Genomic DNA, 112787 nt, shown 5'->3' on the forward strand with positions numbered 1-112787 from the left:
GCGGGATGGATCCGCGCGATACGATTGCCACGGCGACGCCGAGCAGTCGATCAGCGTGATGTCCTGAATTGACGTTTATGCGTCATTTCAGACATGAATTACTTGATGCAAGATCTCTCCATCGAAGCGCGGCCTTCAGCCGCTCGGTTCAAAGGAGAGACCCATGCAACTCGAAAACAACACGATCTTTATCACTGGCGGCACATCCGGCATCGGCCGCGCATTGGCGGAATCCTTCCATCGCCTTGGCAACAAGGTCATCATCGCCGGCCGCCGCAAGGCGTTGCTCGATGAGGTGACCGCCGCCAATCCGGGCATGGAAGGCATCGAGCTCGACATTGCCGATCCGGCCGATATCGATCGCGTCGCTACTCTACTGATCCGCGACTACCCGACGCTCAATGTCCTGGTCAACAATGCGGGCATCATGCCTTTTGATGATGCTGGCGCAAAGATCGATGACGCTCAGTCACGTCGGATTATCGACACGAACCTGCTTGGTCCGATCCGCCTGACTTCGGCTCTTATCGACCATCTCAAGGCTCAGTCGAAGGCCACGATCATCCATAACACGTCGGTTCTGGCCTATCTGCCGCTCGCTTCCACCGCAGTCTATTCCGCCACAAAGGCAGCGTTGCATTCTTATGCGCTATCGCAACGCTTCCAGCTGCGCGGCACCAATGTCAGCGTCCAGGAAATCGCGCCGCCGTGGGTCGATACCGACCTCGTCAAGAAGAGCGGCGATCCTCGCGCCATGCCGCTCGACATTTTCATCGAGAAGACCATGAAGGGCCTCGGCACGGAATCCGAAGAAATCTATGTCGAGGAAATCAGGGCCATCCGCGACAATCCGGGCAGCGGAGAGCACGTGCTTTTCAACGCCTTCAACGAATCTCTCGCCGCCAACCCGATCCCCGTCTGACAGGACAGGCCGACACCCGGTTGCCGAACGGGCAGCCGGGTGTCGGCTGGAGGTTATCATGCTGCAGAAACATGATCTCAAATCCGCCACTCCCGTAAACGGCGAGCATCTGGGGCAGCCCAATCCATCCATGCTGCCGGCATGGTTCCTGGCACTCGGCACTTTCGCGATCGGTACCGAAGGTTTTATGATCGCCCCATTGTTGCCGACCATCGCTTCCGATCTGGGCATGAGCCTTTCCGCGACGGCGATGCTTGTCGTCGTCTTCACTCTCGTGCTGGCGCTCAGCTCTCCTATCGGAACGGTCATCGCGGGCGGGCTGCGCCGGCGAGACACATTGCTGCTCGCCATGACGATATTCAAAGTCGGCAATCTGATTGCGGCCTTCGCGCCCGGGTTCGGCACGCTGATGTTTGCCCGTATCCTGATGGCTGTCGCCGCCGGTCTTTATGCGCCGAACGCAAACGCGCTTGCCGGCATGATCGTACCGGCAGAAAAGCGTGGGATGGCACTTGCCATCGTCAGTGGTGGCATGACCATTGCGATTGCACTTGGCCTACCGCTCGGTTCGATCACCGGTCATGCATTCGGCTGGCGCTCGACATTTCTCATGGTCGCCGCCATGGGGGCTATCGCGATCATCGGCATCCTGGCAGGCGTCGGGCGCAACGCGGGTGCTCATTTGGCCATTGCGAGCATTGCTGAGCGTGTCAGCGTCATCCGCCAGGCGCCCGTTCTGAAACTCCTCTCCGTAACGCTGTTCTGGTCGATCGGCGCCTATACAGCCTATCCCTATATCGCGCCCTATCTCTTCCAGACGCTGGGATTCGCCGACAAGGGCGTCGCCGCCACAGTCACGCTCTGGGGCATATTCGCGGCACTCGGCGTGTTCACCGGCGGCGCGTTGAACGACCGGCTCGGATCGCTCAAGGTCGCGGGCTTCTCACTTGTCGCACTCGCCCTGTCATTCACAGCTTTGGCTATAGCCACGGCACTGCCGGGCATGGCTGCCGTTTCTGTGGCACTTCTCGCCGTCGCCGGATGGGGCTTCAGTGTCTGGTCCTTTTTCCCCGCTCAGATGGCCCGTCTGATCGTTGCGGGTGGTCAGAGCCATGCTTCTATCGCACTCTCCCTCAACACGTCGACAATTATCTCGGCTTTTCCATCGGTAGCGCGATCGGCGCGGGCATTATCGCAGTGGGCGATGTTTGGATGATCGGGGCAGCGGCTGCAGTGATGGAACTGGTAGCCTTGGCTCTTGACAAGATCTGGAAGCGAAACGGAAGCTGATCCGCCGCCAGCGCCCCGTGCGAAAATCCAGCTCTTGAACGGAATCGAACCGTCGGCCCCTTACACCTCTTTCCCTCGAAAAACCGAAGGTTTACAGACCGCAAGTCATTGTGGGGATTGGGAGACGGAGACTGCCGACCGTTGATAGAGCATTTTTTCCCTTGAAAAGGCTCAACTTGTTATGACAGGCTCGGCCATGGCATGGGGGAGCAGTAAGCAATCCCGCTCGTCTCATCAAGCGATGACCGAACAGCTTGCTCTGTCTAGCGCAGTCGCTTTGATCTGCACGCCGTTGTTCATCAACTTGGCAGGATCGATTGCCTGCTTCACTGTCGACAGCAAATGCAAGTGCACGGGGGACGTCAACTTCTCGAATTCTGGCTGTTTGAGTCTTCCGATCCCGTGCTCTGCGCTGATGCTGCCGTCGTAGCGCGTGACCGCGGCGTCGATGACGTGCTTCGCCCTGAGCAAATAGGCTCGCCTGTGTTCGACCTCCATCTCCTTTGGCGCGTGAATATTGAAGTGAACGTTTCCGTCCCCGACGTGGCCATAGGCAATGCAAAAAGCATCGGGTAGCTCTGCTAGAACCGCGTGCTCCACGTCGCTGACGAAGCTCGGAAGTCTTGAAATCGGAACGGAAACGTCCGTTCGTAGATGCAGCCCGCGCTTTGCCTGCCCCTCCACCATCCCCTCGCGAAACAGCCATAGGGTTCTAGCCTGACTATCTGAGGAGGCGACAACACCGTCAACAAGATGCGATTGCTCAAAACAAAGCTCGAGGAACCGCTGCATCAGGTTTGAAATGTCCACGAGACCGGCACCGGAGATTTCCATCAAAACATATGCGGGATGATCACCGGCCATAGGGAGCTCAAGGTGGGGCAGCGCCTCCTTCGCCAGTCCAAAGGCCTCGGGAGGCATGAACTCGAACGCGGATAGCAGATCGCAGCACTGCGTTCTCGCAAACCGGTACAGAGCAACCGCCTGCTCCAGAGACTCCACCGCCAGGAGTGCCGTGCTCTTCTGCGTGGGAAGCGGCGCGAGCTTCAGGGAGACGGCGGTGACGATTCCGAGCGTGCCCTCCGCTCCAATGAACAAGTGTTTGAGATCGATCCCTCGATTGTCCTTCCGCAAGGGCGATAGCTGGCTCCAAACCTCTCCATCTGGCAAGACGACTTCGAGACCCAGGACAAGCTCACGCGTCATGCCGTAGCGCAACACGTTGATGCCACCGGCGTTCGAGCTGACGTTTCCTCCGATCTGGCAGCTTCCTTGAGCACCCAGAGTGAGCGGAAAGAACATTCCCTCGGCGGCTACGGCGTCTTTGACTACGGACAGAATGCAGCCCGCTTCCACGACTGCCGAAAAATTTTCGGCATCTATCGTGCGTATCCTGTTCATCCGCCCCAAGCTGACAACGACTTGTCCCTCCGACTCCGGGGTCGCTCCGAGGACAAGTCCGGTGTTTCCTCCCTGAGGAACGATATTCAGGCCAAGACGGCCGCATAGCCTGACAACCTTGACCACGTCATCTGTAGTTCGAGGACGTATGACGGCCAGAGCGATGCCTTCAACATCCCCGTGCCAGTCGCGACAAAATGGGCGCATCTCTTCCGCATCGGTTGTCACGAGGTCCGCACCGAGTTCGCGCACCAGTTCGGCGGCTACGTCGCTCAACATCTCATCGATCATCGGACGTCCGTTCATAGAAGTTGGCTATAGCTGCGCTATCCGACATGCCGTTCCCCTTATCGACGAACGCGACGTAACGATCCACGGCCGCGTCTACGAGAGGCAAATCCAGATCGAGTCCGGAATGAAACTGCCGCAGCGATTTGAGATCCTTCGCGAGCTGGCGTGCATAAGCTTTTGGTGGCTCGAAGTCCCGCCGGGACATCTGGCTATAGATCCGCTGGAGAATGACCGAGTCAGCCATGCCTCCCCGCAATGCATCCGGTACGGCATTGGCATCGATGCCCGCGGCCTTCGCAAGCGCAAGTATCTCCGCCATCAACACGTAGTTCACGCCAACGATCGCCTGGTTGATGTTCTTCGTCGCCTGTCCTGCCCCGAGGGGTCCCATGTGCGTGACGTTGGCTCCGAGCGTCTCCAGAACCGGCCTGACCCGCTCGAAGTCGGAATCATTTCCACCAGCCATGATCGTCAGTTCGCCTTTCTCCGCTGGGCCTGGACCGCCTGAGATCGGCGCATCGACCCAGCTCATTCCCGCTTCGGCTTCTAGCCTCTGCGCCAGGTCGCGCGTTCTTTCGGGAGAGATGGTCGAGCAATCGATCAGTATGTCCGCGCCCGATCTGGATCTCCCTATCCCGTTCTCGCCAAAGCAGCACTCCTCCACCGCATCTCCGTCAAGGACGCAGAAGAGGAGGATCTCGGCAGCGGCGCGCACCTCTGCAGGTCCCTCGCACCAGGTAGCTCCCGCCGAAGTTACCGCTTCGGCGCGCTCCGGCTCGAGGTTCCAAACGGCGACTTCATATTCTTTGTCGAGCAGGCGCTTGACCATCGGCACGCCCATTATCCCGAGGCCGACGAAGCCCAGGCGTGGCTTATCCTTCGACATCTCACTTCCCTTCGAAACGATAGATCCGGCGCGCGTTCTCACGAAACATCGCTGCGCGTTCCTGTTCGTTGAACCCGCTCGTGATCACGTCAAAGCCATCGAAGATGGTTTCGAAAGAACCGACCAGGCTGTCGACGGGGAAGTTCGAGGCGAACATGACGCGCCCCGCTCCGAAGATCTCTATTGCGTCCAGGACAATCGCGCGATTGTCTTCCACGCTCCATGGACGGCCAGCGATCCCGATGCCCGATATCTTCAGGTTGACGTTCGGCGCGCCCGCCAATGTCGAAAGCGCCTCGCGCCAGCCCGACAAGCCGTCGGACGATCGGTCAGCGGGAAGGCCAGTATGATTGAGGACGATGACAGTGTCGCCGAAGTCCTCGGCAAGACGTCGCGCCTCCTTCAGATGCCACCACGGTGTCTGAAGATCGAAAGACAGGCCGTTCGCGCTCAAGAGGCCGAAGCCGCGACGCCATTCGGGGTCACCCATCGATCCCCGTGCACCATCGTCGACCGATTGGGGATCTTTGGCAGCCTTCGGCTTATGCCGAATCCCGCGTACGATGGGATTGCGTCCATGAGAGGCGAGTACCTCCTCGACATCCCCTCGGTCCAGCCAGGCCTGGGCCACCATGACGGAAGGCAGCCCCTCCCGCTGCTGCAGATCAGCCACCCACCGTGTTTCCCCGAGCGGATCTTCAGGGTCCCATTCCGTCTCGATGAAGACCGACCCGATAATCTCGAACCTTCCCGCATCGCGGCGGTAGTCTGCCGGGAGGTAGTTCCTTTTCAGGCTGCTGTAGTCACCATACCGGAACGGAATGGGCGGCTCGTCACGAAGCCACGGCAGGTAGTTTTGTCCGAGGTCCCAGAAGTGCTGATGCGCGTCTATGATCTGCATTGCTGAAGCCTTACTTGCCGACACCGAAGCTGATGCCGTTGACGATGAAACGCTGAAGGAGGACGAACATGGCGATCAGCGGCAGCGTCGATATGACCGCCGCAGTCATCAGCATTGCCCAGTCGGTTCCTTCATAGGTCGAGAAGATCGCAAGTCCTAGCTGGAGCGTGCGCGAGCCCTCGCTCGACGATGTCACGAGCGGCCAGGTGTAGTCGGACCAGGCGAACTGGAACGAGAACATGCCAAGCGTCGTCAAGGCGGGAATGGACATCGGAAGAGCTACTCTCCAGTAGATTCCGAACTCCGTGCATCCGTCGATCCGGGCCGCCTCTTCAAGCTCTTTCGGAAGGCTCAGGAAAAACTGGCGAAGGAAGAAAATCGAATAGCCAGAGACGATTCCCGGAAGGATCAGCCCCGCGTAAGTGTCCAGCCAGCCCGTGCCTCCTGCACCGAAGATGTCGTTTCCGCCCGCCAGCGGAACCGACTTCACCATGATGTAGAGCGGGACGAGCATGACCTCGTGCGGGATCATGACAGTCGCGAGAATGAGGTAGAAGATCGCGTTGCGTCCCGGGAAATGGTATCGGGCAAGCACGAAAGCGGCCATCGACGACAGCAGCAACTGCAGGAAGGTGCGGACCGTCGCGTAGACGAGCGTGTTCCATGTCTGCAGCCCGATGTTCATCCGGCCATCCGTCCAAATGTCGACGAAGTGGTTCCAGAGAAGAGGGAACTCGACGAGTTTCGGCGGGTACGTGAAGATCTGCGAGTTTGTCTTGAGGGCGAGAGACACCATCCAGAACAGCGGAAACAACATGACCGCTGCGACGATCGTGGCGGGTATGTAGAAGGTAAGCAGGTTCCGCGTCAGTCGCCTGCGGGAGACTTGCGCCGCGTCGTTGCGGACTTCCGGAAGAGGTTCGGACATCAGAAGCGTCATGGCCTCAGGCCTCCATCAATCGAACAGTTTTTTGCGGGAGAACAGGCGCAGGTTGATGAACGACGCCAGCACGAGCAGGAGGAACATCACCATCGCCATGGCGGACGCATAGCCGAATTCAAGGTTTTGAAAGGCGGTCCTGTAGATGTAGTGCACGATTGTCACGGTTGAGTTGTTAGGGCCGCCGTTGGTCATGACAATCACTTGGGCGAACACCTGGAACGACGCGATCAGCGAGGTAATCACCACGTAGACGGTAGCGGGCGTCAGAAGCGGCAAGGTAATGGCGAAGAATTGTCTGACGCGCCCTGCTCCGTCGAGCGCTGCCGCCTCGTGCAGTTCACGAGGAATGGCCTGCAGCGCGGCGAGGAAAATGACCATGTTGAAGCCCAGCCCCTTCCACACGCTCATCAAGATGATGGCGGGCATAGCCGTGTAGGAGTTGTTGAGCCAGTCGACGGGCCGGATACCGAACTGCCCGAGAACATAGTTGAAGAAGCCGCTCGAGGCATCATAGAAGAGTATCCAGACAAGTGCGGCCGCAATGAGCGGGGCTACCACCGGGATGTAGAAGATCGTGCGGTAGATTCCCGCCCCCGGCAGCTTCGTGTTGATCAACATCGCCAGCATCAGGGACGCGATGATGCCGCTCGGCACGCTCCAGACCGTATAATAGAGCGTGTTTCCCAGGGCCCTCCAGAAGAGGCCATCGTAGAGGAGGTCCTCGTAATTGAGGAAGCCGATCCATTCCGCGGGCTTCAGGACATCGTAGGTCGTGAAGCTGAGGTAGAAGACGATAAAGATCGGCAGGACCACCCAGACGAGCAGCCAGAGGAGCGGCAGCCCGAGGAAGATGGACCCTAAGAGGAACTGTTGCTGCTTGATCGTCACGAGATGACCTCGACTTTCCGCTTCAACGGAGGCAGCCACCCTGGCTGGTGAAGTTGCCGACGCCGTAGAGGCTGGCGTCGGCGTTCAGCTTTAGCGACGCAAGCCGCGGTTTGCCTGCCGTGCGGCACCGTCGAGCGCCGATTTCGGATCGTCGCCGGAGATGATCGCTTCTACAGCGGGAATGATCGACTGGAAGACTGTCGACCACTTCTCGTGCTTGGGGAAAATCCGCGAGTTGTTCAGCTCCATCTGCGCGGTCTTTAGCGCCGGGACCTTTTCGAAGGCCGCTTTGGCTGCCGGCTCGTCGACCACGCCCGGCGTGACGCCGGTCTTGAGACCCTCTACCCGGAACTGCTGGGCTTCGGGAGAAGCCATGAACTTCACAAACTCGGCTGCCTGTTCAGGATGCTTGCTCTGCGCGTAGACAACGTAGCCGCCGACGGAGCCGAAGTTCAGCGCCGCGTCCCCCGCCTTGACCACGGGCATGGAACCCACGGTAACAGGCTGGGCTCCGTTTGTGGACCGCGCCGCCCAGAACACCCATGGCCCGTCGAAGACCATGCCGATACGGCCGGTCAGGACACCCTGGCGCACGACGTCGGGATTGCTGTTCAGCGTGTTGTTCTTGTTAGATGCGAGCTTCGCGATGATGGCTCCGGCCTTCACGCCTGCCTCGCTGTTGAACGCGACTTCCTTGCCGTCTTTGCTGAAGACTTCGCCGCCATTGGCGTAGAGGGCGTTGATGAAGAAATACGCGAGTGCATCGGCACTGGCGAGGCCAAAGCCATACCGGCTGACTTGTCCGCCGGATGCTTTTCCGAGCTTTTCGGCATGCTCCACAAGTTCATCGAACGTCTTCGCCGGTGCCGCTATTCCGGCCTCCTTCATCGCCTGCTCGTTGTAGACGATGAAGCGGGGATCGAAAGCATAGGGTAGCCCGTAGATGCCCTGGTTCCATTGCACGTAATCGAATGCGCCTGGATACAGCTCCTTAGTCATCCCCTCTGCGCCGAACTTCTTCAGGTCTACAAGCGCGCCGCTTGCGGCGAACTGTGAGAGAAATCCGCTCCAGATCGGGCTGACGTCGGGAGCGGTTTTAGACGCAAGCGCGGTGGTGATGGCCTCGAAGTTGGTACCGAAGCTCGTCTTGACGCGGTTTACCTTGATGTTCGGATGGCTCTTGTGGAAGGCATCGATCATCTTGATCGTAGCAGCTTCCTCCTGTGCGCTGTGCGCTTCCCAGAATTGAAGGGTCACCGGTTCCTGGGCGAAGGCGGGGGCGGCGCTGAAGGCGCTTAGCGACGCCAAGGCTAATGCTATTCTAGCAGACATGCGTTCTCCTCCAGGTTTTTATGGAAGCCCCTTTGGGCGAAGGCCCACGTCGATCCTCCTCAACGCGAGCCGTTTTAGATCTCAGCCAAGTTCGGCATAGTAGCGGTCGATGGCGTCGGTATCGACCGTATCGTCGTGCGCCATGCCGAGCTTGTCATAGCGGCGGCGGCGCGCCCGCATGTCGGCGAGCAGAACCTCTTTCGCATGGAGCGCAACCTCTTTTGCGACTTCGATCGGCACAACGACGAGACCGTCGTCGTCACATCCGACAATGTCTCCCGGCCTAACCTGCGCGCCCCCGATGCCGATAGTGGTCTGCATCTCGACCGACTCGATGCGTCCCGGGATGATCGTGCGGCCGCGGCTTTTGCAGCAGACGGGCGTCTTTTGCAGAGTGACCTCTCCTGTGTCGCGGCATTGACCGTTAGTGATAATTCCAACGCCACCACGCTCAAGCACGCTGAGGGTGTTTTCGGAGCCCCAGAAGCCGACGTTGTCTGCGCTGCCGACGTCTGTCACGACCACATGGCCGGGCTGCAGCTTTTCTTGGAAGCCCCTCGTCGCGTTGCCCATCTTGTCGAACCAGAGCCCATGGGCGTTGACGACGTCCTCGGTGCTTTCTAGCTTCCACATCGGCTTGTTTGATGGGACGCATCGCATCGTGAATGCGACACCCCAGAATTTCATGCCGAGCCACAGCGGCCTGATCTCCTGCGACACGTTTCCGATGTTGAAGTACCCGATCCCGTCCATGCCGTCGCAAACGTCCGCTACGCGAAGCGGCTCGAAGAACTTGCGAATGTGAAATGGGTCGACGTCTATCGTCTTGGCTGCAGCGTCCACGTCTAATCCTCCTTGTACGTAAACATCGACAGGCGGATCATGCACGTCCGCTAGCTGACGGCCGTCATCTTGTATGCAAGATTTCGCCATGTCAACTACCTTGCTATCGCTTTCTGTCGTTTCGGGACCTGCGTCGACAGCAGTGGACAGAGGATGATTAAGAAGTTGCATTCAATTTTTCTGCTGGCTCGCATCAACAGCCGAACCCGAATGCCCCGGCACGAATTTCAAACCGTTCAGGAAATGCTCGCGGGTGAGAACGGCAAGCGCCGCTCCGTCGCGCCTTGCAAGAGCGGATAGCATCTTGGAATGTTCGTACACCGCGGCGAGCCAGCGCGCCGGATCAAGATTGGCGATGGCGCGGGCGCGCTCAACCCTCGGAACAAGCGCCTCCCATGCCCCAAGCAGAACACCGTTCGCTGCGATTTCCACGATACGGCGGTGGATCCGGTGATTGAGATCAAGATAGGCCGCGCGCTCGCGCCGCTCGTAACAGCCGAGCATTTCGCTATGTATTGTGGCTATTTCCGCGATTTCCGCTTCTGTGATCCGCCGGCATGCGATTTCGCCGGCCAAGGCTTCAAGAGCGGCGACCACGACGTAGAGCTCTCCTACATCGGACGCGCGCAGTTCAGAAACCACGACGCTGCGATTTGGGAGAAGCTCGACCATTCCTTCTGCAGCCAAGGTCCTGAAGGCCTCGCGCACTGGGGTCCTTGAGACGCCGAGCTGGCTGCAGATTTGCACCTCCCGCAGACGGGTGCCCGGTGCCAGTTCGCCAGAGACGATCATCTCCCTCAGCTTTTGAGCGGCCTCAGCATGAAGCTTGCCCTTACGCCCGCGCCCGCCGCCGTCTTCTACCAGCAATACATCTTCACGATCGATCATGAGCAAGTTGTATGCAGAAGCGCGATCCGATGCAACTTCATAAGATTTCGCACGCTTGGGCTTGACCACATCTAATCTTGCATACAAGATTATGCGTCTAGGAGCCGGCGTCGAGCGCTGGCGGGAGGATCTGTCATGGACCATCAACGGGTTCCGAACGCGGAAAACGACGCTGCGCCTGCTTCCGGCGCAGCGTTCGAAAGGCATCCCCAGCCACTGCAGCACCTAAGAGTTCTCGATCTAAGCCAGGTGATGGCAGGACCCTTCTGCTGCATGCTGCTTGGCGACATGGGCGCTGATGTCATCAAGGTCGAACCGCCGGTCTCGGGAGATCAGACACGCAAGGCCATGGGCTTTCGTATGAAGGGCACGGACAGCCCCGGGTTTCTCGCTCTCAACAGGAACAAGCGGTCGATCTGCCTGAACCTGAAGACCGAAGCGGGTCGCGAGGTATTCTACGAGCTCGTGAAGACCGCGGATATTGTCGTTGAGAACGGACGTCCTGGCGTTGCGAAGAAGTTGAACGTCGACTATGAGACGCTGTCGCGGATAAATCCCCGCCTCATCTACGCCAGCATTTCCGGGTTCGGTCAGACGGGCCCTTGGTCGCAGCGCCCGGGCTTCGACCTTATCGCCCAGGCGATGTCCGGCGTCATGAGTGCGATGGGGATCCCAGGGCAAGAACCAGTCAAATCGGGCGTGCCCGTCGGCGATCTCGGTGCTGGACTGTTTGCGCTATACGGCATCCTCAGCGCGGTCATAGGCCGAGAAAAATCCGGGGTTGGCCAATATATCGACGCTTCGCTGTTCGAAGCGGCGCTGGGTCTTTCGATTTGGGAAACAACCGAGCTTTGGGCAACTGGCCGATCCCCGCAGCCGCTGGGAACCGCGAACAGGATGAGCGCGCCCTACCAAGCGTTCGAGGCCTCCGATGGACGCTTCGTCGTCGGTGCCGCCAACCAGAAGCTTTGGCAGGCCTTCTGCTCTGCGATTGGACGGCTCGACCTTCTCGAGGATCCGCGGTTCCTCGACAATAAGAGCCGTCTGCAAAACCGCGCAGCGCTAGTTGGCGAGCTGCACCCGACGTTCCTCGAGAAGGGAGCGGAAGACTGGGTGAAGTCTTTCCTCGAGGCTGGGGTCCCTGCAGGGCCGATCAATGACTACGCACAGGTGGTCGAGAGCGAGCACACGGTTGCCAGGGAGATGGTCCTGGAGCTGGAGCATCCGGTGGAAGGTGCGATTAAAACCCTCGGCTTCCCCGTGAAGATGTCCGGGACACCGCAGTCCGTCAGGCGGCATCCGCCGCTTCTGGCGGAACATACGGATGAGATCCTCGGCGAACTCGGTCTCTCTTCGCGGAATGCTGATCTTCAGCGCATGGGAGCCTTCTCCTGATGCGCAAACCTGAAGACGGGCAGGTCACCTTAAGCCTTGAAGGCAAGGTAGCGAATATCTTGTTCGAGCGGCCGCAGGCGCGAAACGCGATGTCGCCGCCGATGTATGACGATCTTCTTGAGCACTGCCAGTCGCTCAAGGCGGAAGATGGAATACGGGTAGCCGTGCTCCGGGGCGCGGGCGGCCGCTCTTTCGTCGCAGGTTCCGACATCGCCCAGTTCACACACTTCTCGACATCGGAAGGCGGCGTTGATTACGAAAACAAGATGGCGGCTTACCTCGAGGCGCTAAGCTCTCTGCCTTTTCCTACGGTAGCGGTCATAGAGGGATTTGCCGTAGGCGGAGGACTGAATATCGCCGCATGCTGCGACATCCGCATAGCCACAAGAGGTTCGAGGCTAGGCGCGCCCATTGGTCGTACGATTGGGAACTGCCTGTCGTTTAACAACTATATGCGCTTGGTTGCTGGATTCGGTGAAGGCAGGGCAAGACGGATGATGCTGCTCGGAGAACTGCTAGACGCGGAGGAAGCCGCTGCCGCAGGCTTTCTTGGCAAGGTTTGCGATGAAGCAGAGTTGGATGAAGCCATCCAAGACCTCTGCAGCCGCATCCTGAAGAATGCCCCTCTTTCGCTACGCGCGAGCAAGGTCGCCATCAACGAGGTCATCTCAGGCGGAGGTGGGGACTTCGAGTCGATGATACGGCTCTGTTACGGCAGCGACGACTTCAAGGAAGGCGTGAATGCCTTCCTTGCAAAGCGACATCCTGTTTGGCTAGGTCATTGACTTGCCGTTTTTGAACATCGTGGGGAGCGAGTGATGGCAAGCGTTAGTGTTCGCAATATCGAGAAAGCCTATGGTGCCTACAAGGTATTCGACAAGGTGTCGGTGGATATAGACGACGGGCAGTTCGTCGTCCTGGTGGGACCCTCCGGATGCGGAAAGTCGACGCTGCTCCGGATGATCGCCGGACTTGAGGAAGTATCGGCGGGCGACATCGTCATCGGCGAAAAGGTCATCAACGACCTCCATCCAAAAGACCGCGATATCGCGATGGTCTTCCAAAACTACGCGCTTTATCCGCACATGAACGTCAGGGAGAACATGGGCTTCTCCTTGAAGCTGAGCGGAGTGGATCACGCCGAACGGAAACGCAGGATCGACCACGCTGCGTCAATTCTCAACCTAGCTCATCTTCTGGAACGCTACCCGCGTGAGCTCTCCGGAGGTCAGCGCCAGCGCGTGGCTATGGGGCGGGCTATCGTCCGAGATCCCAGCGTCTTCCTGTTCGATGAGCCGCTCTCCAACCTGGACGCCAAGCTGCGAGTGCAGATGCGGGCCGAGATCAAGGCCCTGCACCATAGGCTCAAGACCACTACGGTCTACGTCACTCACGATCAGGTCGAAGCCATGACCATGGCTGACAAGATCGTGGTGATGAACAACGGAACCGTGGAGCAAGTCGGCAAGCCGCTCGACCTCTATGACCGTCCAGCGAACTTGTTCGTCGCAGGCTTCATCGGTTCGCCTTCCATGAATTTCCTCAAAGGCACGCTTCGCCCCGGTGGAAAGGACATGTTCCTCACCGTGGAGGGTATCGAGCTCCCCCTTCCCGAAGGTCAGTCGACGTCTGTCGATCGCCCTGCGATCTACGGAATTCGTCCAGAACACCTTTCGGTTGACGATGAGGGCGTCCCGCTAGTCGCCGAGGTCGTCGAGCCAACGGGATCGGAAGTCCAGATCCTCGGGCGGGTCGGCCAGCAACCCTTCACGGGCGTCTTCCGTGAGCGCCTTCTGCCCGAACCCGGGATGAAGGTCGGCTTCCGCCCGATGCCGCAAAGCATTCACCTGTTCGACGGCGAGAACGGTCAAAGACTCAACTGAGATTCCACGGAACAGCGAACCAGGAGGCAGAAATGCTCTTTGTAGTCAGCGGGCGAGATAGACCCAGCAATATGGAGGCACGCCTCAAGTTCCGCCCGGGTCATCGAGCCCACTACGAGGCGCTCGGCGAGGACCTCATACTTTCCGGTCCGTACCTCGACGTAGAAGGCAACCCGATCGGAAGCATGATCATCATGCGCGCCGCCTCACAGGCCGACGCTGAGGCGTTCGCCCAGCGAGATCCCTATGTGGTCGAACAAGTGTTCGAGTTTCTTACCGTCTGGCGGTGGGACTGGTTCATGAACAGACCGGAGCACCTCGTCTCTTAGGAGGATCTTTAGATTCCGGATCGGCTTTTTGTTTAGTAGTGTCCTTCCATGTCTAGTAGGCGAAGATAGCGGTATATCGCACCAGCACGCGAAGGAGCGGATCCGCATGAAGACCTTGAAGGATCCGAAAGTCAGAGCCTCGAGTCGGTTTTGGTGCTGCTGGGTAATCCTTTGTCTCTGAGTCCATCAGAGCTGTTCGCGGCCCTGCTGAACACCATTCAGTTCCTGCCGAAGAAGCATTGTGGGATTCAGCCCTGGATCCGGCCAGGAACCCGTGCGTGGAGCTAAAGGGCTTCATAGGCTGGGTTCTATAGCGCGGCGATTAGGATGAGACGCGGGCGACAATCTGGATGAGATTCTTAGGTCGCGGTCGGGGTCAGATTATCATGCTGATTGTCGCTGACAAGTTCTTCGTCATTTTCTGATTGCCGCTCCGCGACAGACAGCGTTGAGGTCCTGATTGTCGCAAACGAAGCGGGTCGGCCTCGCTGGCGCTTTTCCTCAAGTGCTGCTCTGCGGCGATAGCTTTCGACATTCATCTCGAAGATCGTGGCATGGTGCACGAGCCGGTCGACTGCGGCGAGTGTCATGGCAGGATCGGGAAAGACCCTGTTCCACTCTCCGAACGGCTGATTGGCGGTGATCAGGATCGACCTGTGCTCGTATCGGGCCGAGATCAGTTCGAAGAGCACACTTGTTTCCGCCTGGTCCTTGGTGACGTAGGCGAGGTCATCGAGGATGAGCAGGTCGTATTTGTTGAGTTTGTCGATGGCTGATTCAAGCTGGAGTTCTCGACGGGCAACCTGAAGCTTCTGCACAAGATCGGTGGTTCGGGTGAACAGGACCCGCCATCCGTTCTCAATCAGCGCGAGACCGATGGCAGCAGCAAGATGGCTCTTTCCTCCGCCGGGCGGACCGAACATGAGGATGTTCGCTCCCTTGGCGAGCCAACTGTCGCCGGCGGTAATTGCCATGACCTGGGCCTTCGAGATCATAGGTACAGCGTCAAAGGCGAAGCTGTCCAAGGTCTTTCCAGGCGGCAGGTGCGCTTCGGCGAGATGCCGTTCAATCCTGCGATTTGCACGTTCTGCCAGCTCGTGCTCGGCAATAGCCGACAGGAATCGAGCTGCTGGCCATCCTTCCCGGTCCGCCTGCTCGGCAAATTGCGGCCAAAGCGTTTTAATTGTCGGCAACCGAAGTTCGTTGAGCATGATACCGAGCCGTGCTTCATCGATGGCGTGTGCGTTCTTCATGCGGCTTCTCCCGTCCCGATCAGGGCCTCATAACCGTTAAGCGATGCGAGTTGCACATGAACGGTCGGCAGCTTGGCCGGGTCCGGACCGAAGAGCGCTCGCATGGCAGCCAGGTTGGGTAACTCACCAGCATCGAGTGTCCTGGCCAATTCTTCGGCAAGTTCGCGTTCGCAGCCGCGGTCATGCGCCAGTGCCAGAAGCTCAACGGTGATCTTGCAAGCCTGCTTATCGGGAAGATGTTCGGTCAGGGCCTCGAAGGCCTTGCGATATTCTTCTCGCGGGAAGAGCTTGTCGCGATAAACGAGGCCACGGAGTGCCATCGGCTTTTTACGCAGGGAATGGATGACGTGGTGGTAGTTGACGACCTGGTCGTGTCGCCCGTCAGCGTGGCCACGTCCCCGGCGCAACGTCATCAGATGCGTGCCGCCAACGAAGACATCCAGCCGATCGTCGAACAGGCGAACTCGTAACCTGTGGCCGATCAGGCGGGACGGCACGGTGTAGAAGACCTTGCGCAGGGTGAAGCCGCCCGTCCGGGACACAGTGACAACAATCTCCTCGAAGTCCGTGGTCCGGCGCTCAGGCAGCGACTGCAGATGGGACCGCTCTGCATCGATACGCCTGCCATGGGCAGCGTTGCGACGGCTGACGATCTCGTCGACAAAAGCGCGGTAAGAACCGAGATCGTCGAATTCCTTGGTGCCCCGCATCAGCAGGGCATCGTGAACAGCGTTTTTGAGATGACCATGCGAGCTTTCGATCGAGCCGTTCTCATGCGCGACACCTTTGTTGTTGCGCGTCGGGGTCATCCGATAATGGGAGCAAAGCTGATCGTAACGGTGTGTGAGATCGACCCTGGCGTCGGCATCGAGGTTGCGGAATGCCGCCGACAGGCTGTCGCTGCGATGATAAAGCGGCGTACCACCCACGGACCACAGGGCATTTTGAAGTCCTTCGGCCAGCGCGACGAAGCTTTCCCCGCCGAGAATGACATGGGCGTGTTCGAAGCCCGACCAGACGAGCCGAAAGTGATAGAACAGATGATCAAGCGGCTGGCCGGCGATCGTTACACCAAGGCCGCTGGCGTCGGTAAAATCCGAAAGGCCCAGTCGGCCTGGCTCGTGCGTCTGGCGGAAGATGACCTCCTGCGCTTCGCCATTGACAGCACGCCACGACCGGATGCGTCGTTCAAGCGTACGGCGGATACCTTCAGATAGTTCTGGATGTCGGCGCAGCATCTCGTTGTAGACGGCGACGGCACGGATGCCAGGGGCGGCCTTCAGCAGCGGGACGACTTCAGTCTCGAAAATCGGCTCGAGGGGATCAGGGCGGCGACGTCCACGCGGCGCTTTGCTCTGAGATGGTAGGTGTACCTTCTTGTCGAGGCGGTATGCCGTGGCTCGGCTGATCGACGCTTTTGCCGCGGCGATCTCTACGGAATGCGTTTGTCGGTACTTCATAAAGAGTCTCATCTGATGATCGGTTAAATGGCGACCCGGCACAAACTGGTTCTCCAATCCAGAAAACCGCAAATGTACCGGACCGACCGCGATCTTGAGACGCCGAAAATCTGCGCCACGCCGGGGTATGACTACGATCGGGCTACGCCCTCACTTCGTCACACCCCGGCGCAAGTCTCATCCTGATTGACGCTGAATCTCACCTTGATTGCCGCTATGCAGGGTTCATTAGAAGGATCTCGGCACTCTGTTCCGTGACCGCCTCCGCGTAACGCGCGTTCACGCTTGCCGAACTTCCGCGCCGTTGCAGGAGGTATAACGTCCGGGTGACGTCAGGGTTGATGATGCGGCGTGCCACAAGGATTCCAGCTTTCACTTCGCGTGTCACGGTCCCGTATGGCAAAACGGCGCAAGCGACTCCGTCGGCGATCATCCCTTTGATCGCGTCCGTTGACTCGATCTAATAGGCAATGTTCAGAGGCAAGTGATATAGGTTCATGGCCTCCTTCAGCAGATTAATTATTTGCCCTTTATCGCTCGGTATCACAAAGGTGGCTTGCGCCAGATCAACCATATCGATTGGTGCGTCCGTTCCGAATGGCGACTTGGGGCTGGCGATAAAGAAGATCGACTCCTTCAAGAGAGGACGACTCTGAAGAGCCTTATGATCCGGAACATTGTACGCGAGCGCAATGTCGAGTTCCCGGCTTGCGACGCGCTCTCCAAGCAAGTGGCTCATATCTTCTACAAGATGCACCGATACAGTAGGGAACAACCGGCCGAACTGCTGCGCCAGAGCGCCAGCCAACACGGAAGACAGGCTTGAGGTCAAGCCGATCGAGAGGTGCTCTTTCTCGTTGGGCGCGAAAGAGCGCAAAGTCTTCTTTACACCCGCAACATCTTCCAGAAGCCTTCTCGCCTCACCGAGGAAGTAAGCTCCCGCAGGAGTGACCACAACGCCGCGCCGGCCCCGCTCCAAGAGCTGAACGCCGAGTTCTTCCTCTAGCGAACTGATTTGCGCACCAAGCGCTGGCTGCACAATGTTCAGTGCAGCGGCGGCTTTAGTGATACTCCCGAGCTCACAGATGCAAACAAATGACTCAAGCTGGCGGATGCGCACAGAGGCTCAGCTCCCTTGATCGAATGTGGGACCCGCATCAGTAACACAAAAGCGTTAGCTCAGTCAGTGACGGCATCTGAGACGCCTACCCCGCAAGCCCGGCTCTTGTGAGGTGATAATCCCAAACAAGAAGATGGCATCCGCTAATCATATGCGAAAATAAACAAAATCATAGGGGTTTTGCATATGATTGACGACATGCGCTGATGGAAGCCTGATGCTTGACCGCGTAACTTTTTTCCTTCACAAACGAGGCAACAAAAAGTTACGTGGAGATTCGGCATGGCTGCGGTGATCTATCAGGAAGCTCGCGACTGCGATCGCCGACTCTCACAGTATTTCAATTCCAATCGCTCGCAATGGGTCGATATCGTCAAGGCGATGGTTGCCGCGCGAGGCTCTTGCACTGCGCACAATCCCAAATCTTCTGCCGGCTTCTTCGCCTGGGACGCCGGGATCACGCGCATGCGCCAGATGTTCTGCCGGGAAGGCTGGAATGCCCTGGATGAAAGTGGCGTCGAACTCATCGTAAATCATGATTTCCGCCGCAAGGTGACGGTCATGAACGCCGACAAAGGAGTGTGCGATCCCCTGCGCTCTCCCCGCAATCGGACCGAAAAGGGCCCGATGGCGGAAAAAATTTCCGACCTGAACAACCAGCTTGATCTCTTCCGTCGAGACAATCCGCGAGAAGTCAGGCACGACATCTATGATCTCTGGCAGCTGTGTGTTTTCGACAATGGGAAAGACGTCCGGGCAGAGCTTTCTCGCCCTATTGAATTTCGGGGCGGTTTCTATATCGGCTATAGCGAGCGCATATGGATCATTCGCCCGGGCGAATGGGAACGGATTGCTGTCGAGATGCCGGCAGAGGACGACGGACAAGATTTCGACATCACCGTGCGCAGGAAGTAAGCAGTCATGCTCACACCTGGTCGCCTCAGCCTCGCTCGGAAACGGAGGGGGCTGACGAAGAAGGGATTCGCAGAGCTCTTGGGCGTAACTCCGCACACGGTGTTGCGCTACGAGAGCGGCGAGATAGCGCCTTCCCCCGAGACTCTGGAGCGGATCGCTAAAATTCTGAACTTTCCTCCTCCCTTTTTCTGCGCGCCTGATGTTGATGAAATCGTAAGTGATGCGGCGAGCTTCCGCAGCCTCACGTCAATGACTGCCAAGGATCGTGACGCGGCGCTGGCGGCCGGCACTCTGGCCTACCTCTTCTCCGATTGGGTGGATGAGAACTTCAGCATGCCAGAGGTATCGCTGATCGACTTGAAGGGTGAAAGTCCGGAAGTTGCCGCTCGCTCTCTCCGACAGGAATGGGGCCTCGGCGAGCAACCGATCAAGAACATGGTCCATTTGCTCGAAGCCAAGGGTGTGCGGGTCTTTTCGCTCGTCGAGAACACACGAACCGTCGACGCATTTTCAGTGTGGAGAGGCACCCGGCCCTTCGTTTTTCTTAGTACGGTAAAGACGGCCGAACATGGGCGCTTTGATGCCGCCCATGAATTGGGCCATTTGGTTTTGCACCGGCATGGAGGCCCGAGCGGCAGACGAGCCGAGGAGGAGGCAAATCGGTTTGCTTCCTCCTTCTTGATGCCGTCCGCGGACGTCATAGCGCGGCTGCCACGCATTCACACATTGAATCAAATCGTCGAAGCTAAAAAGCGATGGGCAGTGTCGGTCATGGCGATGATTTATCGCCTTCATACATTGGAGATCATATCCGACTGGCAGTACCGCATGTTCTGCATCCAAGCTTCAGACCATGGATACCGGACATCGGAACCATTCGGGGTTCAACGGGAACAATCGGTCGTATGGCAAAAGGTGCTGACCGCCCTTTGGAACGAACGGATAACGAAAACGGAAATTGCTGAGCGGCTGTCAGTACCGGCGGCCGAAATAGAGAACTTGCTTTTTGGGTTAGCGGGGGCCATTTCCATGACCGCCGAGAGGAACAAGCCTCCCGAACTGCGCCTCGTGTCTCGTTCGACTTGAGCATCTACGGATACCTTGCGTCCAACGAAAGTGGCTTCAACGAGGGCACTACCGAACTAACTGGTGTCGAGCGTAAATCCTCTGACCTCGCCCGCAGCGATCATGCCTCTTATTTCATCAGCATCATATTGCGGCACTCGCTTCCCCCTCTTTAATCTTACGCTGTCGCTTCCACAGGATCATCGACTTCTGTCCGAAGTCGCTGATGTGCTGCCGCTTGCGCCTCTGTAAAAAAGCTCTTCCCGGAAATGCCGGCGCGATCGAAGAATGCCTGGTTTCTCTCCCTCGCGTCATTCAGGAGAGTGTCCCATGCGATCAACTCTATCGACCCCTTGAACCCGGAACGTGGCTGATAAAAACGACCACGACCATCCGCCGTGCGATCCCGGGAGTAGGTCCAATCGTCCATTTTTCCGACGATGTCCGCGACGATGAAGCAGTAGAAGACCGTGTCGTCCTTGAGCTTTATAGGACGGCCCCTAACGTCCAGCTTGCCCCCCTCCAGCAACCTTCGAACGTAGCGCTCGACCTGATGCTGTGGGTTTTCATCGTCAGCGTAGCCGGTACGACCTGGACGTTTGAACTCGACCAACAGAACACGGGACGGATCATCGGTTTGGCGAAGTCCATGCACATGGTCGAAGATCAGCACATCGGGACGTTCATCACTCTCGACAGCGCTCGAGAGGTTCTGGAATTCTTCATCGGAACTAAAATATTGGGCAAAGGTCAGCCGCTCATCGATGATCCAGAGGTCGTGAGATGCGGCAGGAACGACCTTTCGTGTTCCATCGCCCAACGTATTGACACGCAATGGGCAGATGAACGAATGCAGGACGACCTTCGGGCGGACGATGTATTCCGCAAGGCTTTTTTGCTCAGTCTCCTCGATAGCCTTGCTGGCAGCCTCGATTGCGCTAGCGAAGGTGTGCACATCGACGGAGGGTTCTTTCAGTCGCTCGAGCACCGTGCGAATTTTCTCAGCTTGCCTCTGGTCTCGCCGGTAGCGTTCACGGGAAAGGTGGCCGAAGATGGCGTCGTCGTTCAACTCACCGGAGGGGATCTTCTTCTGCAGTTCGTCAACGTCTCCGAAAGCCACCGACGGGTATGACTCCGCGATTGCCTTAACCCGCGTACGCTGATCGAGACGAAGAGCGGTCAGGGGCTCCGCAAGAAAGGCCTCAATATGGGGCGTGCAGACTTCGTTGACGATTCGGTCCAGGATAGCGTCCTCGAAGACGAACTTTGTGCGCTCCTGATTCACGTTTCGGTCTAGGAAGTCGCCTGTGAGGACAGCGTGGAACACTCTGTCCTCATTCGGGCCGAAGTATTTCAGGCCGAGCTTAGCGTCGATCTTGTGTGAATGCACGGTTCGGTCGTGTGCGATAAAATGAACGAAATGCGAACCTTGCAGATCGGCGCTGGCGACCTTGTCACATTCCATGAGCGTTAGCGTCAGCGGTCCGTAGTCGGCGGTCGGAATATCCTTCACCGTCGTCCTGCGATGGATGATTGAGTTGATTTCCTCTGGGTAATGCCGTGTCTCGTCGCCACAATGAACCGTTATTCTCGGTGACCGAGACCCGATGAACGTCGGCAGAAAATGCGAGGTGAAATGCTGAAATATGAAGGCTGCCCGCCCAGGAAATTTGGCACGATAACCGTTGTCACGCAGACCATCGAATTCCACCGTCATGCCTGTACCCGCGTTCCGATCCGCGACGCCTCCTTCCTCGTAATCCTCAATCTGGTCGGTCAACGACAGGACAAAACGGAAGCGCCGGCGCTTGAGGGTATCATCTTCGGTGAAGAGACTGGACACCGTGGTTCTTTCAAAGCAATCAAGCCACAGAAGTCGACCTACGCCTTTCCCACCACGAGCAATCTTATTGTCGGTGTCGGTGGTCGTGAATGCCTCGTAGTTCTTTCGGTCCAGGCCTGTTCCATTGTCCTCAACGACAATCTTAACGTGGGCCTGCTTGCGTGCAGTAACAATGTTTACGATCACCCGGCCGCTGTTGGCAACGTCGTCTCGAAAACGGTCCTGCGTGCTGTGAATTGAGTTGCTGATGGCTTCAAACAGCGGCTGCATAGCATCTGCGGTATTCGCAGGCTTCGGTAGTCGCTCGATTCTTTTGACAAGATTGCTTTGAAGCGAAGCCATCTTTTCCCCCCAGGTAGCGATACAGCTTATGCGTCTATTTGGTGATTGGGCAACGCCGTCGACTCGTCACTAACAGTATTCTTCTCATGGACTAACGATTGATGCATTGCTCCGGTAGGTTTTGCAGTCATGGTTTAGTCGGGGGCCAGTCGCATGATATCGATATTGGGACCGGAGTTAGTTCATCACCGATCAGCACGCGGTGTCGGAGCTGCATCTGGTTTCGAACATCCTATATCACCCCCCACGCCCGAAACCTCCCCCTCCCCGTCATCTCGCGCAGGCCCAGCTCCAACACAATCCGCCGCGCCCCTTGCGGCGTCACGTCAAGCGTCTTTGCCACCATCCCGGCCGACACCAATGGCTTCGCCATCACCAGCTCGACCAACTCCGGCAGTTTTGAAGACGTTCGTCTTCCCGCCAATTTGCGTTCCATCATCTGCCGAGCAAGCGCCAGCCGGTCATGCTCTTTTAGTCCGATCTCGGCTGTTGCGATCAATCCCTGCGCGATCGCCAGCAGCCGGGTTTCGCGGTTGCGATGACGGCGGCGATCGACGGGAATGGTTTTCAGGCCGAGGTTGATGGCGGCGAGGTGGCCACCTGATGTGACACCACCCTGGCGCAGGAGGGAGGCCGCCAAGAGCCGGCCCATCCAGCCGGCGTGCTGCAGCACACCGATCTCGTTCCAGGCATCCAGCGCAACGATTACCTGCAGCACCGCCGGAAACTCTTGCACCCCGCGCAGCACCACCCGCCATTCCTCCAGCCGTTCATCCTCGTCCCAGTCGAGATCGTAGACGAGAGGGTCGCGTTCCCGGCCGGCGCCCGAGCTTGGAGCGCTTTTGGCGGGACCTGGCTTCCTGGCCTGTTCGATCGTCGCCTCCGAACGCGCCAGCAGGGCATCGATGGCAGCGAGCTCGGCATCCAGGACGTCCTCGCCAGCCTCACCGTCCACGTCACTAACCTCCGCCCCCTCCCCTCCCCCATCAGCCACTTCACGCGCGGTGGGCTGGTCGGCCACGCCAGCGCCCCCATCTCCCAAAGATGCTGCAGGCCACGCCTGCCGCAGGCCGCGCAGGCCCTCTTCAGACAGAGCCCAGGCGGGTGGATGGTCGGCGATGCGCCGGCGGGTTCGTAAAACGTCGCGGGCGATGGTGAGTTCGTGGGTTGGGGTGCGGATGTCTCGGAGAGCGTCGTGGAGGACGAGGTCTTCGAGGTGGACGAGTTCGCCGTCGATCCAGAGGGATGCGCAGGCGTCGGTGAAATGTAGCCGTTCGATCCAGCCCTGCCCGACGGGGGAGCGGGCGGTGCGCTCGTCGAGACGTGCGAGAGCGCTGCTGGCGTCGGCGACGGGTTTTAGCAGTAACTGGAGCAAATCCGGTGGCAGCAGGGATTCCTGTTTCTTGTAAATCATGATTCACTTCCTTGATGACGAAGCGCCGCCTGCCCATGGCCGAGCATGCTGACACGCTGTCGCTGAAGGCGCTGCGAGAGCTCTTGACCGGTCTGGTGGAGCGGGCTGGTCGGGCAGACGCCCGGATTGAGAAGCTCGAGGCGGAAAACCAGAGGCTTCGTGAGGAAAACGAGCAGCTCAGGCTCGAAAACACCCGGCTGAAGGTCGACAACCAGCTTCTGCGCGATGAGATTGCGCGGCTGAAAAACCTGCCGCCCCGCCCGCCCTTCAGGCCTTCGTGCATGGAACGGGCAACGAGTGACAAACCGGGGGCGTGTCGCAAAGTTTTTCGTTAACGCTGACTTGAGATTTCGGTGATGAAAAGGCGCTCCGATTTGTTGGAGTGCGGATTTATGATTCTCAATGCCATTGTCGAAAAGCTGAAGCGCCGGTCGAAGGACGATTTCAAAGGACGGCAATTCGAGGCATGGCTGATTATTCAGGCGGTGTCGTGGTATTTGCGTTACCCGTTGAGCTATCGCGATCTGGAAGAAATGTTCAAAGAGCGCGGTTTCGACGTGGATCATAGCAGCATCAACCGGTGGGTTCTGGCCTATGCGCCGATGATCGAAAAGCGGCTGAGACGCTTTCGAAAGCCGCATTGTGGTTCAATCCGGATCGACGAAACCTACATCAAAATCCGGGGCCAGTGGCGTTATCTTTATCGCGCCATCGACAAACACGGCAATCCGGTGGACTTCCTGCTGACCGCAAGGCGTGATCGGGATGCCGCCAAACGCTTCTTCCGCAAGATGTTGAAGGACGAACCGTTGCTCTCACCCGGCAAGATCGGCACCGATGGCGCTGGAACCTTTCCGCCTGCAATCAAGAACGGTGTGGAGGAAAGGCTTCTCCCGCCGGACCCGGTCCATTACGTCACCAAGCATTTGCAGCAAGGCATTGAAAGCGATCACTTCCGGGTGAAGAAGAACATGCCCAAGGTGGGCGGCTTCCGAACGTTCAACACCGCGAGGCGAACGATCGCCGGGTTCGAAGCCATGCTGTGGCTGCGGAAGGGCTTCGGCTTTTCCGGCGGCTGGTCTGTCAACGACCAGAATGATCTCATCGCATGCCTCTTCGGACTTCAAAAAGTTAACAAAGCATGAAAATGCAGCCCGTTACGGCATGACTGCGCCCGCCGAAAAACTTTGCGACACGCCCGTCAAAATAGCTTCCGTACGCTGTCGCCACTCTGAGAAGGTCGAAACGCTTTCCGAGCAGAAGACTCGCAGCTTATGCCCTTTGGAAGGCACTTGGCCGTCAAGCTGGCGCTTCCTCCTTTTCACCTGACACGAATGCCTGAGATCAGTAACCGCTGTCCCGATGCCAAATCGTCACCGCCGCTGAGATCTGTGGTCGCCTTTTAGTGGACGAGCAACGGGAGTTTCTCCATGGAGAGTACAGTGGAGGTTCTCACGACCAGGAGGTTTGGCGGTGAGGTTCATCGGCATTGGCCACTTGGCGGACCAAGCCAAGGCTATGACCGGTACGTCGCACGATTTCCTTTATCGCGGCACCGTCCTTTTAACACACGATGAGCACATGGTCTTCTATTCTGGCGGCCTACCTTGATTCCTCACTTCTCCTACCACTACTAGAGGCGATTTAGGTCACACCTTTGCGAAGCAAATCGCACAGTATATTTCAATCACAAGTTGCGTACGCGGCCTCGTGCGGTTACGAATGGAGAAAGACGTGCGGGGCCAGAAGGAATTGATGCTTCCCGTCTCAAAGATTGGCTGTTCCGGAACGCGTCGGCGCCGATCCGCTTGGGCCCACTTCAGCCTCAACAACGCAGCGATAGCCTAAGCGCGTACGCTGCTCGCGCTTGAGGAGCTGAAGCGGAAGGGAGTATGTATCCGACCTTTCGCTGCTGATCGTTGTGGTCCCCACGGCACGATGGATCGATGCAGCAGCCATAGACAGCCCCGAGTACCTGCATGGGGCGACGCGGCAACGGTAGCGGTGAAGTACTCGTACGTCTCCATCTGGCTCCCTCCTCATCGACCCGGATAACGGAGTGGAGACCTCACAGCTATCGCGCTACGGCTGCGGACGACTCCAAGGTCAGACCCCCACTACACCATCGAACTTTGTGGCACAGGGACATAAGCGTTTAGCCCTACTTTCCGAAGCTATCTTACGTTACGGAACCGACGTTAGCGCCTCCTCTGACGACGGCCGACGTGCCTTTCCCAGCTGTGGGCATGGCGCGAGTCGGCGATGATAATTTTGTCATTTCATGGCCTCAAGGCGGCCACCTGGCAGTTCGTTAAAATTAAGGGGAGACTGACAAGCGATTGACGAAGCTATAGCCGCCCTGGATATTCTCGATGAGCACCTGGACCGCGCGCTTTTCGAGATTGTCGGTGACATTGCCATCTAGGTAGATGCATCCGCCATGGACTGAAACTGAAACCCGCTCCTTGTCAATGCCCAGGTCTGCGTTGAGACGGGCTCTGATGGCACGCTCCATCGCCTCTTCCCCGGAGGCGATTGCATCTGATCGTATATCGACGATTGACCGAAGAAGATCGACTCGGCTAACGAGTCCGACCAGCCGGTCATCTTCCACCACCGGTACGCGCTTGATCTTGTACCGGAATAGCAACTCGGCCACCGTTGCGACCGACGCATCGCTGGTCACAGTAACGACCTGCGTGGACATGAGATCGCCCACCCGCCAGCTGTGACCCTTGATATACGTTTCGAGGTCACGCAGGGGCGTGTCGCGCACCGGGTTCTCACGCTTGGCACCTGCGCCGAATTCCACACGCCGCAACAAGTCGCCTTCGGTAATTATGCCGGTGACGACGTCGTTTTCATCCACCACCGGAATGCCGCTGATACCCTCGTTCACCATCAGCTCGATCGCCGTACGAACGCTGTTGGTCGAGTGGATGGTCCTGACCTTTCTGGTCATGATGTCTTTCGCAAACACGTTTTCGTCTCCTATTCACTGATGAGCGGAAACGGACCGCTCCGACCATACCCAGTCCTTGATCTCGGGAAGATCGTCGAAATGCTTACGAATGTAGATCTCGTGTTCGCGAAGCAGGCCGGTACAATGCGCGGCGAGATCGGCGTTCTTCTCCATCATGGCCGGCACGTAACGCATTACGTCGAGGCAGAGATGCAGCCGGCTGATCTTGTTGAGAACCACCATGTCGAAGGGTGTCGTTGTCGTGCCCTCTTCAAGATAGCCGCGCACATGAAACCGGTCATGCGCCTGGCGCCCGTGAAGAAGATCGTGGATGACACCTGGATAGCCGTGGAAGGCGAAGATCACGGGCGCAGTCGTGGTGAAGATCTCGGTGAACTCCGTATCACTCATCCCGTGTGGATGACGATCAGCCGGGCACACCCGCATGAGATCGACGACGTTGACGACACGCACCTTTAGATCGGGAGCAAGCTCGCGCAGGATCCAGGCAGCGGCTATCGTTTCCTGTGTCGGAATGTCGCCCGCACAGGCGAGAACCACGTCAGGCTCTTCCGGCTGATTGCTATACATGTCCCACACGCCCGCGCCCTTGGCGCAATGTGCTTTAGCCTCTTCCATCGTCAACCACTGCAACTGAGGCTGTTTGTCGATAACAACGAGGTTGAGATAATTGTAGCTGCGGAAGCAATGGTCAGCGACCGACAGAAGGCAGTTGGCATCCGGTGGCAGGTAGACGCGGGCAACAGCCGGCTTGCGGTGGATGACAGTGTCGATGAAACCCGGACCCTGGTGGCTGAAGCCGTTGTGGTCGTTTCGCCAGCACGTCGAGGTCAGCAAGTAGTTCAGTGACGGGATGTCGGCTCTCCAGGGCACGTGCTTAGCGTGCTCCATCCATTTGCCATGTTGCATCGACATCGAGTCCACAACCATGGCAAACGCCTCATAGGTGGCAAACAGGCCGTGCCGACCGGTCAGCGTGTAGCCTTCCAGCCACCCGTGGCAGCAATGCTCGCTGAGCACCTCCATGATGCGGCCTTCCGGCGAGATATGATCGTCGCCAGGCAGGATTTCACTGACCAGGCAGCGATCAGAGACCTCAAAGACAGCGCCGAGGCGGTTTGAGTTTGTTTCGTCGGGGCAGAACAGGCGGAAGTTGTCGGGATTGCTTTTGTAGATATCGCGAAGGTATTCCCCTAGACGAGATGTCGAACCGGCACGCAGTTTGGCTCTTTCGTCGAACTTCACCGCATAATCCTCGAAATCCGGCAGTTTCAATGGGATGGAGAGTTTACCGCCATTGGCGTGGGGATTTGCTCCCATGCGCCGTTCACCTGCCGGAGCGAGTTCGGCATACTCAGGCCGAAATGCGCCATTCTCGTCGAACAGCTCTTCTGGCTTGTAGCTGCGCATCCAGTCTTCGAGAATGCGCAGATGGTCGGGTTTGGTCAGCACTTCCGAAACCGGCACCTGGTGCGCCCGGAAAGTGCCCTCGATCGGCAGGCCGTCGACGATCTTCGGGCCTGTCCACCCCTTTGGTGTGCGCATCACGATCATCGGCCAGCGTGGTCGTCCGCGAATCTCTCCTGAGCGCGCCGATAACTGGATCTGGCGGATCCTGAGGACAGCCTCTTCCAAGGTTTTCGAGAATATCTGATGCACGATCTCCGGCACATCGCCTTCGACGAAATGCGGCTCATACCCTTGCCCCTCGAAGAATTTGGCGAGATCCTCGTCGCTGTGGCGGGCCAGCACCGTGGGACCGGCGATTTTATAGCCATTCAAATGCAGGATCGGCAGCACGGCCCCATCCCGGGTTGGATTGATGAAGTCGATGCTTTTCCAGCTGCCGGCGAGGGGACCGGTCTCGGCCTCTCCGTCGCCGACGACTGCAGTAACAAGCAAACCCGGGTTGTCCATGACGGCGCCGAAGGCGTGGACGAGCACATAGCCCAGTTCGCCGCCTTCATGGATAGATCCGGGCGTCGGTACGCTGACGTGGCTTGGAACGCCGCCTGGCGTCGAAAACTGCCGGAAGAGACGAAGGAGACCGGCTTCGTCCTGGGTCACCTCCGGATAAAGCTCTGAATAGCTGCCTTCGAGATAGACGTTGGCAACAAGCGCCGGCCCACCATGTCCGGGACCGGCCATGTAGATCGCGTTCAGGTCGTATTTCTTGATCAGCCGGTTCATATGCGCGTAGATTAGGTTCAAGCCGGGGGATGTACCCCAGTGCCCGAGCAGGCGTGGCTTGATATGATCGACGGTCAGCTTCTCGCGCAGCAGAGGATTGGCCAACAAATAGATCTGCGCCACATTCAGATAATTCGCTGCTCGCCACCAACCGTCAATCTTGTGGAGTTCATTGGCGCTGAGCTCTGGAGCCGCGTTGCTTCGGGTTTCAGTCATAGTCGGTCCTTACAATATCATTGAATTTGGAACGGGCTATCTAATAGGAATGCTTCTGAGACGTCGGATCCGATAGTCTTCTCGTTGCAGGCCGGCATGGCAACGAAATCAGACTCGTTCCTCCATTCTTGTATCAGAAGCCGAACGACGTCCTGGCTCGTCGACATCAACGATTGCGCGATTGAATCAATCGCAAAGCCGACATCGCCGCCGAAGGCAATCTCTCCCGTATTCCAAACGCGAGCGGCAGAAAGGCGTAAGGCATCACGCATATCCGCCGTCACTGTTTCTGCGATAATGTGCTCGAGATGAAGCGGTGCCGGAGGCGGGTCTATCGTCATAGCCGTTCCAATCCTTCTTGAGGCGCTGAGGGTGCTGCCAGACGGCAAACGCTGAGCGAAATAGCGTGGCGCACATGAGCATCCACACTGATCTTGGCGACGTCGCGGGCCATGGTGTCAGACGCACTCATGCTCATCCCCATTTGAAACGCGCCTTGATCTGATCAGGCGGCTTTGCCTGTCATGTCGAGCACGACGCGGCCTTCAACACGGCCAGCTTTCAACTCCCCAAAAACCCGGTTGATGTCCTCGAGCGGCGCCGAGGTGACATGCGCCTTGACTTTGCCTTCGGCAAAGAAGGCGATTGCCTCATCCAGATCCCGGCGTGTGCCGACGATGGAGCCCCGCACGGTAATGCGCTTCAAGACGACATCGAAGATAGGCGTCGGGAACTCACCAGGTGGCAGTCCAACGAGGGCAACGGTGCCTTTTCGTCGAACTAGCTGAAGCGCCTGCGAGAATGCTGGCGGTGATACGGCGGTGACCAGAACGCCGTGTGCGCCGCCATTTGTCGCCTGAAGCGCGTCAGTAACCGCATCGGGACTCCGCGCATCGAGAGCCAGATCGGCACCGGTTTGCCTGGCCAGAGCAAGCTTTTCAGGTGCGACATCCAATGCAAGCACCTTCAATCCCATTGCCTTGGCGTACTGGATGGCAACCTGGCCCAAGCCACCGATGCCCGAGATCGCCACCCACTGGCCGGGTCGGACTTCGGTTTCCTTGAGCCCCTTGTAGGTCGTCACGCCCGCGCACAGTATGGGCGCCACGGCTGTGAAATCGACATTGCCGGGCAGTCTTGCGGCGAATGCAGCGTTGGCGATCGCATATTCCGCGAAACCTCCATCACAGCTGTAACCCGTGTTGTGCTGATGTTCGCAAAGCGTTTCCCAACCCGTCTCGCAGTGTTCGCATCGCATGCATGCGTCGTGCAGCCATGCGATGCCGACCGCATCGCCGATCGTAAAGTCCGTCACGCCCGGGCCGATGGCCGCCACGGTACCGGCAACCTCGTGGCCGGGAATGAAGGGCGGGGATGGTTTGACCGGCCAGTCGCCGGAGGCGGCGTGCAGATCGGTATGGCACACGCCACAGGCCATCACTTTGACCAGCAGTTCCCCAGGTCCGGGCACGGGTACCCGAACGCTTTCAATCGTCAGCGGCGCACCGAATTCATGAACGACCGCAGCCCTCATGTGTTCTTGCATGGCTAGGTTTTCTCCTGTTGCGGATTGAATGGTATGCCTTTCAATTAAAGCGGCTCGGATTACGTCTCACGGTCATCGTGGCCCAACCTTTGCCTATCGCAGGAAGCTTCGGAAGCGGCGCAGGGCAAGGACGAAAAGCGCCGCGCTAATCAGCACCAGCGCCAGCAACTGCGGCCAGACAACGTCGAAGCCCGCTCCGCGAAACAGAATGGACTGAGCCAGGATCACGAAGTGAGTGTTAGGCGCCGCCAGCATGATATCCTGGATGATCAGCGGCATGCTTTCGCGCGGCGTGACGCCGCCCGACAGGACCTGAAGTGGAAGCAGGACCAGCATCAGCAGCAGGCCGAACTGCGGCATGGAACCGGCGACCGTCGCCAGGAAGATCCCCATGCATGTGGTGGCGATGAGTTGCAGCGCCGCGCCTGCGAGAAAAAGACCGACAGAACCCTGGATCGGCACCTGGAGAACGCCCTGCACCACGAACACGATCGACACGGCCGAAGCGACAAGGACGACGAGCCCCATCGACCAGATCTTGCTCAGCATGATCTCCGTCGGCGTCACCGGCATCACAAGCAGGTGCTCGATCGTACCATGTTCGCGTTCGCGTATCAGGGCCGCACCGGTCAGCACGATCGAGAGCATGGTGATCGACGAGATCACATTGGTGATGGCGCCGAACCAGCCCTTGTTGAGCTCCTGGTTGAAGCGGGAACGCAGAGTGAGATCGACGGGAACGTCGCTTCCTCCCCTGTAGCGGTTGAGATATTCGCTGACTTCGCTGGAGATGATGGACTGGATATAGCCGCCGCCGCTGAATGCCTGCGACATGCGTGTAGCATCGACATTGAGCTGGATCGTGGGCGCTCTGCCGGCGAGCAGATCGCGCTGGAAATTAGGCGGGATGTCGAGGGCGAAGGTATCGATGCCCGCATCCATGCGGCTGTCCATGTCGTGCTGCGATATGATCTTCGGGATGGAAAAATACGGCGGGTAGAAGGCGGTCAGGATGCGGGACGAGACGGGTGACTGGTCCTCATCGACGATGGCGATGGCAGCCTTGTTGAGCGTCTCGGGCATGGAGGTCGATGCCGTATAGACTGACAGGGTGAAGGCATAAAGGATCAGGACGACGAGCATCGGGTCTCGGGCGAGACCGCGGAGCTCCTTGACGCCGAGTTGGGCGATATTGGCCAAGCGCATGGATCACCCCGCCTGTTTCTTGAGGAGCGCCGCGCCACTGGCAAGAAGAACCGGGACAGCGATCAGCAGCGGAATGAAAGACGCCGCAAGATCCTTGAACTCCAGCGCCTTGGAGAACGTGCCCCGCGCGATCGTCACGAAATAGGTCGTCGGATAGATCTGGCCGATATAGGCGCCTGCTCCCTGAAGGGACGACACCGGATCGATCATGCCGGAATATTGGACGGCCGGAATGAGCGTGATCAGCGCGGTTGCGAAAATCGCGGCGATCTGGCTGCTCATGAAGGTGGAGATCAGCAGTCCGAGCCCGGTCGCCGCCGTGACGTACAGAAGAGCCGCACCCGTCAGCGTCAGGAAGCTGCCGGTCAGCGGTACATCGAAGATGAAGACTGCGAATGCCGTCAACATGAAGAAGTTGAGCATGGCGAGCGCGATATAAGGCAACTGCTTGCCGAGCAGGAACTCGATGCGGGTGACGGGCGTCACGTAGAAGTTGATGATCGACCCCAGTTCCTTTTCGCGCACCACGCTCAAAACCGCGAGCATGGCCGGGATCATCATCAAAAGCAGCGGAATGACGGCCGGCACCATGGCTTTGAGGCTCTCGACACTCGGATTGTAGCGGTAGCGAAGGGCGATCTGGAAGTTGCCGGTCGTTGCCGCGTCTCCGTAGAGTTCACGCGCCTTCTGGGTCAGCCATGTCTGATGCATGCCCTGCACATAGCCCCGCACCGTTTCGGCTCGTGAAGGCATCGCGCCGTCGATCCAGGCGCCGATCTCGACCTTGCTGCCGCGCGCGACATCGCGCCCGAAGCCTGGCGGTATCTCCAAGGCGAGGCTGAGTTCGCCGTTGCGCATGCGCCGGTCGAGGTCATTGTAGTCGATGATCGGCGCCTTCTCCGTGAAATAGCGCGATCCGGCGATCTGAAGCGTGTAGTCGCGGCTGATCGTCGTGTCGTCCCGGTCGAGAACGGCAAACGCCAGGTTTTCGACATCCATGTTGATGCCAAATCCGACGACGAACATGAGGATGACACTGCCAAGGATGGCGAGCGTCCCGCGGATCGGATCGCGGCGCAGTTCCAGCGCCTCACGCCGGGTATAGGCAAACATGCGGCGCAGGTTGAAGGTGGAGTTGGCGGATGAAGCCGCTTGGGGGGCGATGACTTCATCCGCCTCTTCACGCTGCGCGATTGGGGCGGGCGCAGCTGAAGCCTCACCGATGGCCTCTTCCAGGTAGGAAATGAAGGCCTCTTCCAATGTCCCGGCGGACCGCTTTTCGACAATGGCGCGCGGCGTATCGCTGACGAGAACCTTGCCGGCATGCATGAGCGAGATACGGTCGCAAAGCTCGGCTTCGTTCATGAAATGGGTCGAAACGAAGATGGTGACGCCGTCCTTGCGCGACAGGTCGGAGAGGATCTGCCAGAACCCGTCCCGCGCCACCGGATCGACCCCCGATGTCGGTTCGTCGAGGATCAGGATGTCGGGGGCGTGGATCATCGCCACGGCAAGGGACAGTCTCTGCCGGATTCCGAGTGGCAGCGCATCGGGCAGGGCATCCATGATCTCGTTGAGATCGAAGCGTTCGGCCATCTCGGCGATGCGCGCCGGGATTTCGTCGGGTGGCAGGTTGAACAGCCGCGCATGCAGATCGAGGTTCTGGCGAACCGTGAGTTCGCTGTAGAGCGAAAAGGCCTGGCTCATATAGCCGACCTTGCGCCTCACCTCGATATCATTGGGGTCGACCTCGTGGCCGAACAGCTTCGCGGTGCCTTCGCTTGCCGGCAGAAGGCCGGTCAGCATCTTCATCGTGGTGGTCTTGCCGCAGCCATTGGAGCCGAGGAACCCGAAGATTTCACCGCGCGGGATCTGGAAGCTGACATTGTCGACCGCGGTAAAATCCCCAAAACGCATGGTCAGGTGTTCGGCTTCGATGGCGAAGTCGGCCTGGTTCTCCTCGGATCGGGGCGGTATGACGACCTCGTGGTGGCCGCGACGTCGCTCTTCCGGAAGGAGCGCGACGAAAGCGGCATCGAGGTTGGCGGCACCCGTTCGCGCGAGCAACTCGTCGGGCGTGCCGGTCGCAAGGATCTTGCCGTCATCCATGGCCACCAGCCAGTCGAAGCGCTGTGCCTCCTCCATATAGGCGGTCGCAACGATCACGCTCATCGACGGGCGGTCGCGGCGGATATCGTCGATCAGCTCCCAGAACTGCCGGCGCGACAGCGGATCCACGCCGGTGGTGGGTTCGTCGAGAATCAGAAGATCGGGGTCATGGATCAGCGCGCAGCAGAGCCCGACCTTCTGTTTCATGCCGCCGGAGAGTTTGCCGGCCGGTCTGTCAGGGAAGGGCGCCAGCCCGGTGCGCTCGAGCAGGTCGCCGATGCGCTGCTCGCGCTCGCGCTTGTCCTGCCCGAACAGCCGCGCGAAGAATTCGATATTCTCGAAGACGGAAAGCGTCGGGTAGAGGTTCTTGCCGAGACCCTGCGGCATGTAGGCGATCTGTGGGCAGGTCCGGTCACGATGCTTCTTGCTGGCGATGTCGCCGCCCAGAACCTCGACATGGCCGTCCTGGATCTTGTGAGCGCCGGCGATCAGGCTGAGCAGACTGGATTTTCCGACACCGTCGGGACCGATCAATCCGACCATGATCCCGGCAGGAATGTCGAGACTGACGGCGTCGAGCGCCCGCGTCTTGCCATAGGACAGACTGACAGCCTTGACCGTCACAACAGGGGGAGAGAGCGTCTTTGCATCGTGCTCTCCTGGCGAAAGGCTGCTCATTTGACCAGAGCCTCGGTGAGGTGAGCGGGCCATTCGGCATCCTGTGCGATGCGGACATAGGCCATGCCAGGAAGCCCTGTCTTGACATACTGGATATGCTCGCGCAGCAGGTCGGGGGATATCTTGGCCCTGATGCGGAACATCAGCTTCTGGCGCTCCTCCTCGGTCTCGACCGTCTTCGGCGTGAACTGTGCGACGTCCGCCACGAAGCTTGCCGTAGCGGGGATGACGTACTGGGGAGCGGCGTCGAGAACCAGACGAACTTCGGATCCGATCTGAATGCGGCCCGCCTGCTCGGTCGGCAGGAAGAAGGTCATGTAAACGTCGCTCAGATCGACGATGTTGAGGACGCGGCCTCCTGACGACAGCACTTCACCGGGCTGCGCGACGCGATATTGCACACGGCCTTCTCGCGGCGACCTCAGCGTGCTGTCGTTGATATCCGCGACGATGCTTTCAATCGCTGCCTGGGCCGCCACGACGGAGGCCTCCGCATCGATGATCTGGGCCTTGGCCGCGCCGATGGCAGCCTCTGAGGCGGACAGCGACGCCTTTGCCGCCGCAACGGCTGCGCGTGCTCTTTGCGCTGCCGCGCGGTCGTCATCAAGCGTCTGCTGCGAGGTCGTATTGGTTCTGATCAACTGTTCGGTGCGGGCGAGTTTCCGCTCTGCGGCGTCCTGTTCAGCTTCGCGCTGGCCGATCACCGCAGCGGCAGCTTCCCGCTCCGCCTCGCGCTGGGACAGAAGGCTTTTTGCGGTATCGACGCTGATCACCGCGCGCTGCAGCGAGGCCTCGGCCTGCTTTTTCTGCGCCTCGAGCTGCTGGGTATCCATGACGGCGAGCACCTGGCCTGCGCTGACGAACGCGCCTTCGTCGACCAGAATCTCCTTGATGCGTCCGGGGGTCTTCGTGGAAATGTCGATTTCGGTCGCCTCGATGCGGCCGTTTCCGCCGGCGATCCCGGCCGGCAGCCCCCCTCCATCATAAATGCGCAAGGCGTAATAGGCGGCGGCAATGACAGCAATGACAACGATCGCGACGATCCAGTTTTTCAGCGATTTCACGAGCGAGCCTCCCCTTGCGCGATGGTTGCAGAAACAGGCTGCCGGGGGCCGCGGAAAAGGTTCGATGTCATCGTGCAAGTTGTCGGTGTCATGAGGGGGAGCCTGCCTTGGTCGCGGAGACCCGATATCGGGCATGCGCGAGACGTCGCCGCTGCCCTGCCGGATTGAAATTGGAGGAACGATCTGACGCGATCATCGAGATATTTCTGAAGCCTGACAAAGATGACGTGGCGTTGCCATCCGCCTGCTTTGCGTGTCTGCAAGGCGGTTCGCCCTGGGGGCGTTGGCTCGATACTTGAAGGAAGTCCCGCTCCTGGCGGTTCTTTAGGCGTGTTCTTCATTGGCAACCTTAATATTTGTGTGAAGAACTGCTGCTAGCCCCAGTATCGTCACCGCATGTCTGGAAATCTGAAGCATATCATCAGCCGATGACCAGCATGTCAATGATCCCGACCGAATTTGTCGTCAGTTGATGATCGTTGCAGGGATGCGACCTTCGCGTTGGGGACATAGCCGGAAGGGCGCGATGCCGGGAGCGGGCACTGTCGCCCGCCGTCGGCATCGGGCACGCCATCAGCCGACGAAAGCGGAGATGATTAGAGCGTTGACGCGGCAGAACCGTCGATCATGCAGGCGGCAAGCAAGCCGATGGTGTTGCCTGCGACGCCCAGGCACGCTCATGCCAACAATGTCCTGATTCAGGATGACACAATCACGAGAAAGAAGAATGCCCGGGGGCAACCATCGGTGATCAATGTCTTGATATTCGCCTTTTGATTCCAGCGAAAAACAGCGAAGTAGGAAAATTGCGCAATCTAAGATCGAAGAAGACGTCTCATTCAAGAACCACTTAGGCGGGGACGACCACGAGATTGCACAGTAGCCAGCTGATGACAGACTCCGGCTTGGCATACGTTCGCAGCACTAGCGTGTTCAGAATCACGATCTTGCACTACGCTTCCGGACGCGTGGACAGAGCGGAACAGTAGTCCACTTCCATCGTTCGGAGATGGCAGTCATCAGTCGTTGACCGGGGGCTGTTATGCCGATAACCCTTTTACCGTCAATCTGGAGAGATGTATGCCCAAGCGACTGATCCGTCCCGCCGCGGACGATACCACCCGGGAGCGCATCCTGAAAGCCGCGATTTTGCGCTTCTCCACCCACTCCTACGAGGAAACCGGGCTGCGAGACATTGCCGCCGATGTCGGCGTCGACATGGCCTATGTTCATCGCTCCTTCGGATCAAAGGAGAAGTTGTTCCGGGAAGCCGTCAAGACCATGATACGTCCAGAGGTCTGGCTCGTCGGTGAGGCAAGTGAGCTGCATATGACGCTGGCGGAAGACGTGCTTGCCGAAAAAGGCGCCAACGAAATCCGGCCTTTTGACATCCTTGCTCGATCTTTTTCCAGCCCCGAGGCTTCACGTGTTTTTCGCGAGCTTATCGACGACGGGTTCGTCACACCTTTCGCTTCCAAATGCCCGGTCGTGTCAGAGCAGCGCGCGGCAATGGTCGCCGCGTTCCTGGCCGGGGTTAGCATCCTTCGTCACGTTATCGGCACTCCGGCCCTCCAGAAGAGCGGAAATGATCGTGAACTGACGGCTCTGGTCTCTCAGGTCGTCGAGTTCATCATGAACGAAGACAAGGAATGCCAGACCATGACGACTACCATGCCAATTAGTCCGGAGCCGCAATGAATCATTTGAACGTGCCGCAAATCGAGGCAGCCAAATTCCTTTACGGCACTCTCGACATAGAAGCCTACCACGCCAATGATCGAAGGCGCGAGGCGCTGAGCGCGGCTAACCGACACAAGTCGCTCTGTCACTGCCAAAGCGCCCGGCGCCTACGTGTTCCACAAGTGAGAGGGCGATGGCTGACAGCTCGCTGACAAATTATACCTTCACCGACTTGCGGGTTGGCGATACCGCAAACCTCACACGGGTCGCAGGTCGCAACGACATCGATCTGTTGGCGGCGATGGCCGGCGGCAACATGCCGGCTCCTGGCGATGCGGCACCGGAGGCAATGACCGTCTTCGACGATATCGTTGCCAACGGGCTTTGGACAGGAGCGCTGGTCTCGCGCGTGATCGGCACAAGGCTTCCGGGGCCAGGGACGATCTATCTGGGACAGGATTTCCGCTTTGTGAAGCCGGTCGCCGCCGGCGACACGATCACGGCAACCGTGCGGGTTGTGCAGAAAAACCCGGATAATCGCACCGTTGCACTGGAGACGATCTGCTCCAATCAAAAAGCCGAATATGTCCTGACCGGCACGGCCATGGTGATCGCGCCCGACAAATCAATCGAATGGACCGAAGCGCCGCCCTCCGTCGCATTGCCGGATACGAAACGTGCAAGCCGCTATGAAGCCTTTGTCGCGGAAGCCCGTAGCCTCCCACCGGTTCGGGCCGCCATCGTTCACCCGTGCTCCGCCGGAGCCATCCTGGCTGCGGTCGAGGTGCGCCAACAGGGCCTGTTCGAGCCGCTGCTGGTCGGGCCGGAAGCGAAGATTCGCGCCGCCGCCGGCGCCGCGGGGATCGATCTCGGCGATATGGCGATCGAGGACGTTCCCCATAGTCATGCGGCAGCCGCGCGCGCCGTGGAACTCGCGGTCGGCGGTGCGGTATCGGTTCTGGTCAAGGGCAGCCTGCATACCGACGAGCTTCTCGGCGCCGTCGTTGCCACCGGGTCTGGTCTCAAGACGGAACGGCGCATCAGCCACGTCTTCGCGCTTGACGTCCCGGCCTACGACAAGCCGCTGATCGTCACCGATGCCGCAATCAACATCCAACCGACACTCGACCAGAAGCGCGACATCTGCCAGAACGCCATCGACGTTCTTCGCGCGCTAGGCGTCGACGAACCGCGCGTGGCGGTGCTCGCGGCGGTCGAAACCGTCAATGCGAAGATGCCGTCCACGCTCGACGCTGCCGCGCTGACAGTCATGGCGGCGCGTGGCCAGATCACAGGCGGGCGTGTGGATGGCCCGCTTGCCTTCGACAATGCCATCAACCTCGATGCGGCGAAGACGAAGGGCATCGTCTCTCCCGTCGCGGGTGAGGCCGACATCCTGCTCGTGCCGGATCTCGAGGCCGGCAACATGCTCGCCAAGCAACTGATCTATTTCGCGGGGGCGACCGCGGCCGGCATCGTGCTCGGCGCCCGTGTGCCGATCGTGCTGACCAGCCGCTCCGATCCGCTTTCGGCGCGCATCGCCTCGGCAACGTTCGCAAGACTGCTCGTCGCCCGCAACCAGGTGCCCGGTACGGGAGCCACGATATGAGCGAGCAATTGCTTGTCACCTTCAATGCCGGCTCCTCCACGGTCAAGATTGGCCTGTTCGCCCTTGCGGACGGCAGCCTTACGCGCATCGGCAAGGGAATGATCGATTTCCGCAAGGCGCCACTGCGCTTCGAGCTTTCCGAAGGGCCGGATCGCTTCGATATCGAACTGGAAGCCAAAGCCGGAGACGAGCTGGACGAGGTTTTGAGCGAAGCCTTCGCCCGGCTCTCATGGCATTACGATTTGTCCGGCATCGTCGCGATCGGTCACCGCGTGGTGCACGGCGGCGACCTGTTCGACGGGCCAGTGCTGATCGACGATCAGGCGATGGCGCAGATGGAAGCGCTCATACCGCTCGCGCCGCTCCATCAGCCGCAGGCGCTGCGCCTTGTCCGGGCGATCACGCGCCTTCGGCCGGAAATCAGGCAGACCGCCTCCTTCGACACGGCTTTCCATCGCACGCATGCTGAAGTCGTACGCCGCTTCGCCCTGCCGAGGCAGCTCTACGAAGAGGGTATCAAACGCTACGGCTTCCACGGCCTTTCTTATCGATCGATTGCCAACCAGCTTCTCAAGAACTGGCCAGAGCACGCGCCGGGCAAGGTCGTTGTCGCCCATCTCGGCTCCGGCGCCAGCCTTTGCGCGATGCACAACTGCGTCAGCCGCGACACCAGCATGGGCTTTTCGACGCTGGACGGCGTGCCGATGGCGACGCGCTGCGGGGCGCTCGATGCCGGCGTGGTCATGCACCTGGCAAAGACCGGTCGCGATCTCGGCGAAATCGAGGATCTCCTTTATCACCGCTCCGGTCTCTTGGGCGTGTCGGGCATCAGCGCCGACAGCCGCGTGCTTCTGGACAGCGACGAGGGCCAGGCGAAGGAAGCAATCGAGCTGTTCACGTTCAGGATCGCCGGCGAGATCGCCCGGCTTGCCTCGACGCTCGGCGGTCTCGACACCCTCGTATTCACGGCCGGTATCGGCGAACACCAGCCGGCGATCCGGCAGGACATCTGCACGCGGCTGATGTGGCTCGGCATCGACCTCGACCCTGAAGCAAACGCCGGGAACCGCCCGGTCATTAGCAGTCCTGCCAGTCGTCTCACCGTCCTTGTGATCCCAACCGATGAGGAGCAGGTGATCGCCACTGAGGCCTTGAGAATTTCGGGAGGCTGAGCGATGGCTGCGCTCGTCGATCTGTTCGGGAAACGTGGCCTCGTCGTCGGCATCGCCAACGATTCCTCCATCGCGGCCGGCTGTGCAGCCGCGTTCAGGGGCCGGCGCCGATCTGGCGGTCACCTATCTCAACGACAAGGCTGCGACGTTCGCATTGCAGGCCAGCTCGAGGCGGTGTTCGACACCATAGCGAATGAATGGGGCGGTCTCGATTTTCTGCTTCATTCGATCGCCTTCGCGCCGCGAGAGGACTTGCAGACGAGCATCGTCAACTGCTCGGCCGAAGGCTTTGCGCAGGTCATGGATATATCGTGCCATTCCTTCATCCGGATGGCGCGGCTCGCCGCCCCGCTGATGAAGGAAGGCGGATCCCTGATAACCGTCAGCTTTTTCGGAGCTGAGCGCGTCGTCGACAACTACAATCTGATGGGACCGGTGAAGGCCGCGCTGGAAGCAAGCGTACGCTACCTGGCCGCGGATCTCGCAGCGCAGGACATCCGCGCCCATGCCCTGTCTACCGGGCCGATCGCCACCAGGGCAGCCTCGGGTATCGAGCGTTTCGACGAGCTCATCGACACGGTGCGCGAGCGCACGCCATCGCGGCGCCTTGTGAGTATCGCAGAGGTCGGGCGTATCGCCGCATTCCTGGCGAGCGAGGCGGCAACGCCTCTGTCGGGGTCGGTGGTCTACGCCGATAACGGTTTTCACATCACGGCCTAGCCGGAAGGCTGGCTGCCGGCAAACTACATCGACGTCGCCGCTTGCGCGGCGGCAGGACGAACTCTGTCGTACCGAGAGGCGCGATGGTTCCAGCGCCTCTTCAAAACAAGAAATTGGTTCAGTCAATGCGTGAATTCAGTCTTCGCCTTACGCTTCTGCTTCTCACGAGCCTGCTTGCAGCCTGTGCCGGTCGCCCCGCCCCGGAACTGCTTGCCCAAACCGCCGAGACCCTTCCGGGAGCGAAGCTCACGACGGTCTATGTGGCGACCACGCGAAAGCGCGACGAGAACGGTGTCTATACGTCCGGGCGGTCCCGCGAGGTCAGCTACATCCGCTACGGGATATCCATCCCGCCGGGGCACAAGGCCGGCAATGTGGAATGGCCGAAATCGAAGCCGAATCCGAAGACGGATTTCGTCACGGTCGAGCAGCGGGTTCTCGACGCGGCGACATTCGAGGCGGAGGTAACGCGCAAGCGTAACGGCAAACCGCCGAGCGTCGGCGTGTTCGTGCACGGCTACAACACGAATTTCACCGAGGCCGTCTATCGCATAGCCCAGATGACGGCGGACGCCGGTGTCGATGCCGCTCCAATCCTGTTTGCCTGGCCGTCCGAAGGCGCTCTGAGCGGCTACGTCGCCGACAAGGACGCGGTGACGTTCTCGCGCGACCAGTTGGCGGATCTGCTCGGCACGCTCGCACGCAAGGAGACGCAAGGCCCCATCACGCTCGTCGGCCACAGCATGGGTGGATGGCTGACGACGGAAGCCGTGCGCCAGCTGCGGCTTACCGGCAAGGACGCGGCGATCCGTCGACTGCAGGTGGTGCTGGCGGCGCCCGATATCGATGTCGATGTGTTCGAGGCACAGCTTGCGACGATTGGGCCGCTGAACCCGCCGATGACAATCCTTGTTTCCCAGGATGACAGGGCGCTCAAGGTCTCGGAATTCCTGTCCACTGAACGTCAGCGCCTGGGCAGGATTGACGTGACGGATCCGAAAGTCGAAGAGGCGACGCGCAAGGCGAATGTGCAGGTGATCGACATCTCGGATATCGAGGCCTCAGACAGCTTCCGACACAATCGTTTCGTCGGTCTCGCCGCCTACTATCCGAAGCTCTCGGGCCGGGATGGAAGCCGCAACCCCCAGAATCTCAGGCAAGCCGGAGCCTTTGTCTTCAATTCGGCCGGTGCGGTCCTTTCCAGCCCGTTTGTCCTTGCCGGCAAGATCGTCGGTGGAAACTGACCCGACGCGGCGCAGCTTTCTTCATGTTTTTTAGAGGAGAATACTTATGTTGACCATTTATACCGCAAGCCTCGACGCCACCGACCTGCAATTGCTGCGGTCACGATGGCGATGGCTGCTGGGCGCAGGCATCGTGCTGGCGCTGATCGCGCTTGTCGCCCTCTCCAACCTCTTGCTGGCCACGATCGTTTCCGTCCTCTTTGTCGGTGCGACGATGCTGTTGGCGGGTGCGGCGCATATCGTCTTTGCGTTTCAGATGAAGCGTTGGAGCCAGACTTTCGGTTTGCTCCTGGTTGGCGGGCTTTATGTGCTGGCCGGTCTGGTGACATTCTGGAACCCGGTCCTGGCATCCACTTTCCTCACACTACTGATGGCTCTCAGCATGCTCGTGGCAGGCATTATGAGGACTGCCGCCGGTCTGGCGATCCGCCCTGTTTCAGGTTGGCCGTGGCTCGCGGCCGCTGGCGTCGTCACGGTGCTCGTTGCCCTGATCGTCCTTGCGGGCTGGCTGGTCAACAGTCTGTGGATCATCGGCGCGCTGCTGGCGATCGACCTCATGTTGACCGGCTGCGCGCTCAGCGCATTGGCGCTTGCCTTGCGGCGATCGCCAGCATCGAGCGCAATCGCTGATAAAAGATCCGGAGCGTAAAACCCGATGAGACAAACAAAGCCGTTCACTGTGGAGGTGCGAAGGAAGCGTCGCGCTAAAAAAACTGACGCAGGCTCTATCTGGTGCGCACCGGAGACGACAGCCGAAGCCAGCCGGGGCAAGGGGGAGCAAGAGGGAAAGCAAGAGGGGACGCTAGAAGAGCCAGAACCTGAAGGCGACAGCGGAGAACGCCTTCAGCGACCGTGTCGGGAGTAGCATGCGCGCGGCAGCCAGGCCTGCGGACGACAATCTTTGTAGCGCGCCACGCAAGCAGGTTTTCGTCACCCTGCTGATCATCAGTTGTTGACTCGCGGGGGGCGATCGTTAGTTTAGGGCCATTGCTGGTCGGCAAGGGGATGGAATGAATACGCCAAAAGATATCGTCGTCTATATCGATACAGCGGATGCTTCCATCTGTCGGGTTTATATCGACTATGCTGTAGATCTTGCGCGCTCATGGGACGCGCATTTGATTGTTGCTTTCGTGCCAGAAGATTTGATCGCCAATCCCTCTCATGGCTTTGCTCGAGGGGCGGCGATCGGAAGCATGATAGCGTCCTACGAAACACGCAAGCATGAGGCCGAAGAGCGGCTGCGTGCACTCCTGGCGGAGATTGCGGCCGCAACCGGCGTCCAGTGCGAACTCAGGATATGTTCAGGCGAAACGGGCGAGGCGCTGATGCTGCATGCCCGTCATGCATCGCTTGCCATTGTTGGGACAGGGCGTGAACCCGCTCGCGCGGAGACGGCTCTCACGGTTTCGGAAGATATCATCTTCGCGTCCGGGCGGCCGTCGATCCTTTTACCCCCTTCATGGCCGGAAGGCGGCGCGCCCGAAACGATCGTGATCGGCTGGAATGCCAGCCGGGAAGCGGCCCGCGCCGTCGCCGATTCCATGCCTTTCCTCGCGGCCGCTCGCGCCGTGCACGTTGTCGTTGTTCCAGAGCCCAAGGTTGCGCGGTTGCTGGGAGAAGACCCCGGCAGCGATATCTCTCTCCATCTTGCGCGCCACGGCATCAAGGTGACGCTCGACCGCCTGGAAGGCGGCAACGCCGGCGAGCTTATTCTGGCCCACGCAGAAGACCTCGGCGCTGAGATGGTGGTGATGGGCGCCTACGGGCAGCCCCGTATCACTGAGTTCGTCTTCGGCAGTGCAACCCGGACGCTCCTGGCAAACCCGGAGGTTCCGATCTTTCTGTCACGATAAGTGCCGTCGCTCCGGGGGTTGGGTAAGCACGCCTGAGCGAAGGGCAACATTCACAAAAGAGACTATAACAGAGGAGTAGCAAATAATGTCCGATCTCGTTGTTGTCGGTTTTGACACGGTTGATGAAGCCGACAAGGTGCTTCTCAAACTCGTTGCGCTGAAGAAGGAATATCTGGTCGATCTGGAAGACGCGGTGGTCGTTGTTCGTGACGGCGAAGGGAAGGTCCATCTCAAGCAGAGCCTCAACCTGACCGCCCTTGGCGCTACGTCGGGCCTTCTGTCGGGTACGCTTTGGGGCGGCCTGGTGGGTCTGCTGTTCCTCAATCCTCTGGCGGGCATCGCCATCGGTGGCCTGACCGGGGCCGGTGTCGGCGCCTTGTCCGGGTCACTTGCGGACTACGGTATCGATGATGCGTTCATCAAGTCACTGGGTGAGACCATTCCAAACAATTCCTCAGCGCTGTTCGTTCTTGTGCGAAAGGTTCAGCCTGAGAAGGTCCTGGCCGAGTTTGAAGGTCTGCGAGGCCGGGTTCTCAAGACATCCCTTTCGCCAGAACAAGAAGAGAAGCTGAAGATCGCGCTGTCGGAAAGCCTGCCCGCTTCGGGGCATGCCTGAAGCAGTAAAACCTTGAACCGAACAGGGAAAGGGCATGCACGATTTTTCGTGCTCTATTTTTCCTGGTGGCCCGATCCCGCGTGCTCCGTCCTGACCAACACCTGCGGCCGCCGAGTGCAGGGCGTGCCGCCGGCTGCTCGTCGGCTTCCTCTGTCTGGGCGGTCGGTTTGGAACAACGATCTTTGCCATCCTGATGAGCAGCATTTGGCACCCTGACTCTGTCGTTTTGTCCATTCATGTAAGACGGAGGGCGAGGCGATATGCCTAACATCCGCCCACCGTGCAAGGAGAGACGGTTCTGGGGGCGCTTCTTGGTCGGCCCGACACTCATCGCGTGAAAGCGGTCGTCCCGTCAGTGGCTGACCGCTCCACGTTCTGTCGTAGTTCCATAAATCGCATTATGTGATGTTATAACGTCCATAGTGTTGACAGTGGAGCTGCCGAAATATTCTCATCAAACGGCGTGACCCGATCGTGATCATGGAGAACGAGCCCACGCAGGAAACGATCTCCTGTCGCAGCTTTGAGCTGGCGCAAACCCTTGATGTCCGACGGACGGACTGTTGCCGACGCCTTCACCTCGATCCCAACAATCCGACCGCGACGGTCCTCGATCACGAGATCCACTTCATCCTGGTCCTTCGTGCGATAGTGAGAGAACGATAGCCGGAGATCGGTCCAGGCTGCGATCTTTAGGATTTCGGATACGACGAAGCTTTCGAGCAAGGGTCCGAAGCGCCCCCGGTCTCGCCGTAGCCTCTCCTCATCATCGCCGCGCACGGCAGCAAGCAGGCCACTGTCGACGAAGTGCATCTTCGGGGTTTTAATCAGACGGCTGAGGCTATTGGTCGACCAAGGCGAGACCAATTTCAGAAGATAGAGGCGCTCAAGGATGCCGACGTATTTTTGAGCTGTGACGCTGGAGATCGCCAGCGCCGATCCGAAACTGGAATTGTTCGTAAGTTGACCCGCGTGTTCGGCCAATACGCTCAGCAACCTCGGAAGCCGATCGAGTTGGTCGATATTTGCGATATCACGAACGTCACGATCCAGAATCACGGAGATATAGTCGTCGAGCCACGCTTGTCTTCGACTGGCACTCTTTCTTCGCAAGACTTCGGGATATCCCCCTTTGAGGACAATCTCGATAAGGTCTCCCGCATTGACGGGCGACCCTGCTGATGTAAACGGTTCGTCCGAAAACACCCGATGCAGGAACTCGCCCGGCGCGCGGATGATTTCGGCTTGAGCCAATGGAAATAGCGAGATTACGGCCATACGACCTGCCAGGGAATCTGCTATGGCGGGAACCGTCGCAAGATTTGCAGAACCAGTAATCAAGAACCGACCCGGTCTGGTGTCGATGTCGACGCTTTCTTTGAGCGCGAGCATAAGCTCTGGGGCTCTCTGGATCTCGTCTATAACTGCCCCATCCAGCCCTCGGATAAATCCGACGGGATCATTGCGGGCTGCCGCCAAGGTACCGATATCATCGAGGGTGAAATATGGCCGGTTGTCGGCGACGAACTGCCGTGCAAGGGTTGTCTTGCCTGCCTGTCGTGGGCCGGAAATGAGAACAACACGGGTATCTTCCAGCGCCTCCCGGATTTTCGGGGCGACTTTCCGATCATAGTAATGTAGCGACGAATCTTCAGCCTTCATTCGACTGTTTTTAAACCAAATTACGGCCAATTCAAAGTCGTAAGTCGACGATTTTAAATCATCGCTGCATTGGCGATGCCGTCGGGCCGATCAACGCTTCCGGCTCAATCCCGGCACCACGAATTCTTTCACGGCGACCCGCCTGCGGTTAATTCTCGTCCATCTAAAGGTGGTCTGGTCGTGCGTTCATGACTTGCTCCGCCCGGCATCAATTGTCGCCTCAGCGGGTAACCTTACCTGCTTACCAACATTCAGGCATGTCCTTGCTTAGCATCTCTGGATTGTAGAGTTTTCACCCGATGGGGCTCCTCAGCGGCAAGGGGGAACGAATGCTGGCACAGATGCGCACTCAATACGTGGTCGTGGATCCGCTGTCGTCCCTCGCCGGAAACATAGCCGCCGTGGAAGAGCGGCTGCTCGAAATGGGAATGCACCGCGAAGCGTTTACTGTGACTACCGGTGAGGACGGAAGGACCCGCCTGAAATTCTGGGAGCCTGACCGTGTGGAGGCCCTGAGGATACTCGCCAGGCTGGACGGCCAAGTTTGAGCTTAACACGCGGTTTACATGCTTCGGGTACGGTCCAAGGCCATGAACCCTTACCTCATCATTCTGCGCAGCACTCTCGCCCGGCTACCGGAAAACACGCCAACAGCCCGCCTTGAGGTATACGCCAAGGCGCGGGAGGGCGTGACCAAAAGCGTGGATCGATTGGATCCAAGGCCGTCAGAGGCGGCACTGCGCAGGATGATGGAAAAGCTTGAAGCGGCCATTGCTGAGGTGGAAGCCGAACAGGGCATTCTCTGAGCCCGCCTTAAACTCTTCCGATTGTCCCCTCCAGCGGCGCTACGGTAGACCCCGCGATAACCTGCGAAACCACCACGGGACCTACAAACCGTTCTATGTCGCCGTCGCCGGCATCACGAAGTAGCTCCAGGCTATAACCATCGGCGAGCGCAGCGGCTCGCACGGCATTGGCCATCGGGTGCGCGTCTTCCAGCCTGACATTGCGATGCTCGGCAAGCCAGTCTTCGAGCCAGTCATCTACGGTCCGCATGGGGATTACCTCATGATTGAGCGGAGGTCATGCTTCATGCGGATATAATTACATGGACGCATTTCAGGTTCCACTTTCCTGATGCGATGCCCGCTGAGCCGCGTGCAGTCAGGCCAAGGCCGCCTGCGCCCTGCTCGGGGTTGCGCGACGACAGGCTCTCGGAGCATGGCGCAGACGTCAAAACCAAGAACACCGGCGACTCGATAACCGGCATGATGCGCTCCATGACGCAGGAGGAGATGCTGGAACTCTGCTGGATCGACAAATAGGGTCGCATCATCTCCAGGCACAGCCCCGAACAACGCGCAGAATTAGGATGACTGGTCCTGCCAACGGGTTTGTCCATGAGAGCTTCCGGCGCCGATAACCCACCCATCACGCCGATGAATCGGAGCGCCTCGACCGATTCAAAAGTCTCATTGGACTTGAGGCAGCGGTTTGGCGATGCTGCCGGCATGGCTCTCTACCCGTACCGTCTCTATTGTCGCAAGATCGACCGTACCCAAAACCTGTCGCGCTACTATATGCTCGCCATCGAACCGACCCTTTTCGGTGAAATCGCCGTCGTGCGGCAATGGGGACGGATCGGCAAGCGCGGCGGTGAGAAAAGCGACGTTTTCGCGACCGAGCGGGACGCCGCGATCCATTTTCTGATGCTGGTACGCAAGAAGCGGAAAAGGGGCTATCTGCCGGTCATCACCGGTAGATTTGCTGGCGATACGCGGGCTCACCGAGGCAACGGCGAGGATCCGATTGCCGCTTAAGATCAGTTTTGAGCCTGGAGTTGAGGCTCAATTGTTCTTTTCCGCGGACTGGCCTCCACCGGCCTTCATCCGCTCTCGGATCGTGATCTCGACGACTTGCCTCTCTTCGTCCTGCTCCACGGCAGATGCGCACAGCAGTTGTTCGAAACGGGCCTTGGAGAGAGCAGGGGCAAAGACGCGCATACTGAGATTCGCATTGAATTCATTAGAAGGTGATCAGATCGGCCGGTTGCGGCAACCTCGGCGGATCGATTTCCCCAACATTTCGAGCGGCCTGAAAGGCTGGGCGGAAAGGCGGGTCGACTGATGCCCTTACCTTTCGTGAGGTCGCCTTGTTCCATGCCCCCTGCTCTGGCCGTTCCGGACATGTGCTTCGCGCCCGCTGTTTGAGGTCATCGCGGATCGGCGTCGTCATGGATTCAAGCCAACGGCGACGCGCTCCAAATCCGCTCCGACTGAACAATCTCCGGCAAGTCTACACCTGGCCCGTCCGCCGGAGCGGATGGCATGCCGGTGAGGGCCAGCTCACTCGCTTCCAACAATGCCATGTAGGAAGAGCGCAATTCGTCGTCGCATGCGTCGGCGCTGAAACGAAGGGCCGAGGACGCGACATATTCCCTGTTCATTTCGAATGAGATCCAGCGCCGTTGCAACCTCTCCGCCGCCTCGCCGGTCGTGTTTGATCGGGCAAAGATGTCAACGACGAGATCGTCGGGAGCGGTCAGCATCCTGATGAAGAATTCCGGAAACAGTCTTGGATATCGGGCCGGGTGCAGGATTACCCCAAGTCTCTTGCAGCGGCGAAGATAAGCATCATTGCTGCTCGTGTTTGGGATTTCCAGCACGTTGGAAGGAATGGCTCCGCCGTTATCGCGCGCGATGGTTCTTGTCATGCTGTGACCGCTCGGTCGAACGGCTTCCTCCGAACGGGTATCTGTTTCCGCGAGAAGTTTTCGCATTCTTTCGCTGTATGGGGTGAGGACGTTTCGGACATTCGCCTTCGGCCACGGCGATTTGCTGAGCCACAGGATCGTGTTGACGGCGTCCTTGGCGCGGATCTTGCGCTTGTTCACCCATTCGATCGGGCTCGGCAGCTTGGCGGTATTGTGCCAATAGAATTCCTGACAAAGATGGTACCCCAGGTCTTCGCAGAGACGAAGGACGACTTTGTAGATGTGGAGGCTGCGCGACGGGGTGCCGCGTTGACAGGCCCCGCCGAGATCGATGACGAAGCTACCGTCCGTTGCGAGCTTTGGCATGATCTTTTCTGCGAAGCCGGCGAGCCAGTCGACATAGCCGGACTGGTCCTCATTGCCATAGGCCTTCGGTCGCAGCAGCGGAAATGGCGGCGAGGTCATGACCAGGTTGACGCTTTCGTCGTCAAGCCGATCGATGAGTTCGAGCGAATTGCCGCACCAGGCTTGTCCATAGGCGGTCGAGGAGAGTGGTCGAGGAGATTTCATCAGGTGAATTCCAGGTGATTGGCGCGGCTTCCGTTCGCGGACCAATGGCCGCGTCGAAAGATACGTGCTGATGGGAAGGATTGGGGTCTCGCGTAGCGTTCCCGTGTTCTGGGGTGGAGAGGGTTTCGGGCGTCCTCCCCCAGGATCAGTCAGATCGTTCAAGCGTCAGACGACCTAGTGCCGGGTTGCCGACTTGCGGCCGAATTCAGCGTTTTCCTCGTCATGCTGCAGCTTTACGGCATGCGAGACGACGGCCTCGGCGGCCTTACGGATCTCGTCACGATACTGCCGTGGCATGCCGGCGGGAAACTGTCCGAACATGACGATCACATAAGAGATCGCCATGCAGCCGGTCGATGAGGACAAAGCCTGGGCCAAGTTCCAGACATGCAGATTTTGCGGCAGGCGGACCAAAAGCGTCCGCGGCTGGCCCTCTACGTCTGCCTCTTGTCGCAGGCTGATGCCTGTAGGAGCAAGTTGCAGGTACCAACCCGCAGTGAGGCCATCGCCACATTCGGCCTCGTCAATGCTGCGCATCTGGTCAACCAGTGCTTCGCAGCATGCGTGGAACAGAGCTTCTTCAGCCGCGATCTTGTTCATGTCCATAAGTGGGTCCTTTCAGAAAGATAGACGGCCGGGTGGCCGGTGGAGTTGGGGTCTGCGAGGGCTGTCTTGATTGACCATTCGCTTCCAGTTCTCATTCGCGCTGAATCTCTGGCGCAATTTCCCTCTGGATCAACGCGGTCACCACTGCGCGAATGGTGGTTCCGCGCCGGGCAACGTGTATTTTGAGAGCCGTCAGTGTCCCTGAAGTCAGGTCGACCGTCAGCCGATCGCCATGACTTCGCCGATCCCGCCGAGGTCGTCGTGCGTTGAGCTTGTCCTGTTTGCTCAGGAGGATATGGAGCTCTGCCCGGCAGGATATTCGCCGATGAGCGCCGATACTGTCGACAATCGGCGTCCCGACTGCCACCTCGTACAAGAGGAAATCGACATCATTCATTGCTGCCGATGAAATGAGACTGGCGCGTCACACCAATGACGTCAACGCCGCCCATGCAGGTTTTATGAAGGTTATTTTGGGGCCGTGTGCGACCGATGGATGTGTCTGTCTTGTCGAAGGGTAACAGCCACTTTCGCGAAGTTCCCAGAAAACAGGCGTCCTGACTCTTGTGCGGAAGCTATCGGCCGCTCGTTACCAATGACCCATACTGCTATTTCAGGGCCCTGAATTCCGGTAATCTTCCTTATCGGAACCCAGAATTTGCGGCTGGCCTATGCCGAAATTCCGCCGGCATAAGGCACGTTTACAAGGGCCCTCGTCTGTGGCGGCGTGGTCGTGTCCCGGCGAGTGGTGTAGCTGGGTGATAGCGGAGCCGCTCGCGAGCGCGCCCTCGAATGTGCTGTAGGGAGCGGGCGGCGTTGCGGTGGTCACCAGTGTTTTCCGGTAGGGTCGGGTTGTTCAAGCTCAACCTGATGGAAAGATCACCGATGACCGACAACATGATGAACCTGCGCTCACTCGTTGAGAAGAGCGCCGACGCCGATTTGTTACGCGAGATGATCGGCTTTGCTGCCGAGAAGCTGATGGCGCTGGAGGTCGGCACGAAGACCGGCGCGGGCTATGGCGAGAAGAATGGCTTCCGACTGGCCCAGCGTAACGGCTATCGCGATCGAGACTGGGAGACACGGGCGTGCACCGTCGAGCTGCGCATTCCCAAGCTTCGTACCGGCAGCTACTTCCCGAGTTTCCTGGAGCCGCGTCGCATGGCCGAGAAGGCTCTGACGGCGGTGATCCAGGAGGCCTATATCCAGGGCGTCTCGACCCGCTCAGTCGATGATCTGGTCAAGGCCATGGGCATGTCTGGCATCTCCAAGAGCCAGGTATCCCGGCTGTGCGAAGAGATCGACGACAAGGTGAAGGCCTTTCTCGACCGGCCCATTGAAGGTGAATGGCCCTATCTCTGGATCGACGCGACCTACCTCAAGGTCCGTCGCGGCGGCCGCATCGTCTCTGTTGCCGTCATCATTGCGGTGGGCGTCAACACCGACGGCCGACGTGAAGTTCTTGGGATGGAGATCGGCACGTCCGAGGCTGAGGCGATCTGGACGGAATTCCTGCGCAAGCTGACCAGGCGGGGCCTGCGCGGGGTCAAGCTCGTCGTCTCCGATGCGCATGAGGGGATCAAGGCAGCCGTATCGAAGGCGCTTTCCGCCACCTGGCAGCGCTGCAGGGTCCACTTCATGCGCAATGCTTTGGCCCATGCCGGAAAGAGCGGACGGCGTGTCGTGTCCGCCTTCATTGCCACGGCGTTTGCCCAGGACACGCCAGAAGCGGCAAGCGCTCAATGGCGCAACGTCGCCGACCAGATCAGGCCGAAAGTGCCGAAGCTTGCAACCCTCATGGACAGCGCCGAGCAGGACGTGCTCGCCTACATGACCTTTCCCAAGCAGCATTGGGCAAAGCTTCATTCGACAAACCCGATCGAGCGTCTCAATGGCGAGATCAAGCGACGCACCGAGGTCGTCGGCATCTTTCCAAACGACGATGCCATCGTCAGGCTCGTCGGCGCACTGCTGCTCGAGCAAAACGACGAGTGGGCTGTTCAGCGATCCCGCTACATGACACTTGAGACCATAGCAGCAATGAGCGATGATCCGCTCATCAGCCTGCCAGCCGCAAGCTGATTAATTCCCGGCTCTGTCCGGAAGGCACGGCGATCGCCGAAGCTACACCACTCCATGGGACAAGATCGGCGGCGTTCACAGGATCAGCTTCGATTACGACATGGAAACTTCCTGCCTAGAGCCGCGGCCCAGCGTTTAAAGCCTATTGACGACGGAGAGCGAGCGTTAAGACAGAAGCGAAAGCCGCCACGGAAGGAAATGACGCCTGGGCATGGCAATGACCAGACATCCCGTGCCTCGCGTTTCGACAGCGCGGACAATTTTTCGAAATAGTGCGTTTTCCCTATTGTCCGCCTCTTCGATACGCGCCACCATTCTTCTTGTCAGCACGACGAAAGAAGCGCCGACACGGTTATCGGTCCCTTGATGGGTTAGGACAAGCGCACTCCCCGGAGTGGCAACCTCTTTGTAACCGTTCCCCATGAGGGATTGTGTTGCGGTCTCCACGGGGGCCGTTAACAAAAATTGGGGCCGTCTCTCCGGAGAGGCTCTCACGCCCCGCAAGGGCATCATATCCCGCCAATTCGGTGGTTTTCCTCCTTTCAAGGAGGGTGCTCTGTACCGGCGGCGAAGAAGTACGTCGGCCTTCCGTCGGAAAGGTGTTCTGCGAGCCGGAATGCACATTCAAGGATCGCCTTGTAATCCGTAAATGGAGCTTATCAATGTCACGCGTCAACGTGTCTCCGATCCAATATGAGTGGCCTACCCGCTTCACCAAAACGATGCGCAAGCGGGTGCTCTCAGAGGCGAATGCCGCTGCATGTTTTTGGCTTCGCGGCTTATCGCTGGAAATCATCAGAACGCCTCTGCCGCATCAGCATTATGCGCTTGAGGTCGATACCAAACGGCAGGTGGCTCGCCACCATCGCCGTATCGCGATAGTGAATTGCCAGTTTAACCGGTACTGGGAGGACGAGGTGATCCGGCTGGATTTGAGACCCGAAGATTTCGGAATGCCGCTTTCCGAATCTCTGCTGGGCGGATCGATCTACGATTTTGCAAGGCCGGGGTTTGAGCATATCCCGGCTAGCGGATTCAGGGCCATGGTCGATGCCGGCTTCGACAACGAGTCAATCGCCAACTGGCGACGAAACCTGATCAATGTCTACCCTCGCCTCGTTCTCGCGCATACCGCCCTCAGACGCGGCAAGACAAAACCGCCGGTCGCTGACGCATTCGAGATACCCCAATTGCCGGTTGGTGCAGCCGTCGTGAATATTTGAAGGCTCATCAGGCATGAAGATCTTCCGTGGCCAATAGCCATCACCTCCGATGACTTCGACCAGTTCAAGACGAATACACTGCCTGCATGGACCCTCAACCCGCCAGATGAGGACGTGAACTGATAAAGCGCCAGCCATTTTAGTCTGCCGATAATTGTGGCTTACCGTTCGACGCTATCCGTTGGTACGGCAATAGAAGGGGCATTTCTGCCCCTCCCTCTGCAATGGTCGTATGGTCGATCGCGTGTTACTCAACCGTCTCAGGCGTCTCAGACTTTTCAGCTTTCTCCTGAGTCTTAAGCACTTGATAGTCGCCGGGCCCGATGATCAGATCAGCGCCGGTGTTCTCATCCATGCTCAGTTCACTAAAAAACCGGTGTTCCAGCTCTGGCACATCGTGACCCATGTTGTACCTTGAGAGACCAGTTAGTCTGCCGGAACCCAGTTTCTTCGCCGGCCGAGGAGGCGGCGGTGTTGTGAAACCGGCAGTCAACGCCTTTTCGTAGTCGAACTCGACGTTCTCGAGCGCCGCATGAATGGCCAGACCAACAGCCTTGGCCATTACCGGCGGAAAGGCATTACCGATCTGGGACTTGATCTGCTTTTTCTTGCCCTGGAACCGCCAGCCGTCGGGGAAGCCCTGAATACGAGCGCCCATTCCAAGGGTGAGCCTGAACTGACCTTTGTGATCCGGACCCGGAGCCGCTGCACTCAGTTCGGTGCTGTCTATGCCGAGCAAAGCCCAGGTTTCCTTCGTGTGGCCGCATGCAAAACTGAACTTATCGCTTTTACGGGAGCCGCCAACGATCGTCGGGCAGCGCCCGTTCGCGATCTTTGTCCACTCGTCAAAGCCTTTCCATCCATTGGAAGATACCAGATCCCCAATCGCGCTGGAAAGAGAGCTACCCCACTGCGGGAAAGCCGGTGGCACCTTGAAGCGGGACATTGCATCCGGATCCCGGAAGCCGACGAATGCGACACGCGGCCGGCCTTGGGCAAGGCCATAGTCGGAGCCGAGGATGGGGAAGAGTTTGCACTGATACCCGATTGCTTCGAAAGCGGCGGAGAGTTCAGAGCGATATGCCAGGTATGGCGCATCGCCAAATCCCTTGACGTTCTCGAAGAAGAAGGCTCGCGGCTGGATTTCGTCAACGATCTCAACGGCCCGACGGAACAGATCTCGATCATCCTCTTCGCCCTTACGGACCCCGGCCGTGGAAAACGGCTGGCATGGGACGCCTCCGGCAACGAGATCGACCCGACCGCGATAGTGACGGAAATCGACCCGAGTGACGTCCTCGGTGAAAACGCGTTCAACCGCGCCATGAAAATGCTGTCTCAAGGTTTCGGCAGCATCCGCCTCCCGCTCGAAGATCGCATGTGCCCGGAAACCGGCGTCATGAAGGCCCAGCGCCTGACCGCCGGCACCAGCGCAGATTTCGACTGAACGCAGCAGCCGTTCTGGTGCAACGAGCTTGCGGGTGTTCGCCTTTGCCTCGGCCGGCAGAATCCGCTTCACGCGCTTGGCCGTCGGCATGGCAAGTGCCTGGTTGATGGAGATGCCAACGATTTGGCCGACTGCATCGATCAGCCGGTGATCGATATTGAGGTCGTCTGTTTCGCAATAACCGCCGTTCTCTTCGTCTGGGATGTAGAAATCGCCGGACGCCATCGTTTCCAGGGCAAGCAGCATCCCGGAAATTTTGCCATATTCCTCGTCGCTGCTATAAACCATGTGCAGCTCTCGCCAATCGACAGGCATATCCTGTGCATCAAAGAATGCGCGGAAACGTGCCACGAGATCGCCAGCAATTGGACGCAGGATATTCCAGCGAGCCTGATGATCATCTTCGGAAAGATCGCCTGCCTGGGCCAAATCTCCAAGCTTGAGGACAAACGCCGCAGCATCCTTCTCGAAAGATTTAGTGGCAGCGCGCGTTTCCTTACGGCTTTCGATAACAGCGAAATTAGGGTTCACACGTAGAAAAGCCTGAAGTGGCGTTTCCGCGGCCAGTTTCCGCTGCAGGCGAACGCGACGAACGGCGGCCGCGTCCATGACGATATTGGCGCGCATCCGTTTGATGACGTCGTTACGAAGACCCGCATCATCGACGATCGCTTTCAGGACTGAAAAACCACTGCCCTGCTCTGTCAGGAGCTCACGTTCTTCCGCGGTGATGGAGGAGAGCCGCTGGAAAGTCTTGAATTCATCGCGTGGAAGCATGCCTTCGTTGTTGACGAAACTGCGCAGCGTGGCCTGTGATCTCTTGACATCTTCAACGCCTTCTTTGCCGTAGACCCGCAGCTCATCCTTTGCTCCGGCCAGCAAATCCGCGATTGCAAGCAGTTTGAAGGTGATGGCGCTACGCGCCTTGCGGATTTTGCGTGCGATTGAGTTCAACCGCTGAGCTTTCAGTCTCGCCAATTCTGTCGCGATTTCTTCGGCAGTTTTTTCGACCGGTGGCTCATCGATTGGCGGTTCGTTGGAAGACATGCCCATACCCTTTTGTGAATGCAATGGGGCATGCCTACCGGTCCAAATCTGATCGAGAGACTAATCGATATGCTTAAAAAATCCTTCTGGTTACCTAGATCTTAGCAGCAACTACAAGATGTCGCGCGCGAAAATTTACCATGGTTACAGTTGATTAGCGCTCGGTCAAATTCACCCTCACGTCCCCTGCGCGAAAATTCAATTCAAGATCGTGTCCCAGGAGGTGGTGTAGCAGGGTAGCGGCGGTCACCAGTGTTTTTCCGGTAGGGTCGGGTTGTTGAAGACCAACCTGATGGAAAGATCACCGATGACCGACGACATGATGAACCTGCGCTCACTCGTTGAGAAGAGTGCCGACGCCGATTTGCTGCGCGAGATGATCGGCTTTGCTGCCGAGAAGCTGATGGCGCTGGAGGTCGGCACGAAGACCGGCGCGGGCTACGGCGAGAAGAATGAGTTCCGACTTGCCCAACGTAACGGCTATCGCGACCGGGATTGGGAGACACGTGCTGGCACCGTCGAGCTGCGCATTCCGAAGCTTCGCACAGGCAGCTATTTCCCGAGTTTCCTTGAGCCGCGCCGGATGGCTGAGAAGGCTCTGACGGCGGTGATCCAGGAAGCCTATATCCAGGGCGTTTCGACTCGCTCCGTCGACGACCTGGTCAAGGCCATGGGCATGTCTGGCATCTCCAAGAGCCAGGTATCCCGGCTGTGCGAAGAGATCGACGACAAGGTGAAGGCCTTTCTCGACCGGCCCATTGAAGGTGAATGGCCCTATCTCTGGATCGACGCGACCTACCTCAAGGTCCGTCGCGGCGGCCGCATCGTCTCTGTTGCCGTCATCATTGCGGTGGGCGTCAACACCGACGGCCGACGTGAAGTTCTTGGGATGGAGATCGGCACGTCCGAGGCTGAGGCGATCTGGACGGAATTCCTGCGCAAGCTGACCAGGCGGGGCCTGCGCGGGGTCAAGCTCGTCGTCTCCGATGCGCATGAGGGGATCAAGGCAGCCGTATCGAAGGCGCTTTCCGCCACCTGGCAGCGCTGCAGGGTCCACTTCATGCGCAATGCTTTGGCCCATGCCGGAAAGAGCGGACGGCGTGTCGTGTCCGCCTTCATTGCCACGGCGTTTGCCCAGGACACGCCAGAAGCGGCAAGCGCTCAATGGCGCAACGTCGCCGACCAGATCAGGCCGAAAGTGCCGAAGCTTGCAACCCTCATGGACAGCGCCGAGCAGGACGTGCTCGCCTACATGACCTTTCCCAAGCAGCATTGGGCAAAGCTTCATTCGACAAACCCGATCGAGCGTCTCAATGGCGAGATCAAGCGGCGCACCGAGGTCGTCGGCATCTTCCCCAACGATGGCGCCATCGTCCGCCTCGTCGGCGCACTGCTGCTTGAACAGAACGACGAATGGGCCGTCCAGCGGTCCCGATACATGACCCTTGAGACCATCGCCACAATGAGCGATGATCCGCTCATCAGCCTGCCAGCGGCAAGCTGACACGTTCCCGGCTCTGTCCGGAAGGCACGGCGAGCGCCGAAGCTACACCACGCTGCGGGACACGATCAAATTCAACGCGACCTGCTGATGGGTTAGGAAGGCTGCTCCGCCTGCTGCTCAGGGGCTTTCACGATATCGTCGCCCGATGGTGAGACACCGGGATCACCTGTCTCGAGTGCGATTCGTCCATCGATATCTCCGGCGAGATCCTCATCATCCTCTTCGCCGCCGCTATGCAGCTCGTCATCGACATAAAGTGGAAGCGCGCAATATTTCGCCGTGTCGATGATGGCGCTCGCAGCGGTGCTGTTGTCGCGGATGTGGTCAATCAACTCGTCCGCGTCCATGGCAATGAGCTCTTCGAGGGAATCGAGCTGGTTGACATAGGCGCTGTCATAATCGTCGTAGATCCGCGCTCCGTAGGTGGTATACATAACACTTCCGTCCTCGCTGAGCGTCTGAAAGCGTGTCCGAGCGATGTAGGTTGCGCTGCTGCTCATGGGCGTCCTTATCTTAATTGGTCGTGAGGCTCGGCGATGTCAGGATCGTTATCGGGCAGTTGAATTCGGAACTCGCAAACGAATGCCCGGTAGCCATTTGTAAGCACGAGCCAGTTGTGAAAATTCTTGTGGTCTTACCCTGCGCCGTTCAGACGGTAGGAAGCGGTGACGATCCGGGTGGTCGTGGAGATAAGGTCGTGATGGAGCACATCGACCGTCTCAACGGTTAGGCCCGGATCGTGCAGCTCGCTGTCATCAAGGTGGTTTTGGATCATGGGACAGGTCTCCAATCGTCGATACAAGAATGGTGCGGCGCGGTTCTCATGCCTGTCAACGCCCCATACTCCCGATCAGGAAGAAATCTGCCGCACGGGCGTCCACTGATGTTTGTAGAGCTCGTTTGACAGGATCCTGCCACCCATTTCTTCCTGCCGGACATGGATTGAAGCTGCGTCCCTTGCCGCCGGTCCTCTTCGGTTTCACACTATCTGTTGGATTGACGACGCACTGCCTTGAGGTCTTGAACTCCGGTTTATGGTTCGTGGGCTCGGAGGGTTTTCGTTTGAGTTAGATTCCGGCTTCAGACTCGGAGTCTGCTGGATCGTCGCAGGAAGGGTCGGATCGGGGGGCGGGGCAGGAGCCTCCATTATGTAAGATGGTTTTCGGGTAAAACACGGAAATATCTACCAGATCGCGGATGTTGGTCCTGCCAATGATGCGGTCGAACACTGTTTCCATCACCTGCACCAGCTCATCTCCTGCGAATGCTGGCACGATGAAACTGTCGTGGATGGGTAGCGTTGTGATCCCGCGCTGCAGCACCATCGCATCCAGGACATCGCGACACATTTCGGCGTCCAGCCACTGCAGCTTGATGCCAATGTCCGAATGAAACAGCCGTACAAGACCCGGATGGGTGGATTTGATTGCCTCGATCATCTCGCGAGCCTCAATGAAACTGCCGCTGCGGACATGCTCGGCCACCGCGCCGACCGCATTCGATGCAGAATTGGCATTGAGCATGATGTTAAAGGCGCGCTTGCAGGCTTTTCGCTGATCGCCGAACCCCGGGATGGCGTAAGCGTCATAACCATCCCAGTCGAGATCGATCCGGCCGAGCAGCGTATAGAGGATCCGAGGATGGAGACTACGGTAATCGTGCTCCACAACGACCTCGCCATTAATGCGGTATTTCTGCCGGTCTTCCTTGGTCATGCTTTGCCAGCAGGCGCCGTAAAAGCGCCCGCCCATGGACCAGTCACCGCTGAAGACCCGATAGAGAGACATGTCGGCGAGATCGACACTGTGTCTGGCGAAATGACAGATCGTACCATCGCGCGTCTGGCCACCATGAAACTGGATATCGGTTTCCGCGATATGACGGTTGATCCTGCTGACGAATGCCCGCATGCGAGCCACGTTCCTGGTCTCCCTAAATGGCTCGAGTACGCGAGTTTTGCGGTCGCGAAGCCGGATAAGCTGGCCGGCCGGCTTTGTAATCCGGGGAAGGTCGTGACCAAGAAGCAGTCCAGCCTTCGGTCGAAAACGCGACTGGATACCGGTCGCAACCTTTGTCTGTGGCTTGCGATCATGTTCAGTGAAGAAGCCTGCGGCAGCCAGGCGATCGATCGCGCCCACCACTGGAGCATAGCCATAAGCCTCACCGTGGTAAAAATCTTGTCCGGCATAGCGCGACCGATCACGCGAGTAGCTGATCCACTGATCGCCTCGCCGCATGCGCACATGGTGGAGCATCCCCGCGACAATGGCCGCTATCGCCCCCCTCTGGCGCCGTGATGAACACGCCGGGAGCGGCAGAACCTGGCTGATTTCGTCATAGTCAGCGCCGGCGAAAAACGGCAGCGATCGATCGCGCGGTGAGGCGTTGTGTTTGCTCATGAAGATATCCTGCTGGTTTGAGAAGTGCCGAGCGCTGATTGAGCGCGGGCGCATCCAAGCCTGTCGTCATCGATCGTCAGGGGCAAGCGCCGGGAACGCACCGGCGACGAAAATAAAATTGCGGGGCGCGCGTTGACGTCGGCTGATCAACGCGAGAGCCTTTGGTCATCGCTGCAGCACAGAGCAGCTTCTCAACATGAGGTCCAACATGTCGTCCAACGAAACAACGGTTCACACTGTCGAGCGCGACAACAATCGTCCGCTCCGGTTCACGGGTCAGCGCATCGGATATGCCTACAGCACATCGGATCGCGGCAGAGAAAACTTTTCCGGGCAGACCGGGATGAGCCAGGTATTGAAGCTCTTCGTCAGTAAACGCGGCGAGTACATTGCGTGCTGCACCTGGATCACGCAATGGCAGGGCCATCGTGACAGCCACGATGCGATTGTTACCCGCGACCGTGAAGAAGTGTTCGAGTTTTTTGGCTTCGGTTGGCTGGCAATGGAACTCTATGCCGGTACTGGCTGGGACATTGCCGAGGACCTCGACAAGGCCGCTTGAGGCCTGAAGTGCCTGTCAAAACAGCACCAGCACAGTAACATCAGCGTAGCGAGTACTATGAGTAATCAGTCATCCAGCCTCTCCGCCCAGCCGGTTGCCACCAGCAACCTCGTCGCCTTCCCCAACCCATCTGCCTCCGTTCCCCTGAGCAATATGGCTCCGGCAGCCGCGGAGAAAATCATCCGCGAGGCGCTTGCAACGGCGTTTCTGAGCCATCCGGGCACGATCAAGGAGATCCGGCTGCTCGATCATGTCGAACTGCGTCTCGCCAGGGTCGACAAGGGCGTGGATATCGAGATCAACGATACAAGCATGATCGAGCAGATCTGGCAGAAGAAATACACGTCACTGGCATGGGCGATCCGTGGCCTGGCTGCCAAACTCGTCGAATCCGAACTCGGTCTGGTGCTGCCGAACGTTCCTCGTCGGCAAAATTCGCGCTCGAAGGGTAAAGCCGCCTCAGAGCTCAGACCTGTCACGGGGGATGACGGTGTTCATGCAGGGGTCTGGAAAAAGCGCATCCCGCCGGACACTTGGAACGCGAGTTTCGGCGAAGGTCGTGGACGTGTCGAGGCTACTGTCGTTGTTGATTCCGATGGTGCTGACGCGACGCTGAATTGGCGCGACGCAATTTTTGAATCATCGTTCGAAGGCGAATGGGAGGCAAAGTCCGCTACCCTCAAGCTCGTCCACGAGCTTCCCGGGTGGCGGCTGGTATTGCCCCAGTCTTCAAACGCAAGCCCGGCGAGTGAAGCATGACCAAGACTGTGCTGTTTAACGGACACTTACGCTTCACCGACGAAGAGCTCAAAGCGCGACCGATCAGCGACGATGAACTTCGCCAGAACATCATCGACGAGGCGATTGATCTCGTCCGGCAACTGAAAGCAAGACATGACGAGAAGACCTTGAAAGACGAGGAAGAGGACGGCGTCTGCATTGTCGTCGATCTGATCCATCCGGTTCATTTGTTCCTCATCGATGGGTGGGGGCCCGATAAAGAGCGCTACATCTACGACGATTATCGCTATCGGCTCGTCTCTACCCATGACCACGGCTGCTACTGCCTCGCCACGGTTTTCCGGTACTTTGCTTCGCCGGACTGGAAGGCCTTTGTTGATGCAATCGACTTCTCGTCTGTCGAGTTCGATCAGCCCTGGGTGGAGCGCGTCCCGAACCCCGATATGAGCTGGGCATAATAGGGACCCCCTACCCTGCCGGAGAGTAACTCTTGCGGGAGATAGGTTGACCCCAAGCTTCATTTATCGCGAAAAGCTTTTCGGAAGCATGGTCTGAACCTGTCCACGAGCCGCGAGAAGAACGCAAAAGCCCGACCACGTCTGTGACCGATAGCCGGTCACCGCATCCATCTCCCCTTCCCAATCCAGCTACATCGCCGTGAACGACCTTTCATTCGAGGAAGGCGATCGCGACCGGCTGCCCGCTGTTTAAAAAAGAAAGACATGTCATGATCATCAGCAGAACCGTTCCACACCTATCCCTCACCGTCTCAGCGCCAACGATCGGAATGCGCGAGGCTAAACGCCATCTCGTTCGACATCGGCACCTGTTCGATGACTTCGTGTCGATCCTGCATGCTGCCGGAAAGGATCCTTCGAGCAACACCGGCACCCGGGCGCCGCGTCTGTCCCTTTGTATCGAGACCGACCGGGTGCGATTGACGGCTAACAAGGATTCCTCATGGTTGCCGTCAGGCGATAGCTATAGCTTCTTGATTGACCTGCCTGGGCATCTGACATCCGCCGATATTCGAACCGCGATGGACCAGGACGCGCTACTCTTCTTCGCGTCGATCCAAAGCCGAGTGATTGCCGTGAATTCGCTCGGTGAGAATGACCTGGATCCGTGGTTCAGGGTTCAAGTTCTCATGAAAGCAATCGAGCAGGACGCGAAGGCTGTCTGCCTGATCATTTCAAACGCTGCAGCAGCGCGGGCAACATGGGGAGGGTGAACTCGCGCCAGCGGCTACTTGCCTATTGTCGCTTTCGAGTGCGCGCCGGATCCTGTTTCTGGCGCAACCGGGAGGACTGGACATGAAATTCAACGCGACATCGAAATGGGGCTGGCTCAATCCGCTTTGCTGGTTTCAGCAAATCTACGCATTCGTTGCGGCCCTGGTCACGGATATTCTGAAACTGTTTGGCCGGATGCCACCACCGGCAACAGATGGGTTTGAGAACATCCAGGCCAACGATGTTGAGGATGCTGCCGCCGGTGCGGTCGAAAAGGAGGCGTCCGTGGATGCCTCGTTGCAGCAATTGACCCCCCCGGACATCGTTCACGCCTATGCACTGGCGACCGAGGAGCAGCGTGCTACCATGGATCTTGGCAAACTGTCGCCGCTCGAACAGGATTGGCTTCTAGCTCTCGACGAAACAGACCTCATCCTGCTGGGTCAGAGCGGTGTCGGCGCCTGCGCGCGATCGCTACGCAGCCGCGCCGTGTTCCCGAGTGTGAGGCGTCTGCGGGGCGAAGACAATGATCTGCGGCACGAGGAATGTGATCAATGCCCGGATGATGCGGATCGGGACGCTGGTAAAAGGACCTATATCAGCGCTCGTTTCCACGAGCTCATGTCAACGCCCTCGGGTTCCGATCCGCATCACCAGCCCATCTCGCTGTCGCGCCATTGAGACGAATTCAGATCGACATGCCAGGCCGCCCTCATTTGCCGCCAGGCGGCTTTGCATTTCTGCGATCCGGAGTGCATCGTAGAGTTCCGGCATCTCGTGCATGATGTCGCCAAACCGGGCAACAAGCCCCTCATCAGACATGTCATCGATCATGCGTTCTGACCCCGGTTACGACTGATATGGGCCTGCCGCTGCATCAGCGCGGTACGCAAGCGGCGGACTTCCGCCTCGAGTGCTGCAACATGCTTGACCGCACGAATGGCGATATGGCCGAGCTCGTCAGCGCGACCGCGAGCGTCGGCGAGCTCGCATGCAAATTTGTAGGCGGCGCGGCGTTCGCGGGTCTCTTCAGCAGCCTGGCGTCCGGCGGCCATCGCTTCGCTCACCATGTTGCCGATGCCCATGGTGATCAGGCCGAGCTCGAGAGCCGCCTGCCCGGCCGGGTTGCGGGATGTATAGATCGTCATCGTGTCCATGCCTCCGTTGCTCGAAGTTGGACGCTATCGGGACCCGCTGGCATTGTGAGCCCATAATCTTCCGTGAAGGTGAAAAAAGTGCGATCGGCGACGGTGATCGTGCCACACTCCATGGTGAGGCCTGGATCAGCCAGGGATGCCGTGTGCAATTCTTCTCCGGCGGAGAAGGTTTGTGCAGGCGCAAATCTTGCGCCCGGGCAATGTCGTTGAGAGGCGTTAGCTGATTTCCGCATGCTGGCGCGCCTTTTCCGACACATGCAAAGAAGATCGACCACCCGAGAACCCTTGCTTTGCAGGGGAGTGCTAATCCGCCCTCCCCTCATCTCAGAAAATCATCATCTATCTGGCGTGGGGCGCTTGCACGATCAGAAAGACGTCTGCATGCTTGGATTATCGGCGGCTCGCAGGAGCGGTCGATGCCTCTGACGAGAGGGTTCTGGCCGGACGCAGCCAGTGGATTGAAACGAAACGAACTATCCAGTCAACCGCTGCACAGCGGCTCTGAAGACCCGGAAATGGAAATCCCTTACGGAATTGATTTCCAACCCCGTCGACCGCCGCATAGGTGGTTCCAGCCTCGAGACGATTGTGTATCGAGGTTTCGCCAGAAAGCGATTTCCCTGTTTTGGCAGGGCCTGGTGGTGGCAGTCATGCCACCCCATTCTCCAGCGCGTCCGCTGTTGGCGAACGTCACGGCCGGTACGCACCTCAGGACAGCCCGCATAATGAAAGGAAAACAACGTGATCCCGAAAACAGAAAACGACGAGTACCCGGAGATATATCCGCCCGCATACGCTGCACTCGAAAAGCTCTGGGAGATCGAGGCGCTTGTCGAAAAGCTTCGCGCCGATGTCAATCATTTCATCGGACTCGGCGTTCCGCCCTCGGAGGCTCTCGTTCTACGAAACCGCCTCGAACTTCTCATTGGCGAGCCGGGCGATTTCTCCTCGCTCGACGTCTCCGAAGCTCTCTTGAAAGCAAGCAAGGCGCTGAATGAGAAGAGGAAGGCGGCGCAGGCCAGGGAATGTCATTTACGCCATTCCTGAGGTCACTGCCGCAATCAATCTATCAATAGAGGATACCTGCCATGCTCAAAGTTGCAATGCGCCCTGCCCCAGAAAAGTCAGCATCAGAACCCCGGCCGAAGTCGTCGATGTGTTTCAGAGCAAAAATAGAATGATCTCGCCAAGCTTTCCTGACAAACGACGTGTTGCGGAAAACCGACATGTTCGCTCCACCGGAGAACGTGAGGCACCCTTCCTGGATTACAGCAGACGCAGCGTTCCGGATGCCATGGTTTGGCTGGCCAGATGACTGACCATCCCCCAGTCACCTTACCTCACTCTAAAAATACGCGCATATGGGAGAAGCACATATAATGAGATCCCGGCAGACGAGCGGATACGTGCCCCCGTCCTACAAGCAATATCTCTATACGTTTGAACGCGGCCTTGCATCCTTGACGACGGCCGTGTCCGCTCTCACGTCCGAGAGCGACCTGACGATCGAGCACCGCCGGACATTCGGTTACCTGTTCAGCATTGCAAATGCGAACCTGCAATGGAGCAAGGACCAGATTATTGCTGCTTTTGCTCCACTGAATACCACCCTCGTCTGTTGCCTGGACTGCTGTCCGGTTGCCTATCGGCGAGAAGGTATCTGGGCGGAAAAGTTTGGCAAGGAAGAGGTTCTGACTTCCATCGACATGATGACGCGGTCGGAAGCCGTCGAGTGGATTATCGATCACGGCCACAAGGTTGGCTACACACCCGATCAGATTGAGGCGGCCCGCACTGAACGGATAAGGCTGCGACGCGGATTTAGGTGATTTCTCAAACAATAGGATCCTTGCCCGCTGCCCTCCCAGGTCTCGGACATTCCCGCATGAGGCCGATCGCATCTTCCCTGCCGGCACTTTTTGTTTGTCAGGGGCTCACAACCTTCCCGGGTCCTGTTACAGAGGCCACAGAACAGGAAAGCCGACATCATGACTGGACTGAAGATACGTCGAATAGCCGCCTGACACCGCTTTTGCGGTCGCCGCTTTCGTTCGTCTATCGTTCAGGATCCCAGCATGTCCTTCACGCGTAAATTTTACACTGCCGATCTTCACCTCGGTCACCACGGCATCCTCCGCCATTGCGCTACCACGCGCCGCTTCGACACCGTCGAGGATATGGATGCCGCCATCGTCCGCCGCATCAACGACCGCGTCTCGGCTGCCGACATCCTCTATGTAATCGGAGACTTCGCGCTCAGCGGCGATGTCGAATATGTCCGCCACCTTTTCCACGCCATCAACGGCCGCAAGATCCTGATCCTGGGCAACCATGATCAGGATGCCAAAGGCCACGTCTCGAAGTCGATTCGGGATCTTTCGTGGGATCAGCCGCCCGTCCATGCGCTGGAGACGACTGACGAGGGATGCCATGTCTACCTTCATCACTACGGCTGCCGCGTGTGGCCTCGGCATCTACACGGATCCTATCACCTTTTCGGTCACTCCCACGGCGACCTGCCGCCGCTGAGGAGGAGCCGCGACGTCGGCATCGACTGCACGGACACCTTCTTCGCCCCGATGACTTTTTCTGAAATCAAGGAGTCGCTCAATGTCTGACGAATTCCATTCCGACCTCCGCAAGTCCTTCGGCATCACCGTTCCGTTTGCTCTGGAGGTCATCGAGATCGAGCCGGTCATCATCGAGTTCTTCGAACGGATTGACGCATCCGGTCGTAACCTGCGCGTACAGCGGATCTGGCTCGACGGCGGCAAGCTTCGCATCTCGATCACCGACAGCCGACCCGGCTTGGACGATATCATCTTCGCCGCTGAAGAGGCTGCTGCCAACATTCTCGGAGGTACCGATGTCTGAAGATCGCTTTCCGCTCCGCCCTGATTCCCTCTGGTACGATGCTATGCGTGATCGCTACGGTGATGCCGTGCCCGCCATCGACCACCTGCAGATCCGCCGCGGCCTGCAGGCGATTGTCGAAGGCCTTTTCGACAAGCTCGTCGATGTCGACCGTTTCCACGCGTGCCGCGTCCACGGCATCGTTACGCGCAGTGCCGGATTCGTCGTCATCGACGCACGCTTTTCTGACGGAGCCACGGCAGCCGACAAGCGCATGTGCAACCGCTTCCTGGAGCACATCCATGAACGCCTCGCCGAATCCTGCGAGCACTGCGGCAAGCCCGGCGAGATTGTTGCAAAGGCCGGACTGGAGGCGCTGCTCGATGACCCGGACGCCATCCTCGGTGACCGTCTGCTCTGCACGGAATGCTACGAATCCTGGAGCGGCCGTGATGACTGACTCCGAGTACGATTTCCTCATCGCGAGCCACGGCGACGCCGTCCCGCCGCGCGACCGAATCCGGCTGCACGGCTGCCAAATCCCCGCGCTCGACAGTCTCCTGCATGTCATGCGGGAGGAAGGCATCGATCATGAAGTGCGCGTTGCCGGTATCTTCTCAACGGCATCTGGACAGACAAAAATCGACATCGAATTCACGATGCTCGTCGAGCCGTGGAGCGCGGCCGCGCTGTGTCACGAGATTTCGTTCCACGCGTTCGAGCAGCGGTTCCGCGAAATCTTCGAAGAGGATTCCCGACATGACTGACCCCATCGATCCCGCTCTCTATACCGATCTCGCGGCCAAGCACGGCGATCGCATGCCTCCCGAATCTGAAGTGTTCATTCGCCGTGGCTGGGTTCCGCTCGTCGATCGCTTCATGACTGACCTCGCGCGCGACTACCCGGATGTCCGAATCCTCGGCATTGTCGCCGCGACGTGGCTGCAGGTCGATTACGCGCTGCCGTCTGGCGGCGACCACGACTGGATGCGGCACTTGGGTTTTGACAGATGGCTCCAGCGCTACGTCACCGAATCCTTATCGACATGCGAGTGCTGCGGATCCGGTTTCGGACGTGAGCGCCGCAGCCTCCGTATCATCTGTGATAACTGCGAAGAGGAGACGTCCGATGCATGCTGAGTGGGACTTCCCGCGTATCAAGAAAGACGACCTCGTTGCCGAGTTCCCGGGTGTTTTCGATGGTGCGCGCTACACCGATATCGGTATCGGGTGGCTTGGCCTCGTCCGCGCGTTCGTGACAGAGGCGTTGCCTCATGACCCGAGCCTGACCGTTCGCGAGATGAAGGAAAAATGGGGCACGATGAGACTCTGGTGCGACACCCCGGTTCTCGAAGCGCGGTTAGCGAAGGGCAAGGCAGAGGCGAAATCCGGCATGACGTGCGAGGTCTGCGGAGCAGAAGGATGGCTGCGCCGACCGCCGCCGGGGCGGATGGCGTGGTGGCGGACGCTATGTCCGGAGCACGCATCGCCGCAGCAGATCGAATGGGGTCAGCAGACGCGGTGGACGGCTGGCAGAATGCAGTTCGCCGGCCAGTGGTACAAGTACGACCGCGAGACGGATTCGATGGTGCCGGTTGAAACTCCGGAGCGTTTCCGATGATGACGTTCGACGAACTCAAGGCAAAATACCCAAGGCTCCTGCGGCAGACTTTTGGCTTCGAATGCGATGTCGGATGGATCCCGATCCTGGACGCGTATTTTGCCGTCGTGGATTCCGTGATGCCGGAAGGCGGCGTCTACCAGTTGCGCCAGGTGAAGGAAAAGCTGGGCTCCCTGCGCATCTACGATTCCAGCCGAGGCGAGACGGCGGAGTCCGTCAAGGCGATCACCGAAGCGCATCGGCTCGCCGAAGCCCGCAGCTACTACACCTGTGAGCGATGCGGCAAGCCGGGGCGCTGGAGCAATCGCGATGGCGTGCTTCTGACCGTTTGCGAGAAGCATGCCGTAGATCCCGACTTCGGCCGCGCAGTGCCTATCGAGAGCGGCACTTACAGATGCCAGGACGCTGACGGCTCTTGGCTTCGCTACGACCCGGATATCGATGCTTTCGTCGCGACTGAGGCTCCGAAATGACCGCTTCCGCACCCCGCCGCCGCTTCGGACTGCGCCCGACGATCCATGTTGAATCCTTGGATCTCGAACAGCTCGTGACCGAGAGCCTGATCCGCATCGGAGCCGATACCGTAGCCGCGCTCGGTCTCTTCGATTTCTATGACGAGCAGACGATTCGCCGCATCGGATGGCATATGGCGGGCCGCACCGGCACCGACTTCCGCATCGGGCGGCGGCTCCTGCAGCTCACCGTGCCCGACGGCTACCTGTTGCCGCCGCTCGAATACCGCATGTGCCTCGTCACGGAGCCGACCGACGAGGAGATGTACGAGGCGCCGCTGATCCACCCGTACGGAATCCAGCTCTGGCAGAGCGGAAGTTCGCCGGCGGAGTGGCGGATCAACGGATCCGTGTGCCATCCGGAGTGGGAGCCGCGGCTGTGGTGCCGGCTGCTTTATCTGCACCACGATAAGCGAATGGCGTTCACGGGCGAGGGCTGGGTCAGACTTGGAAAGAGGATGCATTCATGAAAAAAATGACCGACGATCGCAGGACGTATCTGCGCGGTGCCTACCTCGATCGCATCGTCGAGGTCGCGCAGTTCTATATCGCGACGCACTCCTACTTTATCGACTCCGATTTCAAGTCCTTTATCGCCGACGAGTTTTCGTATCTCACCGAACTCACGGACGAAGAGCAGCAGTACCTGCGCGATCAGGTCGGATTGCAGTCGCTGGCTCGGATCGCGACGTCGAGGGCGAGAGACCGCAAGGAAATCTTCGGGCGCCTCATCGCCGACAACCCGGATGTAGTCATCCACGACGCCGACTTCGCATTCGACATCGGCTGGATCGATCTCGTGAAGGACGCGGTCGCGCGCATGCGGACGTATCCGAAATCCTGGCGCGTCCGACTGGATGGCGGCAAAGAAAAATTCGGCTGCTGCGTTTTGTTCGTCTCGTTTGACATCCACGCCCGCGGCTGCATGTCCGAGGTCGAACGGATGCGCGAGGAGATCCGGCTGCGGTCGCTCGGCGTCTGCGATATCTGCGGCGAGCAGGGACGGTTGCGTATCGGGCAGTGGGCGAAAACGGTGTGCGACAGACACGCGGCCGTGCTCGGCGAGATGCGCGAGGACGATGGAAAGTGGGCGGATCCGTGGCGTTGGCACGAGGAGCAGCCGCTCGAGGATCACATCGCCGCCACCTCATCATCGGTGGCGGATGTGCAGGCTGGCCTCGATGACGAGTATCCTCCGGAAGCGGCAGAAGTTCTGAAAGACCTGGTGCCCGTGCGTAAGCGACCGAGAGATCATATCGCAGATTTCATGCCGCAGACCGCCATCTCTCGCCAGATCGCGGCCGACATCGACAAGAAATTCGGTCGCAAAGTCGATCTGCTCGTCGAATTGATCGTGCAGATCGAACTCGCAGTCGTCGCCGCGATGTCCGTCGCAGACGATGACGTCGACTTTTGGCTCCGCACGGAATTCGATAGATGGCAGGGCGTGCAGCCGCTGTCGGAAGACGATTGCGCATTCCTGTTGAGATATGCGCGGAGCCTCGCCATCGACGAGCGCGGGCGGCGAGATCGGCGCAGAGACGGAGCAGAGTCGCTCCAGCGCTTCCTCGCCGACCATCCCGATCTCGTAGCAGAAGCCGCCGCGCTCGGTGGTCGTGAGCGCGAGCTGCTCGATGCGTATGCCGGAGACCTCACTGATTCGGCTCAAGGCCGGGTGGTGAAGGAAGAATATCTGGATGGATATATCCGTGATGAGATCGCGCTCTGGCCTGACGTTTTGGAGCTTTCGGACGACGACCGAGAATGGCTTCCGGTCGTGGCTTCGGGAGCTGATCGATGCCGAATACGAGCGCATCCGGATTAAGCAGGAAGACGAACGCAACAACGATTGATGTCGAGAATAATCGACAAAGGAGCCTGGAATGCCGATTATTTCCGTCGCCCACGGTTGGCAGCACATCCTCGAAGAAGCCGTCGCAGAGGCTAGCAAGCTGCCGGAAGAATGGCTGCTCGAGATCGTCCATGCGCGCCGCGTCGACGGCATGCTGGATCTGTGGGCGACGTATGCCGCGCGCGATATCCCGCTTGATGACTATCTGCCCGCCGACAAGAAGATCCCGCATCCGTATCGCTCTTTCATTCGGATCCGGGATAAGGCTCGTCAGAAATCGCTCGTCACGTGCGAGTGTTGTGGTCGGATGGGCAAGGTCATCGGTGCCGGTGACGAAGCGCGGGTGCGGTGCGCTGCGCACGCGGATGTCGAGGATGCGATGTCGTGGGAGCCGCCGGAGGGTGCGTTGTTTGCGTCCGACGAGGAGGCGATGGCGCACTTTCTGTCGGACTTCGGCGACGGGCTGGATGCGATGCAAGAGCTGGCGCGGGGGGATGACGATGACACGCGGAATTAAGATCGAGGTTGGAGATGGCTGGGCAGCCATTGTTCTCAGCATCATCCGCATCGGCTCCGCGTATCCGGAGCACTGGAATTTCCACTACCATCGGGCTTGGCGTGCGTGTGGTCGCGCAGCGAGGCCGAGATGCGCGATGTTCAAGAGATCGTGCAGATGTCGCGGGCCAGTGGATCCCCGTCACAAAGGGCCGACTCATCAGCCGATCGAGACGAAGGTTCCGCTGATCCGGTCGGGTGATCCGCGGCGCTCGCCCCCGGGCGGTCGCAAAAGCCTTGCGATCGATCGAGTGTGGATCCGAGGGTTATTGGTGGCGTGACCCACAGTCGGCTTGTCCCCTCTCCTCGGCTGCTCGGTGGATTGTTTCGGGCCGGTGACAGCAGAATCGGCGTTGGCGATTTTTCCGCCCTGCCCCGCTTGCGCCCCGTCCATAAGCCGGACAGCCTTTTCAGTATCAGTGGCCAGAAGTCCTTCCACACGCGCGGCATGCCTGCCCCGCTCTCGGATTTCCATCAGCCTGAAAGGGTAGAAGATGCTCTATAAGATTCAGAATTCCAACGACTATCACCCGGTTGCGCGTGCGCTTGAATATGACGAAGCGGTTGCCTTCATCGCGCAAAGGAAAGAGGAAAACCCCGACAACTCTCTCGAAATCGCTGAGGAGGAACTCACCTGCCAGTCATGGCGGGAGTTTACCAACAGATGCGATGGCACCTGCGTTCATGCATGGGGTGACGATAGTGAGTCCGACATCTGGCTCGATCATCTCGAGCGGCAGCATCTCTATGACAGAGATGTCTGGCATCGCCGCGAACTCGGGATCCGGGAAGCATTCGAGCTGGCTCTCGAAAAGCCTAGCGATGGTCTGGACCTGAGCGAAGCGATCCTGGAAATCCGCCCGCAATTGCTGGGGTATCTTGATAACCTCCTGACAGAGGTGTCGATCCTCACCGCCCCTTCCCTGTTTGCCACAGAGACGACGCATGTCGCCCACGCGGTCGAGAAAGCTTATTACTTTGGTTTGCGGCTGGAATATGCCGGGGTCATCGACGGCGCCGGGACGATGGTTCGCCATGTCCTTGAAGGTAGCGATTGGGAGCTTGGTGACGAAGATCCGGTCTTGCAGATCGTCCAGAAAGCGACGTGCTCGGAGGTTGCCGAGGAAACATCTCCCGTCACCGGCAATCCCGCAGTGCCGGCTTCGAATTCCGCAGCAGCCTGACCGAGTTTCGTATTCGGTCGCGCCAAATTCGCATTATTCCCTCACAGAACAGGAGCCATCCATGCCGCGGACAGCAACCGCCACCCGATCGCCCGAGAAAATTCACCACCTGGCCAGCGCGATTGCCGACGTCGTCTTTGTCTTTGGAACCCGCATCGCCAGCGAATTACCCCGACAGGTCGAGGCTCTCGAAGTTCCGGCATCCGATCCGCAGGGTGGCCGGCTGTGCATCCGGGTCAGCCGGACCGGGGCCGAGGTCGCCCTCAGAACGTCGATGCCCTCGGACGAGGAGCTGAGTGAGGCCGCCGATGAATACAGCTTCTGGTTCGGATTGCCGCCCGAGGTCGAAAAAAGCCTGTTGCTTGCCAGGTTGCAGCCGCCAGCTTTCGAGAACCTGGCCACCATTCAGGTCTGGGTCTGGGCGGTCAACAAGGCGCTTATGGACGGGCATCCTCCGCATTCGTCGGTACCGCGTAACTTTACCGATCTGATCGACAGGGAGGCTGCCGCGTTCCGCGCCTTCGTCACGGCGTCGCCGCGAACTGAGCATGCTGATCGTGGTGGCAGTGGAGAGGCGGAAGGATGAGCCTTGCGGGCCTGTGGCAGCACTTGCGGGAAGGGCGTGAACACTTCCCGGCAACTCATCTCGATTTGCTGCAAATTATTTTGGGTAGTGACGGGGCGTTGTTTGTGACTTGCGTCCCGTAGTGATGCCATCGGAGGCGATCAAACGGAGAAATCCCCATGCCCAGACCGAAAAATCCGACCAACGAGCGGAACCGCCTTCGCACCGAGCGGTGGCGTGAGCGACGCCGGATTGCAGGCCGGCCGGAAGCATCGGTGATCGATCGTGCGGTCGCGGCCTCTGTCGCCGCCTTCCTCACGGCTGACCTGCATGGCGACGAACAGGATCGCTTCACGCTGCGGGATATTGTCATGGGCGCCCAGAAGCTGTTGGTCGATCAGGGCTTCGACAAGCGCGAGGCCAATACTGAACTCATGCGCCGGATGACGCGGCGATCGGATCTCGCGAAGGTCAGCGACGTCACAGGTGCCGGTCACAAACTGCAGTAGGCGGATCCCCCTCCCCCCATTACTTCATGGTTTTGAATCGAATGCATCGAAAGCCGGTAGAGGCGGCTGCTTGATGACTACGCCGTCGGCGATGTCGATCCATGCGGACGCTGCCTGCAGCCTTAGGAGCGGTTCAGCTATCTTCCCGTTCTCGTAAGGCGTCATCGTCGTGATCGATATCAGCAGACCGCCAGCCGGAGCCGCCGTCTAACGTGATCTTGCGGGCATGCGGCAGATGGCTGGGTCTGATCCGAGCCATATAACCGGCCGGAGAAAGGGTGCGTTTCTCCATACGCACGCGCGTCCACATCGCTCTTGGGCTTTCCCTTGGCCCGTCGGGCTTGCGGGTAAATTCGGCATAGAGCCTGAGGGCGGAACGAAGGTCGCTCCGCTGTTTGGTGCCCAGTCGTTCAAATCCCGGCGCCTTCTCGATCTCCCTGACCGCAAGCTCGATGTCGGCATAGTCTCGGCCGTTCAGCAGATTGCGCGCCCGCTTGAGGCGTGACACGACGTTGCGAACCGAAGCATCCTCCAGACCCTGCGCAGCAAGATATTCCGGAAAACCTTCCGCCATCGGCGGCACGCTTTTGCCGTCGTGGCGGGCCATGATCACCTGCCCGAGCGCCCTGGCAAGCGGCGGTGGAACCGCATTGGCGATCATCAGGTTGACGTCCGCCGCCTTCTGGCCCGACCAGTCCCATTCCGGCGGGAACCCCTGAATATCGGCAACCATCTGGCGGTCGAGATAGGTCACTTCACCCGCGGCGTCCTTCGGATGTCCCTTGTAGTGCCTCGGCTTGCCGCGAGCATAGGTGCTGCGCACCGTCGGACCGGGTTCTGACGTTTCCCACAGCCGCCGGCGCTCGAGGCTGCGCGGATAGACATAGATGGCATCGGCGACCCGATCGCCGAATGCATCCTTTAGCGTCATCGGTCTTGCTGATGCGGCGGCGAGAATATCCTGTTCGAGAAAGCCGTCGACCTCGTGCTTGCGGCCGATACAGAAGAACCTTCTGCGTCTCTGCGGGACACCGTAATGGGAGGCGTCGAGCTGGACTTCCGTCAGCCCGTAGCCATGCGCCTTCCACACAATCCGGGCATCGCGGTAGGAGTTCGAATCCGGTGCCTCCTTGACGTTTTCGAAGATGAACCATTCAGGTTGGACCAGAGCGATCGCGTAGGCGAAATCGCGGGTCCGATCGGCTCGCTCTCCCTCCGTGCGCTGGCCTGCCGCCGAAAAATCCTGGCATGGCGGCCCGCCGGCAATCAGGGTCGGCTTCAGCCGGAGCAGTTGGGGCACGATCTTTGCAAAATCCGAGATGCTACCCATCCGGCCATGATCGACCCACAGGTTTTGAGCGTAAACCGCCAGAGCAGCCTCCGAGATGTCAAAACCCGCGACCGGCTTCATGCCGGCCTGGTAAAGCCCGCAGCTCATTCCGCCGGCACCACAGAAAAAATCAACGACGCGCATTCGATGCCTCCCCTAACGGATCGGTCTGTTCGATAAGGCAGGCACATTGCGCATCGGTTAATTGTCGACAACGATATCTGGCCATTGATTCACGCGAGGCTTGCCCAACGACGGCGATTTTCCAGTGCAATCATGATGCTCCGTGAAGCACACGCCCTGATCGAGAGCACGCTCGCGACGGAGATCCATAGACGATGTTCGAGACAAGGGCTTGTCGCAATTTTCTGCGTTTAACGGGCTGTTCACCAAGCTTGGGGAAATTCCGCTCCCGATGTAGCGGAGCGTAGCCATGATTCTGAATGCGATTGCCGAAAAGCTGAAGCGCCAATCGAAAGATGATTTCAAAGGGCGGCATTTCGAGGCGTGGCTCATCCTTCAGGCGGTGACATGGTATCTGCGCTATCCGCTGAGCTATCGCGACCTGGAAGAGATTTTCCGCGAGCGCGGCTTCGAAGTGGACCACAGCACGATCAACCGCTGGGTCCTTGCCTATGCGCCTGTCATCGAGAAACGGCTGCGCCAGTTTCGCCGACTGCATTGTGGCTCAGCCAGGATTGACGAGACCTACGTCAAAATTCGCGGCAAGTGGCGATACCTGTACCGCGCTGTCGACAAATACGGAAACCCGATCGACTTCCTACTCACCGCAAAGCGCGATCTGAATGCTGCTAAGCGCTTCTTCCGTAAAATGCTTAAAGATGAGCCGCTGCTCTCGCCGGGGAAGATCGGCACCGATGGCGCCAATACGTTCCCATCCGCGATTAAAACATCGGTTGGCGATGGGCTGCTTCAGCCTGATCCCGTTCATTATGTCACCAAGCATCTCCAGCAAGGCATCGAAAGTGACCATTTCCGCGTGAAGAAGAACATGCCGAGAATCGGCGGATTCCAATCTTTCAAAACCGCGCGTCGAACAATCGCCGGGTTCGAGGCGATGCTGTGGCTGCGGAAAGGCTTTGGCTTTTCCGGGGAGTGGACCGTCAACGATCAGAATGATCTGCTCGCGCGCCTCCTCGGGCTTCAAAAGGTTAACAAAGCGTGAAAATACCACAGTGTGCTGTGTAGTCTCAGCCTTCTAAGAGGTTTGCGACAAGCCCCTCCAGCGTCGGGACCGACGCACCGACGAAGTGTATCGCTTCGATGAAGTCCTTCGTTATGCTGTCAGAAATCGCAATGCTCTCTGGATCTCGAAGAAATCCTGCGACTTGAACACCACCGTTCTGGAGCCTTGCGCCTCGGCACCCGGATACCATGCGGCCCGCCAGGCGTCCGTCGGGTTCGAGAACTCGATGGCGATTTCGAACGGCCCTTCCAATGGCGGGACGGATGCCGGCTGCATGGCGGACAATGCGGCGGCTACCCCTTCCCGGATGGCCGAACAGGCACGGCTCGGTGTGATCGAGAGAGAGGCACGTCCAAAGCCCTCGATTGTCGATACCGTGTGCAAGCCCGGCGCCAGTTGACGCGCGTCCTCGCATATCTCGGCATCACCGGACAGGAAAACCGAAGGAACACCGTAGCCCGCGGCGCAGAGAGCGTTGAATGTGAACTCGGAAGCCACCTCGCCGTTCAGGAGAAGCCGCGATATGCGCAGGGTTGTCGTATGGGCCAGCGGATTGGCTTCCGATCCGGACTTGGCGTGATAGCCCGTATAGATGGCCGCGGCAAAATCCGGGCCGAGGCCGAACATCATCCCGTCGGGATGGCCAGACCATCCCCGCATGATACGCGCATAGTCCGGCAGGCGATCCAGGATCAGGTTCCGGCCGCTGTCATGGGCATCCTTGATGACGACTTCGGTCGCGCCGGCGGCACGGGCGCCCTCGCAGGCGGCAACGACTTCGGCGGTCATCAGGCTGCGGAACTCTGCATAATCGGCATGGGTTCGCTCGGCTTCGTCCCAATGGGCGATCCCGGCGGTACCCTCGATGTCGGCAGACAGAAAGATCTTCACAATGCGTTCTCCTTGGCCCAGTCCGCCAGCGACGGATAATGCTTTCCTGTCCGGCCGGTCTCCCGCGGCGCGGCACACAGGGCATTCAGGACAGCCTCCTGTGTCGCTTCGACGGTAGCCCGGAACGGGATATCGATCAGGTTATCGTCAATGCAGGTCATCGACCGGAAGGCTGGTGCGTCGTGGGCTATCTGATCCGCAGTGGTGAATGCCAGAATGATGTCTCCGGAACCATGCCCCCAGAAGGCGCCAAGTCTTGCAAGTCCCGCTCCGGCGCGACGGGCGACCCGTTGGAGCTGGCGATCGCCAAGGGGGAGATCCGTTGCCAGAACGACGATCACCGATCCTTTTTCGGCGTGGCTCACACTACCCGGATCGGGGCGACGTCCGTTAGGCAGGACCAGATCGCCGGCCCGTCCGAAATTTGCCAGAACCAGCGCACCAAGCGTGAAATCCTTGGCAGCGATATGCATGCGTCGTGAGGCGCTGCCTATTCCGCCCTTGAAACCGAAGGCCGTCATGCCGCGACCCGCCCCGACGGAACCCTGTTCGACATGGCCGGAGGCGGCCGCCGCCAGAGCGGCAAACGCGTCGTCCGGCGTCACCGCAAGCGCCTGTATATCGTTGATCGTACCGTCATTGCATTCGCAAACCACGGGATTGACCGTCGAAGTCTCGCGGCCGATTGCGGGATTGTCGGCAATGGCGCGGCGGATCAGGGCCTCGGTGCATGCCGCGACACCGAATGTGTTGGTAAGCAGGATCGGGGTTTCGATGGTTCCCAATTCCGCGATCTGCACAAGCCCGGCGGATTTGCCAAAGCCGTTGATCACCTCGACAGCGGCCCGCACCTTCTGGCGAAACAGATCGCCGGCATGCGGGATGACGGCCGTCACCCCGGTCGCCAATCCGTCACCAGAAAGCGTTCGATGCCCAACCCGGACACCGGGCACGTCCGTGATCGCGTTGTGTTCACCCGGCGGGAGACTGTTCTTGCCTTCCGCCCACAAGCCCAGCTGGCGCGCTGTCGTCATGTGACGTCCTTCCTTTATAGCCGTCCGGCCTTTTTCAGACTGCGCAGGAAAGCCTGTGTGCGCTCGCCCTGCGGGTTGCCGAAAATTTCCGATGGCGGCCCCTGCTCATAAACCTTGCCGGACTGGAGGAAGCAGATCCGGTTGGCCACCTCGCGGGCAAAGCCCATCTCATGGGTGGCCAGAAGCATAGTCATGCCCCGTTCCGCAAGGTCGCGCACGATGTCCAGTACTTCCGACACCAGTTCCGGGTCCAGGGCGGATGTGATCTCGTCGAGAAGAAGAACCATCGGGTTCATCATCAGTGCCCTGACGATTGCGACCCGCTGTTGCTGTCCTCCCGACAACCGGTCCGGATAATCCCCCGACTTGTGCGCCAGGCCGATGCGGCTGAGAAAGGCCATTGCCTTTTCCTCGGCTTCGCGCCGTGGCATTCCCAGCACCTTCGTCGGAGCCAGTATGGTGTTCTCGAGTACCGTCATATGCGGGAACAGGTTGTACCCCTGAAACACGATCCCGATGTCGCGCCGCAGGCGATCGAGGTCGACGCCCGGTCCCGTGATCCGGTCGCCATGGATGCGGATCTCGCCCGAGGAAATCTCCTCGAGACGGTTCATGCAACGCAACAGCGTCGATTTCCCGCAGCCGGAAGGGCCGATCAGGCAGATCACTTCATGTTCCTCGACACTGAGCGAGAGATCCGAGATGACCTCGAATGTCCCGTAGTGCTTGGTTACATGATCGATTTCCAGAATTGCCATGAGTTTCAGCCCCCTGCCCGCATACGGCGACGGTCGCGATCAATCAATCTGTCGACCAGTCGTGCCTGCGGGATTGTGATGACGATGAAGAGGATCGCGACGGTGGTGACCGCGGAGAGGTTGAAGTTGTTCGCGGCGATGATCTTCGACTGGTTGAACGCATCGATCGTGCCGATGATCGCCACCAGAGCCGTATCCTTCTGAAGGCTGATGCAATTGTTCATCAATGGCGGAATGATGTTCCTGATCGCAAGCGGAACCACCACATAGCGCATGGTCTTTGCGTGGCTGAGGCCAAGCGAGCGGGCAGCCGCGACCTGGCTGTGATGTATGCCCTCGATGCCGGCGCGATAGACTTCAGACGTGTAGGCGCCATAGGTCAGGGTCAGCGCTATGATGGCGTAGGACGTCGAGGAAAGATCCGAAAGGATCGGCAGATCCGTCAGCGGCAGGCCGAAGCCGATCAGATAGATCGTGATGATTGCCGGCAGGCCCCGGAACAGATCGCCATAGGCGATTGCCAGGAAGCGAAGCGGGCGACCTGCCTCGCCGGGCAGCGTGCGGGCGATGGCCACCAGCAGGGACCAGATCAATATCAGGACCGCCGAGACGACGAATATGGTGACGTTCGTGCCGAAGGCCCAGATCACCTTGCCGGCGGAACTCTGAATCAATGCGAGGTCGAAGAAAGTGCGGCTGACGGCGGCGTCGTTGACCGCCATGAACCAGGCCAGCGCCGTGACGATCAACAAAGCGCCTGTCCAGGACAGGGCTCTCCACGACCCAAGCGAGGCATCGGCACCCAGTGCGCGCGCGGCATGAAGGTCGGTGCTGCGAGAGGCCATGATGGACCGCGCGAAAGCGCGGCCCGCCGTCAGGAGCACCAGGGCCGAGGCAATCGCCACGACGACACCCGGGACCGCGGCGGTGATCCGGGATACGCCTTGCGTTACGGCGTAGCTGCCCAGATGCTGCGCCGAGACGGCGACGATGACGAAAGTAGCGGCGGCGGCCAGGAACGTCAGCCCGGAACGGGTGCTATAGGTCCGTGCGGCACTCCGGGCACGCTGTGTCGCGTGCCCGGTTTCGCTTTTCGTCTCGGAGACGAGAGTTTCATTCATTGGATCAGTTTTTCCAGACAGGAACACCTTCGGGCGTCAGACCGCCCCAGGCGGGAGCGAGATATTCAGTCTCCAGCGCCTTCAGCGTTCCTTCTTTATCCATGTCGGCGATGATCTTGTCGATGACGGGCTTTTCCACGGATCCCTTCGGGTAGATACCGGCGGTATCGCGACCGCTCGGATACTGGCCCACGACCTTGAGCTTTCCACCGGAATTGGAGACCTGGCCCAGTACGACGGAAAGGTCGGTCATGACGACATCGACGTTGCCGGCCGCAAGCGCGGTGAACATGGCGCCGGTATCGTCGAATACCGAGAGCTTCGTCTCGGGCAGGGTGTCCTGCGCCCACTGCACCATGATCGTGCCGGCCTGGGTGCCGAGCTTCGCCGTCTTCACGCCGGCTTCATCGATGGAGGCATCGCTGCGGGTCGCAAGGCCGAAGGCTCCATGAGCGTAGGGTGTCGAAAAGTCGACGACCTTCTTGCGCGGTTCCGTGACCGAGATAAGCGCAAGCGCGATGTCGAAGTCCTTGTTCTGTCCTGCAACGATGGAATCGAACGAAGCGTTCTTCAGCACGACCTTATCGATGCCTAGGCGGTAAGCAATGTTCACCGCCATGCAGAATTCCCGGCCGCTGGTGATGCTCTCCGGCGTATCGCCGTTGAATTCGCCGACGGCGGGCAGGTTGATGATGACAGTGAACTGGCCGGGAACTGCGGTCTCGGTCTTTTCCGTTCCCTGCTTGCCGAACAGCTTGCAGTCGCCATAGCCCTCGGTTGCAAGGGCAGGTGCCCCGAATGCCGTCAGTGCGCCGAGCGCGACGCCCATGAATTTGAATTTGTGTTTCATACGTTCTTCCTCTGTTGGTTTTCTGGTTGTTGTTGGTCTTTGAAGTTCAGTGGGATGTTGCTTTGGTCACTCCTGCGGCTTCGAGGTAATAGGATTGCAACAGGCGCGTCAGCGGCCCCGGATTTCCGTCGCCGATCACCACGTCTCCTATCCGTATGACCGGAGTGACGAGGCTGGATGCGGATGTCTGGAAGGCTTCGACTGCGCCTTCGGCTTCGGCCTGCGTGAAACTGCGTTCCTCGAAAGTCAGGCCATGCTGATTGCACAGCCTCAGAAGAGCTTGCCGAGTGCAGCCCGGCAGGATCATCCGGGAATTGCCGCGCGTCAGGATCCGGTTGTCTCCGGTGACGATGTAGGCGGTGGAGGAGGCCCCCTCGGTGATGTGGTCCTCCTGCGTCAGCCAGACGTCGGCAAACCCCGCCGCGCGGGCGTCGCGCTTTGCCAGCACCTGGCCGAGAAGCATGACCGTCTTGATGTCGCGACGTGCCCAGCGGGGATCCGGGGCGAGGGCCACGGCGATCCCGTCTTCCTGCGCCTTGGTGCCGAGAAGCTTTTTTGCCTGGGTAAAGCCGACGAGTGTCGTTTGCATTCCGTCGGGGTAGAGAAAGTCGCGATCGGCTTGGCCACGCGTGGCCTGAAGGTAGACGGTGCCCTCGGTCAGGCCGTTCTTCGCAATCAGGTCTTGCTGCAGAAACTCTATCTGCTCGAGAGAAGCCGGCATGGGGATCGCAAGTTCCCCCAGCGATCTCTTTAAACGGGCGAGATGCAGGTCGTTATCGATCAGCCTGCCGCCAATGACCGCCGTCACTTCGTATACGCCATCCCCGAAAAGAAAGCCGCGATCGAACAGGCTGACATGAGCCTGATCCTCCTGCACGAACTGACCTGCGCAATATACAATCCTGCTCAATTCCCAACTCCGGTCCTGCAACTCTTTGGTTGGCGGCGACTTTGGAGTGCGATGGCGGGCTTGGCCAATTCGGTTTAAACAGAAAATCATGCAAAAAATGCATAACGTCGCTAAATCAAAATGTTATGTAGTGTCATCGCCGTCAAAACTCTCCTTCGCGGCCCGGAGTGATATGCAATGGAATTGAAGTGGTTGGAGGATTTCGTGACGCTTGCGGATACCTCCAGTTTTTCGCGATCGGCGGAGTTGCGAAACGTCACACAGCCGGCATTCAGCCGGAGAATCAAGCAGTTGGAAGTCTGGCTCGGAGCGCCGCTGATCAATCGCGGAACGATGCCGGCGGAACTGACGCCGGCCGGCCGCAACTTCCTGCCTCTGGCGCGCGACACCATCAGGGCGCTCTATGCGGCACAGGAAGCCTTGCGGCCAACCTCGGAGTCCGGCATGGCCCGGTTTGCCGCGCTTCACACCCTGACAGTGACGTTCGTGCCGGCATGGCTGCAGCTCCTGGAACAGGAGATGCCCGATATCCGCATCAGTCTCATTCCCGATCGGGGTGGCATTGAGGCCAATCTTGCGACCTTGGTCGATGGCGAAGCGGATTTCTTCCTGACCTACGCCCATCCCCGTGTTCCTTTCCATCTGGATCGGGAACGCTTTGACTATCTGTCGGTCGGCAGCGACCGGCTTATGCCCGTTGTCGCGCCCGAGGTCAGGTTGCAGCGCGATCGTTGGGTGCCCGGAGAAAGCCTTCTTGACCGGGCCGTGAAAGAGGGCATTTCCGTGCCCTATCTCAGCTACGGCTTCAGTTCGTTCTTTGGTGTTGCGCTCGGTCGTCTCTTTGCGGAACGCCCGCAATTTCTCCGACGGCAGGTTCATGAAAATGCGATCAGCGCGGGCCTGAAGACCGTTGCCCTCACCGGGGCGGGTTTATGTTGGCTGCCGCAGAGCCTCATTCAGGCGGAGCTGGATGCAGGTCTGCTTGTGAACGCATCAGCCACGACAGACTGGACGATGGATCTGGAGATCCGCCTCTATCGTCATCTCGGGAGCCAGAGCAAACTCGTCAAGAATTTCTGGAAAAGCGCCGAAGCACTCCTGCGCAGCCAGTTAGCCTTGCCGGCAGGAGCCACCGGTATCTGAAGGGTATTGCCAAGTTGTTTGAGGCATGCGTCTCAGGTATCGAGGCGCGATGAAATTGCCGAGCGCTTTTCCCCGGTTGAAGGGTTTTCGTTTTCCACGTGAGATCGTGGCATACGCGGTTTGGGCTTATCACCGGTTTGCTTTGAGCACGGCCGATGTGGAAGACCTGCTCGCGGAGCGCGGCGTGATCGTCAGCCGAGAAACTGTTCGACTGTGGATCAATCGCTTTGGCCGCCATTTTGCCAGCTGCATTCGCCGGGGCCGGCCAACGCCGAATGACAAGTGGCACATGGATGAGGCTGTCATTGTGATCGGCGGCAAGAAATTCTGGCTCTGGCGGGCAATCGATGCTGACGGTGATGTACTCGACATCCTGGTTCAGCAACGTCGCAACACCAAGGCCGCCAGGCGCTTCTTCTCCAGGCTGGTCAGGCAATTTGGCGAGCCGCGCGTCGTCGTGACGGACAAGCTCGGCAGCTACGTCAAGCCGATACAGGCCATCGCGCCGAGTGCCGATCATCGGGCGCACAAGGGCCTGAACAACAGAATTGAAAATTCGCATCGCCAGACACGGAAACGCGCGAAGATCATGGGGCGTTTCAAATCGCCTCGCCAGGCGCAACGTTTTCTGTCAGCCCATGACCAAATCAACACGATCTTCCGCCCACGCCGTTACAACCTCACCGCCATTTCATACCGCCACGCGAGGGCTGACGCATTCTGCCTGTGGGCAGACTACACTGCTGAAATGACCGCCTGATTTGTCCTCATCCGGACCGTTACTCCCAAGCTCAAACAACTTGGCAATACCGCCCTCGGCATATCGACAGGCCGAGTTGGACAGAATCCCCCCTGGGCAGGCCGCGAGGATCATGACACCGAGGGCCAGTTCTGCTGGCAGGGCGAACACCATGGCAATACAGAAAGCCACGAGCGGAACGATCACCATTTGATTGAAAGCGCCAACTGCAAAGGCTCTGGGCTGTGTCGCGATCCGCCAGAAGTCAGCGAAACGCAGTCCAAGTCCGAGCGAAAACATAATCGCAGCCAGAACGACAGGCAAAATTATTTGAACTATCATGGTCACCCCATAGCCACACAATACAGATGCAATGTTTCGGGCCATTAGCCGAGAAACGCCACCACAACAACCTGACGGCAAATCTTGCAGCGAAGTGCAAGCTGCCATTGCACCGGTTCAGCTTGGCTCGTCACACGTCCCTCATCCACCGCACGCTAGTGCCGATGCGATGGAAGCGCGAGGTCCGATGCCGCTTGCACCAGGTGCCCCAAGCGATCTCAGCGCGTATCTCACACCGCCCTCACCGTCGTATGACCGTTGGTGCGCAACAGCGCCATGACCATCGGCCCAAGCGAAAACTCGCCGCGTTCCGTTCGTCTGGTGAGATCACGCAGATAACCGCCGGCCGACGAGATGTGCCCTGCCCTTTCCAGAATACACGCAATCGCAATGGCCGAGTTTTCCGGCCCCATGATGTCGCAGGCGTCCTGATAGGCGGACGGGCTGACGCCAAGCATCGATCTGACAACCACGGCGGCCGCCATCAGGTCGCGCCAGCTCGCCACGGAACCACCCGGCCCGTAATCGGCGATCTGTGGGCAGGCTTTCAGCACAACACCAAGCGGAAATGCCCTAACTGTCTCACTGCTTGGTGGATTGGGTTTCGCCGACTTTGCGCCCTGCTCTTTTTCTGAGCGAGGTTCAAGTTCATGGATAGAGTCGGGATTTGAATTCTGTTTGTGCTGCTCAATATGAGCATCATTGGTGCTATTAAAATCTGAATTTGTCTTGAGATCCAATTGATTAAGGACCTCTTCGCGCAAAAGCTCCATTTCATCGAGGATATTGCCGAAGTCTGCAAGGGATGGTGAACGGGGAATGCGCGCAACAAGCCTGATATAGACGTCTTCAATAGCGGCCCAATCGCCATCAGCCCCCTCCTCGATCGCTGCAGAGATCAGCTTGCGAACATCGCGCCGGCAGATTGTGAGGTTTTCCTTGGCCTTGCGGAATTCAGATCGCGCCGCAACAACCTGTTGTGCCATGTGTGCAAGCTCTTCAGAGCGAGCCAACAGCGGTGACAGATCGAAACCAAAGGCGTTTTCAATCTCACCCCGGTTGTTTTTACGCGCATAACGTTTTCCGTTGGCACTGTCCTTGCGCAGAATGAGGCCGGCTTCCACCAGCATCGCCAGATGACGACGAAGCGTAGCGCCCGCCATGCCATGCGCACGCAGGATCAACTGCGCATTCGATGGAAAGACCACCAGTTGCGCGTCCTGGTTCAGCGTGTTGTCAGGATAAAAGCTGAGCAGCGCATCCAAAACGGCAAGGCTATTGGACTGAAGGCCCAGTTCCTCCCTGGCTTCCGCAACGTCGCGAAAGACTTTCCATTTTTCAACTGACTTGCCAGCCTTGACCTCTTTGACATCGAGTTGACGTTTCACGAGCGCAAGCGACATCGGCCGCCGCCCGAAGGGCGTCGTCACATTTCCGATCTGCATTTTCGTTTCACCTTCTAAAAGGCAAAAGAAATCTGCTCACCAAAACGATGCCAAAGACTCTTGACTGTGATTCGTGAAAATGCGATTCTCTGTCTTGCTTAAGGATATGAGAAGGGCTTCCACGACGGAAACGTTTGGGGGCCTTTTTCTTTTGCTTGTTATCCTTTCAAGCCTGATTTGATCTGTTCTTGGTACTCGGCATGCAGCGCAGGCAGGCGGTCGCCCAGGAATTCAACGAACTCCCTGGAAACCGCTTTGGTAAAGTTCAGCTTGGCTCCTGCCTTTGCATGATCGATGGTTGCCAACACAAGTCCGTTTGCCGAAATCTCATGCCGGTCTGACGCACTTTGGCTGCGTGTTGAAACATTTGCCGATTTGAGGGCGGTCAATGCCACGGCAAATCGCTCGCTGTCATTGACACCGGTGTTGTGCAGCGCCTCGCGCACGACATCCCATGCGTCGTTTCTTGCAGCCCACAACTCACTGAACTCCATCCAGCGACGCCGGCCAATGTCAGGTGAGCGACCAATAAGTGTCAGTGTGTCGCGCGGTATCGTGGCTGCGACGCGCAACATCTCGGACACGTGAGATTTACCAGTGGCCAGAGATGCAATGATCGTATCCCTGCCGTAACCGGCCTGCTCCTGCAGCTGCGCGAAAACGCATTTTTCAATATAGGACAGATCGTTCCGGTTGGTGTTTTCTTCACCCTGAAAAACAACGGCCTGTTCATCGGTCAGCTCACGCACAATCGCGCGGAACTTAACGCCAAGCCGCTTGGCTGCGGCCAAACGGCGACGACCGAACACGATTTGATAGGGCTTGGAGCCGGATTTTGTCGGGCGCACCATGCCCGGCACGATTTGTCCACGCTCCGTCATCGACTGTACGATTTCATCGATGGCCGCGTCGGAATAGGAACCGTCAAAACGGTCCTGCAGTGACGACGGGGCAACATCATCGGCATCGACCTCAACGATCCTGTCGCCTTCAGCCAGCAGCTTGTCGAGGGCCTCTCCCCTCTCCTGTATCTGGCGCACTCCGGCCGCGACCTTCATCAGGTGCGGAGATGCGGTTTTGGTGCTCTGTGGGGCGGAGGCCGCTTGCTGCGCCAGGACGTTTGCAAACAAACCGCGGGAATCTTTTCTGCTCATTCACGCCCCCATGCAGTCCAAAGGAGTTTTTCGATTTCATCATTGGCGGCATTGAGCGATTCCATCGCCCGGTCGTAGGTCTTTGGTGCGGAAAAACGCGACCGCTGTACCTCGTAGAGACTTTGCTTCCACGTCAGCGCGTCAGCAACGGCGGCCGATTTCATCACCATGTTCAAAAGCAGATCTTCGCCAAACACCTGGCGCATCAACGCGGTCATATTTGCCTGCGGATGGTCATTGGGTTCGAATTTGGTGACGATAAACTTGGCAAAGTCCCAACGCGACGCAGCACCCATGTCGCTCAGGATCTGCATGTAGGACCCTGCCAGTTCCAGGAACTTGCCGGTTGAATCCACATCCAGCATATGGGCCGGAACCGGGATGATCACGCCGGTGGCTGCGGTCAGCGACGACAGTGTCAGGAAGTTCAGCGACGGCGCTGAATCCATCAGGATGACATCATAGTCCCCTGCCACCTGCTCAAGTGCCTGCGAAACCCGCAACAGGAAGCTTGTTCCTCCATTGTTACGCATTTCAAGCGCAACAGCCGTTTCAAACTCCGTCAGCTCAAGGCCGGCGCAGATAACATCAAATCCGGGAATATGTGTCTTGTGGATCAATTCAGCGGTCGGACGTGGCTCGTCAAACCGAATTGCCGCATACAGCGTATCGTCTTGTCTGGGGTCAAAATCCGGAAGGTTGCCATGCAGGCTCGTCAGCGATGCCTGTGGATCGAGATCCACCGCCAACACGCGGTAACCCTTCAACGCCAGATAATGGCCGAGGTGAATGGTGGTTGATGTTTTGCTCGATCCGCCCTTGAAATTCGTCACGGCAATGATCTGGCATTCCTCATCGCCCGTGCGGCGTGGGTTCATCCATTTTTTCCGGCCCTTCTCGGCCAGCGCCATTCTCAACTCAAGAATTTGCTCCAGCGAATACATGCGCCGACCATTGGAGGTAATCTCCGGCGACGGCCCCTTGTCTTTCATGACGATCTGTCGAATGTATGCCTCAGACACGTCGAGCAGTGAGGCGACCTCAGATGAAGAGAACTTCCTCATCTCTCGTCTTGCGTCTGGCGGATATTGGGCGATCGATAGATTTTGCAGCGCAAGCTCCAGCTTGCTGGAAAACTCCTGCATAAAATCCAGGCTGCTTAGATGTCGGTTCACGATTCTTTCCTCATCTCTTTCATCCAACTAAGCGCCTGCATGGTTAACAAACCTTTAACCGGTGTGTTGTTTCGCAAAAAATCGATAGTTTTTGGTTTTAGCGTAGTTACGGAACCTATATCGATTCGCAGATAGCGGCAAATTGCGCAAAGAGGGTGTTTTGGCGCCTAACGGCTTGATTCACAGATCGTTTCATATCCGTCGACAATGAAGGTGGTTCCCCGCGGGGAACTTTTGGCCTCATGGTGCGAAAGCAACCCTTGTTCCCCGCGGGGAACAGATGATCGACAAGGACAAGCCGCAGTCAAAGCAGCTGATCGAAGGCTTTCGCGACAAACGGTTGAAAACTGAATTCGGTGATCAGATGGCCGTTTGCAACGACCAATCTTGCGCATCCCCTGCCCTACTGGCCATTCTTCGCGTGAGAGACGGCGGGCAGAGACGGCACAAAACACGCGACGCTTAAAGAGCGAATGTTCGATCAGCCAGTCTGGGGAGCATGAGGCGGAATGCAACGCTGCGCGCGCTCTGGAACAGGACCATTGAAATCCAAAGGCCGTCATTGCCAAAAAGCGGCTGTAAAATGGCCCAGGCAGCGAAATAGAATAGCAGCGATCCCACCATGAGATTGCGCATCTGTTTTGACCAGGTCGCGCCGATGTAAACGCCATCCATCTGATAAGCGATGATCCCGAAGACGGGCAGGGCAACCACCCAGGGCAAGTATCTGTCGGCGAGACCAGAGACGGCTTGTGTCGGCGAGGTAATATCGATGACCCAGTGACCAGCCAGATAAAATGTGAGCGAGACCAGCACTGCAAAGACAAAACCCCACAGCGTCGTCAGCCGCACGGTTTGGTCGAAAGCCGGGCGATAACGGGCACCGACTGCACGTCCCGCCAGCTGTTCGGCAGCCGTTGCCACCCCGTCGAGGAACGCCACGCCAAAGAAATAAAACCGCAGCAGAATGGTGTTGGCCGCAAGGATCTCGATGCCCAGCATTCCGCTTTGGCGCGTAAAGAATGACAGGCCGATCAGCAATGCGAATGAGCGGATCATCATATCGCCATTGACCGAAAAGGCTCGGCGGAAGGCCGCGAGATCGGGCAGGGTCCAGGCGGCAGCATCGGTTTTCCTGACGATGAGATAAAACCCGACCAGCGCGGTAACGGCCTCGGCAACCAGCGATGCAACGGCAACGCCTTCCAGCCCCCATCCCGCCACCATCACCCAATAAAAGGCGAGCGCTGCATTCAGACCATTGAGCAATGTCTGCAGAACCATGCCCCACAATGCTTCGCCACGTCCGATAATCCAGCCGAACACCACAAAATTGAACAGGACGAACGGCGCAGACCAGATGCGCCAGTAGAAATAGGTCGAGGCCGCGCTGGCGATGGGGCCATCGGCTCCCATCGCTGCCAGCCCAAGTTCGCCAATCGGCTTTTGCAGCACAAGAAGAAGAAGGCCGCCGGCCAGTGCAATGGCCAGGCCACTCGCCAGCATACGCTGTTCTTCGCGCGGATCAGCCGCACCAATGGCCTGCGCCGTGAAACCGGCGGTCGCGGCGCGCAGAAAATTGAACGACACGAAGATGACGTCAAATATCACCGCAGCCAATGCCACGCCGCCAATCAATGTTTCATCGCCCAATTGTCCGATCACGCCCGTCGCCACGAGGCTGACAAGCGGGGTCGAGAGATAGGCGATCATCATCGGAATGGCGATCCTCAGGACATCGCGATGGCTGATGTCGAAAGGCCGGACCGTGGCGTTGGCATGCGGGGAGGGCTTTGTCACTCAATCCTTCCGATGCGGCTCACCGAGCGTATGCATCAGACGGTTCGCCCATCCGAAGATCGCGACGGAATGAATGAGGTCGAGGATTTCGAGATCATCAAGCCCGTGCTCGCGCAGATGATAAAACTGGTAGACACCGACATTGTCGGGATGCGCAGTCATATCAACGCCGAAATTGAACAGCGCCTGTTCAAACTCCGGCAAATCCGCATCGAGCCCCTTTTCGTAGATTTCGCCAACGACTTCAGGGCGCTTTTCAAGCTGGATGTAGCGATTGGCGTGGACGGCGGCGCAGTAGATGCACTTGTTCACGAAGGAGGCTGCAAGCGCGCCAATCTCACGCCCGCCGCGCGACAGGCCACCTTCGCTGTACATGATGTCGTTGAACAGCGGTGTACGCTCATTGAGGATTTCCGCGTCGTTTGCCAAAACCAGCACATAGGCTGAAACCTTGGTGTTCGACGGCGTCACATTGAGCGCGCCAAGCTGCGCCGGCGTTGCCTCGGCAAGATCGATGGGTTTGACGTAAGGGTGCCAGTCGAGGGCATCGAGGGTGAATTCATGGACGGGTTGCGACATTTCAGTTATCCCTCAGCATCTTGAGACCGGCCACGACCAGCACCTGATAATTGACGAAGGCGATGATGCCTGCCAGCGTGACGATATCGGCATCATCAAGCCCCGCAGCTTGCAGCTTTTCGATATTGGCGCGGGTCGCTTCCTTGGGCGACAATGTCACCAGATCCACATGGGTGAGAATGGTGGCAAGGCGTGTGTCGCCGCCATCAGGCGTGAAGGCCGGATCGGCAATGGACTGAAGCTCCGGCGTTTCCTGTTTCAAGAGATCGACATAGTGGGCGTGCAGCTCAGCCGATTTCCACAGACCGGCGATGCGGGCGGCCAAGGCGGCCCGCAAACCATAGGCGAAATTCCGCGGCTCCGTGGGGTAAATTGCGGCGATATAGCTTGTCTGGGTCAGATGTTTCATCTTTGCGCGCTGCTCACGCAATTTCAGGACATCGGGAAATCTCTCCAGTCCCAGAACGGTATCGATCACATCGACTGTCGGTTGAATGGTCATGGTGTTGTCAGCTTTCCGAAAGTGCTTCATCAAGGAAGTTCAAGCGATCCTGTCCCCAATAAAGAACGTCGTTATAGATCCAGGTGGGCGTACCGAAGACACCGCGTCGTTTCGCTTCGTCGCTGCTGTCATGCCAGGCCTGAATGACTTCAGGCGCCTCTTCCATGGCCTGAAGCGCCTTTCCATCGAAGCCGAGCGCATCGGCAACCGCAATGCGCACTTCGGGCTGGGTCACGTCCTGTTCCTCGCTCCAGAGTGCGCGCAAAAGACCATGGCTCAGCTCCAGTGCGGGCAGGCCGAGTGTCGTGGCGGCAATGACCATGCGAGCGGAAAATTCGTTGTTGGTGGGGTAATATTTCGGCTTCAGCACCAATGGCATATTCAGCCGCTTGCGCCAGCGGTCAAGTTCGACAGCGTGGTAATCCTGGCGCGGCTGTGGGCGGGTGCGCAACGGCACGCCGCCATTTTCGGGCACGATCCGTGTAGGGCGTACAACGACGTCAAGGTCATGCTTTTCAATCAACGCCTTGAATTGCGGCCAGCCAAGATAGGCCCATGGCGAACTGAGCGCGTGGTAATAATAGACGGTCTTCTGACCCATCGTTTCCCTCCTCAGGCAGTTTTTTGCGCGGTGACCGGCGCGTCGGCATCGGTCCATTCAGAGCCGTCCAGCTCCGGTTTTTCATAGGCCTGGAGTGCTTCCCAGTGGTGGTCGATGTCGCGGATGAACAGCGATGCCGCGATACCGCGCGCCAGCCACAGGGCGCCTTCGCTGATGGCTGGAATGTCTCCGCTTACCTTGCCGAGGCTGATGGCCGAACTGTAGTTGAAAGAGTGAATATCCTTGAGCCACGGGGCCGTGCCCGGCTGTTTCTCGGTGAAGGAGAAATCATCCTCAAGCCAGGGGAACCGACCAAGACCGGGATTTTCCTCCGCCTGAGGCGGCGTGTAACGATCATCCCAGCAGGCAATCTTGTCCTGATAAGGGGAAAGTTCTGGCCTGCTGACCGGATCGATCGAAAAACCCGTGCCGAGAATGACGAAATCCGTGCGGAAAACACGGCCGTTCAGGGTGGTGATAACCACCTCACCAGCCTCCTCCTTCATCTCGCGGATACCGCAGTCGAAGTGGAAGAAGGCATTGGCATGGCGGCTGACGCGCAATGTGGAGCCATGCGGCGCGGGGGTCTGCTGCCGGGTGGAATAGTCCATCAGTCGCCAGCGCCATTGCGGATCAATCTTTGCAAAACCGGCGGTCACGCCATAGGAGCCGATGCCCATCAACTTGTTGATGGTGGGCATCGTCTTGCGGCGTGCCAAAAGACGCACCTCCTGCGCACCGGCTTCAAGGGCTTCGGCGGCATTGTCCATCGCCGAAGCACCAACGCCAATAACCACGACACGCTTGCCTGTCAGCGTCGTGAAGTCCACGGCGTCCGCCGAGTGGGCCCAGCTTTTGTGGCGTTGCAGGCCTTTGATGAAATCGGGAATGGTCGGTTCGCCCAGCCCATCGCGGCCTGTGGCAAGCACCAGCTTGCGGGTTATGATCGATGGCCTTGTGCCACCGGCAATTTCCAATTCCAGCAGGCCATCCTCACGCGGAATGACACGCGTCACATGCGTATCGTTTTCAACGGGAACATTGAGAACCTCACGATACCATTTGAGATAGTCCATCCACATCGGGCGCGGAATGCGATAAAGCGCCTCCCACGCTTCCTCGCCGCGGATCGCGGTATACCAGGCGCGAAAGGTCAGTGAAGCCATGCCAAGTGCAGGGCCAAGCAGGTTTTTGGGTGAGCGCAAGGTTTCCATGCGGGCATAGGTGACCCATGGCCCTTCCTGCCCCTGCGGTGCGCGATCGACAATGCGCAGGTTGGCGAGACCGGCGCGGGTCAGCGCAAGCCATGCAACGAGGCCGCACATGCCGCCACCGATGATGACGACATCGCTGACATCGGCGCCGTCCTGCGTTTCAACAGGCTTCGACCAGTTGGCGGCCGGGTAGTTGAGAAAAGCCAGATCTTGCCTTACTCGCGTGTTCAAGGCCGCAAGCGATCCCTGCTGTTGGTTGGTCATGACCTTTGTCTCCTGCAAATATCTTGCCCGGACCGCCGCAACGCGGCCCCCCGGAATTACGAGCGCCCTGCTGCGCGAACCTCAATCGGCCAACAACACCGCATCCTGCTGGCGCCAGCCCACCCAGACATCATCCGTATGGATATGCGAGAGCGCGACCGGATCGAGTTGCATGACGAGATCGGCGCCATTGTCGATGGTGACGGTGAGCGATGTATGCGCGCCCTTGAAGATGCGCGCGCCGATGCGGCCCTTGAGCGCGAAACGGTCCTGCGGCTGTTCGCCTGTGCAATAGAGCGCTTCGGGCCGCAAGGCGACGGTCACCTGACTGCCCGCCTTGTGGGTTGTGCCGTTGACATCGGCCTGGATTGTATTGCCCTGCCAGTCCAGCGTGGCAACCGTACCGTCGATGGACAGAACCTTGCCTTCGAGGAAATTGCTCTTGCCGATGAAGTCTGCAACAAAGCGGCTGCGGGGACGTGAATAAAGCTCGTCCGGCCCGCCTCTCTGTTCCACCCGCCCCTTGTTCATCACCACGATGACGTCGGACATGGTCAGCGCTTCTTCCTGATCATGCGTCACGAAAATGAAGGTCTTGCCGGTGGTTTTCTGGATCGACTTCAGTTCCACCTGCATCTGCTGGCGCAATTTTGCATCCAGCGCAGACAGCGGCTCGTCCAGAAGCAGCACGTCAGGATTTGGGGCAAGCGCACGCATCAACGCCACGCGCTGACGCTGTCCGCCGGAAAGTTGGTCAGGCATGCGGTCGGCAAAATCCTGAAGTTCCACGAGCGCCAGCAGTTCCATGACCCGTTTGTGGATGGACGCAGAATCCTTGCCCTGCAATTCCAGTCCGAAGGCGATGTTTTTGCCCACCGTCAGATGCGGAAACAACGCATAATCCTGGAAAACGATGTTCACGTTGCGCTTGTTGGGCGGCAGATGGGAAATCGGCTTGCCATCCAGATAGATCTCGCCCGACGACAACTCCTCGAACCCGCCCAGCATACGCAATGTCGTGGATTTTCCGCAGCCCGAAGGGCCAAGAAGCGTGACGAACTGACCCGGCTCGATGGCCAGATCGAGATTTTCCACGGCCAATGATGGTCCGTAATATTTGTTGACGTCTTTGAAATGAACGACCGGCTGCATGGCATCAGTTCCTTGAACGGCGTGTGAAGTGCTCGGCGTAAAGGCCGACGATGGCGGTGACGGTCAGGACGACCGTGGCAATGGCATTGATCTCTGGCGACATTCCGCCCTGGACCCTGGCAAATATCAGCATGGGAAGTGTGGGCTGGTAGCCACCCAGGAAGAAGGTGCGAACGAAATCGTCCATACTGGTCAGCACACAGAAGATCATGCCGCCGACAAGTGCCGGCATCAGGTAGGGGATCGTGACCCGCAGAAAGGCGATGAACGGATCGGCACCGAGATCACGTGCCGCATCCACCAGATTGGCGGGCATGGAGCGCAAACGCGTCAGCACCATGATGACCACGAAGGGCACGGCATGAACCGTATGCGCCAGTATGATCGCAAAGGTGCCGGTGGGAATATCGACCGCGCGAATGAAGATGCGCATCGAAATGGCGTTGATCAGACCCGGCACCACGGCCGGAAGACAGGCCAGCGCAAAGATCAGGGCCTTGCCCCATATGCCTTCGTTCGACACCAGAAGGGCAATCCACACCCCGATGATCGTCGCAGAAATCGTGGTGGCAAGGGCAATGCCGATGGAATAGATCGACGCCTCGATGAACTGCCTGTCCTGAAAGACCTTTGCATACCAGTCCAGCGTCCAGTTGGTGATCGGAAAGGCGATGAAATTCGCATCCTTGAAGCTCATGGCCATCATCAGCACCAGCGGCAACATGAGATAGATGACAAACAGCCAGTAGGAGGCGCCAAGTGCCGTCTTGGGAAGATCGTTGAGATAGGGGCGCATCGGTTTCTCCTTACATCAGCCGGACGGAGCGCCCGCCGACGACACGCATGAACAGGCCGACGGTGGTCAGCGAGACAGCGAGCATCAGCATGGCGAAGGCCGCACCTTCGGGCCATTTGTCGTTCGACGAGTGGAACAGGGTGGCAATGACTTCAGGGAAAATGACCGTATTGGGTCCGCCCAGCAAAAGCGGGGCGGCGAAAACGCCGACCGAGGTCAGATAAACAAGGCTGCACCCTGAAACGATACCGTCCTTCGACAGGGGCAGAATGACCCGGCGGAAGCGCTGGAACGGTCCGGCGCCAAGATCGGCGGCCGCATGCACAAGCTGTGTCGGGATTTTTTCGATCGCCGAATAGAGCGGCAGCAACATATAGAGCGACAGAAGATAGACGACACCGAAGCTGAGCGAAAATGAGGTGTAGAGCATGGGAATGGGGCGGTCGATCAGGCCCAGTTCCCGCAAAAGCACATTCACCGCACCACGATTGGCCAGCAGCATGATGACCGAAAATGTGCGGATCAGCTCCCCTGCCCAAAACGGAATCAGCAGCAGCAACAGTGCCCGCATGCGGTTTTTCGGCTTGACGACTTTCGCGACGTAATAGGCGACTGGATAGACGATGAGAAGTGTCACGGCCGTCACAACCGCTGCAAAAACGAGACTGCGGATAAAGGGTATGAAATAGAGCGGTTCAGCAAAAAACAGCTGGTAATTGGCAAGCGTATAGTTGCCTTCGGCGGTCGCTGGTGGCGGGTAATCAGCCATGAAGCTGATATTGGCCATCTGGGCGATCGGCCCGATATGAAGGGCGATAATCCACACCAGCGGCACACCGGCAAGCACCGCCAGCCGCACGGCACGACTATTGGCAAGCAGCCCTATCGTGTTGCTGTAGAGGTCTGAACCGGTCACTTTCCCGATCCATCCGGCGTAAGAAGGGGCCGCCAATGACTTTCCGGATGCTGATCGCGTCATCGTTGTATCAACCATTATCTGTCGTTCCCGGCTCTGGATAAGCTCTTTCTAGGACGGACCGGCCCTTGCGGGCCGATCCAGGGGCAAGTTTCGGTGATCAGGCCGCCTTGATTTCGGCTGTGGCCTTGTCGATCATCTCGTTCTTCATGGCGCGGTTGACGGACGAGAAGAACTTGATGCGCTCCATCTGCTCCTGTGGCAGCGTCATGGCAGCCCGCTCCTTGTCGTTCAGCACCTTGTCGACACCATCGAAGGCCGAGGAGAAGCCCGACTGACGGCTCATGGATGCGCCGATTTCCGGAGAGGACAGGATCGCATCCAGGAAGGTATAGGCCGCATCGGCATTCGGGCTGTTCTTGACGACGTTGAACGAGTAGAGGAAGCCGTAAGTGCCTTCCTTCGGCACGGACAGCGCAATTGGATGACCATCCATGATCAATTTTGCTGTCGGGCCGGACCAGGCCTGTGCGACATAGATGTCCTCGTTGACGAACATCTGCTGCACTTCAGAACCGGCGTCGTAATATTTACGAACCTTGTCCTTGTTCTTGATCAGGAAATCGCGCGCCTGGTTGGTGGCGGCGGTGGCGATATCAGCCTTGCCTTCATAGGTAACGTAGTCGCCATCATTGCCCTGATAGAGCATGGTGATGGAGAGGAAGTCGGTGACGATATAGGATGTCAGGCTCTTGTACTGGTCATCAAACATGATGTCCCAGCTATCGGTTTCCTTGGTGTAGTCCGTGTTGCGCGCCAGACCTTCAAAGCCCGCGAGCAACGGCAGGCCATAAACCGAACCGTCGACTGTCAACTGCGGCGCGCCCTTGTAGGCGGAGGCGAGATTGCCCCAGTTCTTGAGACGGGCCGTGTCCAGTGGCGACAGCAGGTCCGACTTGATGAACTGCGACAGGCGGTGGCCTGTAACGGTGACGATATCGGTCGAGGGCGTGGCACCTTCAGCGGAAAGCAGATTGTACTGCTTGCCCTGGTCGTCGGTCAGGCGAACGCGCACCTCGATGCCCGTATCCTTCTGGAACTGGTCGATGAAGCTCTGCGGCACGAACTTGTCATAGGTCGTGATGTTGACGACCTTGCTCTGGGCATTGGCAGAGCGGATGATGCCAGGTGCCGCGAGAACGCCTGCACCTGCGGCCATGAGCTTCAATGTGGAGCGGCGGGTTGTTGTGACTTTTTGCATGGTAAACTCCCTTTGTGACTGGTGGTGACTGCTTTTCAGATGGAACGTCCAGGCATTCGGCTTCCATTTGCGGAGACCGTATTTCGGTATGAAAGTCTAACTTCCACGGAATGGGGCGGCTCGTGACAGCTCGCTGTCAAAGCCTCCGCCATAGGTCATGTCGGCCACACGACTGAGTTGGCGCGGGTCATGCGCGATGAAATGGGGCATGCGGGCAGATGCGATGCGGATGATAAGCTGGATCAGTTCCCGCGATGTTTCCGAGAGCGGGCGCGCCGACGCGGAAAAAATTCCCCACAAAAACGGAATATCCACATCGAGCGGGCGCACCTCGACATGAGCCATTTGCAAGCCATAGGCGGTGGCCGGTTCGATGATTGCCACGCCAATGCCTGTCGAGGCCATCTGGACCGCATTCATGGCGGCACTGGTGGCAATGATGCGTCCGGCACGCACATTGGCCTGTTCCAGCGCCTGATCCACACGCCTGCGAAGACGGAAGGGGTTGGCCATGGTCACCAGTGTGCGAGCTTCCAGATCGGAGATGGCAATGACCTCCTGTTTTGCCAGCGGATCATCCGGTGCGACCGCAGCCACGCAGCGCCCCTGGAAAAAGCCGTGAACGTCAAGCCCCGGCTGATCGGCGGGCAGGGAGGTGACGCAGAAGTCTGCGGTACGCGCCAGAACCGATTGCACGGCGGCTTCCGCCGGCATGCTGCGCAGAAAGGTGGTGTGCGGCAGCAGTCTTTCGGGAAGCTCTGCCAGCGCAAGAGGAATGATGCCGGCGGCGAATGCGGACGTCGCGGCAATTTCTATGGGTTCCGGCTCTTTGAGGGCGATGGTTTTTGCCCGCTCGCGCAAGTGGCCGATACCACTGAGAAAGCGCTCCGCTTCCGCATGAAAGGCTATGCCCTTGTCCGATGGGGTGATCCGGGGACCATTGCGATCAAACAATGCGAAACCTAGGGACGTTTCAAGATCCTGGATGAGCCTGGTGACCTGGGATTGCGAACGATCAAGAAGCCGCGCAGCACCTGTAATGCTGCCCGCTGACATCACCGCTAAAAACACTTCGAGTTCGCGTATTTCCATAGCTATCATGCATCCTGTGCATTGTGACAAATGCATAGTGCATAAAGCGCATCTTATCCGCTAGTGACAAAGATCAATTTTTTATTTGCATCCGCTTTTTTAGAAAATATGTGCTTCCTGGTCGTTCACTGCCAGAAACCTTGATCTGCCACTTGTTTTGGCAACTGCCTGCGGGTGGTGGAGGGCATTGCTCCTTTTTGTCACTGCCACCGGCAAACTGGCGATTGTCATGCGCAAGAATGCACCAGACAGTGCGCGAGATATGCAGGCAATGACCGTTTCAATGGCTGTTGCAAAAATGTTGCATCCCTGATCTTTTCTTGCCGCGGTCTGCGATCCATGCTTTTGAACAGCGGGTCGAAGTGCCGCATCGGCCCCGTTTGACCACGAAAAGGAGACGAAAACTCAATGCGAATTGGTATTCTTGGCGCAGGCTCGATTGCCTATGGTATGGCCGCTTTCCTCGCAAAGGCCGGTCATGAGCCGGTTCTGTGGTCCCCGTCCGGCGCCCATGGTGGCCCACTTGCCAGTGGCACACCGCTGACGGCCTCGCGGGCAATAGAATTTTCCGGCAAGGTTGCCGTCGCCACGGATTGCAGTGCGGCCGTCGCCGATGCGGATGCCGTCATTCTTGCCCTGCCTGCAAACGGCCACCGTATGGCCTTTGATGCAGCCGCACCGCATTTGAAATCCGGCCAGCCGGTGATCATCAGTTCGCACAGCTCTTTCGGAGCACTGTATCTGTCGCGGCTGCTTGCAGAACGTGGCGTTTCATTGCCCATCATCGTCTGGGGCACCACGCTGCTGACCGCGCGCCAGCAGGGCGATGGCGCAAGCGTTCACGTCAATACCGTTCGCCAGAAGGTGGATTTCGCCACCGTGCCAAAATCGGCGGCCAAAGAAGGCAAGGCCTTCTGTACAGAGCTGTTCGGGGACCGCTTTGTCGAGCGCGACGGACTTCTGGCAATCTCGCTTTCCAATCTCAACCCACAAAATCACCTTGGTATCGCGCTGCTCAACCTGACGCGCATGGAAAAAGGCGAGAACTGGGGGCAGGGCGAACATGTCACGCCGGCGGTCGGTCAGTTGATCGAGGCATTGGATGGCGAGCGGCTGAAGATTGCAGAAAGTTTTGGCCTGTCCGTCAAAACCGTGCGTGAACATTTCTCGCTGTCTTTTCACGTTCCGCTCGGCTCCGTTTCAGAGATGAACCAGCAGATGCATCTTGAAGGACGCGGGGGTCAGGGCCCCGCATCGGCTGAAAGCCGTTATATTTATGAGGACGTGCCGTTCGGTCTGGTGCCGACCAGCCTGCTGGGTCGCATCTCCGGTCATCCAGCGCTGCTTCATGACGCCGGAACCAGCCTGTTTTCCGCCGCCATGAATCACGACCTTGCCTCAGACAATGATCTGCTGCCGGAACTGGGACTGGAAAACATGTCGCCAGACGAAATCAGGGCGATTTGCGACACCGGCTTTACCGCCTGATCTGTTTCACTCGCCGCTGTCCCGCCTTTGAGCAGGGACAGCGGCCAGCCACATGCGCCATGGAGCCAGTGATCGGCTACCGCACCACCCTGCGTGATGCCCTCTCCCGACCGGTCACACCGCACGAACAATCTGTTTTTCTAAAACGCTGGTGGCATCAGAGAATTCTCGCGGCACGACCGCTGCGTCGGCTGGCATTGTTGTCATAGCTCGAGGCCTGTTGCAGCGATTTATGCTTGGACTGCTCCATGACTTAGGGCAGGGGAGGGGCGTCTGCCACCGCCCTGGCATTTTGCGCTTGCGTCTGTGCGGTGTTGCGCGAACGGACAGCATGCTGAAAGGTTTGCGAAATGCCCGGCACTCGTCAGCGCCGGGGGACAGTCTGGAAAAACGCGTGGTAGGGCCCAGTCTTCGCAATGCCCAGGAGGTTCCCAAGGTCGTTTAGCGGGGTTTCAGACAAATCGATCCGGATATCGACCTCGGCATAGGCCTGCTCTCCCTGGATCCTGAGTGCAGCAGAACCGATTCCGCGCTTGTCGCCACCTGCAACTGCGCCAGCATTTAGCCCGGCAAACAGGGCATCGGCAAAACTCAGTTCTGCGAGCGATGCTTGAAAGTCGGCCATCATCGCTGTGAGAACCGCCCCACCCGTCAGCATGTTGCCAGCAACGGCTACGCCCCTTTCAACCAGGTGACCCGCATGGCCAATGCATCGTGGACCGGTCCATCCTGCTGCCAGGCCATCGTGATCGACGATGATAGCCTGACGCAAATCCGCGTCCTCATCCTTCGCCAGCGCCATCTCAAGCGCGTCTGCTGCATTGTGGCTGTCAGCGACAAACAATGCATCGACAGCAAGATATGGGTTGGTCATGGCCTGTGTGGCGACAGCGCCAATCATGGGCCGAACATGCGGCACGAGGGCTCCGACCATCGGTCCAGCCGTCGCGGTGGCAATGCCGAAAGCGCCAGTTCGAGGGTCACGGGCGACGATCGAGAAGGTCATGCAGGAATCCCTTTGGATAAATTTATCATTATAAATTGACACCGTGCGAATTTATAATGATAAATTAAACATGCTCTCAAGGGAAGCGCAACCGCGCAGCAGGAGCGAAGGGAAAGCAAGGAGAGGTTTTATGATCCGCAATTGGAAAGGCATCGCGTTCTGCTTCTTGGTCGTCATTGGGTTCGCTGCGCTTTCACCGGCACGAGCCCAGACCCCACCCAATGTTCTTATCGTTGGCCAGATCGCCGAGCCGGCCTCGCTCGATCCGCACGTATCGACCGCGACGAACGACTTCCGCATTGCGGTCAACATCTATGATGGACTTGTTCGCAACAAGCCTGGCACACTCGAGATCGAGCCGGCACTCGCAACGGACTGGACCATTTCCGAAGACGGGCTGACCTATACCTTCAACCTGCGCAAAGGCGTGACCTTCCACGATGGCGCGCCATTCAATGCCGAGGCGGTGAAGTTCAATTTCGATCGGATGCTCAAGGAAGATCATCCCTTCCACTCAACCGGCCCGTTTCCGCTCGCCTTCTTCTTCTCCTCGGTCACGAACGTGGACGTGGTGGATGACCTCACGGTCAAATTCACCCTCAAGGAACCTTTTGCCCCGTTCATGAGCAATCTGGCAGCGCCGACTGGCCTTATCGTCTCGCCAGCAGCGGTAGAGAAATTCGGCGCCGAATACGGTCGCCATCCTGTCGGCACCGGACCCTTCAAATTTGAGGAATGGCAGTCCAATACCCGTGTCGTCGTCTCGCGCAACGATCAGTACTGGGACGGCGCGCCATCGCTTGAAGCCGTGATCTTCCGCCCCATCACCGACGCAAATACCCGCGTTGCCGAAATGCTCTCCGGCGGCATCGACGTGCTGCTCGAGACCCCGCCAGACAACGTTGCCCAGTTCCGAACCGACGCCAATTATCAGGTCGTAGAAGCCGTTGGCCCCCATGTCTGGTATGTAATGCTCAACGCCAAGGATGGCCCTTTTGCAGACAAGCGCGTCCGTCAGGCGGTCAATTACGCGGTCAACAAGGAAAGTCTCGTCAAAGACGTGCTCCAGGGTACCGCAGACGTCTCCGCTGGCCCCATTCCACCCGCCTTTAACTGGGCCCATAACAAAGACGTCGCGCCTTATCCGTATGACCCTGCCAAGGCCAAGAAACTCCTCGCCGAAGCAGGCGCAGAGGGCGCCAAATTGACCTTCCTCGTCACAGAGGGTGGCTCGGGCATGCTCGATCCAGTTCCCATGGGCACTGCAATCCAGGCAGATCTCGCCGCCGTGGGGCTCAATGTCGAAATCAAGACCTACGAGTGGAACACCTTCCTTTCGCAAGTCAATCCAGGCCTTGAGGGCAAGGGCGACATGGCTGAAATGGCATGGATGACCGCCGACCCGGATACCCTGCCATTCCTGACCCTGCGCAGCGCCGCATTTCCTGCCGAAGGCGGATTCAATTCGTCCTATTATTCCAATCCGGAAGTCGACAAGCTTCTCGACAGGGCGCGCGTGTCGACCGATCCGGCGGAACGCGGTGAACTGTACAAGCAGGTCCAAGCGATCACTCACGACGATGCGCCCTGGCTTTTTGTCGCGAATTGGAAGCAGAACGCCGTCGTCACCCACGCCGTGGGCAACTTCGAACTGCAGCCTGACTTTTCTCTAAGCCTGCGCGACGTAACAAAACAATAAACCTGTGCCGGGTGGGTGGCGCGCCCATCCGGCATACGCTCTTCGCATCATCTCGCAGAGAAACCCGGTCTCAGAGAATGCGAGATGACCGAGAGGAATAAAGTTAGCAGGAGGAACGCCTATGCCCGCCTATATCGCCAAGCGCCTTATCGCCGCGATCCCAGTGATCCTCGGGCTCTCCATCATCGTCTTTCTGGTGATGAAGCTCATACCAGGCGATCCGGCGCAGGCGATCCTCGGCTCATATGCGACCCCCGACAATGTTGAGCGCATCAATCGCGCCTTGGGGCTCGATCGCTCCTGGCCCGAGCAATATGCCATCTGGATCGGCAATCTCCTCCAAGGTGACTTTGGCCGTTCCTACATACTCAATCGCCCCGTCTTCGATGAAGTGATCGAGCGCTTCGCTGCCACGCTCATCTTGGCCGGCGCATCTCTCGTCATCTGCTCGGTCCTCGGCATTCTCGCCGGCATTGTCTCGGCAGTGCGTCAATTCGGCTGGGCGGACCGCATCATCACCTTCTTTGTGCTCATCGGCATTTCCATGCCAGCCTTTTTCCTCGGCCTCATCTTCATTCTGCTGTTCGCGGTTCAGTGGAAGCTGCTCCCAGCGTCGGGCATGTTTGCAGTTTATGGCGGCGGTGATCTGCCTGATCTTCTGCGCCATCTGATCCTGCCTGCTTCGACGCTTGCCATCGTCGCAACCGGCGTCGTCGCTCGCCTTACGCGCGCTGCGATGCTCGAAGTGCTGCGTCAGGATTTCATCCGCACCGCCCGCGCCAAGGGGCTTACGGAAAACAAGGTCATTTATCGTCACGCCTTTCGCGCCGCACTCGTCTCCATCATTCCCGTGCTTGGCATACAGGCCGGGTTCGTACTCGGCGGCGCCGTTTATATCGAGACCGTGTTTCAGTGGCCGGGCCTGGGGCAGATGCTCGTCAAGGCGGTCTCCACCCGCGACCTGCTTCTCGTGCAGGGCGGTGTTCTCGTCGCCGCGACAGTATACGTTCTCGTCAACCTTCTGGCCGACGTCGCTCAGGCCCTCATCGATCCGAGGCTCAAGGCATGACCGATCTTAGCATCACCGCTCCCGTCACCGTTCGCAAGCGCCGTAGCAATATCCAATTGCTGATGGCCAACCGCCTTGCTGCGGCAGGTCTCTTCATTTTCGGCTTTATCGTGATTCTGGCGCTGCTCGCGCCCATCCTGCCCATCCCCAATCCGGATATAACCGATCAGCCCAACCGCCTGCTACCGCCCTTGAGTGGAGGTCATCTTCTCGGTACCGATCACCTCGGGCGCGATATCCTTTCCCGTCTTCTCTGGGGCACCCAGGTTTCTCTTTTGGTGGGCATCAGCGCCACGGCCTTGGCAGCGTTGTTCGGCTCCCTTATCGGTCTTGTCGCCGGCTATGCCCGCGGTGCCACCGACAGCCTGCTCATGCGCTTTGTCGATATGCTGATGGCGTTCCCCTACATTCTCCTTGCCATCGCCATCGTCGCCGCACTTGGCCCCGGCCTGCTCAACGCACTCTACGCCATCGCAATCGTCAATATCCCCTTCTTTGCCCGCAATATCCGCGGCGTCACCGCCTCGATCCGCAATCGCGAATTCGTCGATGCGGCCAGGCTTTCGGGCAAGAGCCAGGCTGCCGTGCTCTTCACCGAAGTCCTGCCCAATGTTCTGCCGGTCATCGTCATCACCATGTCCACCACTGTCGGCTGGATGATCCTTGAAACTGCGGGCCTTTCGTTCCTCGGCCTCGGCGCCCAACCGCCGTCATCGGATCTCGGCTCAATGCTGGGTCAGGCCCGCGCTCAACTGTTCACCGCACCCCATGCGTCGATCATTCCAGGCGTGATGATCTTTCTCCTCGTCATGAGCATCAACCTCCTGGGTGATGGTATTCGCGACATGCTCGATCCGCGACTTCGCTCCGGCACGCTTGGTCGCCCGATGCCCGTCACCAAGATCGACCGCCAAGCCAAACCCGCAGAGACCATACCGGATGCGCCTGCACTCGTCGTCCAGAACCTTTCGACCGGCTTCGATACCGGCGACAGTCTGATCCCCGCCGTGCGGGACATCAGCTTCCGCCTCGACAAAGGCGAATGTCTCGGCCTGATCGGAGAAAGCGGTTCGGGCAAGTCCGTAACCGCGCTGTCCCTGATGGGCCTCGTCGCTTCGCCGCCCGGCGTCATTACGCATGGTAGCGTCTACATTGACGGACGGGATGTGCTGTCGTTGCGCGAACAGGAGTTGATTGCGCTGCGCGGCGCACGCGTTGCCTATGTATTCCAGGATCCACTGACGACGCTCCACCCGCTTTTTACGGTGGGCGACCAGATTGCCGAGGCCGTCCTGGCGCATAACCCAATCGGCAAGCAGCAAGCCAACCAGCGCGCCATCGACCTGATGGAAACTGTCGGTATCCGCGATGCAGCCAACCGCGCCAGCGCCTATCCGCACGAACTCTCGGGCGGCCAGCGCCAGCGCATCGGCATTGCCATGGCACTTGCCAACGATCCCGACATCATCATCGCCGATGAGCCAACGACCGCGCTCGATGTCACCGTACAGGCCCGTATACTCGAACTTCTACAAGACCTCCGGCGCGAACGCGGCCTTGCCCTTCTGCTCATCACTCACGATTTCGGCGTCATTGCCGAGGTCTGCGATCGAGTGGCGGTGATGAAGAATGGTGAAATTGTCGAAGAAGGCGAGACAGGAGCGGTCCTGCGGAATCCGCAACATGATTACACCAAACGCCTCATCGCCTGTGTGCCAGAACTTGGGGAAAGCCACACGTTCCTTGACCGGGTCCGTCCGCTTTTCGAAGGGGAAAAAGCATGAGCCAGAACGCTATCCAGATCCGGAACCTCGTCAAGACTTTTGGTGGTGGCCGCAGCCTCTTCGGCCGCAAGGCCAACGAGGTCCAGGCCGTGAAGGGCATCTCGCTTGAACTCCAGCGCGGAGAAACGCTCGGCATCGTCGGGGAGAGCGGTTCTGGCAAATCAACCCTCGCCCGCATGCTGGTTGGCCTCGAACATCCGACCTCCGGCACGATGCTGATCGACAACAAGCCTTGGGATGAACTCGCATCGTCAGGGTCCCGCGCCTTTGGCCGCACCATTCAATATGTCTTTCAGGACCCGGTCGCCTCGCTCAACCCCCGCAAGACAATAGGCGATATTCTCGATGTTCCGTTGCGCCTTCTCTGTGGCTACGACGCTCAAAGGCGCTCCATTCGCAAACGTCAACTGATCGACGCGGTACAGATGCCGTTCGACACCCTCGAACGCTATCCGCACGAATTTTCCGGCGGTCAGGCCCAGCGTATTGCCATTGCCCGCGCCCTTGCCGCCAAAGCGAGCATCCTCGTTCTTGACGAACCGGTCAGTGCGCTCGACGTTTCGGTTCAAGCTCAGGTCCTCCTGCTCCTCCAGCGCTTGCGTGATGAACTCGGTCTATCCTATCTCTTCATCAGCCATGACCTGGCTGTTGTCGAAGCCATTTCCGATCGTGTCGCTGTCATGTATCTCGGAGAGGTGGTAGAGGTTGGGCCCGCAAGCCAACTCTTCGCCGAACCGCAGCACGACTACACGCGGTCGCTGATCGCCAGCGCGCCGCGCCTTTCCGCATCGGACACCGCCGCATGAACGAAACCACACCACTTGACCCGCCACGCCGCAAGCGCACCGATGAGATCGTCAACGCCATCAAACGCATGATCGTTCAGCATGGCCTTGGGCCTGGTGATCGACTGCCGCAGGAACGCGATCTCATTGCCCAGTTTTCGGCAAGCAAGGGCACCGTCCGCGAGGCTCTCAAGGCCCTCGAAGTACAGGGACTGATCTCGGTACGCACCGGGCCGGGTGGCGGTGCCTTCATAGAGCGCATGTCCGAAGGCCGGGCGATGAGCCTTTTGTCCAACTTCCTTTTCGCCAAAAACCTTTCGATTGCCAATATTTACGAGATGCGAAAGGTGCTAGAGCCACAATTGGCGGCGAGCGCCACACCCAATATCGATGAGGCCGGCCTCAAACGCCTCGAAGAAATTATTCTGATTTACGACCATGAACCGGCCGATCAGGCCGAACGCTGGAACCAGCGCATGGCCGAACTCGATTTCCACGGCGTCGTGGCCGAATATTGCGATAATCCGATCCTCGCATTCACCTGTCGCTTCCTCCAGCGTCTTCTCAAGGATCTGACGGTCGCGCGCGATATCTATGTGCAGCCGGAGCCGGTCTCACGCGCCAGTGGCATTCAGCATCAGCGCGATCTTATCGATGCAATGCGCCGCCGGGATGCCGCAGCCGCTGCGGCGATACTCAAGGACCACATGGATGAAGCCGAACAACATATGCTGGCTCTCGAAGCAAAACTGGACGACCGCTTCCTTGAGGAGGTCTCACCGGTCCGGACAAGAAAGCGTCGCACCGCATGATCGATAAAGATTACCTCCTCGACCACCTGCTGCATCTCGTCAAAACCCCAAGCCCCGTCGGCATGACAGAGCGTGCGGTCGCGCTTGTCGACACATGGTTGCGCGACCTCGGCTACACGCCCAAATATACGCGCCGCGGTGTCCTATATGTCGAAGTCGGTGACGGCCCACCCCGCCGCGCACTTGCGGCTCATCTCGACACGCTCGGCGCCATGGTCACCGAACTCAAACCAAACGGCCGGCTTGCCCTGCGCAATACCGGCACCTGGGCCGCCCGTTTCGCCGAGGGCGCCCGCGTCACCATCTTCTCCGATAATGCCTCGCATCGCGGAACCATCCTGCCGCTCAAGGCCTCTGGTCACCGTTTCAATACCGAAGTCGATAGCCAGCCCGCCGACTGGGACAATCTGGAAGTCCGGGTCGATGCTCCCCTGCCTGACCGCGACGCGCTCGTCGCCGCCGGCTTCAATGTCGGAGACATGATTGCTGTTGACGCTCAGCCCGAAGTTATCGGCGATTTCATCGTCTCCCGCCATCTCGACGACAAGGCCGGTTGCGCCAGCCTCCTGACGGTCCTCAAGGCCATTGCCGAGGGCAAGGTGCAGGTGGCGGTGCCGTTCCAGGCCATGTTCACCATTGCCGAAGAGATCGGCATCGGTGGCACCCACGGCTTCGGCCCCGAAGTCGAGGAGCTTCTTGCCATCGACAATGCCGTCACCGCGCCCAATCAGGCTTCATCCGACGATGCCGTGACCATTGCCATGCGAGATCGTCAAGGCCCCTTTGATGCGAAAATGACGCGCCAAATGATAACGATCTGCCAGGACAAACACATTCCTTTTGTCCGCGATACATTCCGGCATTACCGCTCCGACAGCGCCGCTGCCGTTGAGGCTGGGTGGGACATGCGCGTTGGCCTCATCTGCTTTTCGCTCGATAGCTCCCACGGCTGGGAACGCACCCACATGACATCGCTTCTCAGCCTCTGCCAATTAATTGCGGGTTACCTTGAGACCCCGCTTGTGACAAGTATATCCACTGACTGAGCGATCTCGAGACAACTCATGCAAAGGAAAAACCCGACAGAAGGACGGTTTCATTATTGCCTGACAGTCGGTTTCATCCTTTGCCGTCTTACGCCAGGACCCCTTGTCGACATCCGTACAACATGGCGACGACAGCCAGGATGGGATCGATCGGACTGCTGATCCAGAATGGAGATACAGTCTCTCTCTTCTCGATTCACCGCGTGATTGATTATCCCGTCGCCCTCGACAGGTCCTCGCTGAAAGCCCTGAACCGCACCGAGTTTACCGGAGCCTTCTCCTGCTTAAGCCTTTCGGCGATCGCCTCTTGCTGGTTTGGGTCTCAGGTCATTATTCGTGCTGCTCTACCGCTGCGTCTGCTGGCATTGTTGTAATAGCTCGAGGCCTGTTGCAGCGATTTATGCCTGGACTGCTCCATCGCTTCGGGCAAGGGAATGCCCCTGTTGGCCGCCTCGGTCAGATAACCGGAGCGCAAGCCATGTGCGGAGATTTCCGCAGGATCAAGCCCGGCCAGTGCGGCCCGTTGTTTGATGATGGCATTGATAGACTGCGGATCAAGCGCACGTCGCGACACGGTTCCCCATCGACTGATGGACCGGAACACACTTCCCTTGTCAATTTTTGCGGCGGCAATCCAGGCATTCAAGGCCTCCACCGGCCGACCGGTGAGATAGACAACGTCGTCCTGTTCGCCGGTGGTGGTTTTGGTGCGGCCGAGATGAATGGCAAGCGAGGGCAGGGGAGGGCCGTCCGGCACCTCGATCGGCGCTTCGGCGGAAAGTTGCTCCAGACGCAGCCCGGCCATTTCGCTGCGCCGCCGACCGCCAGAGGCAAAAGCGACCATCAAAATGGCCTTGTCACGGAGATCACGAAAACTGTCGCTGTTGCAGGTGGCAAGAAGTTGTGAGAGCACGTCCGCGGTCACCGCTTTGGCACTTTTGCGCTTGCGTGTCTGCGGTGTTGCGCGAACCGCCAGCCGTATCGCGGATTTCAGGGCAGGGGAGCCAAACGCACCGTGATGGCCTCGCCATTTCGTCAGCGTCGACCATGATGCCAATCGCCGGCGCACCGTATCCGGTGCATGTGGCCCCGTCGCGCGCAGAAAGCCCTGGTCGCGCAGGTTTTGCGCAACCTGTTCCGGCATTCCGTGGTCGAGATCGATGAGGCGCTTTTCTGGATCCCACAGATGGTGAGCGACAAATTTCAGAAGCAAGGCCTCTGGTGCAGGCCACGACAGGGCGTTTCCGGTTGCGGCCAGTGACCATGCCTGCAGATAGGCGAGATCAGAGGTCAGCGCCCGCAGCGTGTTGTCACCCATGCCCTGATTGACCAGATGGCGCAGGGTTTCAACATCCTGATCTGTCAGCAGCTCGGCAAGTTCGTCCCGCCGTTCGATTGGCAGCACCGCTGCGATCGTATCGAGTTCTTCGGCGCGCAGCTGCACGCTGGTTTTCTCTTGCCGTGACATTTCGGGTTCCTGAACTGCGGCGCTGACGCCCTGATGCGCTGTAGCGAAGGGCAATGTGTGTGATTTGCGGGCGGAAATCAACAATCATCGATAAGGATTACTTATCGATGGTTTAAAACCCAGCCGTTAATCATACCATGTGACGAACTTGATTATTCAACTAGAGTTCGTTTAGCAAATCGTTTACCATAAAATCAATGGCTTACGATGTTTCAAAAATCAGCATGAATGCCTTGATGCGGCCGGCTTTCGACGCCGGTATCGCGCTTACGCGTCTCGACGAGCGCATCGCCCGTTCGCCGGTTGGCGCCGGCTTCCTCGAGCGGTCGCAATATGGCGACGCGTGTGCCTCGCTGTGGATCGACGGCGAATTGGTGCATCTCGAGGACCTCGTCCTCCATGACGCCACCCGTGACATCCGTACACCGACCCACGAACTGACCATCGCCCGCGACGTGCTGCGCACTCGCCGGCGCATCGCCGCCCAACTCCCCGGCTGGGCACTGTCCGCAGAGGGTATCCGCACGTTGCGACAAGCATCGGACATTACGTCGGCTGGCGCCGACGCTGCGGAGCAGGCCGGCATCATGCGGTCCGCGGCTGAGGGAAGAAATCCGGAAGGGGAGGGGAAAGAAATCGATGAAGCCGAAGGGCTTCCCGGCGTCGACCTCGCAGCCATCGATGCGCTGCTAGCACGATCGGATGCTGCGATCGAACACGCAAAACGCCGCGACCGTCCTGCGGTCGACAGCCGCGAGCGAGACACGCTCGTCTATGATCTCGACTGGGACGAGGATGCAAGGATCGACGAGTGGCGCGAGGTATTGCGCCAGGCCGAAAATCTGCCGGAGGCGCTGCAGGCCATCATCGCCCTCGATGCCTGGAACGCGCTCGAGGTTCTACAGCACGCACCCTGGCTCGGGAGGCTGTTTGCTGCCGCCATGCTGCGGCAGGCCGGCATTACCACGGGTGCCCATCTGGCTGCGATCAACCACGGCCTCAAAACCATCCCTGTCGATCGGCGAAGGCATCGCGATCGGGAAACACGGCTGCTGGCCATCGCCCACGGTTTGTTGGCGACGGCGGAGATCGGTTTGAAAGAGCACGACCGGCTGGTACTGGCTCGCCAGATGATGGAGCGCAAATTGGCGGGAAGACGCACGTCTTCGAAATTGCCGGAGCTGGTCGAGCTCGTCATGGCAAAACCGCTCGTGTCGGCCGCGATGGTGGCGAAAACGCTGGACGTTACGCCGCAGGCGGCGCGGCGGATCGTGGTGGAACTCGGCCTCCGGGAGATGACGGGGAGGGGCAGGTTCCGGGCTTGGGGAGTTCTCTGATCGCAGTCCTTCAAGCAGGCTAGCTAGGCGCAATCTATTTCAGGGGATTCTAGACAGTCTTTTGCGCTCAAAAGTGGAATCTTCTCCATCAATCGTGATTGAGAATTCAGCCTAAGTCAGCGATAAGTTTTCGGTGTGCGAAGATGGAAGGTCACATGGGAATGCACCGCGCTCAACTTCTGCAAGGTATTATTTACAGGATGACGCATCTGCGGGTCATCGTGGAGCAGTCGAACCAATTAAACTTGCAAGATATAAACGTCCATGCAGAAAATTTCTTCCGTGACCTTCTCAATCTTGCCTTCGACTACGACCTGCAGAACATCAACATCGTCGAGCCAAACGCCACCGCGATTGATCTCGGCTGCGATAGCAGTCGGATCGCGATCCAAGTTACATCGACGCCCGACCTCTCTAAGATCAAGCACACCTTTGATCGCTTTACCGGCAAGGGGCTGCAGACGAAGTACGATCGCCTCGTCATGCTCATTGTAGGCCAAAAGAAAAAATATCGCGAGACGGGACTGGGCGACGATCGGTTTAAATTGTCGTTTGGCGACGATGTCTGGGACATCGCTGATCTTCTTAAAAAAATCGGAGACCTCTCAACCGCGAAGATGGAGGCATGCCACGATTTCCTGTCTCGCGAGTTGCTTGTACGCGAACCGAAGCTTTCTAACGAAGTCGGCACTCTCGTGCGTCTCATCGAGGTCTTGAGCTCCGCGGAAGAGGGGTTGTCGTCAGGAGACAATCGCGAGGATCCTGATCCCGACGGCAAGATTCACGATCGCTTCGCAGATCATGCCCCATTCTTGACGCAGCAGTATGTCGATCTCCATGAACTTTATGGTCGCGTCCTGTCCGAAGTGAACGCGCACACGGATCTCGGCCACATCCGGGTTCGGAAGCTGCAGATCTACCTCATGAACTGGAGCGACCGCGTTCTGACTGAATGCGGAGGCGATCCTCAAGCGGCACTTGAGCTCTTGACTCAGCGAGTTCTCGGTATGATGGGAAGCAGCGACGCTGGGTTCGATGATGGTGCGGTCAGGTACTACCTCATCGATCAGCTAATCATGTGCAACGTCTTTCCGAACAAGAGGTCGCAAAGTGCCTAGCATCTTTCTGAAAGACGAGGCCCTGAACAAATCACCTGCGATCGTCGGCTTCGAGATCGCTCGTTACCTGAAAGATTCAGGTAAGCATCGGGTCAGCATCTTCGACGTGGTGGACCGGTTCAAGCGCGAGTCCTGGTTCTCATCCAACTCCTTTCTATACGGACTGACGTTTCTCTATGCCGTCGGTTTGCTTGATTTCGATGAACCTTACCTGATCGCGCGCGATGCGGATTAAGCGATTATACACAGATCCACCCGCGATTGACCCCATCGTGTTTGGGGAGGGGGTCAATATCATCCTGGGTGAGAGCGATGCGACAAGCTCGAAGAACAACGGGGTGGGCAAATCGCTCTGCATCGAGTTCGTGAACTTCGCGCTCCTGAAGCGCAAGTCCGACAGCCGCGTGACAAGAATTCCGAAGGCAGCCTTCGATCCCGCCACATTTATCTGCATCGATTTCGTAATGCACGGGATCCCTTACACTATCAGAAGGTCTGTCGCCGAGGCGGAGCGCCCGCGTATCACTGTGGCGGATCGCGAGACGACGTTTGCCAAGGTGGAAGACGCAACTGACTTTCTCGCGGCTCGACTGTTCGGGGATGACAGGTCAGAGATTGGTTTCCGCGAGATCCTTGGACCGCTGGTCCGGGACGAGCGGTCGGAGTTCAAATCCATCGTGAGCTGCTTCGACACGAAGTCGCGGATCCCAGACAATTACGCTCCGCATCTCATGCTCCTAGGTATCGATGTCGACATATACCGCTCAATCAAAGGCATTCAAAAGGAACTCGACGACATCGGCACGGAGGAGCGGCGTATCAAGGACAGTGTGCAGCTCGTCAGGCAGAAGGATCTCGACGAGGCTAGGTCCGATCTCAACGCTCTCGAAGAGGAAGTCGACAAGATACGTGAAGGAATCGACGCGCTCGAGAATGCCGCCACCTACGACTTAATTAAGGATGAGGTCCTTGAAATCGAGCACTTGATGGGAGAGCTGAGGGGTCGAAAGGAAGTCCTTTCCCGGCGGTCTGCCCGTCTGGCTCCTATCGCTACGGAGCAATCGGTCAACGGCATTTATATGCTCAGCTAAACTGGGAGCGGAATTTCTCCATTCCTGTTCAACAGCCGGTCAACCATAAAAATTTGCGACAGGCCTGGTTGTCGTAACTGTTGCCGAGCCGCCATTGCGAACAGGGGAGCAGCACCCTACGTTCCGAGCTACTGAACACAACGGATGGAACAACCATGAGCGTAGCCAACGAACACCGGCACGAGCCGGGTGACGATCATGAGCATGACCACGCACAGGTCGTGACAAATGACAACGAACGGCGTATCCGCTTTGTCTTCATCTTCACTATCTGTTACGCAGCCATTCAGGCAGCGGGAGGCTGGCTGTCTGGTTCACTCGCGCTGATCGCCGATTCCGGGCACATGCTGTCTGACGCTGCAGCCCTGCTGCTGGCCTTGATCGCATACCGCATGGCGCGACGGCCAGCCGATGCCACGCGCACTTATGGCTATCACCGCGTGCGCGTGCTGGCCGCGCTAGCGAACGGTGCGACCCTTCTGCTTCTGGTCCTTTGGATAGCCTGGGAGGCCATAAACCGCATCAACCAGCCGGTCGACGTCATGGCAGGACCGATGCTGATCGTTGCCGTCATTGGGCTGCTCGTCAATCTTGCAGGCGCTTGGGTGCTATGGTCCGGCAACAAGGGCGACGCAAATCTGCGCGGCGCATTCCTCCACGTCATCGGCGACCTGCTTGGATCTGTAGGTGCAATTGCAGCAGCGGTCGGCATCATGCTG

General features: G+C 58.7%; 113 protein-coding genes and 3 pseudogenes (2 of these 116 cut by a window edge). 62 read left to right on the forward strand and 54 right to left on the reverse strand.

Annotated elements, in window-relative coordinates:
• The 3 genes from AGR2A_RS27000 to AGR2A_RS27010 all read left to right on the forward strand — a co-directional run.
• Positions 1-59, forward strand: partial view of a winged helix-turn-helix transcriptional regulator gene (locus AGR2A_RS27000; protein WP_080823625.1) — the end only. Its footprint begins 346 nt before the window's first position; 59 of the gene's 405 nt are visible here — the last part of the coding sequence; the start codon falls outside the window, past its left edge; the stop codon is at positions 57-59.
• A gap of 104 nt (positions 60-163) precedes the next feature.
• A complete protein-coding gene (locus tag AGR2A_RS27005) occupies positions 164-922 on the forward strand; it encodes an SDR family oxidoreductase (protein WP_080823627.1) in 759 nt (252 codons plus the stop codon).
• Between the two features lie 58 nt (positions 923-980).
• Positions 981-2138, forward strand: a complete 1158-nt coding sequence (locus AGR2A_RS27010) for an MFS transporter (RefSeq protein ID WP_286079602.1) — start codon at positions 981-983, stop codon at positions 2136-2138.
• Between the two features lie 308 nt (positions 2139-2446).
• Here AGR2A_RS27010 and AGR2A_RS27015 read toward each other — a convergent pair whose 3' ends face one another.
• The 8 genes from AGR2A_RS27015 to AGR2A_RS27050 all read right to left on the reverse strand — a co-directional run bounded on the left by AGR2A_RS27015 (position 2447) and on the right by AGR2A_RS27050 (position 10729).
• Entirely contained in the window at positions 2447-3904 is a 1458-nt protein-coding gene (locus tag AGR2A_RS27015) for an FAD-binding oxidoreductase (protein WP_139786426.1), read from the reverse strand.
• Positions 3894-4790: an NAD(P)-dependent oxidoreductase gene (locus AGR2A_RS27020; RefSeq protein WP_080823631.1), complete on the reverse strand. Its 897-nt coding sequence runs from the start codon at positions 4788-4790 to the stop codon at positions 3894-3896. Before AGR2A_RS27020 ends, AGR2A_RS27015 begins: the two co-directional genes overlap by 11 nt.
• A 1-nt stretch (position 4791) precedes the next feature.
• Positions 4792-5691 (reverse strand): amidohydrolase family protein, encoded by a 900-nt coding sequence (locus tag AGR2A_RS27025; RefSeq protein WP_080823635.1) that lies wholly within the window; start codon positions 5689-5691, stop codon positions 4792-4794.
• A 10-nt stretch (positions 5692-5701) separates the two neighbouring features.
• Positions 5702-6631 (reverse strand): carbohydrate ABC transporter permease, encoded by a 930-nt coding sequence (locus AGR2A_RS27030; RefSeq protein WP_080823636.1) that lies wholly within the window; start codon positions 6629-6631, stop codon positions 5702-5704.
• Between the two features lie 15 nt (positions 6632-6646).
• The gene (locus AGR2A_RS27035; RefSeq protein WP_080823639.1) at positions 6647-7522 is read right to left on the reverse strand and encodes a carbohydrate ABC transporter permease; all 876 of its coding nucleotides are present in this window, start codon (positions 7520-7522) and stop codon (positions 6647-6649) included.
• Between the two features lie 90 nt (positions 7523-7612).
• Complete coding sequence (locus tag AGR2A_RS27040) at positions 7613-8854, reverse strand: ABC transporter substrate-binding protein (protein WP_080823641.1); 1242 nt, start codon at positions 8852-8854, stop codon at positions 7613-7615.
• Positions 8855-8935: 81 nt separating this feature from the next.
• Positions 8936-9697 carry an RraA family protein gene (locus AGR2A_RS27045; RefSeq protein WP_286079603.1) on the reverse strand — a complete coding sequence of 254 codons (762 nt, stop codon included), beginning with the start codon at positions 9695-9697 and terminating at the stop codon, positions 8936-8938.
• A gap of 171 nt (positions 9698-9868) precedes the next feature.
• Positions 9869-10729 (reverse strand): GntR family transcriptional regulator, encoded by an 861-nt coding sequence (locus tag AGR2A_RS27050; protein ID WP_080823642.1) that lies wholly within the window; start codon positions 10727-10729, stop codon positions 9869-9871.
• Here AGR2A_RS27050 and AGR2A_RS27055 point away from each other — a divergent pair.
• Genes AGR2A_RS27055 through AGR2A_RS27070 form a run of 4 tightly spaced genes read left to right on the forward strand, consistent with a single transcriptional unit; the run spans position 10721 to position 14192 of the window.
• Positions 10721-11980 (forward strand): CaiB/BaiF CoA transferase family protein, encoded by a 1260-nt coding sequence (locus AGR2A_RS27055; protein WP_080823643.1) that lies wholly within the window; start codon positions 10721-10723, stop codon positions 11978-11980. The genes AGR2A_RS27050 and AGR2A_RS27055 overlap by 9 nt on opposite strands.
• Positions 11980-12765, forward strand: coding sequence for an enoyl-CoA hydratase (locus AGR2A_RS27060; RefSeq protein ID WP_080823644.1), 786 nt, complete (start codon positions 11980-11982; stop codon positions 12763-12765). The genes AGR2A_RS27055 and AGR2A_RS27060 overlap by 1 nt, the downstream gene beginning before the upstream one ends.
• A 33-nt stretch (positions 12766-12798) precedes the next feature.
• Positions 12799-13863, forward strand: coding sequence for an ABC transporter ATP-binding protein (locus AGR2A_RS27065; protein ID WP_080823646.1), 1065 nt, complete (start codon positions 12799-12801; stop codon positions 13861-13863).
• 32 nt (positions 13864-13895) lie between these two features.
• A complete protein-coding gene (locus tag AGR2A_RS27070; protein WP_080823647.1) occupies positions 13896-14192 on the forward strand; it encodes a YciI family protein in 297 nt (98 codons plus the stop codon).
• 359 nt (positions 14193-14551) lie between these two features.
• Here the strand turns inward: AGR2A_RS27070 and istB are convergent, their stop codons facing one another.
• From istB to AGR2A_RS27090, 3 genes and pseudogenes are all read right to left on the reverse strand, one after another.
• Complete coding sequence (gene istB, locus AGR2A_RS27075) at positions 14552-15445, reverse strand: IS21-like element ISRel5 family helper ATPase IstB (protein WP_037095010.1); 894 nt, start codon at positions 15443-15445, stop codon at positions 14552-14554.
• Positions 15442-16947, reverse strand: a complete 1506-nt coding sequence (gene istA / locus AGR2A_RS27080) for an IS21 family transposase (protein ID WP_125270226.1) — start codon at positions 16945-16947, stop codon at positions 15442-15444. The genes istB and istA overlap by 4 nt, the downstream gene beginning before the upstream one ends.
• Before the next feature lie 172 nt (positions 16948-17119).
• Positions 17120-18025 (reverse strand): annotated as a pseudogene (locus AGR2A_RS27090) (LysR family transcriptional regulator).
• A 282-nt stretch (positions 18026-18307) separates the two neighbouring features.
• On the opposite strand from AGR2A_RS27090, the gene AGR2A_RS30275 reads away from it, so the two are divergent.
• Complete coding sequence (locus tag AGR2A_RS30275) at positions 18308-18940, forward strand: hypothetical protein (protein ID WP_286079604.1); 633 nt, start codon at positions 18308-18310, stop codon at positions 18938-18940.
• A 6-nt stretch (positions 18941-18946) separates the two neighbouring features.
• Positions 18947-20026, forward strand: coding sequence for an XRE family transcriptional regulator (locus AGR2A_RS27100; RefSeq protein ID WP_080823658.1), 1080 nt, complete (start codon positions 18947-18949; stop codon positions 20024-20026).
• Positions 20027-20183: 157 nt separating this feature from the next.
• Here AGR2A_RS27100 and AGR2A_RS27105 read toward each other — a convergent pair whose 3' ends face one another.
• Both AGR2A_RS27105 and AGR2A_RS27110 read right to left on the reverse strand, forming a co-directional pair.
• The gene (locus AGR2A_RS27105) at positions 20184-22190 is read right to left on the reverse strand and encodes an ATP-binding protein (protein ID WP_080823660.1); all 2007 of its coding nucleotides are present in this window, start codon (positions 22188-22190) and stop codon (positions 20184-20186) included.
• A gap of 232 nt (positions 22191-22422) precedes the next feature.
• Positions 22423-23604 carry an RHE_PE00001 family protein gene (locus AGR2A_RS27110; protein WP_080823662.1) on the reverse strand — a complete coding sequence of 394 codons (1182 nt, stop codon included), beginning with the start codon at positions 23602-23604 and terminating at the stop codon, positions 22423-22425.
• Between the two features lie 14 nt (positions 23605-23618).
• Between AGR2A_RS27110 and AGR2A_RS27115 the strand changes: the two are divergent.
• Both AGR2A_RS27115 and AGR2A_RS27120 read left to right on the forward strand, forming a co-directional pair.
• A pseudogene (locus AGR2A_RS27115) lies at positions 23619-23909 on the forward strand (IS66 family transposase); the annotation flags it as partial.
• An 87-nt stretch (positions 23910-23996) separates the two neighbouring features.
• Positions 23997-24749, forward strand: a complete 753-nt coding sequence (locus tag AGR2A_RS27120; RefSeq protein WP_035226475.1) for an IS6 family transposase — start codon at positions 23997-23999, stop codon at positions 24747-24749.
• Between the two features lie 1172 nt (positions 24750-25921).
• Here the strand turns inward: AGR2A_RS27120 and AGR2A_RS27125 are convergent.
• The 7 genes from AGR2A_RS27125 to AGR2A_RS27155 form a co-directional block, all read right to left on the reverse strand.
• Entirely contained in the window at positions 25922-26584 is a 663-nt protein-coding gene (locus AGR2A_RS27125; protein ID WP_035226473.1) for a CBS domain-containing protein, read from the reverse strand.
• Positions 26585-26599: 15 nt separating this feature from the next.
• Positions 26600-28993, reverse strand: coding sequence for a phosphoketolase family protein (locus tag AGR2A_RS27130; RefSeq protein WP_035226471.1), 2394 nt, complete (start codon positions 28991-28993; stop codon positions 26600-26602).
• Between the two features lie 17 nt (positions 28994-29010).
• On the reverse strand, positions 29011-29334 hold the full coding sequence (locus AGR2A_RS27135; protein ID WP_035226469.1) for a hypothetical protein: 324 nt from the start codon (positions 29332-29334) through the stop codon (positions 29011-29013).
• A gap of 164 nt (positions 29335-29498) precedes the next feature.
• Complete coding sequence (adhP, locus tag AGR2A_RS27140; RefSeq protein ID WP_035226466.1) at positions 29499-30539, reverse strand: alcohol dehydrogenase AdhP; 1041 nt, start codon at positions 30537-30539, stop codon at positions 29499-29501.
• Positions 30540-30632: 93 nt separating this feature from the next.
• A complete protein-coding gene (locus AGR2A_RS27145; RefSeq protein ID WP_035226464.1) occupies positions 30633-31745 on the reverse strand; it encodes an ABC transporter permease in 1113 nt (370 codons plus the stop codon).
• A gap of 3 nt (positions 31746-31748) precedes the next feature.
• The gene (rbbA, locus tag AGR2A_RS27150) at positions 31749-34532 is read right to left on the reverse strand and encodes a ribosome-associated ATPase/putative transporter RbbA (protein ID WP_035226462.1); all 2784 of its coding nucleotides are present in this window, start codon (positions 34530-34532) and stop codon (positions 31749-31751) included.
• The gene (locus tag AGR2A_RS27155; RefSeq protein ID WP_035226460.1) at positions 34529-35596 is read right to left on the reverse strand and encodes an HlyD family secretion protein; all 1068 of its coding nucleotides are present in this window, start codon (positions 35594-35596) and stop codon (positions 34529-34531) included. Before AGR2A_RS27155 ends, rbbA begins: the two co-directional genes overlap by 4 nt.
• A gap of 1080 nt (positions 35597-36676) precedes the next feature.
• Between AGR2A_RS27155 and AGR2A_RS27160 the strand changes: the two genes are divergently transcribed.
• The 8 genes and pseudogenes from AGR2A_RS27160 (at position 36677) to AGR2A_RS27195 (ending at position 44493) form a co-directional block, all read left to right on the forward strand.
• Positions 36677-37294 carry a TetR/AcrR family transcriptional regulator gene (locus AGR2A_RS27160; RefSeq protein ID WP_244667913.1) on the forward strand — a complete coding sequence of 206 codons (618 nt, stop codon included), beginning with the start codon at positions 36677-36679 and terminating at the stop codon, positions 37292-37294.
• 175 nt (positions 37295-37469) lie between these two features.
• Positions 37470-38885 (forward strand): bifunctional enoyl-CoA hydratase/phosphate acetyltransferase, encoded by a 1416-nt coding sequence (locus AGR2A_RS27165; protein ID WP_035226457.1) that lies wholly within the window; start codon positions 37470-37472, stop codon positions 38883-38885.
• Entirely contained in the window at positions 38882-40057 is a 1176-nt protein-coding gene (locus AGR2A_RS27170) for an acetate/propionate family kinase (RefSeq protein WP_035226456.1), read from the forward strand. The genes AGR2A_RS27165 and AGR2A_RS27170 overlap by 4 nt, the downstream gene beginning before the upstream one ends.
• A gap of 3 nt (positions 40058-40060) precedes the next feature.
• A pseudogene (fabI, locus tag AGR2A_RS27175) lies at positions 40061-40777 on the forward strand (enoyl-ACP reductase FabI).
• 125 nt (positions 40778-40902) lie between these two features.
• Positions 40903-42021 carry an alpha/beta hydrolase gene (locus AGR2A_RS27180; protein WP_035226453.1) on the forward strand — a complete coding sequence of 373 codons (1119 nt, stop codon included), beginning with the start codon at positions 40903-40905 and terminating at the stop codon, positions 42019-42021.
• Between the two features lie 46 nt (positions 42022-42067).
• On the forward strand, positions 42068-42670 hold the full coding sequence (locus AGR2A_RS27185; protein ID WP_051796448.1) for an HdeD family acid-resistance protein: 603 nt from the start codon (positions 42068-42070) through the stop codon (positions 42668-42670).
• Positions 42671-43031: 361 nt separating this feature from the next.
• Complete coding sequence (locus AGR2A_RS27190) at positions 43032-43877, forward strand: universal stress protein (RefSeq protein WP_035226450.1); 846 nt, start codon at positions 43032-43034, stop codon at positions 43875-43877.
• Between the two features lie 85 nt (positions 43878-43962).
• Entirely contained in the window at positions 43963-44493 is a 531-nt protein-coding gene (locus tag AGR2A_RS27195; RefSeq protein WP_035226447.1) for a DUF1269 domain-containing protein, read from the forward strand.
• Between the two features lie 408 nt (positions 44494-44901).
• Here AGR2A_RS27195 and AGR2A_RS27200 read toward each other — a convergent pair whose 3' ends face one another.
• The gene (locus AGR2A_RS27200; RefSeq protein ID WP_035226446.1) at positions 44902-46155 is read right to left on the reverse strand and encodes an ATP-binding protein; all 1254 of its coding nucleotides are present in this window, start codon (positions 46153-46155) and stop codon (positions 44902-44904) included.
• A 329-nt stretch (positions 46156-46484) separates the two neighbouring features.
• Here AGR2A_RS27200 and AGR2A_RS27205 point away from each other — a divergent pair, with 329 nt between their 5' ends.
• Together AGR2A_RS27205 and AGR2A_RS27210 are read left to right on the forward strand one after the other, a co-directional pair.
• Positions 46485-46703, forward strand: coding sequence for a hypothetical protein (locus tag AGR2A_RS27205; protein ID WP_286079606.1), 219 nt, complete (start codon positions 46485-46487; stop codon positions 46701-46703).
• An 18-nt stretch (positions 46704-46721) separates the two neighbouring features.
• Complete coding sequence (locus AGR2A_RS27210) at positions 46722-46961, forward strand: hypothetical protein (RefSeq protein ID WP_125271678.1); 240 nt, start codon at positions 46722-46724, stop codon at positions 46959-46961.
• A 7-nt stretch (positions 46962-46968) separates the two neighbouring features.
• Here the strand turns inward: AGR2A_RS27210 and AGR2A_RS27215 are convergent, their stop codons facing one another.
• Both AGR2A_RS27215 and AGR2A_RS29385 read right to left on the reverse strand, forming a co-directional pair.
• Positions 46969-47211, reverse strand: coding sequence for a hypothetical protein (locus tag AGR2A_RS27215; RefSeq protein WP_080823665.1), 243 nt, complete (start codon positions 47209-47211; stop codon positions 46969-46971).
• A gap of 34 nt (positions 47212-47245) precedes the next feature.
• On the reverse strand, positions 47246-47668 hold the full coding sequence (locus tag AGR2A_RS29385; RefSeq protein ID WP_125271679.1) for a hypothetical protein: 423 nt from the start codon (positions 47666-47668) through the stop codon (positions 47246-47248).
• Between AGR2A_RS29385 and AGR2A_RS27220 the strand changes: the two genes are divergently transcribed.
• Positions 47667-47975: a WGR domain-containing protein gene (locus tag AGR2A_RS27220; protein ID WP_080823855.1), complete on the forward strand. Its 309-nt coding sequence runs from the start codon at positions 47667-47669 to the stop codon at positions 47973-47975. The two genes, AGR2A_RS29385 and AGR2A_RS27220, sit on opposite strands and share 2 nt — an antisense overlap.
• A gap of 27 nt (positions 47976-48002) precedes the next feature.
• Here AGR2A_RS27220 and AGR2A_RS29820 read toward each other — a convergent pair whose 3' ends face one another.
• From AGR2A_RS29820 to AGR2A_RS27230, 3 genes are all read right to left on the reverse strand, one after another.
• Complete coding sequence (locus AGR2A_RS29820) at positions 48003-48158, reverse strand: hypothetical protein (RefSeq protein WP_167378255.1); 156 nt, start codon at positions 48156-48158, stop codon at positions 48003-48005.
• A gap of 236 nt (positions 48159-48394) precedes the next feature.
• A complete protein-coding gene (locus AGR2A_RS27225) occupies positions 48395-49438 on the reverse strand; it encodes a DNA-methyltransferase (protein WP_080823667.1) in 1044 nt (347 codons plus the stop codon).
• Between the two features lie 174 nt (positions 49439-49612).
• Complete coding sequence (locus tag AGR2A_RS27230) at positions 49613-50044, reverse strand: hypothetical protein (RefSeq protein ID WP_080823668.1); 432 nt, start codon at positions 50042-50044, stop codon at positions 49613-49615.
• A gap of 885 nt (positions 50045-50929) precedes the next feature.
• Here AGR2A_RS27230 and AGR2A_RS27245 point away from each other — a divergent pair.
• Together AGR2A_RS27245 and AGR2A_RS27255 are read left to right on the forward strand one after the other, a co-directional pair.
• Positions 50930-52126, forward strand: a complete 1197-nt coding sequence (locus AGR2A_RS27245; protein WP_080823673.1) for an IS256 family transposase — start codon at positions 50930-50932, stop codon at positions 52124-52126.
• 599 nt (positions 52127-52725) lie between these two features.
• On the forward strand, positions 52726-53349 hold the full coding sequence (locus AGR2A_RS27255) for a hypothetical protein (protein ID WP_139786429.1): 624 nt from the start codon (positions 52726-52728) through the stop codon (positions 53347-53349).
• A gap of 247 nt (positions 53350-53596) precedes the next feature.
• On the opposite strand, the gene AGR2A_RS27260 is transcribed toward AGR2A_RS27255, so the two are convergent.
• Positions 53597-55678: a DNA cytosine methyltransferase gene (locus tag AGR2A_RS27260; RefSeq protein WP_208617157.1), complete on the reverse strand. Its 2082-nt coding sequence runs from the start codon at positions 55676-55678 to the stop codon at positions 53597-53599.
• A gap of 472 nt (positions 55679-56150) precedes the next feature.
• On the opposite strand from AGR2A_RS27260, the gene AGR2A_RS27265 reads away from it, so the two are divergent.
• Positions 56151-57347 (forward strand): IS256 family transposase, encoded by a 1197-nt coding sequence (locus tag AGR2A_RS27265; protein WP_080823681.1) that lies wholly within the window; start codon positions 56151-56153, stop codon positions 57345-57347.
• A 92-nt stretch (positions 57348-57439) separates the two neighbouring features.
• Here the strand turns inward: AGR2A_RS27265 and AGR2A_RS27270 are convergent, their stop codons facing one another.
• From AGR2A_RS27270 to AGR2A_RS29925, 3 genes are all read right to left on the reverse strand, one after another.
• Positions 57440-57847, reverse strand: a complete 408-nt coding sequence (locus AGR2A_RS27270; protein ID WP_139786431.1) for a hypothetical protein — start codon at positions 57845-57847, stop codon at positions 57440-57442.
• 134 nt (positions 57848-57981) lie between these two features.
• Entirely contained in the window at positions 57982-58122 is a 141-nt protein-coding gene (locus tag AGR2A_RS29825; RefSeq protein WP_167378257.1) for a hypothetical protein, read from the reverse strand.
• A gap of 292 nt (positions 58123-58414) precedes the next feature.
• Positions 58415-59134 carry a hypothetical protein gene (locus tag AGR2A_RS29925; protein ID WP_208617158.1) on the reverse strand — a complete coding sequence of 240 codons (720 nt, stop codon included), beginning with the start codon at positions 59132-59134 and terminating at the stop codon, positions 58415-58417.
• Positions 59135-59164: 30 nt separating this feature from the next.
• On the opposite strand from AGR2A_RS29925, the gene AGR2A_RS29930 reads away from it, so the two are divergent.
• The 6 genes from AGR2A_RS29930 (at position 59165) to AGR2A_RS27300 (ending at position 62962) form a co-directional block, all read left to right on the forward strand.
• Positions 59165-59644 (forward strand): hypothetical protein, encoded by a 480-nt coding sequence (locus tag AGR2A_RS29930; RefSeq protein WP_208617159.1) that lies wholly within the window; start codon positions 59165-59167, stop codon positions 59642-59644.
• A gap of 310 nt (positions 59645-59954) precedes the next feature.
• Positions 59955-60308, forward strand: a complete 354-nt coding sequence (locus AGR2A_RS27280) for a hypothetical protein (RefSeq protein WP_080823687.1) — start codon at positions 59955-59957, stop codon at positions 60306-60308.
• A 57-nt stretch (positions 60309-60365) separates the two neighbouring features.
• Positions 60366-61067 (forward strand): hypothetical protein, encoded by a 702-nt coding sequence (locus tag AGR2A_RS27285; RefSeq protein WP_139786432.1) that lies wholly within the window; start codon positions 60366-60368, stop codon positions 61065-61067.
• Complete coding sequence (locus tag AGR2A_RS27290) at positions 61064-61507, forward strand: hypothetical protein (protein ID WP_080823690.1); 444 nt, start codon at positions 61064-61066, stop codon at positions 61505-61507. The genes AGR2A_RS27285 and AGR2A_RS27290 overlap by 4 nt, the downstream gene beginning before the upstream one ends.
• A gap of 269 nt (positions 61508-61776) precedes the next feature.
• Entirely contained in the window at positions 61777-62280 is a 504-nt protein-coding gene (locus AGR2A_RS27295; protein ID WP_080823691.1) for a hypothetical protein, read from the forward strand.
• A gap of 82 nt (positions 62281-62362) precedes the next feature.
• A complete protein-coding gene (locus AGR2A_RS27300; RefSeq protein WP_080823693.1) occupies positions 62363-62962 on the forward strand; it encodes a hypothetical protein in 600 nt (199 codons plus the stop codon).
• Positions 62963-63111: 149 nt separating this feature from the next.
• On the opposite strand, the gene AGR2A_RS27305 is transcribed toward AGR2A_RS27300, so the two are convergent.
• Positions 63112-63429 (reverse strand): hypothetical protein, encoded by a 318-nt coding sequence (locus AGR2A_RS27305; protein WP_139786433.1) that lies wholly within the window; start codon positions 63427-63429, stop codon positions 63112-63114.
• A gap of 750 nt (positions 63430-64179) precedes the next feature.
• Between AGR2A_RS27305 and AGR2A_RS27310 the strand changes: the two genes are divergently transcribed.
• From AGR2A_RS27310 to AGR2A_RS27385, 15 genes are all read left to right on the forward strand, one after another.
• Positions 64180-64485 (forward strand): hypothetical protein, encoded by a 306-nt coding sequence (locus AGR2A_RS27310; RefSeq protein WP_080823697.1) that lies wholly within the window; start codon positions 64180-64182, stop codon positions 64483-64485.
• A gap of 332 nt (positions 64486-64817) precedes the next feature.
• Positions 64818-65267, forward strand: coding sequence for a hypothetical protein (locus AGR2A_RS27315; RefSeq protein WP_080823698.1), 450 nt, complete (start codon positions 64818-64820; stop codon positions 65265-65267).
• A gap of 246 nt (positions 65268-65513) precedes the next feature.
• Positions 65514-66056, forward strand: coding sequence for a hypothetical protein (locus AGR2A_RS27320; protein WP_080823700.1), 543 nt, complete (start codon positions 65514-65516; stop codon positions 66054-66056).
• Complete coding sequence (locus AGR2A_RS27325) at positions 66049-66312, forward strand: hypothetical protein (RefSeq protein WP_080823703.1); 264 nt, start codon at positions 66049-66051, stop codon at positions 66310-66312. The genes AGR2A_RS27320 and AGR2A_RS27325 overlap by 8 nt, the downstream gene beginning before the upstream one ends.
• Positions 66305-66751 carry a hypothetical protein gene (locus AGR2A_RS27330; RefSeq protein WP_080823705.1) on the forward strand — a complete coding sequence of 149 codons (447 nt, stop codon included), beginning with the start codon at positions 66305-66307 and terminating at the stop codon, positions 66749-66751. Before AGR2A_RS27325 ends, AGR2A_RS27330 begins: the two co-directional genes overlap by 8 nt.
• On the forward strand, positions 66744-67058 hold the full coding sequence (locus AGR2A_RS27335) for a hypothetical protein (protein WP_080823707.1): 315 nt from the start codon (positions 66744-66746) through the stop codon (positions 67056-67058). Before AGR2A_RS27330 ends, AGR2A_RS27335 begins: the two co-directional genes overlap by 8 nt.
• A complete protein-coding gene (locus AGR2A_RS27340) occupies positions 67051-67431 on the forward strand; it encodes a hypothetical protein (RefSeq protein WP_080823709.1) in 381 nt (126 codons plus the stop codon). Before AGR2A_RS27335 ends, AGR2A_RS27340 begins: the two co-directional genes overlap by 8 nt.
• Positions 67421-67912: a hypothetical protein gene (locus AGR2A_RS27345; RefSeq protein WP_080823711.1), complete on the forward strand. Its 492-nt coding sequence runs from the start codon at positions 67421-67423 to the stop codon at positions 67910-67912. The genes AGR2A_RS27340 and AGR2A_RS27345 overlap by 11 nt, the downstream gene beginning before the upstream one ends.
• Positions 67909-68385, forward strand: coding sequence for a hypothetical protein (locus tag AGR2A_RS27350; RefSeq protein ID WP_080823712.1), 477 nt, complete (start codon positions 67909-67911; stop codon positions 68383-68385). Before AGR2A_RS27345 ends, AGR2A_RS27350 begins: the two co-directional genes overlap by 4 nt.
• Positions 68382-68894: a hypothetical protein gene (locus AGR2A_RS27355; RefSeq protein ID WP_080823713.1), complete on the forward strand. Its 513-nt coding sequence runs from the start codon at positions 68382-68384 to the stop codon at positions 68892-68894. Before AGR2A_RS27350 ends, AGR2A_RS27355 begins: the two co-directional genes overlap by 4 nt.
• Complete coding sequence (locus AGR2A_RS27360) at positions 68891-70249, forward strand: hypothetical protein (RefSeq protein WP_080823714.1); 1359 nt, start codon at positions 68891-68893, stop codon at positions 70247-70249. Before AGR2A_RS27355 ends, AGR2A_RS27360 begins: the two co-directional genes overlap by 4 nt.
• A 58-nt stretch (positions 70250-70307) precedes the next feature.
• Entirely contained in the window at positions 70308-70793 is a 486-nt protein-coding gene (locus AGR2A_RS27365) for a hypothetical protein (protein ID WP_080823716.1), read from the forward strand.
• Between the two features lie 532 nt (positions 70794-71325).
• On the forward strand, positions 71326-72015 hold the full coding sequence (locus tag AGR2A_RS27375) for a hypothetical protein (protein ID WP_080823722.1): 690 nt from the start codon (positions 71326-71328) through the stop codon (positions 72013-72015).
• Positions 72016-72076: 61 nt separating this feature from the next.
• Positions 72077-72601, forward strand: coding sequence for a hypothetical protein (locus tag AGR2A_RS27380; RefSeq protein WP_080823724.1), 525 nt, complete (start codon positions 72077-72079; stop codon positions 72599-72601).
• A 158-nt stretch (positions 72602-72759) separates the two neighbouring features.
• The gene (locus AGR2A_RS27385; RefSeq protein ID WP_080823725.1) at positions 72760-73089 is read left to right on the forward strand and encodes a hypothetical protein; all 330 of its coding nucleotides are present in this window, start codon (positions 72760-72762) and stop codon (positions 73087-73089) included.
• Positions 73090-73222: 133 nt separating this feature from the next.
• On the opposite strand, the gene AGR2A_RS27390 is transcribed toward AGR2A_RS27385, so the two are convergent.
• A complete protein-coding gene (locus tag AGR2A_RS27390) occupies positions 73223-74563 on the reverse strand; it encodes a DNA cytosine methyltransferase (RefSeq protein WP_080823726.1) in 1341 nt (446 codons plus the stop codon).
• Between the two features lie 289 nt (positions 74564-74852).
• On the opposite strand from AGR2A_RS27390, the gene AGR2A_RS27395 reads away from it, so the two are divergent.
• Positions 74853-75605: an IS6 family transposase gene (locus AGR2A_RS27395; protein WP_080823728.1), complete on the forward strand. Its 753-nt coding sequence runs from the start codon at positions 74853-74855 to the stop codon at positions 75603-75605.
• 111 nt (positions 75606-75716) lie between these two features.
• Here AGR2A_RS27395 and AGR2A_RS27400 read toward each other — a convergent pair whose 3' ends face one another.
• The 6 genes from AGR2A_RS27400 to AGR2A_RS27425 are packed head-to-tail and all read right to left on the reverse strand — an operon-like array spanning position 75717 to position 81190.
• A complete protein-coding gene (locus AGR2A_RS27400; RefSeq protein ID WP_080823729.1) occupies positions 75717-76517 on the reverse strand; it encodes a M55 family metallopeptidase in 801 nt (266 codons plus the stop codon).
• Complete coding sequence (locus tag AGR2A_RS27405; RefSeq protein ID WP_080823731.1) at positions 76514-77551, reverse strand: P1 family peptidase; 1038 nt, start codon at positions 77549-77551, stop codon at positions 76514-76516. The genes AGR2A_RS27400 and AGR2A_RS27405 overlap by 4 nt, the downstream gene beginning before the upstream one ends.
• 14 nt (positions 77552-77565) lie before the next feature.
• A complete protein-coding gene (locus AGR2A_RS27410; protein WP_080823733.1) occupies positions 77566-78309 on the reverse strand; it encodes an amino acid ABC transporter ATP-binding protein in 744 nt (247 codons plus the stop codon).
• 5 nt (positions 78310-78314) lie between these two features.
• On the reverse strand, positions 78315-79430 hold the full coding sequence (locus AGR2A_RS27415; RefSeq protein WP_080823734.1) for an amino acid ABC transporter permease: 1116 nt from the start codon (positions 79428-79430) through the stop codon (positions 78315-78317).
• A gap of 4 nt (positions 79431-79434) precedes the next feature.
• Positions 79435-80280 carry an ABC transporter substrate-binding protein gene (locus AGR2A_RS27420; RefSeq protein ID WP_080823736.1) on the reverse strand — a complete coding sequence of 282 codons (846 nt, stop codon included), beginning with the start codon at positions 80278-80280 and terminating at the stop codon, positions 79435-79437.
• A gap of 46 nt (positions 80281-80326) precedes the next feature.
• The gene (locus AGR2A_RS27425) at positions 80327-81190 is read right to left on the reverse strand and encodes a D-amino-acid transaminase (RefSeq protein ID WP_080823738.1); all 864 of its coding nucleotides are present in this window, start codon (positions 81188-81190) and stop codon (positions 80327-80329) included.
• 177 nt (positions 81191-81367) lie between these two features.
• Between AGR2A_RS27425 and AGR2A_RS27430 the strand changes: the two genes are divergently transcribed.
• The gene (locus AGR2A_RS27430; RefSeq protein WP_080823739.1) at positions 81368-82333 is read left to right on the forward strand and encodes a LysR family transcriptional regulator; all 966 of its coding nucleotides are present in this window, start codon (positions 81368-81370) and stop codon (positions 82331-82333) included.
• A 49-nt stretch (positions 82334-82382) separates the two neighbouring features.
• Complete coding sequence (locus tag AGR2A_RS27435; protein ID WP_080823741.1) at positions 82383-83093, forward strand: IS6 family transposase; 711 nt, start codon at positions 82383-82385, stop codon at positions 83091-83093.
• On the opposite strand, the gene AGR2A_RS30425 is transcribed toward AGR2A_RS27435, so the two are convergent.
• The 4 genes from AGR2A_RS30425 to repA all read right to left on the reverse strand — a co-directional run bounded on the left by AGR2A_RS30425 (position 83025) and on the right by repA (position 87188).
• Positions 83025-83522 (reverse strand): bile acid:sodium symporter family protein, encoded by a 498-nt coding sequence (locus AGR2A_RS30425; protein ID WP_080823742.1) that lies wholly within the window; start codon positions 83520-83522, stop codon positions 83025-83027. The genes AGR2A_RS27435 and AGR2A_RS30425 overlap by 69 nt on opposite strands.
• Before the next feature lie 122 nt (positions 83523-83644).
• Complete coding sequence (repC, locus tag AGR2A_RS27445) at positions 83645-84859, reverse strand: plasmid replication protein RepC (protein WP_080823744.1); 1215 nt, start codon at positions 84857-84859, stop codon at positions 83645-83647.
• Between the two features lie 158 nt (positions 84860-85017).
• Positions 85018-86013, reverse strand: a complete 996-nt coding sequence (gene repB / locus AGR2A_RS27450; RefSeq protein WP_080823745.1) for a plasmid partitioning protein RepB — start codon at positions 86011-86013, stop codon at positions 85018-85020.
• Positions 86010-87188 carry a plasmid partitioning protein RepA gene (gene repA / locus AGR2A_RS27455; protein WP_080823856.1) on the reverse strand — a complete coding sequence of 393 codons (1179 nt, stop codon included), beginning with the start codon at positions 87186-87188 and terminating at the stop codon, positions 86010-86012. Before repA ends, repB begins: the two co-directional genes overlap by 4 nt.
• Before the next feature lie 280 nt (positions 87189-87468).
• Between repA and AGR2A_RS27460 the strand changes: the two genes are divergently transcribed.
• Positions 87469-87654, forward strand: coding sequence for a hypothetical protein (locus tag AGR2A_RS27460; protein WP_080823747.1), 186 nt, complete (start codon positions 87469-87471; stop codon positions 87652-87654).
• On the opposite strand, the gene AGR2A_RS27465 is transcribed toward AGR2A_RS27460, so the two are convergent.
• From AGR2A_RS27465 to AGR2A_RS27510, 10 genes are all read right to left on the reverse strand, one after another.
• Complete coding sequence (locus tag AGR2A_RS27465) at positions 87651-88988, reverse strand: MATE family efflux transporter (protein ID WP_286079607.1); 1338 nt, start codon at positions 88986-88988, stop codon at positions 87651-87653. The two genes, AGR2A_RS27460 and AGR2A_RS27465, sit on opposite strands and share 4 nt — an antisense overlap.
• Positions 88989-89567 carry a peroxidase-related enzyme gene (locus AGR2A_RS27470; protein WP_080823749.1) on the reverse strand — a complete coding sequence of 193 codons (579 nt, stop codon included), beginning with the start codon at positions 89565-89567 and terminating at the stop codon, positions 88989-88991.
• A 1-nt stretch (position 89568) separates the two neighbouring features.
• On the reverse strand, positions 89569-90069 hold the full coding sequence (locus tag AGR2A_RS27475) for a CMD domain-containing protein (RefSeq protein ID WP_080823751.1): 501 nt from the start codon (positions 90067-90069) through the stop codon (positions 89569-89571).
• A 7-nt stretch (positions 90070-90076) separates the two neighbouring features.
• Positions 90077-90670, reverse strand: coding sequence for a 2-hydroxychromene-2-carboxylate isomerase (locus AGR2A_RS27480; RefSeq protein WP_080823753.1), 594 nt, complete (start codon positions 90668-90670; stop codon positions 90077-90079).
• An 11-nt stretch (positions 90671-90681) separates the two neighbouring features.
• Complete coding sequence (locus AGR2A_RS27485) at positions 90682-92148, reverse strand: NAD(P)-binding domain-containing protein (protein ID WP_080823858.1); 1467 nt, start codon at positions 92146-92148, stop codon at positions 90682-90684.
• An 81-nt stretch (positions 92149-92229) separates the two neighbouring features.
• Positions 92230-93300 (reverse strand): ABC transporter ATP-binding protein, encoded by a 1071-nt coding sequence (locus tag AGR2A_RS27490; RefSeq protein WP_080823755.1) that lies wholly within the window; start codon positions 93298-93300, stop codon positions 92230-92232.
• Between the two features lie 4 nt (positions 93301-93304).
• The gene (locus tag AGR2A_RS27495) at positions 93305-94096 is read right to left on the reverse strand and encodes an ABC transporter permease (protein ID WP_080823757.1); all 792 of its coding nucleotides are present in this window, start codon (positions 94094-94096) and stop codon (positions 93305-93307) included.
• Positions 94097-94106: 10 nt separating this feature from the next.
• Complete coding sequence (locus AGR2A_RS27500) at positions 94107-95090, reverse strand: ABC transporter permease (RefSeq protein ID WP_080823759.1); 984 nt, start codon at positions 95088-95090, stop codon at positions 94107-94109.
• Positions 95091-95172: 82 nt separating this feature from the next.
• Positions 95173-96273, reverse strand: coding sequence for an extracellular solute-binding protein (locus AGR2A_RS27505; RefSeq protein ID WP_080823760.1), 1101 nt, complete (start codon positions 96271-96273; stop codon positions 95173-95175).
• Between the two features lie 96 nt (positions 96274-96369).
• Positions 96370-97374 carry a LysR family transcriptional regulator gene (locus AGR2A_RS27510; RefSeq protein WP_080823761.1) on the reverse strand — a complete coding sequence of 335 codons (1005 nt, stop codon included), beginning with the start codon at positions 97372-97374 and terminating at the stop codon, positions 96370-96372.
• Positions 97375-97773: 399 nt separating this feature from the next.
• Here AGR2A_RS27510 and AGR2A_RS27515 point away from each other — a divergent pair, with 399 nt between their 5' ends.
• Positions 97774-98853 carry an NAD/NADP octopine/nopaline dehydrogenase family protein gene (locus tag AGR2A_RS27515; protein ID WP_080823762.1) on the forward strand — a complete coding sequence of 360 codons (1080 nt, stop codon included), beginning with the start codon at positions 97774-97776 and terminating at the stop codon, positions 98851-98853.
• Positions 98854-99217: 364 nt separating this feature from the next.
• Here AGR2A_RS27515 and AGR2A_RS27520 read toward each other — a convergent pair whose 3' ends face one another.
• Positions 99218-99859, reverse strand: coding sequence for a DUF1028 domain-containing protein (locus AGR2A_RS27520; RefSeq protein ID WP_080823764.1), 642 nt, complete (start codon positions 99857-99859; stop codon positions 99218-99220).
• Between the two features lie 130 nt (positions 99860-99989).
• Between AGR2A_RS27520 and AGR2A_RS27525 the strand changes: the two genes are divergently transcribed.
• The 6 genes from AGR2A_RS27525 (at position 99990) to AGR2A_RS27550 (ending at position 107054) form a co-directional block, all read left to right on the forward strand.
• Positions 99990-101558: an ABC transporter substrate-binding protein gene (locus AGR2A_RS27525; protein ID WP_080823766.1), complete on the forward strand. Its 1569-nt coding sequence runs from the start codon at positions 99990-99992 to the stop codon at positions 101556-101558.
• A gap of 121 nt (positions 101559-101679) precedes the next feature.
• Positions 101680-102627 (forward strand): ABC transporter permease, encoded by a 948-nt coding sequence (locus AGR2A_RS27530; RefSeq protein ID WP_080823767.1) that lies wholly within the window; start codon positions 101680-101682, stop codon positions 102625-102627.
• The gene (locus AGR2A_RS27535) at positions 102624-104411 is read left to right on the forward strand and encodes a dipeptide/oligopeptide/nickel ABC transporter permease/ATP-binding protein (protein ID WP_080823769.1); all 1788 of its coding nucleotides are present in this window, start codon (positions 102624-102626) and stop codon (positions 104409-104411) included. The genes AGR2A_RS27530 and AGR2A_RS27535 overlap by 4 nt, the downstream gene beginning before the upstream one ends.
• A complete protein-coding gene (locus AGR2A_RS27540) occupies positions 104408-105217 on the forward strand; it encodes an ATP-binding cassette domain-containing protein (RefSeq protein WP_080823771.1) in 810 nt (269 codons plus the stop codon). The genes AGR2A_RS27535 and AGR2A_RS27540 overlap by 4 nt, the downstream gene beginning before the upstream one ends.
• Positions 105214-106008, forward strand: a complete 795-nt coding sequence (locus tag AGR2A_RS27545; protein ID WP_080823773.1) for a FadR/GntR family transcriptional regulator — start codon at positions 105214-105216, stop codon at positions 106006-106008. The genes AGR2A_RS27540 and AGR2A_RS27545 overlap by 4 nt, the downstream gene beginning before the upstream one ends.
• The gene (locus AGR2A_RS27550) at positions 106005-107054 is read left to right on the forward strand and encodes an osmoprotectant NAGGN system M42 family peptidase (protein WP_080823775.1); all 1050 of its coding nucleotides are present in this window, start codon (positions 106005-106007) and stop codon (positions 107052-107054) included. The genes AGR2A_RS27545 and AGR2A_RS27550 overlap by 4 nt, the downstream gene beginning before the upstream one ends.
• Before the next feature lie 322 nt (positions 107055-107376).
• Here the strand turns inward: AGR2A_RS27550 and AGR2A_RS27555 are convergent, their stop codons facing one another.
• Positions 107377-108522 carry a tyrosine-type recombinase/integrase gene (locus tag AGR2A_RS27555; RefSeq protein WP_145981063.1) on the reverse strand — a complete coding sequence of 382 codons (1146 nt, stop codon included), beginning with the start codon at positions 108520-108522 and terminating at the stop codon, positions 107377-107379.
• A 188-nt stretch (positions 108523-108710) separates the two neighbouring features.
• Between AGR2A_RS27555 and AGR2A_RS27560 the strand changes: the two genes are divergently transcribed.
• The 5 genes from AGR2A_RS27560 to AGR2A_RS27580 form a co-directional block, all read left to right on the forward strand.
• Positions 108711-109859 carry an RHE_PE00001 family protein gene (locus tag AGR2A_RS27560; protein ID WP_035226360.1) on the forward strand — a complete coding sequence of 383 codons (1149 nt, stop codon included), beginning with the start codon at positions 108711-108713 and terminating at the stop codon, positions 109857-109859.
• 155 nt (positions 109860-110014) lie between these two features.
• Positions 110015-110977, forward strand: a complete 963-nt coding sequence (locus AGR2A_RS27565) for an SMEK domain-containing protein (RefSeq protein WP_225337950.1) — start codon at positions 110015-110017, stop codon at positions 110975-110977.
• The gene (locus AGR2A_RS27570; RefSeq protein WP_035226358.1) at positions 110970-111212 is read left to right on the forward strand and encodes a hypothetical protein; all 243 of its coding nucleotides are present in this window, start codon (positions 110970-110972) and stop codon (positions 111210-111212) included. The genes AGR2A_RS27565 and AGR2A_RS27570 overlap by 8 nt, the downstream gene beginning before the upstream one ends.
• 37 nt (positions 111213-111249) lie before the next feature.
• Positions 111250-112068 carry a hypothetical protein gene (locus AGR2A_RS27575; protein ID WP_234797435.1) on the forward strand — a complete coding sequence of 273 codons (819 nt, stop codon included), beginning with the start codon at positions 111250-111252 and terminating at the stop codon, positions 112066-112068.
• Between the two features lie 155 nt (positions 112069-112223).
• Positions 112224-112787, forward strand: the 5' portion of a protein-coding gene (locus AGR2A_RS27580) for a cation diffusion facilitator family transporter (protein WP_003501216.1). The gene runs 375 nt beyond the window's last position; 564 of the gene's 939 nt are visible here — the first part of the coding sequence; it begins with the start codon at positions 112224-112226; its stop codon lies off the right edge, out of view.

It is taken from the genome of Agrobacterium genomosp. 2 str. CFBP 5494 (genome assembly GCF_900013495.1).
Lineage (GTDB): Bacteria > Pseudomonadota > Alphaproteobacteria > Rhizobiales > Rhizobiaceae > Agrobacterium > Agrobacterium pusense.

What these genes read in the sequence shown, in the direction of transcription:
- AGR2A_RS27220 (WP_080823855.1), top strand. Translation starts at nt 47,667, where the DNA reads ATGGCTCTCTACCCGTACCGTCTCTATTGTCGCAAGATCGACCGTACC.
- AGR2A_RS27565 (WP_225337950.1), top strand. Translation starts at nt 110,015, where the DNA reads ATGGGAATGCACCGCGCTCAACTTCTGCAAGGTATTATTTACAGGATG.
- AGR2A_RS27510 (WP_080823761.1), bottom strand. Translation starts at nt 97,374, where the DNA reads ATGATAGCTATGGAAATACGCGAACTCGAAGTGTTTTTAGCGGTGATG.
- AGR2A_RS27120 (WP_035226475.1), top strand. Translation starts at nt 23,997, where the DNA reads ATGATTCTCAATGCCATTGTCGAAAAGCTGAAGCGCCGGTCGAAGGAC.
- AGR2A_RS27325 (WP_080823703.1), top strand. Translation starts at nt 66,049, where the DNA reads ATGTCTGACGAATTCCATTCCGACCTCCGCAAGTCCTTCGGCATCACC.
- AGR2A_RS27375 (WP_080823722.1), top strand. Translation starts at nt 71,326, where the DNA reads ATGCTCTATAAGATTCAGAATTCCAACGACTATCACCCGGTTGCGCGT.
- AGR2A_RS27430 (WP_080823739.1), top strand. Translation starts at nt 81,368, where the DNA reads ATGGAATTGAAGTGGTTGGAGGATTTCGTGACGCTTGCGGATACCTCC.
- AGR2A_RS27055 (WP_080823643.1), top strand. Translation starts at nt 10,721, where the DNA reads ATGGACCATCAACGGGTTCCGAACGCGGAAAACGACGCTGCGCCTGCT.
- AGR2A_RS27065 (WP_080823646.1), top strand. Translation starts at nt 12,799, where the DNA reads ATGGCAAGCGTTAGTGTTCGCAATATCGAGAAAGCCTATGGTGCCTAC.
- repB (WP_080823745.1), bottom strand. Translation starts at nt 86,013, where the DNA reads ATGAGCAGAAAAGATTCCCGCGGTTTGTTTGCAAACGTCCTGGCGCAG.
- AGR2A_RS27030 (WP_080823636.1), bottom strand. Translation starts at nt 6,631, where the DNA reads ATGACGCTTCTGATGTCCGAACCTCTTCCGGAAGTCCGCAACGACGCG.
- AGR2A_RS27210 (WP_125271678.1), top strand. Translation starts at nt 46,722, where the DNA reads ATGCTTCGGGTACGGTCCAAGGCCATGAACCCTTACCTCATCATTCTG.
- AGR2A_RS27015 (WP_139786426.1), bottom strand. Translation starts at nt 3,904, where the DNA reads ATGATCGATGAGATGTTGAGCGACGTAGCCGCCGAACTGGTGCGCGAA.
- AGR2A_RS27200 (WP_035226446.1), bottom strand. Translation starts at nt 46,155, where the DNA reads ATGAAGGCTGAAGATTCGTCGCTACATTACTATGATCGGAAAGTCGCC.
- AGR2A_RS27105 (WP_080823660.1), bottom strand. Translation starts at nt 22,190, where the DNA reads ATGGCTTCGCTTCAAAGCAATCTTGTCAAAAGAATCGAGCGACTACCG.
- AGR2A_RS27530 (WP_080823767.1), top strand. Translation starts at nt 101,680, where the DNA reads ATGCCCGCCTATATCGCCAAGCGCCTTATCGCCGCGATCCCAGTGATC.
- repC (WP_080823744.1), bottom strand. Translation starts at nt 84,859, where the DNA reads ATGCAGATCGGAAATGTGACGACGCCCTTCGGGCGGCGGCCGATGTCG.
- AGR2A_RS27545 (WP_080823773.1), top strand. Translation starts at nt 105,214, where the DNA reads ATGAACGAAACCACACCACTTGACCCGCCACGCCGCAAGCGCACCGAT.
- AGR2A_RS27185 (WP_051796448.1), top strand. Translation starts at nt 42,068, where the DNA reads ATGTTGACCATTTATACCGCAAGCCTCGACGCCACCGACCTGCAATTG.
- AGR2A_RS27540 (WP_080823771.1), top strand. Translation starts at nt 104,408, where the DNA reads ATGAGCCAGAACGCTATCCAGATCCGGAACCTCGTCAAGACTTTTGGT.
- AGR2A_RS27505 (WP_080823760.1), bottom strand. Translation starts at nt 96,273, where the DNA reads ATGCAAAAAGTCACAACAACCCGCCGCTCCACATTGAAGCTCATGGCC.
- AGR2A_RS27515 (WP_080823762.1), top strand. Translation starts at nt 97,774, where the DNA reads ATGCGAATTGGTATTCTTGGCGCAGGCTCGATTGCCTATGGTATGGCC.
- AGR2A_RS27420 (WP_080823736.1), bottom strand. Translation starts at nt 80,280, where the DNA reads ATGAAACACAAATTCAAATTCATGGGCGTCGCGCTCGGCGCACTGACG.
- AGR2A_RS27395 (WP_080823728.1), top strand. Translation starts at nt 74,853, where the DNA reads ATGATTCTGAATGCGATTGCCGAAAAGCTGAAGCGCCAATCGAAAGAT.
- AGR2A_RS27270 (WP_139786431.1), bottom strand. Translation starts at nt 57,847, where the DNA reads ATGAGCAGCAGCGCAACCTACATCGCTCGGACACGCTTTCAGACGCTC.
- AGR2A_RS27230 (WP_080823668.1), bottom strand. Translation starts at nt 50,044, where the DNA reads ATGGACATGAACAAGATCGCGGCTGAAGAAGCTCTGTTCCACGCATGC.
- AGR2A_RS27295 (WP_080823691.1), top strand. Translation starts at nt 61,777, where the DNA reads ATGATCATCAGCAGAACCGTTCCACACCTATCCCTCACCGTCTCAGCG.
- AGR2A_RS27490 (WP_080823755.1), bottom strand. Translation starts at nt 93,300, where the DNA reads ATGCAGCCGGTCGTTCATTTCAAAGACGTCAACAAATATTACGGACCA.
- AGR2A_RS27520 (WP_080823764.1), bottom strand. Translation starts at nt 99,859, where the DNA reads ATGACCTTCTCGATCGTCGCCCGTGACCCTCGAACTGGCGCTTTCGGC.
- AGR2A_RS29825 (WP_167378257.1), bottom strand. Translation starts at nt 58,122, where the DNA reads ATGATCCAAAACCACCTTGATGACAGCGAGCTGCACGATCCGGGCCTA.
- AGR2A_RS27380 (WP_080823724.1), top strand. Translation starts at nt 72,077, where the DNA reads ATGCCGCGGACAGCAACCGCCACCCGATCGCCCGAGAAAATTCACCAC.
- AGR2A_RS27470 (WP_080823749.1), bottom strand. Translation starts at nt 89,567, where the DNA reads ATGTCGCAACCCGTCCATGAATTCACCCTCGATGCCCTCGACTGGCAC.
- AGR2A_RS27480 (WP_080823753.1), bottom strand. Translation starts at nt 90,670, where the DNA reads ATGGGTCAGAAGACCGTCTATTATTACCACGCGCTCAGTTCGCCATGG.
- AGR2A_RS27165 (WP_035226457.1), top strand. Translation starts at nt 37,470, where the DNA reads ATGGCTGACAGCTCGCTGACAAATTATACCTTCACCGACTTGCGGGTT.
- AGR2A_RS27435 (WP_080823741.1), top strand. Translation starts at nt 82,383, where the DNA reads ATGAAATTGCCGAGCGCTTTTCCCCGGTTGAAGGGTTTTCGTTTTCCA.
- rbbA (WP_035226462.1), bottom strand. Translation starts at nt 34,532, where the DNA reads ATGAGCAGCCTTTCGCCAGGAGAGCACGATGCAAAGACGCTCTCTCCC.
- AGR2A_RS27215 (WP_080823665.1), bottom strand. Translation starts at nt 47,211, where the DNA reads ATGCGGACCGTAGATGACTGGCTCGAAGACTGGCTTGCCGAGCATCGC.
- AGR2A_RS27145 (WP_035226464.1), bottom strand. Translation starts at nt 31,745, where the DNA reads ATGCGCTTGGCCAATATCGCCCAACTCGGCGTCAAGGAGCTCCGCGGT.
- AGR2A_RS27405 (WP_080823731.1), bottom strand. Translation starts at nt 77,551, where the DNA reads ATGACGACAGCGCGCCAGCTGGGCTTGTGGGCGGAAGGCAAGAACAGT.
- AGR2A_RS27355 (WP_080823713.1), top strand. Translation starts at nt 68,382, where the DNA reads ATGACCGCTTCCGCACCCCGCCGCCGCTTCGGACTGCGCCCGACGATC.
- AGR2A_RS27205 (WP_286079606.1), top strand. Translation starts at nt 46,485, where the DNA reads ATGCTGGCACAGATGCGCACTCAATACGTGGTCGTGGATCCGCTGTCG.
- AGR2A_RS29820 (WP_167378255.1), bottom strand. Translation starts at nt 48,158, where the DNA reads ATGCGCGTCTTTGCCCCTGCTCTCTCCAAGGCCCGTTTCGAACAACTG.
- AGR2A_RS29925 (WP_208617158.1), bottom strand. Translation starts at nt 59,134, where the DNA reads ATGTCTCTCTATCGGGTCTTCAGCGGTGACTGGTCCATGGGCGGGCGC.
- AGR2A_RS27550 (WP_080823775.1), top strand. Translation starts at nt 106,005, where the DNA reads ATGATCGATAAAGATTACCTCCTCGACCACCTGCTGCATCTCGTCAAA.
- AGR2A_RS27415 (WP_080823734.1), bottom strand. Translation starts at nt 79,430, where the DNA reads ATGAATGAAACTCTCGTCTCCGAGACGAAAAGCGAAACCGGGCACGCG.
- AGR2A_RS27110 (WP_080823662.1), bottom strand. Translation starts at nt 23,604, where the DNA reads ATGATTTACAAGAAACAGGAATCCCTGCTGCCACCGGATTTGCTCCAG.
- AGR2A_RS27225 (WP_080823667.1), bottom strand. Translation starts at nt 49,438, where the DNA reads ATGAAATCTCCTCGACCACTCTCCTCGACCGCCTATGGACAAGCCTGG.
- AGR2A_RS27180 (WP_035226453.1), top strand. Translation starts at nt 40,903, where the DNA reads ATGCGTGAATTCAGTCTTCGCCTTACGCTTCTGCTTCTCACGAGCCTG.
- AGR2A_RS27345 (WP_080823711.1), top strand. Translation starts at nt 67,421, where the DNA reads ATGCATGCTGAGTGGGACTTCCCGCGTATCAAGAAAGACGACCTCGTT.
- AGR2A_RS27190 (WP_035226450.1), top strand. Translation starts at nt 43,032, where the DNA reads ATGAATACGCCAAAAGATATCGTCGTCTATATCGATACAGCGGATGCT.
- AGR2A_RS27070 (WP_080823647.1), top strand. Translation starts at nt 13,896, where the DNA reads ATGCTCTTTGTAGTCAGCGGGCGAGATAGACCCAGCAATATGGAGGCA.
- AGR2A_RS30425 (WP_080823742.1), bottom strand. Translation starts at nt 83,522, where the DNA reads ATGGCAGCTTGCACTTCGCTGCAAGATTTGCCGTCAGGTTGTTGTGGT.
- AGR2A_RS27475 (WP_080823751.1), bottom strand. Translation starts at nt 90,069, where the DNA reads ATGACCATTCAACCGACAGTCGATGTGATCGATACCGTTCTGGGACTG.
- AGR2A_RS27245 (WP_080823673.1), top strand. Translation starts at nt 50,930, where the DNA reads ATGACCGACAACATGATGAACCTGCGCTCACTCGTTGAGAAGAGCGCC.
- istB (WP_037095010.1), bottom strand. Translation starts at nt 15,445, where the DNA reads ATGAAGAACGCACACGCCATCGATGAAGCACGGCTCGGTATCATGCTC.
- AGR2A_RS27265 (WP_080823681.1), top strand. Translation starts at nt 56,151, where the DNA reads ATGACCGACGACATGATGAACCTGCGCTCACTCGTTGAGAAGAGTGCC.
- AGR2A_RS27320 (WP_080823700.1), top strand. Translation starts at nt 65,514, where the DNA reads ATGTCCTTCACGCGTAAATTTTACACTGCCGATCTTCACCTCGGTCAC.
- AGR2A_RS27020 (WP_080823631.1), bottom strand. Translation starts at nt 4,790, where the DNA reads ATGTCGAAGGATAAGCCACGCCTGGGCTTCGTCGGCCTCGGGATAATG.
- AGR2A_RS27315 (WP_080823698.1), top strand. Translation starts at nt 64,818, where the DNA reads ATGAGATCCCGGCAGACGAGCGGATACGTGCCCCCGTCCTACAAGCAA.
- AGR2A_RS27365 (WP_080823716.1), top strand. Translation starts at nt 70,308, where the DNA reads ATGCCGATTATTTCCGTCGCCCACGGTTGGCAGCACATCCTCGAAGAA.
- AGR2A_RS27500 (WP_080823759.1), bottom strand. Translation starts at nt 95,090, where the DNA reads ATGGTTGATACAACGATGACGCGATCAGCATCCGGAAAGTCATTGGCG.
- AGR2A_RS27555 (WP_145981063.1), bottom strand. Translation starts at nt 108,522, where the DNA reads ATGTCACGGCAAGAGAAAACCAGCGTGCAGCTGCGCGCCGAAGAACTC.
- AGR2A_RS27005 (WP_080823627.1), top strand. Translation starts at nt 164, where the DNA reads ATGCAACTCGAAAACAACACGATCTTTATCACTGGCGGCACATCCGGC.
- AGR2A_RS27385 (WP_080823725.1), top strand. Translation starts at nt 72,760, where the DNA reads ATGCCCAGACCGAAAAATCCGACCAACGAGCGGAACCGCCTTCGCACC.
- AGR2A_RS27330 (WP_080823705.1), top strand. Translation starts at nt 66,305, where the DNA reads ATGTCTGAAGATCGCTTTCCGCTCCGCCCTGATTCCCTCTGGTACGAT.
- AGR2A_RS27130 (WP_035226471.1), bottom strand. Translation starts at nt 28,993, where the DNA reads ATGACTGAAACCCGAAGCAACGCGGCTCCAGAGCTCAGCGCCAATGAA.
- AGR2A_RS27040 (WP_080823641.1), bottom strand. Translation starts at nt 8,854, where the DNA reads ATGTCTGCTAGAATAGCATTAGCCTTGGCGTCGCTAAGCGCCTTCAGC.
- AGR2A_RS30275 (WP_286079604.1), top strand. Translation starts at nt 18,308, where the DNA reads ATGGCTGCGGTGATCTATCAGGAAGCTCGCGACTGCGATCGCCGACTC.
- adhP (WP_035226466.1), bottom strand. Translation starts at nt 30,539, where the DNA reads ATGCAAGAACACATGAGGGCTGCGGTCGTTCATGAATTCGGTGCGCCG.
- AGR2A_RS27525 (WP_080823766.1), top strand. Translation starts at nt 99,990, where the DNA reads ATGATCCGCAATTGGAAAGGCATCGCGTTCTGCTTCTTGGTCGTCATT.
- AGR2A_RS27170 (WP_035226456.1), top strand. Translation starts at nt 38,882, where the DNA reads ATGAGCGAGCAATTGCTTGTCACCTTCAATGCCGGCTCCTCCACGGTC.
- AGR2A_RS27060 (WP_080823644.1), top strand. Translation starts at nt 11,980, where the DNA reads ATGCGCAAACCTGAAGACGGGCAGGTCACCTTAAGCCTTGAAGGCAAG.
- AGR2A_RS27285 (WP_139786432.1), top strand. Translation starts at nt 60,366, where the DNA reads ATGAGTAATCAGTCATCCAGCCTCTCCGCCCAGCCGGTTGCCACCAGC.
- AGR2A_RS27350 (WP_080823712.1), top strand. Translation starts at nt 67,909, where the DNA reads ATGATGACGTTCGACGAACTCAAGGCAAAATACCCAAGGCTCCTGCGG.
- AGR2A_RS27340 (WP_080823709.1), top strand. Translation starts at nt 67,051, where the DNA reads ATGACTGACCCCATCGATCCCGCTCTCTATACCGATCTCGCGGCCAAG.
- AGR2A_RS27280 (WP_080823687.1), top strand. Translation starts at nt 59,955, where the DNA reads ATGTCGTCCAACGAAACAACGGTTCACACTGTCGAGCGCGACAACAAT.
- AGR2A_RS27010 (WP_286079602.1), top strand. Translation starts at nt 981, where the DNA reads ATGCTGCAGAAACATGATCTCAAATCCGCCACTCCCGTAAACGGCGAG.
- AGR2A_RS27025 (WP_080823635.1), bottom strand. Translation starts at nt 5,691, where the DNA reads ATGCAGATCATAGACGCGCATCAGCACTTCTGGGACCTCGGACAAAAC.
- AGR2A_RS27100 (WP_080823658.1), top strand. Translation starts at nt 18,947, where the DNA reads ATGCTCACACCTGGTCGCCTCAGCCTCGCTCGGAAACGGAGGGGGCTG.
- AGR2A_RS27390 (WP_080823726.1), bottom strand. Translation starts at nt 74,563, where the DNA reads ATGCGCGTCGTTGATTTTTTCTGTGGTGCCGGCGGAATGAGCTGCGGG.
- AGR2A_RS27335 (WP_080823707.1), top strand. Translation starts at nt 66,744, where the DNA reads ATGACTGACTCCGAGTACGATTTCCTCATCGCGAGCCACGGCGACGCC.
- AGR2A_RS29385 (WP_125271679.1), bottom strand. Translation starts at nt 47,668, where the DNA reads ATGCCGGCAGCATCGCCAAACCGCTGCCTCAAGTCCAATGAGACTTTT.
- AGR2A_RS27305 (WP_139786433.1), bottom strand. Translation starts at nt 63,429, where the DNA reads ATGACGATCTATACATCCCGCAACCCGGCCGGGCAGGCGGCTCTCGAG.
- AGR2A_RS27485 (WP_080823858.1), bottom strand. Translation starts at nt 92,148, where the DNA reads ATGACCAACCAACAGCAGGGATCGCTTGCGGCCTTGAACACGCGAGTA.
- AGR2A_RS29930 (WP_208617159.1), top strand. Translation starts at nt 59,165, where the DNA reads ATGACAGATCGTACCATCGCGCGTCTGGCCACCATGAAACTGGATATC.
- AGR2A_RS27300 (WP_080823693.1), top strand. Translation starts at nt 62,363, where the DNA reads ATGAAATTCAACGCGACATCGAAATGGGGCTGGCTCAATCCGCTTTGC.
- AGR2A_RS27290 (WP_080823690.1), top strand. Translation starts at nt 61,064, where the DNA reads ATGACCAAGACTGTGCTGTTTAACGGACACTTACGCTTCACCGACGAA.
- AGR2A_RS27195 (WP_035226447.1), top strand. Translation starts at nt 43,963, where the DNA reads ATGTCCGATCTCGTTGTTGTCGGTTTTGACACGGTTGATGAAGCCGAC.
- AGR2A_RS27410 (WP_080823733.1), bottom strand. Translation starts at nt 78,309, where the DNA reads ATGGCAATTCTGGAAATCGATCATGTAACCAAGCACTACGGGACATTC.
- AGR2A_RS27050 (WP_080823642.1), bottom strand. Translation starts at nt 10,729, where the DNA reads ATGGTCCATGACAGATCCTCCCGCCAGCGCTCGACGCCGGCTCCTAGA.
- AGR2A_RS27535 (WP_080823769.1), top strand. Translation starts at nt 102,624, where the DNA reads ATGACCGATCTTAGCATCACCGCTCCCGTCACCGTTCGCAAGCGCCGT.
- AGR2A_RS27495 (WP_080823757.1), bottom strand. Translation starts at nt 94,096, where the DNA reads ATGCGCCCCTATCTCAACGATCTTCCCAAGACGGCACTTGGCGCCTCC.
- AGR2A_RS27135 (WP_035226469.1), bottom strand. Translation starts at nt 29,334, where the DNA reads ATGACGATAGACCCGCCTCCGGCACCGCTTCATCTCGAGCACATTATC.
- AGR2A_RS27160 (WP_244667913.1), top strand. Translation starts at nt 36,677, where the DNA reads ATGCCCAAGCGACTGATCCGTCCCGCCGCGGACGATACCACCCGGGAG.
- AGR2A_RS27460 (WP_080823747.1), top strand. Translation starts at nt 87,469, where the DNA reads ATGATCGACAAGGACAAGCCGCAGTCAAAGCAGCTGATCGAAGGCTTT.
- AGR2A_RS27360 (WP_080823714.1), top strand. Translation starts at nt 68,891, where the DNA reads ATGAAAAAAATGACCGACGATCGCAGGACGTATCTGCGCGGTGCCTAC.